General features: G+C 33.5%; 108 protein-coding genes (1 of these 108 only partly in view). 23 read left to right on the top strand and 85 right to left on the bottom strand.

Annotated features, from left to right (window positions below; translation table 11 throughout):
* The 9 genes from HCH28_RS18865 to HCH28_RS18825 form a co-directional block, all read left to right on the top strand.
* Positions 1-1,050, top strand: partial view of a type IA DNA topoisomerase gene (locus HCH28_RS18865; RefSeq protein ID WP_221682640.1) — the 3' portion only. The gene continues 1,047 nt to the left of window position 1, outside the view; 1,050 of the gene's 2,097 nt are visible here — the last part of the coding sequence; its start codon lies off the left edge, out of view; its stop codon occupies positions 1,048-1,050.
* A 126-nt stretch (positions 1,051-1,176) separates the two neighbouring features.
* Complete coding sequence (locus HCH28_RS18860; protein ID WP_099805656.1) at positions 1,177-1,473, top strand: hypothetical protein; 297 nt, start codon at positions 1,177-1,179, stop codon at positions 1,471-1,473.
* Between the two features lie 41 nt (positions 1,474-1,514).
* Positions 1,515-1,910 carry a hypothetical protein gene (locus HCH28_RS18855; protein ID WP_221682639.1) on the top strand — a complete coding sequence of 132 codons (396 nt, stop codon included), beginning with the start codon at positions 1,515-1,517 and terminating at the stop codon, positions 1,908-1,910.
* A 288-nt stretch (positions 1,911-2,198) separates the two neighbouring features.
* Positions 2,199-3,296: a DUF2325 domain-containing protein gene (locus HCH28_RS18850; RefSeq protein WP_221682638.1), complete on the top strand. Its 1,098-nt coding sequence runs from the start codon at positions 2,199-2,201 to the stop codon at positions 3,294-3,296.
* Positions 3,297-3,471: 175 nt separating this feature from the next.
* Entirely contained in the window at positions 3,472-3,984 is a 513-nt protein-coding gene (locus tag HCH28_RS18845; protein ID WP_221682637.1) for a hypothetical protein, read from the top strand.
* Positions 3,985-4,237: 253 nt separating this feature from the next.
* The gene (locus HCH28_RS18840) at positions 4,238-4,699 is read left to right on the top strand and encodes a hypothetical protein (protein WP_221682636.1); all 462 of its coding nucleotides are present in this window, start codon (positions 4,238-4,240) and stop codon (positions 4,697-4,699) included.
* Positions 4,700-4,845: 146 nt separating this feature from the next.
* Positions 4,846-6,939, top strand: a complete 2,094-nt coding sequence (locus HCH28_RS18835; protein ID WP_221682635.1) for a type IA DNA topoisomerase — start codon at positions 4,846-4,848, stop codon at positions 6,937-6,939.
* Positions 6,940-7,304: 365 nt separating this feature from the next.
* A complete protein-coding gene (locus HCH28_RS18830) occupies positions 7,305-8,060 on the top strand; it encodes a DUF2845 domain-containing protein (RefSeq protein WP_221682634.1) in 756 nt (251 codons plus the stop codon).
* Between the two features lie 482 nt (positions 8,061-8,542).
* Positions 8,543-8,821: a hypothetical protein gene (locus tag HCH28_RS18825; protein WP_221682633.1), complete on the top strand. Its 279-nt coding sequence runs from the start codon at positions 8,543-8,545 to the stop codon at positions 8,819-8,821.
* A 170-nt stretch (positions 8,822-8,991) separates the two neighbouring features.
* On the opposite strand, the gene HCH28_RS18820 is transcribed toward HCH28_RS18825, so the two are convergent.
* The 7 genes from HCH28_RS18820 to HCH28_RS18790 form a co-directional block, all read right to left on the bottom strand.
* A complete protein-coding gene (locus HCH28_RS18820) occupies positions 8,992-9,273 on the bottom strand; it encodes a hypothetical protein (RefSeq protein ID WP_221682632.1) in 282 nt (93 codons plus the stop codon).
* 16 nt (positions 9,274-9,289) lie between these two features.
* Positions 9,290-10,438: a tyrosine recombinase XerS gene (gene xerS, locus HCH28_RS18815; RefSeq protein WP_221682631.1), complete on the bottom strand. Its 1,149-nt coding sequence runs from the start codon at positions 10,436-10,438 to the stop codon at positions 9,290-9,292.
* Between the two features lie 79 nt (positions 10,439-10,517).
* Entirely contained in the window at positions 10,518-10,946 is a 429-nt protein-coding gene (locus HCH28_RS18810) for a helix-turn-helix domain-containing protein (protein WP_221682630.1), read from the bottom strand.
* Positions 10,947-11,919: 973 nt separating this feature from the next.
* Positions 11,920-12,723: a hypothetical protein gene (locus tag HCH28_RS18805; protein ID WP_221682629.1), complete on the bottom strand. Its 804-nt coding sequence runs from the start codon at positions 12,721-12,723 to the stop codon at positions 11,920-11,922.
* 390 nt (positions 12,724-13,113) lie between these two features.
* Positions 13,114-14,100 (bottom strand): helix-turn-helix domain-containing protein, encoded by a 987-nt coding sequence (locus HCH28_RS18800; protein WP_221682628.1) that lies wholly within the window; start codon positions 14,098-14,100, stop codon positions 13,114-13,116.
* A gap of 147 nt (positions 14,101-14,247) precedes the next feature.
* Positions 14,248-14,625, bottom strand: coding sequence for a hypothetical protein (locus HCH28_RS18795; protein WP_221682627.1), 378 nt, complete (start codon positions 14,623-14,625; stop codon positions 14,248-14,250).
* Between the two features lie 127 nt (positions 14,626-14,752).
* Positions 14,753-15,283: a DUF3841 domain-containing protein gene (locus HCH28_RS18790; protein ID WP_221682626.1), complete on the bottom strand. Its 531-nt coding sequence runs from the start codon at positions 15,281-15,283 to the stop codon at positions 14,753-14,755.
* 711 nt (positions 15,284-15,994) lie between these two features.
* On the opposite strand from HCH28_RS18790, the gene HCH28_RS18785 reads away from it, so the two are divergent.
* From HCH28_RS18785 to HCH28_RS18765, 5 genes are all read left to right on the top strand, one after another.
* Positions 15,995-16,198 carry a hypothetical protein gene (locus tag HCH28_RS18785; protein WP_221682625.1) on the top strand — a complete coding sequence of 68 codons (204 nt, stop codon included), beginning with the start codon at positions 15,995-15,997 and terminating at the stop codon, positions 16,196-16,198.
* Between the two features lie 82 nt (positions 16,199-16,280).
* On the top strand, positions 16,281-16,688 hold the full coding sequence (locus HCH28_RS18780) for a hypothetical protein (RefSeq protein WP_221682624.1): 408 nt from the start codon (positions 16,281-16,283) through the stop codon (positions 16,686-16,688).
* Positions 16,685-17,077, top strand: coding sequence for a hypothetical protein (locus HCH28_RS18775; protein WP_221682623.1), 393 nt, complete (start codon positions 16,685-16,687; stop codon positions 17,075-17,077). The genes HCH28_RS18780 and HCH28_RS18775 overlap by 4 nt, the downstream gene beginning before the upstream one ends.
* A 120-nt stretch (positions 17,078-17,197) precedes the next feature.
* Complete coding sequence (locus HCH28_RS18770; protein ID WP_221682622.1) at positions 17,198-17,677, top strand: hypothetical protein; 480 nt, start codon at positions 17,198-17,200, stop codon at positions 17,675-17,677.
* 366 nt (positions 17,678-18,043) lie between these two features.
* Complete coding sequence (locus tag HCH28_RS18765) at positions 18,044-19,174, top strand: tyrosine-type recombinase/integrase (protein WP_221682621.1); 1,131 nt, start codon at positions 18,044-18,046, stop codon at positions 19,172-19,174.
* Positions 19,175-19,963: 789 nt separating this feature from the next.
* Here the strand turns inward: HCH28_RS18765 and HCH28_RS18760 are convergent.
* The 14 genes from HCH28_RS18760 to HCH28_RS18695 all read right to left on the bottom strand — a co-directional run bounded on the left by HCH28_RS18760 (position 19,964) and on the right by HCH28_RS18695 (position 33,726).
* On the bottom strand, positions 19,964-20,296 hold the full coding sequence (locus HCH28_RS18760) for a hypothetical protein (RefSeq protein ID WP_221682620.1): 333 nt from the start codon (positions 20,294-20,296) through the stop codon (positions 19,964-19,966).
* A 43-nt stretch (positions 20,297-20,339) separates the two neighbouring features.
* Positions 20,340-21,455 carry a phosphoadenosine phosphosulfate reductase domain-containing protein gene (locus HCH28_RS18755; RefSeq protein ID WP_221682619.1) on the bottom strand — a complete coding sequence of 372 codons (1,116 nt, stop codon included), beginning with the start codon at positions 21,453-21,455 and terminating at the stop codon, positions 20,340-20,342.
* A 109-nt stretch (positions 21,456-21,564) separates the two neighbouring features.
* Positions 21,565-22,005 carry a hypothetical protein gene (locus HCH28_RS18750; protein ID WP_221682618.1) on the bottom strand — a complete coding sequence of 147 codons (441 nt, stop codon included), beginning with the start codon at positions 22,003-22,005 and terminating at the stop codon, positions 21,565-21,567.
* A gap of 432 nt (positions 22,006-22,437) precedes the next feature.
* Positions 22,438-23,034, bottom strand: coding sequence for a hypothetical protein (locus HCH28_RS18745; protein WP_221682617.1), 597 nt, complete (start codon positions 23,032-23,034; stop codon positions 22,438-22,440).
* 235 nt (positions 23,035-23,269) lie between these two features.
* Positions 23,270-24,277, bottom strand: a complete 1,008-nt coding sequence (locus HCH28_RS18740; RefSeq protein WP_221682616.1) for a hypothetical protein — start codon at positions 24,275-24,277, stop codon at positions 23,270-23,272.
* Between the two features lie 76 nt (positions 24,278-24,353).
* Entirely contained in the window at positions 24,354-27,350 is a 2,997-nt protein-coding gene (locus HCH28_RS18735; RefSeq protein ID WP_221682615.1) for a DEAD/DEAH box helicase, read from the bottom strand.
* A 56-nt stretch (positions 27,351-27,406) separates the two neighbouring features.
* Positions 27,407-28,294: a hypothetical protein gene (locus HCH28_RS18730; RefSeq protein WP_221682614.1), complete on the bottom strand. Its 888-nt coding sequence runs from the start codon at positions 28,292-28,294 to the stop codon at positions 27,407-27,409.
* 78 nt (positions 28,295-28,372) lie between these two features.
* Positions 28,373-28,735 carry a hypothetical protein gene (locus tag HCH28_RS18725; protein ID WP_221682613.1) on the bottom strand — a complete coding sequence of 121 codons (363 nt, stop codon included), beginning with the start codon at positions 28,733-28,735 and terminating at the stop codon, positions 28,373-28,375.
* A gap of 7 nt (positions 28,736-28,742) precedes the next feature.
* Entirely contained in the window at positions 28,743-29,168 is a 426-nt protein-coding gene (locus HCH28_RS18720) for a hypothetical protein (protein ID WP_221682612.1), read from the bottom strand.
* A 136-nt stretch (positions 29,169-29,304) separates the two neighbouring features.
* The gene (locus HCH28_RS18715) at positions 29,305-30,444 is read right to left on the bottom strand and encodes a DNA cytosine methyltransferase (protein ID WP_221682611.1); all 1,140 of its coding nucleotides are present in this window, start codon (positions 30,442-30,444) and stop codon (positions 29,305-29,307) included.
* A gap of 796 nt (positions 30,445-31,240) precedes the next feature.
* Entirely contained in the window at positions 31,241-31,906 is a 666-nt protein-coding gene (locus HCH28_RS18710; RefSeq protein WP_221682610.1) for a hypothetical protein, read from the bottom strand.
* Positions 31,907-31,920: 14 nt separating this feature from the next.
* Positions 31,921-32,715, bottom strand: coding sequence for an ImmA/IrrE family metallo-endopeptidase (locus tag HCH28_RS18705; protein ID WP_221682609.1), 795 nt, complete (start codon positions 32,713-32,715; stop codon positions 31,921-31,923).
* Between the two features lie 14 nt (positions 32,716-32,729).
* Positions 32,730-33,056 carry a helix-turn-helix domain-containing protein gene (locus tag HCH28_RS18700; RefSeq protein ID WP_221682608.1) on the bottom strand — a complete coding sequence of 109 codons (327 nt, stop codon included), beginning with the start codon at positions 33,054-33,056 and terminating at the stop codon, positions 32,730-32,732.
* 283 nt (positions 33,057-33,339) lie between these two features.
* Positions 33,340-33,726 (bottom strand): YkvA family protein, encoded by a 387-nt coding sequence (locus HCH28_RS18695; RefSeq protein ID WP_221682693.1) that lies wholly within the window; start codon positions 33,724-33,726, stop codon positions 33,340-33,342.
* A gap of 542 nt (positions 33,727-34,268) precedes the next feature.
* Here HCH28_RS18695 and HCH28_RS18690 point away from each other — a divergent pair.
* Entirely contained in the window at positions 34,269-35,435 is a 1,167-nt protein-coding gene (locus tag HCH28_RS18690; protein WP_221682607.1) for a hypothetical protein, read from the top strand.
* Between the two features lie 636 nt (positions 35,436-36,071).
* On the opposite strand, the gene HCH28_RS18685 is transcribed toward HCH28_RS18690, so the two are convergent.
* Positions 36,072-45,581, bottom strand: a complete 9,510-nt coding sequence (locus HCH28_RS18685; protein ID WP_221682606.1) for a leucine-rich repeat protein — start codon at positions 45,579-45,581, stop codon at positions 36,072-36,074.
* Positions 45,582-46,093: 512 nt separating this feature from the next.
* Between HCH28_RS18685 and HCH28_RS18680 the strand changes: the two genes are divergently transcribed.
* From HCH28_RS18680 to HCH28_RS18670, 3 genes are read left to right on the top strand one after another with little or no spacing between them, the layout of a single operon-like run.
* A complete protein-coding gene (locus HCH28_RS18680; RefSeq protein ID WP_221682605.1) occupies positions 46,094-47,353 on the top strand; it encodes a Y-family DNA polymerase in 1,260 nt (419 codons plus the stop codon).
* Between the two features lie 12 nt (positions 47,354-47,365).
* Entirely contained in the window at positions 47,366-47,548 is a 183-nt protein-coding gene (locus tag HCH28_RS18675) for a hypothetical protein (RefSeq protein ID WP_221682604.1), read from the top strand.
* Complete coding sequence (locus tag HCH28_RS18670) at positions 47,538-47,897, top strand: YhjD family protein (protein WP_221682603.1); 360 nt, start codon at positions 47,538-47,540, stop codon at positions 47,895-47,897. Before HCH28_RS18675 ends, HCH28_RS18670 begins: the two co-directional genes overlap by 11 nt.
* A gap of 65 nt (positions 47,898-47,962) precedes the next feature.
* On the opposite strand, the gene HCH28_RS18665 is transcribed toward HCH28_RS18670, so the two are convergent.
* From HCH28_RS18665 to HCH28_RS18490, 37 genes are all read right to left on the bottom strand, one after another.
* Positions 47,963-48,541, bottom strand: a complete 579-nt coding sequence (locus tag HCH28_RS18665) for a hypothetical protein (RefSeq protein ID WP_221682602.1) — start codon at positions 48,539-48,541, stop codon at positions 47,963-47,965.
* A gap of 16 nt (positions 48,542-48,557) precedes the next feature.
* On the bottom strand, positions 48,558-49,073 hold the full coding sequence (locus HCH28_RS18660) for a hypothetical protein (protein ID WP_221682601.1): 516 nt from the start codon (positions 49,071-49,073) through the stop codon (positions 48,558-48,560).
* Positions 49,074-49,081: 8 nt separating this feature from the next.
* The gene (locus HCH28_RS18655) at positions 49,082-49,414 is read right to left on the bottom strand and encodes a hypothetical protein (protein WP_221682600.1); all 333 of its coding nucleotides are present in this window, start codon (positions 49,412-49,414) and stop codon (positions 49,082-49,084) included.
* Between the two features lie 169 nt (positions 49,415-49,583).
* Positions 49,584-49,973 (bottom strand): hypothetical protein, encoded by a 390-nt coding sequence (locus tag HCH28_RS18650; RefSeq protein WP_221682599.1) that lies wholly within the window; start codon positions 49,971-49,973, stop codon positions 49,584-49,586.
* A 3-nt stretch (positions 49,974-49,976) separates the two neighbouring features.
* The gene (locus HCH28_RS18645) at positions 49,977-50,489 is read right to left on the bottom strand and encodes a hypothetical protein (RefSeq protein ID WP_221682598.1); all 513 of its coding nucleotides are present in this window, start codon (positions 50,487-50,489) and stop codon (positions 49,977-49,979) included.
* A 75-nt stretch (positions 50,490-50,564) separates the two neighbouring features.
* Entirely contained in the window at positions 50,565-51,182 is a 618-nt protein-coding gene (locus HCH28_RS18640) for a hypothetical protein (RefSeq protein ID WP_221682597.1), read from the bottom strand.
* 4 nt (positions 51,183-51,186) lie between these two features.
* Positions 51,187-51,561, bottom strand: a complete 375-nt coding sequence (locus HCH28_RS25485) for a transposase (RefSeq protein ID WP_370635383.1) — start codon at positions 51,559-51,561, stop codon at positions 51,187-51,189.
* A gap of 87 nt (positions 51,562-51,648) precedes the next feature.
* On the bottom strand, positions 51,649-52,143 hold the full coding sequence (locus HCH28_RS18635) for a hypothetical protein (protein WP_221682596.1): 495 nt from the start codon (positions 52,141-52,143) through the stop codon (positions 51,649-51,651).
* A gap of 7 nt (positions 52,144-52,150) precedes the next feature.
* Positions 52,151-52,819 carry a hypothetical protein gene (locus tag HCH28_RS18630; protein ID WP_221682595.1) on the bottom strand — a complete coding sequence of 223 codons (669 nt, stop codon included), beginning with the start codon at positions 52,817-52,819 and terminating at the stop codon, positions 52,151-52,153.
* Positions 52,820-52,831: 12 nt separating this feature from the next.
* The gene (locus tag HCH28_RS18625) at positions 52,832-55,012 is read right to left on the bottom strand and encodes a peptidoglycan DD-metalloendopeptidase family protein (RefSeq protein ID WP_221682594.1); all 2,181 of its coding nucleotides are present in this window, start codon (positions 55,010-55,012) and stop codon (positions 52,832-52,834) included.
* Positions 55,009-56,928, bottom strand: coding sequence for a TrbL/VirB6 family protein (locus tag HCH28_RS18620; RefSeq protein ID WP_221682593.1), 1,920 nt, complete (start codon positions 56,926-56,928; stop codon positions 55,009-55,011). Before HCH28_RS18620 ends, HCH28_RS18625 begins: the two co-directional genes overlap by 4 nt.
* Positions 56,929-56,944: 16 nt before the next feature.
* Positions 56,945-59,674: a type IV secretion system protein gene (locus HCH28_RS18615; RefSeq protein WP_221682592.1), complete on the bottom strand. Its 2,730-nt coding sequence runs from the start codon at positions 59,672-59,674 to the stop codon at positions 56,945-56,947.
* Between the two features lies 1 nt (position 59,675).
* On the bottom strand, positions 59,676-61,703 hold the full coding sequence (locus HCH28_RS18610) for a VirB4 family type IV secretion system protein (RefSeq protein WP_255601681.1): 2,028 nt from the start codon (positions 61,701-61,703) through the stop codon (positions 59,676-59,678).
* Complete coding sequence (locus HCH28_RS18605) at positions 61,687-62,583, bottom strand: hypothetical protein (RefSeq protein ID WP_221682591.1); 897 nt, start codon at positions 62,581-62,583, stop codon at positions 61,687-61,689. Before HCH28_RS18605 ends, HCH28_RS18610 begins: the two co-directional genes overlap by 17 nt.
* A 12-nt stretch (positions 62,584-62,595) precedes the next feature.
* Entirely contained in the window at positions 62,596-62,898 is a 303-nt protein-coding gene (locus HCH28_RS18600; protein WP_099805497.1) for a hypothetical protein, read from the bottom strand.
* Positions 62,899-62,962: 64 nt separating this feature from the next.
* A complete protein-coding gene (locus HCH28_RS18595) occupies positions 62,963-63,274 on the bottom strand; it encodes a TrbC/VirB2 family protein (protein ID WP_221682590.1) in 312 nt (103 codons plus the stop codon).
* Between the two features lie 177 nt (positions 63,275-63,451).
* Positions 63,452-63,895: a hypothetical protein gene (locus HCH28_RS18590; RefSeq protein ID WP_221682589.1), complete on the bottom strand. Its 444-nt coding sequence runs from the start codon at positions 63,893-63,895 to the stop codon at positions 63,452-63,454.
* A gap of 444 nt (positions 63,896-64,339) precedes the next feature.
* Positions 64,340-65,050, bottom strand: a complete 711-nt coding sequence (locus tag HCH28_RS18585) for a hypothetical protein (protein ID WP_221682588.1) — start codon at positions 65,048-65,050, stop codon at positions 64,340-64,342.
* A gap of 49 nt (positions 65,051-65,099) precedes the next feature.
* Positions 65,100-66,113: a hypothetical protein gene (locus tag HCH28_RS18580; RefSeq protein ID WP_221682587.1), complete on the bottom strand. Its 1,014-nt coding sequence runs from the start codon at positions 66,111-66,113 to the stop codon at positions 65,100-65,102.
* A gap of 14 nt (positions 66,114-66,127) precedes the next feature.
* A complete protein-coding gene (locus HCH28_RS18575; protein WP_221682586.1) occupies positions 66,128-68,263 on the bottom strand; it encodes an SNF2-related protein in 2,136 nt (711 codons plus the stop codon).
* Between the two features lie 71 nt (positions 68,264-68,334).
* A complete protein-coding gene (locus HCH28_RS18570) occupies positions 68,335-69,456 on the bottom strand; it encodes a beta clamp domain-containing protein (protein WP_221682585.1) in 1,122 nt (373 codons plus the stop codon).
* A 249-nt stretch (positions 69,457-69,705) separates the two neighbouring features.
* Complete coding sequence (locus HCH28_RS18565) at positions 69,706-70,587, bottom strand: hypothetical protein (protein ID WP_221682584.1); 882 nt, start codon at positions 70,585-70,587, stop codon at positions 69,706-69,708.
* 59 nt (positions 70,588-70,646) lie between these two features.
* On the bottom strand, positions 70,647-70,871 hold the full coding sequence (locus HCH28_RS18560) for a hypothetical protein (protein WP_221682583.1): 225 nt from the start codon (positions 70,869-70,871) through the stop codon (positions 70,647-70,649).
* Between the two features lie 15 nt (positions 70,872-70,886).
* Complete coding sequence (gene dnaX, locus HCH28_RS18555) at positions 70,887-72,914, bottom strand: DNA polymerase III subunit gamma/tau (protein ID WP_221682582.1); 2,028 nt, start codon at positions 72,912-72,914, stop codon at positions 70,887-70,889.
* A 33-nt stretch (positions 72,915-72,947) separates the two neighbouring features.
* Positions 72,948-73,790, bottom strand: coding sequence for a ThiF family adenylyltransferase (locus HCH28_RS18550; RefSeq protein ID WP_221682581.1), 843 nt, complete (start codon positions 73,788-73,790; stop codon positions 72,948-72,950).
* A complete protein-coding gene (locus tag HCH28_RS18545; protein ID WP_221682580.1) occupies positions 73,787-74,884 on the bottom strand; it encodes a hypothetical protein in 1,098 nt (365 codons plus the stop codon). The genes HCH28_RS18550 and HCH28_RS18545 overlap by 4 nt, the downstream gene beginning before the upstream one ends.
* Positions 74,885-75,430: 546 nt before the next feature.
* Entirely contained in the window at positions 75,431-76,264 is an 834-nt protein-coding gene (locus HCH28_RS18540; protein ID WP_221682579.1) for an SH3 domain-containing protein, read from the bottom strand.
* 130 nt (positions 76,265-76,394) lie between these two features.
* On the bottom strand, positions 76,395-77,351 hold the full coding sequence (locus tag HCH28_RS18535) for a PD-(D/E)XK nuclease family protein (protein ID WP_221682578.1): 957 nt from the start codon (positions 77,349-77,351) through the stop codon (positions 76,395-76,397).
* A 298-nt stretch (positions 77,352-77,649) separates the two neighbouring features.
* Complete coding sequence (locus HCH28_RS18530; protein WP_221682577.1) at positions 77,650-78,462, bottom strand: hypothetical protein; 813 nt, start codon at positions 78,460-78,462, stop codon at positions 77,650-77,652.
* A gap of 242 nt (positions 78,463-78,704) precedes the next feature.
* Complete coding sequence (locus tag HCH28_RS18525; protein ID WP_221682576.1) at positions 78,705-79,790, bottom strand: prokaryotic E2 ligase family D protein; 1,086 nt, start codon at positions 79,788-79,790, stop codon at positions 78,705-78,707.
* A gap of 18 nt (positions 79,791-79,808) precedes the next feature.
* Complete coding sequence (locus HCH28_RS18520) at positions 79,809-80,321, bottom strand: hypothetical protein (protein ID WP_221682575.1); 513 nt, start codon at positions 80,319-80,321, stop codon at positions 79,809-79,811.
* An 11-nt stretch (positions 80,322-80,332) separates the two neighbouring features.
* Entirely contained in the window at positions 80,333-80,671 is a 339-nt protein-coding gene (locus tag HCH28_RS18515) for a hypothetical protein (RefSeq protein ID WP_221682574.1), read from the bottom strand.
* A gap of 34 nt (positions 80,672-80,705) precedes the next feature.
* Positions 80,706-81,791 (bottom strand): hypothetical protein, encoded by a 1,086-nt coding sequence (locus HCH28_RS18510; RefSeq protein ID WP_221682573.1) that lies wholly within the window; start codon positions 81,789-81,791, stop codon positions 80,706-80,708.
* The gene (locus HCH28_RS18505) at positions 81,788-82,255 is read right to left on the bottom strand and encodes a hypothetical protein (RefSeq protein WP_221682572.1); all 468 of its coding nucleotides are present in this window, start codon (positions 82,253-82,255) and stop codon (positions 81,788-81,790) included. Before HCH28_RS18505 ends, HCH28_RS18510 begins: the two co-directional genes overlap by 4 nt.
* Before the next feature lie 11 nt (positions 82,256-82,266).
* Positions 82,267-82,599, bottom strand: coding sequence for a hypothetical protein (locus HCH28_RS18500; protein WP_221682571.1), 333 nt, complete (start codon positions 82,597-82,599; stop codon positions 82,267-82,269).
* 67 nt (positions 82,600-82,666) lie between these two features.
* The gene (locus tag HCH28_RS18495) at positions 82,667-83,563 is read right to left on the bottom strand and encodes a 5'-3' exonuclease (protein ID WP_221682570.1); all 897 of its coding nucleotides are present in this window, start codon (positions 83,561-83,563) and stop codon (positions 82,667-82,669) included.
* Positions 83,564-83,575: 12 nt separating this feature from the next.
* On the bottom strand, positions 83,576-83,827 hold the full coding sequence (locus tag HCH28_RS18490; RefSeq protein ID WP_221682569.1) for a hypothetical protein: 252 nt from the start codon (positions 83,825-83,827) through the stop codon (positions 83,576-83,578).
* 364 nt (positions 83,828-84,191) lie between these two features.
* On the opposite strand from HCH28_RS18490, the gene HCH28_RS18485 reads away from it, so the two are divergent.
* The 3 genes from HCH28_RS18485 to HCH28_RS18475 all read left to right on the top strand — a co-directional run bounded on the left by HCH28_RS18485 (position 84,192) and on the right by HCH28_RS18475 (position 86,460).
* Positions 84,192-85,142: a hypothetical protein gene (locus HCH28_RS18485; RefSeq protein ID WP_221682568.1), complete on the top strand. Its 951-nt coding sequence runs from the start codon at positions 84,192-84,194 to the stop codon at positions 85,140-85,142.
* Between the two features lie 122 nt (positions 85,143-85,264).
* Complete coding sequence (locus tag HCH28_RS18480) at positions 85,265-86,089, top strand: DUF4121 family protein (RefSeq protein WP_221682567.1); 825 nt, start codon at positions 85,265-85,267, stop codon at positions 86,087-86,089.
* 44 nt (positions 86,090-86,133) lie between these two features.
* Positions 86,134-86,460 (top strand): hypothetical protein, encoded by a 327-nt coding sequence (locus HCH28_RS18475; RefSeq protein WP_221682566.1) that lies wholly within the window; start codon positions 86,134-86,136, stop codon positions 86,458-86,460.
* 81 nt (positions 86,461-86,541) lie between these two features.
* On the opposite strand, the gene HCH28_RS18470 is transcribed toward HCH28_RS18475, so the two are convergent.
* The 20 genes from HCH28_RS18470 to HCH28_RS18375 all read right to left on the bottom strand — a co-directional run bounded on the left by HCH28_RS18470 (position 86,542) and on the right by HCH28_RS18375 (position 105,372).
* The gene (locus HCH28_RS18470) at positions 86,542-87,210 is read right to left on the bottom strand and encodes a hypothetical protein (protein ID WP_221682565.1); all 669 of its coding nucleotides are present in this window, start codon (positions 87,208-87,210) and stop codon (positions 86,542-86,544) included.
* Positions 87,211-87,473: 263 nt separating this feature from the next.
* The gene (locus HCH28_RS18465; protein WP_221682564.1) at positions 87,474-87,965 is read right to left on the bottom strand and encodes a hypothetical protein; all 492 of its coding nucleotides are present in this window, start codon (positions 87,963-87,965) and stop codon (positions 87,474-87,476) included.
* Between the two features lie 116 nt (positions 87,966-88,081).
* A complete protein-coding gene (locus HCH28_RS18460) occupies positions 88,082-89,095 on the bottom strand; it encodes a hypothetical protein (protein WP_221682563.1) in 1,014 nt (337 codons plus the stop codon).
* A gap of 903 nt (positions 89,096-89,998) precedes the next feature.
* Entirely contained in the window at positions 89,999-91,069 is a 1,071-nt protein-coding gene (locus tag HCH28_RS18455; protein ID WP_221682562.1) for a hypothetical protein, read from the bottom strand.
* A gap of 339 nt (positions 91,070-91,408) precedes the next feature.
* The gene (locus tag HCH28_RS18450; RefSeq protein WP_221682561.1) at positions 91,409-91,636 is read right to left on the bottom strand and encodes a hypothetical protein; all 228 of its coding nucleotides are present in this window, start codon (positions 91,634-91,636) and stop codon (positions 91,409-91,411) included.
* A gap of 1,003 nt (positions 91,637-92,639) precedes the next feature.
* Complete coding sequence (locus tag HCH28_RS18445) at positions 92,640-94,139, bottom strand: DNA cytosine methyltransferase (protein WP_221682560.1); 1,500 nt, start codon at positions 94,137-94,139, stop codon at positions 92,640-92,642.
* 353 nt (positions 94,140-94,492) lie between these two features.
* Complete coding sequence (locus tag HCH28_RS18440; protein ID WP_221682559.1) at positions 94,493-94,693, bottom strand: hypothetical protein; 201 nt, start codon at positions 94,691-94,693, stop codon at positions 94,493-94,495.
* 104 nt (positions 94,694-94,797) lie between these two features.
* Positions 94,798-95,391 (bottom strand): hypothetical protein, encoded by a 594-nt coding sequence (locus tag HCH28_RS18435; RefSeq protein WP_221682558.1) that lies wholly within the window; start codon positions 95,389-95,391, stop codon positions 94,798-94,800.
* Positions 95,392-95,430: 39 nt separating this feature from the next.
* Positions 95,431-95,679: a hypothetical protein gene (locus HCH28_RS18430; protein ID WP_221682557.1), complete on the bottom strand. Its 249-nt coding sequence runs from the start codon at positions 95,677-95,679 to the stop codon at positions 95,431-95,433.
* Between the two features lie 235 nt (positions 95,680-95,914).
* Positions 95,915-97,060: a DNA polymerase III subunit beta gene (gene dnaN, locus HCH28_RS18425; protein ID WP_221682556.1), complete on the bottom strand. Its 1,146-nt coding sequence runs from the start codon at positions 97,058-97,060 to the stop codon at positions 95,915-95,917.
* 97 nt (positions 97,061-97,157) lie between these two features.
* Positions 97,158-97,709 carry a single-stranded DNA-binding protein gene (gene ssb, locus HCH28_RS18420; protein ID WP_221682555.1) on the bottom strand — a complete coding sequence of 184 codons (552 nt, stop codon included), beginning with the start codon at positions 97,707-97,709 and terminating at the stop codon, positions 97,158-97,160.
* A 28-nt stretch (positions 97,710-97,737) separates the two neighbouring features.
* Positions 97,738-99,126, bottom strand: coding sequence for a DNA primase (locus tag HCH28_RS18415; protein ID WP_221682554.1), 1,389 nt, complete (start codon positions 99,124-99,126; stop codon positions 97,738-97,740).
* Between the two features lie 404 nt (positions 99,127-99,530).
* Positions 99,531-99,746, bottom strand: coding sequence for a hypothetical protein (locus HCH28_RS18410; RefSeq protein ID WP_221682553.1), 216 nt, complete (start codon positions 99,744-99,746; stop codon positions 99,531-99,533).
* A gap of 283 nt (positions 99,747-100,029) precedes the next feature.
* A complete protein-coding gene (locus tag HCH28_RS18405) occupies positions 100,030-101,223 on the bottom strand; it encodes a resuscitation-promoting factor (protein ID WP_221682552.1) in 1,194 nt (397 codons plus the stop codon).
* A gap of 29 nt (positions 101,224-101,252) precedes the next feature.
* Positions 101,253-101,462, bottom strand: coding sequence for a hypothetical protein (locus HCH28_RS18400; protein ID WP_221682551.1), 210 nt, complete (start codon positions 101,460-101,462; stop codon positions 101,253-101,255).
* Positions 101,463-101,508: 46 nt separating this feature from the next.
* Entirely contained in the window at positions 101,509-101,949 is a 441-nt protein-coding gene (locus HCH28_RS18395) for a hypothetical protein (protein WP_221682550.1), read from the bottom strand.
* A 44-nt stretch (positions 101,950-101,993) separates the two neighbouring features.
* Entirely contained in the window at positions 101,994-102,611 is a 618-nt protein-coding gene (locus tag HCH28_RS18390) for a hypothetical protein (RefSeq protein WP_221682549.1), read from the bottom strand.
* 436 nt (positions 102,612-103,047) lie between these two features.
* On the bottom strand, positions 103,048-103,506 hold the full coding sequence (locus HCH28_RS18385; protein ID WP_221682548.1) for a hypothetical protein: 459 nt from the start codon (positions 103,504-103,506) through the stop codon (positions 103,048-103,050).
* A 21-nt stretch (positions 103,507-103,527) separates the two neighbouring features.
* Entirely contained in the window at positions 103,528-104,481 is a 954-nt protein-coding gene (locus tag HCH28_RS18380; RefSeq protein ID WP_221682547.1) for a DNA-methyltransferase, read from the bottom strand.
* Positions 104,482-104,799: 318 nt separating this feature from the next.
* Positions 104,800-105,372: a hypothetical protein gene (locus HCH28_RS18375; protein WP_221682546.1), complete on the bottom strand. Its 573-nt coding sequence runs from the start codon at positions 105,370-105,372 to the stop codon at positions 104,800-104,802.
* Positions 105,373-105,538: 166 nt separating this feature from the next.
* Between HCH28_RS18375 and HCH28_RS25480 the strand changes: the two genes are divergently transcribed.
* Positions 105,539-105,634, top strand: a complete 96-nt coding sequence (locus tag HCH28_RS25480; RefSeq protein ID WP_221682545.1) for a putative holin-like toxin — start codon at positions 105,539-105,541, stop codon at positions 105,632-105,634.
* Between the two features lie 205 nt (positions 105,635-105,839).
* Here the strand turns inward: HCH28_RS25480 and HCH28_RS18365 are convergent, their stop codons facing one another.
* Positions 105,840-109,436: a leucine-rich repeat protein gene (locus HCH28_RS18365; protein ID WP_221682544.1), complete on the bottom strand. Its 3,597-nt coding sequence runs from the start codon at positions 109,434-109,436 to the stop codon at positions 105,840-105,842.
* A gap of 396 nt (positions 109,437-109,832) precedes the next feature.
* Between HCH28_RS18365 and HCH28_RS18360 the strand changes: the two genes are divergently transcribed.
* Positions 109,833-110,030 (top strand): hypothetical protein, encoded by a 198-nt coding sequence (locus HCH28_RS18360; protein WP_221682543.1) that lies wholly within the window; start codon positions 109,833-109,835, stop codon positions 110,028-110,030.
* A 179-nt stretch (positions 110,031-110,209) separates the two neighbouring features.
* Here HCH28_RS18360 and HCH28_RS18355 read toward each other — a convergent pair whose 3' ends face one another.
* The 5 genes from HCH28_RS18355 to HCH28_RS18335 form a co-directional block, all read right to left on the bottom strand.
* On the bottom strand, positions 110,210-110,545 hold the full coding sequence (locus HCH28_RS18355) for a hypothetical protein (protein WP_221682542.1): 336 nt from the start codon (positions 110,543-110,545) through the stop codon (positions 110,210-110,212).
* Positions 110,546-110,683: 138 nt separating this feature from the next.
* Positions 110,684-112,615, bottom strand: a complete 1,932-nt coding sequence (locus tag HCH28_RS18350) for a vWA domain-containing protein (RefSeq protein ID WP_221682541.1) — start codon at positions 112,613-112,615, stop codon at positions 110,684-110,686.
* Positions 112,615-114,063: an AAA family ATPase gene (locus HCH28_RS18345; RefSeq protein WP_221682540.1), complete on the bottom strand. Its 1,449-nt coding sequence runs from the start codon at positions 114,061-114,063 to the stop codon at positions 112,615-112,617. The genes HCH28_RS18350 and HCH28_RS18345 overlap by 1 nt, the downstream gene beginning before the upstream one ends.
* Positions 114,064-114,216: 153 nt before the next feature.
* On the bottom strand, positions 114,217-114,822 hold the full coding sequence (locus HCH28_RS18340) for an NYN domain-containing protein (protein ID WP_221682539.1): 606 nt from the start codon (positions 114,820-114,822) through the stop codon (positions 114,217-114,219).
* 59 nt (positions 114,823-114,881) lie between these two features.
* Positions 114,882-115,322, bottom strand: a complete 441-nt coding sequence (locus HCH28_RS18335; RefSeq protein ID WP_221682538.1) for a hypothetical protein — start codon at positions 115,320-115,322, stop codon at positions 114,882-114,884.
* Positions 115,323-115,343: the final 21 nt, after the last annotated feature.

Below are 115,343 nucleotides of genomic sequence, written 5' to 3'. Positions count from 1 at the left end.
GTAGCAAACACAAGAATAGTCAATCCTAAAAAAGTAGTTGATCACCATGCTCTTTTACCAGAACCAGTAATTGCAACAAATCTTAGTAAGGAAGAAGAAAATATCTATATGATAATTGTGGAGCGGTTCTTCACACAATTTCAAAAATCTATGGAATTTATACAAACAAAAATAAAAACTGAAATTCAAGGGTATAATTTTGAGTCCACATACAAACAACCTTTGAGTCTAGGGTGGACTGCTATTATAAATTCAGAAGATGATGAAAATGACACTAAAGAATCTAATGACTTTACAGGAATCCCAAAACTTATTAAAGGAGGAGTATCGTGTGAAGATGTGGAAATAGAAGAAAAAGAAACATCAGCACCAGCTGCCTACACTGACGGATCTTTAATTCAGATGATGTCTAATATCAGTAATAAAATTTCGGATCCAATTTTGAAAGCTAAATTAAAAGATTGTGGAATTGGAACCAGTGCTACTAGGGCTACTATTATAAAAAAATTAATTGATACTGAATACCTTGCTTATGAGAAAAAATCAATCACAATAACTAATAAAGGTATTAATGTAATCGAAATCTTAAGAACAACAAATATTAGCTTATTAACTTCGCCTGAATTAACAGCTGAATGGGAAAAAGAATTAGAGCAGGTCAGAAATGGGAAATCAAGCAAACCATTTATGGATGGTATTAAAAAATTTGCGAACCTCATTGTAGATGAGGCGAAAAAGCTGAATTTAGATTCAAACGATTTTACTCAAAATTACGGAAAGTGTCCGAAATGCGGTAAGAATATATTAAAGAATAAAAAGAGTTATTATTGCTCAGGCTACAATGAAGGTTGTAAATTTTTCATATGGAGTAATCAGTATAATAAAAATATAACCCCTAAAATGATGGAACAATTACTATTAAAAGGTAAAACAAACATACTTTCATTTTCATCGAAAAATGAGACGAAATCCTCATTTAAGGCGAAATTGATTTTGCCCGAAAACCTAGATGGCGGTAGGCTTGAACTTGAATTTGGCGCTAAAAAATAAACAATTCTGAATTATCTAGTCCTTTTGCATTTAGGTATATAATAATGTAGAATGAAAAAGACCTTCACATTAACAAAATATAACATTATTGAAAAACATAAATTGTAAAAGGATGGATGATTCTTAATGGGCCGTCAAATTAAATACGAATTTCTCCGTATAATAGATCGAATAGAGGAAGAAAATATACTAATAGTAATTACGAATATTAGAGAGGTTTCAAGAGATTCGAAAACTGGAAATGTAAGTGTGCAATCTCACCATTCACATTCAGAAGAATATCCTTTAAATAATATCCCTAGACATATCCAGATATTAAATGCCATCGAACCAACTCAAATAAGCCCTCAAGAATTTGACCAACTCACTAAACTGTATAAAAATGATATTGAAAGCTTTTTACTTTATAATCCAAAATATTAAATCTCTAGAGAATGTTCTCTTAGAAGGGCGGTTTGTGAGATATGAATAGTACTAACTTTGATACTAATTTAGAACATACAATGGATTTGTTTCAAAATTATCCTTATATGCAGGATGTTATTACAGAACATAAGTTAGAAAATGATCTACATCGTATTAAATGGCACTTTTTCGAAGAGGAATATGTGAAAGGACAATTCGAGAAAATCTTAGAAACTTTTGAACTCTTAACATCATCTAATATTCCAAACATTATTTCTGGACGTTCTAGTGCAGTCCAAGATTATGTAACTATTGGAAACCAATTACATGTATTTTCTAGAGAACAAGCAAGACACGAATTGAATTTATCAAATGAGGAAGTAGCTCGACTTTTTTCTAAGGTAGAATTAGGTGGAGCAAGGTACTGTACTAAAGATGATCCTCAACAACTTTAAATTTTTAGAAAGCGACAGGGACATGACCTGTTGTTTTTCTTTATTGAGTATTTATTTTCTACTTAATTAACTATTAACAAAGTCACATATATGTGGTAATATAAAGTAAATTTAATGTGAAAATTGCGAAGAACGCATTTATTCTTAATGGGATAATTGCGTTCTTTTTTGTGTTCAAAAAAATTAATTGAAGATTATTTCTATGGAAAATCGTTATTTTGCGTACTTTCATTAAGCGCATTATTATTAAGTCATTCAGAGTAAAAAAATTACAAGGGGGAATAAATTATGTTTGACACTATAAAAAAAGAAATGATTCAAACTCTTCAACACATGTCAATAGACGATAATTTTATTGAAAAGCAGGATAAAATTGATTCACTTTTTAATATATTAATTTCTGCTAAATTACATATACCTAAGTTATTTGAAGAAGTTCCAGTCCTTGATAAATATGAAGGTCGTAGGAACTTCTCGAACAATTTAAACGGCTATCCTTTAATTAGAAAACTCAAAGGCGGAATACTTCAAATAAGTAATGAGATTGACATTTATGTTCCTGAAACTATTATTCGCTCTCAAAACTTAAAACATGGGGACATTATTAAACCATTAAAAAATAACAATATGGATGGTTACTATTTTCAAAAATTAAAGGATGGTCCAAAAATAGATAATGATACACGTGGAGAGATCGATTACTGTATTATTTCAGAAAACAAAATTGATCAACAATTTACTGCTTCACAACATTTGGTAGATGGTCAACCTAAGCTGATAAAACTAGATAATGACTTACCAATAACATTCATAATCAGTTTAGAGGATACTCAAAAATTCAAATTAGAACCTGGAAGTATCGTGAGTATTGCTTATGACATTAGAAATCCAAAAATGAATAGAGTTATCTGGAATTATGAAGAAACAGCTGTTCCTAAAAGACCTAAGCCTTCAGGACATTACAAGTCATCAAATACATCTAGCTCTGAGATTGAAGAACCTAATAATGAAATAGCAGTAAATAAAGACGATCTGTGGGTAAGATTCGAAAATACTAAGAATTTTTTGATTGAGAAAAAAGTACTTTTGATTGGATCAGATTTTAAAAAGGCTCAATATAGTCAATTGGCACATGAGGTTAATTTCGACCTAACAGTTATGACAGGTCATGAAAGGGAATCACAAATACAAGCAGCTATTCGAAACAGCGATATGGTTCTAATTGCGAGTGGGCATTTATCTCACCACCGTTCAGAATTACCGCGAGATATTTGTAAGTTATATGGAATTCCTATGCGATTTATTTCATCAAATGTAGCTGGTATGAAAAGAGGACTTCTTGATTTAATTGAAAACCCAGAAGTTCTTGTCTCAAACTCTTATTAAGGAGATAAATTGCATGTTAAAGAAAACTATATATCCAGTATTACTTCTAGGAACTTACATTTTACTATTATGTTCAGGTTTAGCGTATATTTCATTTGTAGCGCTCGGAGCAGAAGATATTTTTATTAATATTCTCAAACATCTTATTATTTACTAAGTTAAAGGAGGTACTGTCATGTTTAAAAAACTCATACCAAACAAAACTAAAAGTAATCCAACTATTTCTTTGCACAATGGTAAACACGAATTTACTTTTTTTACATCAACTGAATCTTTTGAGAGTATCAAAAGATTTTTAGAAAATAGATCAGAAAAGCAATTGCTAACTCGTTTAGAACTATCCAACTTAATTGAAGGGAAGTTAGATAATTTTTCTACAAATTCAGAAGTACAAGCACATCTAATGTCTATAATGCCAAATTTAATTAATCTTGCATTTCAGCAAAGGAGTTATACATTTATTTTTCAGCAGGACATTCTAACAGATCTTAGTCGCTCTGAGGAGCTTCAGCAAGCTGTATTTTCAATAACCCATACAAAATACTATGATTCATTAACTCATATTCTTGATTATTTATTACGTTATAAAGAACCACATGAGCCCTTGAGTTTTATGGAAGTATACTTGGTCTATACACTTGTAAACAGCATTTTATATAACACTTCTCAGTATACTGATGAAGTCTAACATTACATAAGTTTTAGTTCTCTTTGAAATTCAACTTGAAAGGAAATCAACGATGTCACATGAGGATTTTTTGAAGAAGTTACCATCTAGCAAAGGCATCTGGATGGCCTTGGCCACAATAAATGAATTGGTTAATGAGGGATTTACTCATGAGGATGCAAATAAGATTCTGTGGTATGCAGTGCAAGAGCATGCTACTCATGTATATGTAGAGAATAATAGTAATTTAAACTAATAGTGGAGGAATATAAACATGGTCTTTAATGTTGCTACTACTGTATCAGCAAATGTCGTTAAATTACCTTCGTATACAGTAGTAATACAAATGAATATGGGTAGCTATAGCTTTGAGTTACTTACCAACTATGAATTTATAGCTGGGAGTAAAGAAGCAGCCCTTAAAGTAGCTGCTGATATGTTGAAAGAACTTATACCATATGTAGAAGTTTATTACGATTTTAATAAGGATGGACTATCAATAAACATTAAAGATAATAAGTACTTTGATAGCACAGAAATACGTAATTTTGAAATCTATGATGAGTCTCAAATTGATCTTGTTTCTAATAAATCGTCGCTTGGTTTCGAGATTGGTCTTAATTGCTACTCATTTGTCACAGAAGAGAAGTTTTATGAACATATTGAGATGAATACTAATTCTTCATCTATAATCAAATTTGAAGCTGTAGGGTATGGAATAGCACTCTTAAATTAATATTGAGCCCCATAGCTCTATATGTTATCGTTTTATTAATTCAATATTCTTTTTGATGCTACGGAAGCACCGATACATCGTCATTTTGACATGTATTGGTGCTTTTTTATTTATTATTAAACGGGGTGATCAATATAGAAATTACTGTGATAATAGCAGAAAAGTCAGATGCTGCCCACGCAATAGCAAGTGCTCTTACAAATGATTATAAAGAATGTCCAGGTTATCTAATGGGAAATAACGGTCTACTTATCACTTGGACTCAAGGGCATCTTTTAACACTTCAGGAGCCCGACGAAATTAATCCAGAATGGGAGGATTGGTCTTGGGATACCTTACCTATCCTTCCAACCTATTTGCCGCTTAAACCGCTTCCTAACGCCCAAAAACAGCTAGATGTCATTGCTAGATTAATTAAAAACTGTCATGTAGTAGTAAATGCTATGGATGCTGGTATAGAAGGAGAATTAATATTTGCATATTTGGCCATTTATCTAAGATTCTTAGATTTTCCCACTAAACGTCTGTGGACCGCTTCATTACAACCCTCTGCCATAAAAAAGGCTTATGAAGACATGAAGGATATTAAAGAGTATCAACATTTAAGAAATGCCGGATTAGCACGGAGTATGGGAGACTATATATTAGGAATTAATAGCACTAGAAGTATCACCCTGGCAGGGGGAGGAAAGACTTTATCGGCTGGTCGAATACTTTCACCAACATTGGCCTTAATCTATGATCGTCAGATAGCAAGGGACCAATTCGAAGAAGAAATTTACTATGGTATTAAGGCTACATTTCAACAAGGTTCCATTTATTATGATTCCTCTTTCAAAGGAGATCGATTAATTGATTATGATGAGGTTGAAAAAATAATTAATCTAGTGGAGAAACAAGAAGGGCAAGTTCAGTTTACAGATGATACAAAGCTTCAAATGCCCCCATATCTTCCTAACCTAACCGATGTGACTGTAATGGCCAATCAACGCTATGGAATAAAGGTATCTGATGGTGTGAAAATCCTCCAGAAACTTTATCTGAAAAAATTGATAACATATCCCAGGACATCGAGTAGATATGTTACACCTGATGAATTGGATCTTCTTCATAGGTCTTATAAGGCTCTCATTGAAGTATTTCCAAATTTAAAGAAGGGAAGCGAAATCAGCAGGGTTAACTTGAATAACAAACGAATCTTTAATCCGGAAAATGTTCAAGACCATCATGCAATATTACCTGAAGCTACAAAGCCAGTGGATCTAACGGAAGAAGAGACTTTAGTATATCAAATAATTGTAGAAAGATTCTTTTTGCAGTTCCAAGCGCCCGTAAAGACTTTGCAAAGGAAAGTTTTAACCGTAGTTAATGATTACAATTTTCAAACCACATTTAAAAAAGTAATTGATTATGGCTGGAAAGGGTTAAATTTAGATTTTACACATCTCCTTATTAAAGAGCAGGACGATGATGAAATGTTGGAAGAAGAAGTTGATGTATTACCAGATATTCAGATGGATATTGCAATTAAAAATATTGGATTGGAAGTGAAGGAAAAAAAGACAACAGCACCGCCACTCTACACTGAAGGTTCACTTATGAAATTGATGGAAAACATCAGCTCACTCATTACAAATAAAAAGTATAAAGATGCACTTAAAGGATGTGGAATAGGTACAAGCGCAACGCGTGCTGAAACCATAAAAAAACTACAGGACAACGGTTATGTAATTTCTCAAAAAAGGAAGTTAGAGGTTACTAAATTAGGAAAAGCCGTCATTCAGCTCCTGCGGAAGAGTAAATCACATTTACTTACTTCACCAGAGCTCACTGCGAAATGGGAACTTGAATTAGAGGAAATCAAAAAAGGAAAAGACTCAAAGCACTTTAATGATGCAGTAGCTAATTTCACATTAAACTTTGTGGAGGAAATGAAAGACTTATCACTATCTGATAATGCATTGTCTGCTTTCTCAGCAAAATGTCCATCATGCGGCAAGCCTCTAAATGAAAATAAAAAGGTCTATTACTGCACTCAAGATGATACAGATTGTACTTTTTATATTTGGAAGAATCAGTACAACAAAAGTATCACCAAAAAAATGTTAGATGATCTTATTCAAAAAGGGGAGACATCTCTGTTAACCTTCAAAACAAAGGACGGAACAAGAAAATATAAAGCTCGATTTAAATTAGTCATGCCAATTAAACAAGGGAAGCTTCAACTGGAATATATTTAATCTAAAACTATTAAATGTTTATATATTACTTAACAAAATAAATAAAATGCTGCTGCGAAATACTTGCAGACCAAAAAAATGCTGGGTGCTCAATTAAAAAAACACCTAGTATTTTTTATCTTGATTAAAAAGTTATATGAAAATGAAACTACATATGCTCTTTTTTCAGTTGTTGATGTCTTGAGTTATGGTAAGACTACAGAATGTACTGATATAAATTCAGTAACTGAAATTTGATATTGAGTATCTGTACTTACATTAAACTGATTTGCTTTGGTTATCCAAATTAGAGCCTGATTTTATATACCAATATATTCATATATAGTAAAATGATATTATATGCCATAGTTTTGGGGGAATGAAAGTTGCAGAAAAACAAGGTTAATGATCTGAAAATGAATAATTTGTACAAAAGGTTTATAATGTCAACATTATGCTTACTAACAATTGCTGGTTGTACTAATCAAGAGACTACAAATAAGGTAAACAAAAATGAAGAAATACATGATATAAAGGAAATGAAAGAATTATCAGCTGAAGATCAAAAGCGTCAAGAAAAAGCTGAAAACATTGAGAAAAGTATAATTGAACTTATTGAACAGGAAGACTATTTAGATACAATCACCCATTATAAAAATTCATTTATTACAAATGTCGATAAAAAATTAAAACCAACAGAAAAAACGATTGAACTTTATAATATTGCTGTTGAAAAATATATAGAAAAAGCTGAAACCTTTAATTACTATGATTACAATCTTTTATCTTTAGATATGGAAAACTTAAATGACAATGTTCTATCTCTTATAAATAAAAAATTCCCAACAAACATTGAAGAAATTGAAACATTTATAAAAAATAACGAAGAAGAAGCACGTGAAAGTTATGCAAATATGAAAGCTGAAAAAGAAGCAAAGGAAAAAGCTAGAATAATTGAGGAAGCCAAAAATCGAGTATACATAGGAATGACAAAAGAACAAGTTCTCGCTACTAATTGGGGCAAACCTAATGATATTAACCGAACGATTACTTCTGATCATATATCAGAACAATGGGTGTATTCCATATATGAAAAATATCTTTATTTTGAAGATGGAATATTGGTAGCAATACAAGATTAATGCCCAGAAGTATCTGGATAGTGAAATATTAACCTTCAAAACAAAGGACGGAACAAGAAAATATAAAGCTCGATTTAAATTAGTCATGCCAATTAAACAAGGGAAGCTTCAATTGGAGTATATATAATTTTATACCTATTTTATTGGAGATACAATTATATCGAATATTAACGGCACTAATATTTGATAATGTAGCAGCCAGTTGCCTTTACTTGTATTATAACACTTTGGAAATTATCCGTTAGTCTACTAATGAATTATAATATGGAGGTGTAAAAACAAGGGGAGGAATCAATGTATGAACCACAATGATCAAGAAGAAAAACCATTTTTTGAAGAAATGAAAGAATTAATTAACCGTAACGAGATAGCAATGCTAAAAAGAAATAATAAAGTTGTTTAAGAACACAGCTAGAAACAGGGAATCTATGCAGTTAAATAATATTAATACACAATAAAGTTATTTAAAAGGAGAGTTAGTTATGAAAATTCCGTTTGAAACACATACAATTTATATCACTTTGGATGATGCAAAAATCTATGAATTAAAAAGTGATTTTACAAAAGTAGAAGTAAAAGAAATGAAATACCCAAGTAGAGAAAACCCTATAATGGGGCTACATAAAAAGCAGTTTGATTTTGCAAAAGGTTGGTTATTAGATAAGAATAATCCTTTCAAAATGGATGTTGAAACTGCTGTAATTTACAATCGAATAGGTTTCATATCTAATGGAGAATTCAACGACTTTATTAAGCCATAAACAACATTAATATCTCAACACAAATGCTTGGATTTATGATGGTGATTTTAACAATATTTGTATTTTTCATCATAATTGTAATGGATCTAATTCTTAGATAAAAATAACGTGCTAAAAACTCTTGTTCAGTTTTAGCACGTTTTATTTTAAGCTTTTATTTATATAAGCCTTCAAAATCGATATAAACATAAAATCGATAATGTCAATATAACAACGTAAAAGAATGTATTAAACAAGATCCTTTTGCGACGGATTTTTTTAAAATCAGATTTTGTTCTAACATCGCATAATCCTTTAAAAAGCATTCTAACTTCATCTTCAGGTGTATCAATGTTAACATTCTCTAATAACTTACTTACTTTATCTTTATTTTCTTTTGGAATTGCAAATACTTCAACATATTTACGGCATTTCTGATCCATTTTAAATATTGAAACTAAAATACCACTCATATAGACATCCCACCTTCTATTTCTCCTTATTCAATGCTTCACTAACACGCTCGATAGCACGTTCCCTTGTTTCATCAGCCATATTAACATAGAGACTCGTTGTATTTAGGTTAGAGTGTCCTAATTGATCACTTAACAATTTAATATCTCCATCATTTTCCTCATAATAGAGCAATGAGAAAGAATGTCGTAATTTGTGTGGAGATAGCCCCTTAATATTAGTTGAATGAGTCACTTGAGCCAGATAAGCTGAAGTATACTTTTGAACAATATTCTGAATTGCCCTGTGTGATATATTTTTAATTCCACCATGACTAGTTACAAAGAGAAAAGGGGAGTATTCTGCACCAGAATATCGCTTGTTACGCACTTCTAGGTACCTTTCAATAGCCATTAATGAATCAATAGTGATAGATATTGTTTCATGGCCGCCACCTTTTCGATCAATAGAGATTTTCACATTATGAAAGTCTATATTATTTATTTCTAGTGACACCAATTCATTTAGTCGAATACCACTACCAAGAAATAAAGAACAAATTGCAAAGTCTCGTTCCTTATCTCTTTTAAAAGTAGCTAATTTCCTATGATTTTCTTCAACTGTTTGTTCATAACCATTCGATAAGAATTCTAAAAACCCCTTTATTTGATGCTGTTTTAGAATTTTATCATTCAATGCATCAGCTCTGGTTGCAGGGGATACTTTAATGCGTTTCAAAGGGAATTTTTCCATTACATTTCTCTCGATATATGTGTCACCGGCAGCATTTTCCGTTTCGTTTACCAGGTAATTAAACAGGGAACGTAAGGCACTTTTAGCTCTATTAACTGTTGTATCTTTCCTTGTTTCATATACTTTCTTTTCTTTCTTTTTTTCAGAAGCAATATTTTCATTTAGTAATTTATCAAAATATGTCTTAACAACATCTTTACGAAGGCAATCTAACGATTCTAAAGGTATATCTTTTGCCGATTTAACATCAACAATGCGATCACTTATCAACCAATTAAAAAAACTTCTATATTCGTAAATATACTTTGATAAGGTATTTGCTGAAAAGTCATCTTTTTTAGCTTCATAAAACTCTGTGATGTAGTAGGGAAGTTCCTTTAAATTTTCTATTGATAATCTTTTCATATTTTGTTCTTCTTGGGTAAGTGCCAAAAAAAATCACTCCTTTTAACCAAAATCAGAACAAAAGTTCGCATAATACAATTTTTACGAACATTTGTTCTATTTATTGTTATGTACTTACTAATTTATTCTTTCGACATAGCTTTCCAAAAGAGACATCTATATCTTCATCTGTTGGGTTTGGTCCACAATTGTCTACGTCACACATTAAATACACATGATCTGGAACATAAGGGTAACTATCAAGAAACTTCTGATGGCCTTTGTAGCTCAAATAATCCCTTATATAATCAACTATGTCCCCATAATAAAACCATTCAACTTTATCACCTTTAAAGAAATAGCTAATAATTTTTTCTGCTAATGGACGTGGGGGTAACGTTAATCCTCTAATATAGGAACTAAGAGTACCCTTTGGAATTTCTAACAACTTAGCCATATCAGATAATGATAGTCCAGAAGCTTCTTGAATTGCTTTTAATCTAGCTGCTACTTTTATGTTATTCGGTTTCATGGACCTATTTGGTATAGGATTCATTAAATAATCACTCCAAGTTGGAAAAGATATGTTTAACCATTTATTTTCATAGTATTAAGCCTTTTAGTTTTCAGCGGGATTGATAATGCTATTGGAATAGCACATAATACACTTGCTAAAACATTAAATAAATCGTTAGTTTTAAATATGATTAGAATTAAAATGATAAGTATGGTATAATGACAGAAAATTTCGAGTTTCAACTGATTTAATGTTTTCTTTCTAAGTAGTAAAGAACCAATAGACAAACACAGTAATGTTATAAACAACAAAGCTAATAGTATCTCCAAATTTTTCACCTCTATATCAATTTTACCATATTAGCCGATTTACCACTACTAGATATTCGTAAAATTTGTATTATGCGAATATCTAGATAGAACATATGTTCTATCCCTTTTACGTAAATGTCTGCACACAACTCAATCGTGATGCACACAACTTAGCCATGATGTAAACAACTCAATCACGACGTACACAACTTAGTCATGATGCAAAAAAATAAGAAGATCACCGATATATCAATACTTTGATTTTATGCTTACTTATTCCATCACGAATGAGTTGTGATCAAAAAATATAATCATTCAAATTACATCACGATTAAGTTGTGTTTTTTATAATATTTGTGGCGTATGAATCAGTGTTTGTAGAGAATTTACGGCACTACTAAGTTGTGTGTAGACAGTAAAAATTTTTACAAGATATTGTACATGGTCATGTTCATGGACAATATCTTGCTGACACATTGGTCAAGAACTTCTGGACAGTTTATTTTTTTGCCGTGATCGTCTGTACATCCTTGTCCTTTTCAAATTAAATCCGGATTTCTTGACTTTTATTATAGACATGAATGTCCAGACAATAATAATAATGTCTAAAAGTTCTTGTCTTCATTTTTGGACAAGAACCTTTAGACAAATTAATAACATATTAATTTGCTTTTACTTAAAAGACTTAATGATTGAAATGCTTAATCTAAAAGTGAAAAGTTCATATTTTGTATGATTTCTTCTAAAGAAATAGATGTTTTTTGGGAGAACTCTTTAATTTCTAACCATATATTCCAATGCCCATCCTCACTACTTATATCAGTGCAATATGTATGAGTCCATTCGTCTTTATATGGATAAGATACTAGTCCATAATTGTTTAAAATCACAATGTGTTCCCTTAATTTATATCGATCTATTCCAGTAGATTCTTCAATCAATGCAATATGAACCTGCGAATTAACTGTCCGTTCTAACATAATTTTAAATATGGAGCGAGTGTCTGGTGATAATTTCCTAAGAATATCTACCTTATCATTTATTTGTTGTATCATTGGAAACAATTCTTCTTCGTTATGTTTCCATCCAATAACACTGTTCATATTATTTAGTGATTGACAGTATTGAAAACCTTGAAGACTTGTCCTATCTACAATAGAGTTATAAAGTTTATCAGCTACATCGCTATATTTCTTTTCGTGTGCTTTCTTCATCTCCTGTAATCTATTTACTGGAAATTTTACCACATCATCTGTCTCTTTATGATGTTCGTGACAGAGTAATATTAAGTTAGCAGCAGCTCTTCTATCCTCATTAGTTTGATTTTTATTAAATCGTTCACCGCCAGGCATTGCCGCTTCAATATGACAGATCACGCCTACTAATACACCTTTATCGTTTAATATAGTTTGATAACATCCAGGGAAAGCACATTGATTTCCCGATTTTAAATATAATTCCCTCAAAACATCTTTTGTCGGTGGCAGTCTTTTAGGTTCTTCCATAACTTACATTCCTCCAGGTTATCATTCATTTACTTTTGAATTTAGATTGCGCCATTTTTTGATAATCACAGGAACCATGATTAGTGATGAACTAATAAAGAGTGCAGCCCATAGCATGGACGATTGATCATTAATTAACACAAAGCTATATAAGAAAGAATTATTAACAAATAGTGCAAACAACAATAGTGACCTAATAAAGTCGATTTTTTTATTATGTCTTCGAATGAAAAATGTTCCAATAGTTGCTAAACCTACTATGAAAGAAAAACTGCTTATAAGAATAGTGAACCACATATTAATTCCCCTCTTTTTTAGTTTACTGTTTTACCGCTTTCCGATAAAACATCGTCTAATCCCATTCACCTCTAATATTCATCAGCTTTACCTTCATCTATCTTTAAAGTAATCTTGAATAATCTGTTGAGCAGCCTTACTATCGGTTAGTTTTTGATCTTTAGCATACTTTGAAAGTTGTGAATGAGTATCTTTAGGAAGAATAACTACAACCCGTTTATCTGAACTCTCAACCGTTAATATGTTGTCAATAATTATAACTTCGCCATTACTTGCATACTGATTCAGTGTTAGAAGGCTTTCAATATGCATAGTTTCTTCTGACATATCCCAGGAACTTACCTTTACTCTAACTGCTATGTGAGTATCAGTTAACATTAATTGAGCATTTTCAATCCCATATGTAGCATAGATAGCATCTACAAAATTGTATTTATTCTTATCTGAGATGGGTATCTTGAAATACACATACATCGACTGAGCATTTACAGCTGGTTTATGGATAGAATAGAGCGGTTTTAAGCCTTCTAAGCTTTCATATTGGATAAAACCTGTCTCTTCATAAACTCCCCATTTAGCGCCGTTCTTGACGATTCTGTAGGGCTTTCCTTCAGCATCTACAAATGACTGTAACAATGCAATATCATATTTAGAATTATAATACTTGTTCTTTGACTTAAAATGAGAAAAAGAATTTTCGAGAACTAATTTATCTAATCTGGCTTTAATATCTGGTGTAATCAAAAATACTTCGCGCAAACCCTGTGTACCTTTGGGAATTTCAATATCATGCTCAGCTGCCAATTTTTTTAAAACAATTTGATTAATACCGTTTTGTTTAGCATAGGCGTTTAAGCTAATATAATCTGTTTCGATAGTCATTTTTGCTTTTAATGATTCGACACTTTCAACTGTAAAAAGTCTCTGGCCATTAATTGTGTATTTGAGGTTAGGTTGGTCTATTTCCTTTAGTAAACCCTTTTTAATGTACTGATAAACAGTCATTTCTACTACACCTAATAGTTCAGTTATTTCTTGAATTGTGTAGCCTTTAACCTGCTCTTTTTTCAACTGATTCATTCCTTTCAAAACCCAACAAGCTGTGAGTCCCTCCATGTCTCGTTGTATGATGAACTTGTACAACCACGTTAATATCCCAATTGACACTATATGAACATTATATTACGCATTCATTTCACCCTCACTGAACAATTTCCCTCATATTGTTCAGTTAGATATTTTCTTTAAAGAGTTTATCAGGTCATTGTAAAACCTCTCAGATACAGTAAAGCCACAAGGTTTATCTTGAACAGGAAAATTAATATTCGGCTGTTGTTCAAGAAAGCTTTTCATTTCTAAATACAATTCAACTTCAATATTAAATTGTTCATTATAACGGTCAAATTCTATTTGAATGGCTTTAACGGAATCTAGTTCAGATATTTCCATGAGTTGAGAAATTAACGATTCTACTCTTAACGAAGGGATATCTTTTATATATATTCTTTGACTATTTGAATCAAATGCCCCATATAATTTCTTTTCTTCATGTATTATTTCCCCATTTGTAATTATGAATTTTACCGTCTTATATATTAGGGCCAATTTNATTAGCGTCTTTCTCCAATTCTGCCCTCAATCGGATAAACTTCCATTTGAGTTTATGTTTTTCGAACATCTCCACTTCCCCCTGTTACTGTATATTTCTAATATGAATTTAGAACTTCAAACATTATCCTTTTCCTATAAAGCGTGTAACTTTCTTAACTTGCTCCATTGTAATTCGAGGAGTAACACCTTGTATCCAATGCTCTTTATATTTACCTGCCCACACAATCGGTCTACTTGCTAACCACTCATGGTCAAATAATCGTTCCCAAGTTTTTGCAACTTCTTCTTTAGGAAATCCTCTTTTATTTAAATAATCCCATTCTTTTTCACTATAAGTTATTGGATTATTATTTAGAATGGAATGCCATTCCTCGTATGATGACCATAAAATTTTATCTTCTGGCACATCTAATTTTAAAATTACCCATCTTTCACCTTTTGTTGCAAGTGCTTTTTCATTTCCGCTTGGCTTTCGTTGCCATAGCCATACAGGATTGTTTTCCACTTTGCAATTGGCTATGCGTTTCTCCATTTGAATTATCATCCAATCATAGGCTTCTGGAAACATAGCAAATTTCTTATCTCCTTCTAGGTATCCTTGCTCTCGCATTTTCTTATAAATAATTTCAGGTTGAACAGTATATACAATCAAAAATACCCCTCCCCATACTATAAGCCTTCCTATTATTTCATCTGTTACCTGTTTTATTCTCTATCGCAACATAAATGGCATCACAAGTTCTTCAGATATAGATCTATTTTGGTAATTCATTTCGTTCACCTCACTATAACAATACAATTTATCCTTAAATATCCAACTACCATCTCAGAGCAATCGACGTGCATGATAGTACATCCATTTAATTTTCGATTCGTCTGAGAACGCATTTTTCTTAGACCATTTTTTATTTAGTTTTCCATAATTTAATCATAACATAATATATATTTGTAACAAATAAAAATTAAATATATATATTTAGCTTTAATATCTAAACTATATATTTATGGTTATAATAAATAAATGGAGCATTTTTTTAGGTGTTCTATATTTTGGTATGTAGTACAATTAATTTATAGATATATGTGTATAAGAGTTGAACTGCTGTTCTTCTGGTTCCCCCTGGTTTGTTTTTATTAATCAAAGGAATGAACAGTTTAGACTTTAGTGTCTGAGAAAATAAAAAGTTTAGACTTCGCTGTCAATCTTAGACACCAAAGTCTAAACTAAAACATTGAAAATGTTGATATTATGGGATTTGTTTAGTATAGACTTTGGTGTCCATTTACAGTGTATGTCCAAGGACATTATGTGCAGCAATTTCTGAGTTTCAAATGGTATAGATTAAATAATAGGAGTGATAGTATGCCGTTGTACTTATTTGTAGTAAATTATGAGATACCAGGACCGGCTAAGGGGCTTGTAAATGCGGAAAATGAATGGGAAGCTGAGGGCTTAATAGAACAAGCAAAACGCTGTGAGGAAGATCAAATAACTTTAAGAGAAATTAGAGATTTTGAGGAGTTAAAAGAAATAATTGGAGAAAACGGTGTGATACAGTTTTCGTAAAAGGAAATGTATTTAATGAGAAATATATAAATTAAGGAGATGAACTTGTGGAAACAATTAAAACGAACAGGAGTTATTTAGTATGTTAGATAATCCAATTATTAATCTAATGGAACAGCCAATAGACTTCTTCAATGATCTTAGATTGAAACGGAAAATCCCTATATGGTGGAAATATAGAAAGCTTCACAAAATATTTGGTTCCTGGAATTTGGGAGATATAGAATACATGAGGATTTACTTATTCATGTATAAGAACGAACAATTTTTAAGATTAAAGTTAGAATCTAATCAAGAGTATTTTGATAACACACTGGAATATTTGAAAATTCTAAAGCCGAATAAATCTATAGAAGATAGAGAAAGGTTTAAAATACTATTCCAGGATTTTCTCGCTGTTCACAAAGAAATTGCTGATAGTTTAGATGAAGTCGTAAGAAAATTGAAAAGAAAGAAGAGTTGGAATTTCAAAAGGAGTTACATTTGTTGAAAAATGAAGGAGATTTCGAAAAAATGTATAGGGTCTTACTTTCCTTTAGAGAGAGATACGGCAATGGTGTGTGGGTAGCAATTGGACCTGTTATTAATCATTTATACGAACTACAGCAAATCAAGGATGGTGGAGACATTCAAAGCATTTGTTTAGGTGATTATCTGGAAAACGAAGGTTCCTGGTTGCCAACAGTTTTTGCTTTAGATTACTACTCTGCTGTGGATGCCCTAGAAGAAAAAATTAATACAGTTGCACATAGCGATGCATGGCGATCGGCTGTAGAAGAAGCATTTTTAACAATCTATGAAGTAGATGATGGAAGTTATGGTTTGAAACATGCTGTTGAAGCAAAGAATCCTGCCCTACTATCACCAAGAATTGGCTAAAGGAATAAGGAAAATAATTTGAAGCGGCTTGGGGGTATAAATATTGAAAATTATTAAAAATCTAAAGCTATTTTTTAACAAGGAATCAGAAGTAATTAGATACAATGAATCGGCATATATGTGGAGAACAAAGAAAATGAGATAAATGGACTTTCCTATACTACATCTCCTTTCTATTTGAATGATATCACTCGTGCAACCTTGAGAACATATGCAATGGCTCGTAAAGGACGAAAAGCATTTAAAGTAGAAGGAATAAACCATATTTCCTTAGATTCTTATGAAATGCATCCGTTTTATTGGAACAATTTAAAAAGTGATTCATTTTGTGGGCATTTTCTAAGTATAAAGGAAATTTACACCGAAAAAGATTATTTTCTTGTTATTGACCAATTAAAAAATTTAAAAGTGAAATTTAGAGATAATATGAAATTAATAAACTATCTAAATCTAGCAGAGGAAGAATATAAAAATTATATATCCATGTCTAAAACAACAAACAACTGGATTCTAGTATATGTTGATGAAGAACATGTTCAAAAATTTATTAATTATATTCAACAATACCCCTCCTTTAAATATGAGGAGTTAAATCTTTAAGAAAATGAAAGGATGTGACTCTTATTCATATGAAAGTTGAAAAAGAAGAAGTAATTGCAGATGTAACAGGCGCTGGTATCGGTGTTGCTAGTGTTGGAGTAAGTTTTATAGGAGCCTAGTGGTTTAGCTGCTACTGGGGCACTTGTTGGAGGAGGAATGGCTCTAGGAATCGTAGTTGTATCAGCTGCACCAGTTTTACCTAGGGCAGCTGGATTTGCTTCAGTTAAAGGATATAAGAAATATAAAGCTAAAAATAAAGGCCAATCGTAGAAAGTAGTGGAATCCACTATTTATTACGAATTCCCCAAATAAATAGGATTACAAATATTTTGCGAACCAAGGTTTGAAAAAGTAGGAGGTCAAAATATGGATATACTTAACATAGAAAGCGGCCTTCCTAGCACTGCTTCCTTTAACTTGAATTATGATCAACAACATATGCAATACCTTCATAACTTAGCTGATCGGTCTGAGGCTAACCATATGCCACGTTTCGAACAGTTTACTGATCGAGACATGGTAATGTGGTACCTTTATCATTCAAACCAGTTGTTCAGCAGCCGCGGCCGCAGCAATCGTTCGACTTTAAAATACAAAGCAGAAATTGAGCAGTTTCTTAACTACCTACTATTATATAGTGAGGAAATTGGCATAGACATAGGAGAAATAAAGGATAGCTCATTGTTTAAATCCTTGCAGCCGAGGCACATACGTAGATACCAGGAGTGGCTTGCTACTAATAGTCCCTATGTACAGAAGAAACCTGCAGGTTATTCTATTGCTACTTTGGAGAGAAAAACAACAATTTTAAAAGGTTTCTTTAAACAGTTATTTGAAAGTAAATATATCCATGAGCCGTTACATGAGGGCTTTAAATCTGTAAGTGTAAAGAGTAATGATCGGCCCAATCGTGATATGGGACCAACTGAAGTTGTAGAGCTTCTGAAATACTTTGAAGAAACTAATAATCCCATTATGTTTACGCTTATTCTGGTTTTAGTGACTACTGGTATGCGCAACGAAGAACTTTGTACATTAAATGTTGAACAGATGCGGAAAGATACAATTAAAGGTGGATATTACCTAGATGTCTTAGGGAAAGGTAGGAAATGGCGTAGAATCCCATTAAAAGATAAAGTTGCAGCAAGCATTAAAGAGTTCAGAAAGATAAGGGGTTTAGCATCAATAGAGACAGCTGATAAGCACTCACCCTTATTCACTACTAAAACAGGTAATGCCTATTCCCCTAGTTATCTAGACCAGGTATTCAAACGGGAATTTTCAAAGATAGCAAATGAAAGAGTCATCACGCCTCATATTTTTCGACATGCTTTCGCTATTATCTCCCATCTTAATGGTGCAGACATATATAGAATAATGCAGTCACTGGGGCATGAAAAAATAGAGACCACTATCATTTATATGGAGAAGGTTTTGGCCACTGATCAACATGCTATTCATGAGTGGGAAGTGACTAACTTTGAGGGTTATATCTAAATTTTATTCTTAACTATTTTTTTAAAAATTTCCTCTGAAAAGTTTACTATTTATATTAAGAATGGGAAACTTATATATAAAGGGAGATTTGAGGTGAATGATAATGGATTTAATAACATGTTCTCTAATTGCAGGATTCGGAATTTGTATCATCTCACTAGGTATCATCACAATAGGTATCACTGCTTTCAGTGCAATTTATAATTACCTTATGGATTGTTGGAGTGATATTGCTAAACAAGGGACAACTATTCTCACAACTATGGGAATAGCACTGCTCGTCTTTGGTTCATTTTTCATTTATATTACATGAAACTGTAGCTTAATAAAATGAAGAAGGTTATGACACGTTTATAGATGATCAAGCTTCACGAATAATTCCGACGCTATTATAAACGCAGCAGACGATCATTTCGTTTCGTTCGGCTTTGCTGAAAAAAGACTTAAGATAAGTAACTTTTTATTGAACACTTTGAAAATTAATTGAAAGAAAATTTATGTTCAATAAAAACGGTACGACTTTATTTCAATTCAACATTATCATTGTGATGTTAATGAATACAAATAATAAAGTTATATTTAAGTTTCAATTGCAATTCTGCATTATTCCTTGTTATTTAGCACCATGTTGAAAATAAAATTGTTTATGAGTGATAAAAATTACACGAGTACGTGCTGATTTATCTTCAGCAATCGAAGTCCCATGTACATCATAATTTTAAGAAAAGTAGAGCCTAAATAATCCAAATGGGATATTGCTCTACTTTTTTATAATTCTACATATTTCACCTAAAACAAGTATAACTGGATAGGTGCAGCACTCTCCTTACTTTCCAACTTCCTAATAAGAGTACCTGGTACAAATACCTCCCATCCTTTATCATTGCGAATAAGAAAATAATTATCATCTCTATGTTCTAGGATCTTTGCTTCGCTCCACTTACTCCTCCATGCAATAGTCTCAACTATTTCTCTTACGGAGAAACCGAAGTCGTACATTTTATACAACTCACGCAATTTTGGAACTAACTCATTTCTTTCTTTCAAATTATTTTGCTTGTATAATTCATTTATCCTATTACTTACATTCATCATTTCGACATATATCTCATCGTTTCTCATAGGTTAACCCTCACTTGTCTCATAAATAATTATATATATTGGATTAATCATTTAGTGTATTTTCATAATCTACAAAACATCCGCATCCACCAATGTCCCACATGTCACACTGGATAGGTTGTTTTTCTAGTAAATTTAACGTCATCCCCTTAATGTAGGAATAAGGTTTGTTAATAGGATTACCTTTACTATCATTCCCAAATAATCTTCTACTAGATGCTAGGTAATCAGCTGATTCTAATATTTTTTTTATTTTAAAAGATTTTATTCCTGTTGATAGATAGTTATAGACATCCTTGAATAAGTAATCCTTACATTTTCCACTTTTGATTTGTGGTTGTTTAGTATAACGGATATACTCGCTAAGCACTATTTCCTGCTCTTTCACCTCTTGAAAAGTCTTTTCATCCTTTAGTAAAAGATTTTTATAGTGACCTTGGCCAGCCTTAACGCAACGACCTTTACAATTGTTATGAGCAAATCCCATATCATATAGGCGTGGTTTTCGAATGCCATATAGATTCAATACATCTTCATTGTTTATTACTTCATCGATTAATGGCATTTGTACATCAAAAGGTGACCAGTTTTTTTTTATTGCATCCTCACGATGCATTTCATCCCAACCAATCCCAAAGTATAAGATAGTATCAGCTTCAAATCCTTCTTCTAATGGTGATATGTCCGCTTTTAAAAATTCGTAATTGTACTTCATTTCTACGAAAGGCTTTATCCCCTTTTTTAAGAATTTAGCAGCTGGCTCCATTTTTAATTTTTTTGAACAGTTACCTACTCTGCTGTTATATAAAAAACGTTCTATTGCCATAAGTTGTACTGGAGTTAACCCAACAGAATGATAAAGCATAGGCAGTTCTAACTTATCTGAAGCTTCGTAAATAAATCGATATAGATCAGAATCTTCCCAAAGTGTATCTGTAAAATATAATAGAATATTATCATTTGGATATTTGATTTTTACTAAATGGGCTACAGTAAAAGATGACATGCCCCCGCTAAAAAATATTATGTGATTTTTCATACTTCGTTCCTCTCTTTCATTTTCATTAGCATCTTCTTTGATGGACTTTAAAAAAGCACTTTCTAAAAACCGAACATACAAAAAGTATTGTCCTTTTTGATCAGAAAGTGCTGAATTCATTCAACTAAAATTACCTTTAGCATTGCATCTTTTAAAGCTTCTCTTAGGTATAAAAAACACCCATTAAGCCCTAAGGTAAGCAGCTTTTTCACTTCTTTGGAAATGACATTTAGGCGCACTCATTTATCCAAGTAATATAATGGCCAAATGGACTTGTACCGTCTTGATTTATTAAAGTCATTTCAAAGAAAAAAATATCTTTATTAAAATAAGCCATTAAATCGAACAATTCTCCCCAGGTCTTAACCACAAAGTCATGTTCACCCATATAGTGAAGAACCAATTCCTTTTTAAGGTCTCCCTTATACTCTTCACTAGTTGCAAGTTCAAAGAAAACTTTATACTCTCCTATAGGTGTTTTTCCGATTTCTTTTAAATCTGCGGCTGGTACATTTTCATTAACGAGAGAATAAGAAAAACGACTCTCAAAAGGATAAAATTGTGTGAAATTCTGTACTCTTTCATCTTTTTCTATTGTTATAAAAAGTCCACCGAAACGATCAATACCATAAATGTAACTGGCATTACTATTCTCATACCTAAATTGCATATAATCTCCTCTTTCTGTTTACATTTAGTTTTAATTTTTATAACTTAATTACCGTTTATCACAAAACACATAATTTCCTCCTCTACATTATTTTTTGAATGAAGCCAATAAAAATAGCCTGCTGTTAGACTATTAAGACGCTTAGGTGATTATTAGTTCATTCAACAAATGGCCATGTAACCACATGTATTCAATATTTGAGAACAACAAAAAGCACTTCCCCAAATAATGCTCAGACGAATCCCTAAAATTGAATTCGTTTGACACCTTTAAGAAAGTGCTAGGTTATCGCTCCACCGTGTGGTTAAGCGTCAATGTTGAAACTACAAATATGAAATTAATGTACCATATGATTTTTTAGTGGTCAACATATTATAGCTTCACAAATCATTTCAAGTAAATGAAAAGGGTCCCTAACTTTGGGCACCCCTTTTATTTATTTAACTTAAATTTCAAACAATAGTGTATTAACAAAACATATACTATACAGCAACTAAAAAAGAACTGCATTAAAGTTTCTTTAGCAGAACTTTCTGCACCTTTAGCAAATATCATAAATGTTAACACCGTTGATGCTATGGTTAATAAGTTAACCATATTATATTTTCCTTCAAATTCCTCTCTCAACTTTCTGTATTTTTTATTATAAGGAATATAACTACCCACTATTCCCAATAATTCATAAACCAAACATATAATAGCAAATCCTATTAAAAGTACAGCTGATAACGAAGTTACAATTTTTAACTCCACCAAATACGTTGCTACCATAAGGCCAATCATCGTACATATTGAAATTGTCACCATTTCAGCTAAAATCATTGTAAAAATTAGAACACTACTATTCTTTAACCTTCCGCAAAAGTACTTTAATGCTTGTACTAAAGCAACCGCCCCAGCAACTGTAAACCAAAACGAAGTATTCTCCCATTCCTTATTTGAGCTAATTTTTAACAAGTAAGCTATTAGTACTAATAATGCACCGTAAAGTAACATTACCCCTACAAAACCACTTTCATTTTCTTTCATATAAATTCCTCCTTTTCTTTATTTGAGAACAACAAAAAGCACTTTCTCAAATATGAACAGACGAATCCCTGAAATGGATATTCGTTTGAACACTTTTAAGAAAGTGCTATGTAATAGCTCTACCGTATGGTTAAGCTTCCATGTTGATTCAATAATAATGCAACTAATTTATCATATTTCCTAATTATGGTCAACTAGGTTCATATAACCTTAAGCAACAAACTTCTTTGTTAACTTAATTCTTTAAATCTAATTTCCTAGAATTTAAGTTATTTAATGTCTTTTGTTTACGAACATTGTAGGAAACTACAATTAGATCTCTAATTGGCGACAAATCATTAGATTCATTAAGAACAATGATCCCTTCCTTATGTTGCCGAGGAAAGTTGTAACGATAATCTTTTATATTTTTATCCCCAATTACATTAAGTGCATTAAAATGTTCAAAATTTAGAATTTCATTAACTACAGCTTGCATTTCACTTTCTCTTGACTTTAGAATTAGGCAATTATTTTTCGGAAAAATTGTAACAAAATTTATATCATTTAATAAATAGTCTATTGATTCATCATCACGTTTTCTAACTGTAACTTCTGGTAATTTCTTTATAAAAGCATCAAGTGCTAAATATTCATCTTTTAAATGTTCATTTTCATTATAGAAAAAGATGTCTCTATAATCATTCGAAGTAATTAAATCCATAAACTCCTGGATTAATAAATAGTTCCGATGATACTCATCATAATCAACTATAATCTCTGCAAGTGTATTCCTAACTTCTTCCCAAGTTATATTTACTACTCTAATACTAGCTTCATCCACATTTTTAAAACGTTTCCTATGTTTGTATAGTTGGTCGTCAGTTAGTTTGTTATTTCCTATCTTTACTTCGATTAAGATATGCATTGAATCATCTCTAGTATAGATATGGGCATCAGGGTCACCCTCTTTATTTTCATCTGAGGGTACATAGTTTGGATCAAACTCATGACTTAATTCTGAGATACCTAAGATAACTGCGCTTGAAACACTTCCTAATATATCTTGATTGACTTGCAGCCCATATTTGAATTCACTGTAACATTCACCTATACCTAACAACTCTAATACCTTTGGAGTAATACTTGGCTTAGTTTTCTCTAACATCTTAATAAAAGATTCAGTGATTCGATTTTCAGGCTTCTTATAATACAATTCATATAAATTTCTTTTTCGCGCCTTTAATGTTAAAAATGATTTCATTTTCATTCTCCTTTTTCGTGAGGTAGATAATTTCATTATAAAAAGCTATATGATTAAATCATATAGCTTTTTAATATCAACAAACTAATTGTTGCCCCCATTTTATATAAGATTTCCCTTCAGAATCCTTTTCTTTAGAAAGCAGCATTTTAATTAAATCAAAATCAATACCGAATTTATCTAAGATTTCTTGCTCATCGATCGTTTCATTTTTCATGAAATTATTTAGTTTTTCCTTAGCAATAATTAACTGAAGCATATTCGACTCAATACTATTCTCAACAGTCACAAAGTGAACTTCCTTTTGTTCCTTTGATGTATACCTAATAAACCTTGCAAAGAACTGGTGCATCGACGGGTAATTCCACAACATCTCAATTAGTACAATGTTGTTTACAAAATCAATGTTCATACTACTTGATAAAGATTGCTGTGTACAAATTAAAATTCCATTTTTGGACTTTTTCAGTTCTTTAATTATCGATTTCCGTCGATTCAAAGATACTTTATCTCCAGTTATCACAAAAATAGGTCTGTCAGGAAAAGCATTTTTTATGAATGAATGATAATGTTCTACCGTCTTAATATGTGTACAACCAATCACCACATATTCATCATCCCATTGATTAATCATTTCCAGCGTTCTCACGGCTTTTGAAGGTAACTGTGAAGATTTATACTCCTTGAACTCTTGAGGGTTCACACAGGCCTTTAATAAGCTATTTAATTGCTGAATAATTCTTAGCATAGAGTCTTTTCTGGAATTCCCAGTTGAGTTGAATAAGTATGTTAATTTGTAAAACTCTTCAACCACAATTCTGTATAATTCCTGTTCCATTGTATTAAACTTCACTGTATTTTGAATGAGTTTATATATGTCCTTGCCTGATACCTCTTCAAAAGTACGAGTGATCATAGACTTATTAATTAAGTCATTCAAAAAAGATGCATTGTAAATGTCTTGATTTAGCTTGCCAATCCCGAAAACGGTTGCCCGCTCTGGAGAAAACGTTCGTTTGAAATGCATATGCCCCTTCTTATAGGGTGGAAAAGCCATTCCTTTATAAGGATTCACCTTCTCATTTAAATCTCCAGTCTTACGATCTTCTATTGTAATCGTAGGACTTAGCGACAGCATATGCCGAGAATTATTATAAAGCAATTCAAAGGCTGTAAAGCTCTCCGGTATACTATTTCTTGTGCTTGTAGCACTCATGAGTTGTTTGATCTTCACCCTTCTAAACACATTCAATGTAGCTTTTGCGCGCTTAGATGATGGATTACTAATTGCATCCGCTTCATCCAAAAGAAGCATGATCTTTTGAGATTGCAACTTCATAAACCGCTTAAGTTGTCTTTCATATTTTGTTAGCATACCGAATGTAAGGATTACAATTTGGCCGCTCTCTATTTTTTGGATATCACTCATTTTATGAATACGGATATAATCGAACCCGTAATTCTCTAATATATCATCCCAGTTGTTATTAATTGCGATAGCTGGAGCAACGATAAATACGTTATGCACCTGTTTGTTTTCTAATCGATATTTCATTTGAGCTACGGCAGAAATACTCTTACCGGCACCTGTACCCCATTGAAGATAGCCATACCGCTTCATGAGCATTTTGGCCGTATCCTCCCTTTGAATATCATTTAAACGTATTTCCTCGCCATTAGAATGGTCATAAATTACAAGCTCTTCCAACCACTCGACAACACCCTTATGTGGTGTTACGTTGCTAAAAGGCATCTCTTGTAGTTCGTAGGCTTTTCTTTTCTTATCAAACAGCTTACGATACGTTTGTTCAGGAAATGGATACTTTAAGGTACCGAATAAAACTTGCGGAAGATTCCTAGCCTTTAGTTGTTTACGATCCTTGGCCGTGTATGCCTTATATTTTAATCCCACTTTAGTTTTAACTAGTGTTATTGGACGTGTATCATCACTTTTATGCTGTTTCTTTAATGTTTGACGTAGGTAACTTAAAACCTTATTTTCCGTCACCTTCTTTTGCTGCCATTCTGTTTCATCCATACCTTTTGGCTTTTCTTGTGTGATCAACCGTTCAGCATATGCTACACAATTCGCATAATGCTTTTGAAGCTTAGGATGTCTTTTAATATCAAAGAGAAGTTTGCTCTTCTTAAATTCATAAACAGAACTTACTTTCTTACGATTTTCCAATCCAATTTTCACTCGAACTTCCTTCAGCTGCTCTTTAACGGGTTTCATTACCTTTTCAAAGATGTCATTTGCTTCGGAATAAGGCAGAAACAAATCATGTTGATATGGACGCGCAGGCAGATGATCGCTTTTCTTTTGGAATAACATAATCTTCGTTAGATATTTAGCAACTCCTAAGGACGCAAAAGCATCTTCTGAAACACTAACTTGCCCAATAAAATCAAACATACTATTAATCTCATTTATCATGCCAGAATCTGTAAAGTCATCAGCAAGAAAACTCATGGGTACTATTAGCCCCATAATCCCTCCAGCTTTTAATACTTCATGAGACTTCATGCAGTAATACAATTGAGATAAATATTTGTTCTCTCCAACCTTCCATTTAAGATTAAATGGTGGATTTCCTAATACAACATCAAACAGTACTTCACTCTTATATAAACGAATATCCTGGTTAGTTAATGTTGCCTTTTCATAAAGGAATCGCGCAACTTTGAATGCTTTTAAATCAATTTCATTACCATATACATTTAGCTCATTTGGCAAAAAATTAAAGAAGCTACCCATGCCAGAAGTTAAGTCAACTATAAGGTCATATTCAGAAGGTCTTATGCACTCAACTAAAAACTCCGCAAGTTCAGCTGGTGTGAAAAATTGGCCATTTTCTATCTCTTTTTTAGCTTCAGAATAAGCATGATAAGAACTATAATTATTAAATTCTAAGTCATGAAGCCCACCGTCACCAGTATAAGCGTTATAAATATCTTCAGGAGTAATATTAAATTTGCTTGTTTCATTGTTATCTATTAAGTATAAGATCTTATCATTTATTGATTTTCTTTGCTCTTGCGGAATTGTTTGCATATTATTTTTATATTTCATACATAAACCTCCATAATTAAAAACGAAGAAGTATAAAGACTCCTTCGTTTTACCAATTAATATAAATATTCGTTTTTAAATGCCTCAGCATTTTCATGTTCACTAAAGACTATTTCTATTTTTCCATTCTTAAACATTTTTAATGACTCGACATTATAAATGCCAATTTCATATTTTGAGAAAATGTCATAGTAACTTGATCCTCTATTTAGCTGTTGATATACTTCTCCCAAACGGTAAATCATTTCAACAGAGCCATTCATAAAATGAGACAGGGCTAAAAATAAAGGTCTAACACGTCTGTCATCATATCTGATCGATTTATTATCATCTAAAAAACCAGAATCCCAATATACACAGTCAATGATAGAGAGTTTGTTCTTTGCTATGTGTAAATTACTTTTATTATAGATAATGCTTCTACTGGCAGCCTTGATCTCTTCAACGGCCTTTTCTTTAAAAGATAGACCACCCAACTGTTCAAAAATCTCATCTAATATGATTGTATAGGAAATTGAATTTTCATCGTATTTTCCAACTATTTCGTTAGAAGATAGTGAAACCTTATGCCTTATTGCAAAATAATGAGTAATACGACTAATAAATCCCTTGTATATCGAATCGATTCGGTTTTTTATATATTTCAAATCATCATAAGTTGATAGAAAGCTTTCTTCACGTCCACTAAAACTATCTTTCTCTCCGTATTTTTCATATAGATTGTTTAATTCTGAAAGATTCCTCTTCAAAATATCTCTTGTTTCATAAAAAATAACTTCTTGCCTTTTACAATACTCTGCTTCAATTTCACTAATTCTTTGGTCCACTTGAATATCAATGGCACTGAATTTATCGAGAAGATTAAACTGTGACATACCATTATCAATAACTTCAACAGTTTCTTCAAAATCGAAAAGGAGTAATTGTCCTGTGCTTTCTGACATTTTTATCTCTCCTATTATTGGACTTTTTTAAAATAAAAAGAGATTGTCTATTAAATAGGCAATCTCTTAAGACGAATATTAAACTCGTGATTTAAAGCGTTGATAAAAATCAGTTGGAATATATCTGTGTCCAAACGCTAAAATAATTGTGTTTTTATAAGCTGGGTATACCACTCTCATATCCTCATCACCCTTTATTTCAGGGTAAGGACTCGAAAAATGGTATGATTTAAAACCTTTTAGTCTATATTTTAAATCGTCACCGATGTTCCCATCTTTAAAAACATCTTTTATAGCCAAAACTACAGACACTATTACATCTTTGAATTCTTTTTCATCACTAAACACTTGTGCTAAGGCGTATACATCCAAAGCTAAATGTGTAGGATCCATTTCTAATCCTTCAATTGCTGCAATTTGATTAATTGCTGCCTTCATCACGTCGCGACTAACCATCTATATTTGAGCCCCTCATTTCTTCTATGAGCTCATCTAATACATCCGTAGCCTTTGCTGCAAGTTCAGTTCCACTCGTTGGTTCCATTTCTTTTACACGCTGGCCGTAAAGATGATCCATTTTTAATTTTTCATTTTCACGTAATAAATCTTCATACTGCTCTTGTAAGGAGTTGTATTTTTCAACTAATGAAGGTATTATCTCTGGTCGATTTAATTGTGCTACAGTATCTTCTCCGGAAATAACTTCAACTGTGTAATATTGTTCAATCAAAGGTAGCCATTTCTTTGTATTTCGTAAATTAGAAATCGCAATTCTATTTCCTTTTGGAAGTTCTTCTTTCAATTCCGTTATATCAATACTAGTTTTTTTCTCCAATAGCTCTAACAATTTTTTCACCTTCTTTTCTTCTGCCATTGTGTATTCCTCCTTATCATACTACAGTGGATATTTTTGTACAAATAAATGACTAAAAATATCCCTTTACGTATAATATGCACTCTGACAGAAAATTTAAACCATTTTCGTAATTTTCAGAAAAGAAAATTCTTCTCTAGTGTTTAGTTAAATAAAAATCAGCTATTGGCCGAATGATTGCTCTCGCTAAAAGAGGAGGTACAGCATTACCAATTTGTTTAAATCGGCGTTCCAATAGCATATTAACAGAACAATTCTTTTCTCCTTGAGAAAACTCATACCAGTCTGGGAATGATTGAATACGGGCTGCCTCTCTAACTGATAAACGTCGATTAGTCTTACCTTCAAAGATCCACTTTGCTCCATTCTCTCGTTTCATAGGTAATCCACTCGGATGCATTGGAGCCTGCCTAGCAGAAGCTTGAATTGTAAATGATTGCTCATTCCATTTCTTCTTCCTATTTCGTGACATGTACTGACTTGAGTAGGTCCCTTCATAAAACATTCCAGGATTAGATTCTAAGTCTCCTATAGCGTCTCTTAATGTTACATAAGGTAATCCATTTTCACCATGTGTATCGCACGGAAAAACATATTCAAAAGATATGTCCATTCTGACACCAATAATTATGACTCGCTCTCTAACTTGAGCAACTCCAAAATTTCGAGCATTAACTACTTTTGTATATACTCGATAACCACAATCTTTAAAATCCTTTTCAATTTGGGCAAAAACTTCTCCCTTTTGAAGAGTAAGCATACCAGGAACATTTTCAGCTATAAAAAAGCTTGGCTGAGCCTCCTTTAGTGCCCTACAACAATGTACATACAGATAATTTCTCTCATCTTTTAAATTCCTAGGACCAGCAGCACTAAACCCCGGACAAGGAAAACCAAAAGAGTATATATCCGCTTCAGGAAAAGATTGTAGATGCCGAATATTAGCATTTTGAATAGTCGTTTCTGGAAAGTAGTTTGTATATGTCTCTATGGCTTCTTTAAAAAAATCTAAAGCATATACCGTCTTAAATAAACTTTTACTTCTTAAAGAAGTAAATTGTTCTTTTTCTCGAATGTCTATATTTCTTCCTAGAGCCGCTTCAATACCTGCCCATTCAAAGCCTAGTTCAAAACCTCCGCATCCGCTGAACAGAGAAACAATACTAATTTTCTTGGAATCATATGTTGGTGCTAAAGTTACTACGTCTTTCTTAGTTTGTAATTCATTCTCTACAAGTAATGAGAATACTTCTTTTACTGTTAGTTCTTCAGTCATTGCCCTAACCCTTTTCGATTGTTTTCACAAACGAAAAAGGATAAGAATAAATCGTGTGTTGAAAGTGACGAAATTTCTCAACTGGCTCTAAGTGGTCAGTTTACTCCTCACTTATTCCTTTTACATCAACAAAACATTTCCGTGCCCCGTTGTCTCTTGCGTCAATAAGAGAAAGTAATCAACGACTACTTATAACCTGCTCTAGCAGGACTTTAAAGACAAGACTTCAGTAAGAAAATACATATAGTTCCTCCTTTACTTTTTTCTCTTGAACGAAACCTCTAAAAATTGCTTGATGATTAATATCAATAAATCAAGAAGCGGTTGCTATTAGTAGAACGTTCAAGGATTGGATAGTGCAACCATCCTTTTAGTTAACTATTTGAGAACGACAAAAAAACACTTTCTCAAATAAAAGTTCAGACGAGTCCCTATAAGGATCGTAAGAACACTCATTAAGAAAGTGTTTAAAAATTGCTCTACCGTTTGGCTGAGCATCTTAAAAGTCGTAAATCAAATATGAAATTAATGTATCATATATGAAATTAAGCGTCAATCGCTCATTCTAAACGTCATCTACCAATTTTCATTCTAATAAACAATACATAAAGTATGTTGCTCAACAATCGCGCCCTATAATTGAATAACGTTATTTTATAAAGGAAATTTTTTCAAGTCAATCTAAATCTTTATCATTAGGAACGATATCTACATAGTGTATAATACATAATAAAAAAATCGAATAGACCTAATATCCATTCGATTTTAAACTATACTATCAAGTTTAATAAAAGCATTAGAAATTCTTTAGAGTTACTTCAGCAGGTATTCTTTCATCAAACTCAGTTAAAAACAACTTAAAAACCTCGGGATTTTTCTGTTTAAGCTCTATATGTGCAATCTGATAAAACTTTCTTACTTCACTTCTTTTCAAAATATTCCCAAAAACAACCAGCTCGCAAAAATCAAGTAATCGATGATGCTTTATATAGACTGGATCACTTTCCTCGTTTCCGTTAATAAAAATATGTAATGGTACTTCCACAATTACATCTTCTAAAGAGTAATCATTACTACAAATAATCTCCGCATTCAACATATATGCAGCTGCAAGTGATGCAATTTCCCCTGTACCCACACTGCCTTCTTTTCCTCTACGCTTGTCCACCTCAATAAGCTTTTCTTGTATTTTAGTAAGCATTAGTTGATAGTCTGAATAAGTAGTTTTAAACTCCTGCAATGGATTTAGAAGTATCCATTTTTGATCCTGACATTTATTATCTACAAACTTTTGACTAGAACTGCTTAATTCCTTATAAACTGCTTCATGGATATAAACAGATTCATATACTTTCTCCAAAACATTGATAAAATCAGCTTTATCTTTAAGCTTATCTATATAGAAAATAATATTGGCATCAACAAAACAAGAAGAGGGGATTGGTAGTGCTACTTCCTTCATCAAATCCCCTCCATCTAATCCTCTAATTCATCCCAAAGTGCGTTAATATCCTGATTTTCTATTGATTTTTCGTAATATTCTTCAGCTAAATCTGGATTTATATTGGCTAATATCTTCGCTACTTCTTGGCTCGATAATGTACCTTCTGCCTCACGAGTAATTAATTTTTCTTGAAATTGCTCAAATTCCTTACGTTTAGGTGGCATATCCAATATAGAATCATCCATTACACTTACACGTAAATTCATTAATTGTTCCTCAGTCATTTCTTCATAAGCTGAAATATCCCAAAGTCCTAATTCTTTAATACGTCGAACAACACTCAAATAAGGTACTTTAAAAATATCTGCTAATTTAAAGATTTTCTTTTCAATTACTTGACTTTTAATAATTTCAAAATAAAGATTGAATGCATCCTTATTCATTAAAATGGTTGCAGCAAAATAATCACCGGCTCGTTCTAATACTTCATTTGATTCAATTCGAATCTCATATTTCTTTAAATCTTCGGATTCTAAAATATAATGGAACCATTCATGAGCCAAAGTGAAGTTTTGAGTTCTTGCATTATCTAGCTGATTAATAACAATTTTAGGTTGAACCTTTGGATTGATATGTTTTAGAAACATGCCATTTAACGAACGACTTTCTTCATCAAGTTTAGGTAATTTTAGGTAGATTACTTCTATCCCTTGCTGTATTACAATATCTTCCAATATATCAGCAATAATTAATGATGTTTCTTCAGAAATATACTTTAAATAATAGTCTATAGCTAATCGTTCAACTTCTTGTAATAATTGTTCCATTAAATAACCTCCACTTACTTGAAGGTTTCGTATGCATTTAAAAGCATTGCTACCTGTTGAATTTGATGTTTGTTAGTAACAGAAAGATCTGTCCCACCACGTGGAATGACGCTATATCCAGCGAATAATTCACTATCTGATAAACCTAAAAGTGTAGCACGTGGAATATTCATTACTTCTGCAAATTTTGTTAATCGTTCTGATGTAATACGGCGATCACCTTTTAAAATTGCACGTAATAATCCTTCACTAACACCAACTAATTCAGCCATTTTTGTCTTAGATACGTTGTTTTCTTTCATCCATTGATTAATGGTCATTGCTGTATGTTTGTAATCCATATCCTTCACCTCAGTACTATTATAACATAAAACGCACAAAATGTTCATCACAATTGAATTATTGTACGAAATTAAATTCTACACTTAGTTTGATTAAATTTATAAATCATATTCTTTTAATGAACCAATGCATTAATTTTATTTTTTATTCCTTATATTCGCTTATTAACCTAAAAGAATGTATTCAATAATAGGGCCCTAAAATGAGATCGAGCGCTGATTCTTATTACAGAATCGCGCCCGTTTGTGGAATCCTTTTGGATTGACGTTCCTACTATATTGTCTAAACTAATTTATCATCTATATCTGAGGTATCTATATCATCGCCAAACCAATCTTTGAGTTTTTCTTTGGCTTGATTTTTAACATCAGTATCAATATATATTGATACTTGCCATAAAGCTGCAAGAAGTACTCCTATATCATCAGTATACCCTACTCCCAGTGCTACATCTGGAATCAAGTCGATAGGTAAAATAAAGTAGCCTAATGCACCATATATAATCGCTTTATTTTTTATAGGTACCTCTTCCTTTTGTAAGACAAAATAAAGAAGTAGTATGGCATATACTGCAGATGAACCGACTTTTTTAGAGTATTTCTTTATCTTCTTCCAAAGTCCATCTTCTGAATAATGCTTACTAAAGTTTTGAATTTTTTCTTCATCCATAGCTTTAGCTTTGCTTTTTAAGTCTTCAATTTCTTCATCACTAAGCTTTATTTCATCTACTACTTCTATTACTTCTGGTAGCTCATCTTCTTCTTTTTTCTTTCTGAATTTCTCAAACAATTTATATCCTCCTAGCCCTAAACAGATGTAGTTTTTATGAAAAAAATAACTTGGGGTTTATGATTAATTTCATTTAGAAAAGGGGTTTTATTGGGTAAAAATATAAATTCTACATAGTTTAAATATATTACTTAACATTCTAACATAAATTTTCCAAATTATTTCAAGATGTTATTCAATTTTATGGCCCTTTAATGAAAACGAGGGCTCTATTTTCTTTTTAATTTCTAAAAGTATTTTTTATATGGGTGAATAATACTGAATAAAGAGTTAAAAATATAATGAACTACCTGAGAAGCAGGATGCAAGATGATGCATAAGAGAATCACTTGCCCACACTACTTACTTTTATTTGAAATAGTAATAGGACATGAAGCCTGAGAGTTGATAACATCAGGTAACTACATTTAAAGGAGTATACAATGTCAAAGCGAATTGAATTGATCACTCATCCACCATTCAACCCAATTCATGATGGGCTATATCAACCATTTGAGTTACTTAATAATTTTGATCCGGACAATCCCCTGTCCTTAACTGTGACACTTGATTTTCAGAACTTTATTTACTTTAATCAACAAGGACGTACTAGCATCTCAGACCCCTACGCTGGCATGATGGAAGCAGTGCATGACGCTTCAATTGGGAGGGGATTAAACGCATTTATAGAAAATGAGATGAATGCAGGCCGACGTCCTGTCGCCATTATGGGAGGGCATCAGGAGCCACGTGGCAGCGACATATATCGTTATGTTGCACGAATTGCTCAGCTACTTTCTGAATCTGGATTTATTATCGCTAGCGGCGGGGGCCCAGGTTGCATGGAAGCTGCCCATCTTGGTGCACTTTTCGCGGGACGCTCTGAAGACTCGCTTATCTCCGCTATAGATATATTGGAGAAGTCTTATGCAAAATTGCCAGGGAACCTGAAAGAAGTCCTTAAAGAAGGGACGACGTGGACAATTAATGAAGAATTAGTGAGTGAACTCCATGCATGGATGCTTCCCGCTTGGAAAATTGCTCAAGAACTCAAGGAACAACTCACTCCACTAAATCGCAGTTTGGCTGTACCAACTTGGCATTATGGTCATGAACCCCTTACCCCGTTTGCGACCCATATCGCGAAATACTTCCTCAACAGCATTCGGGAGGATGTCCTCCTGACGCTAGATACATGCGGTATCATTTATTCTGAAGGGAGAGGAGGCACCATTCAAGAAGTGTTCCAGAACGCGGCGCAAGTCTATTATCGAGGTGAAAAAGATCCGCCTACTTCAATGTTGTTCCTTGGAAGCAAGTTCTGGACACTTCCAGAAGTCCCAGATGGCAAGTTGCACATGCCAGTGATGGATTTGCTTCAGCAACTCTTCGTTGTTACGGAGAAAATGACGGAGAAGGAATTCAAACGCTATGTTCGCTTGGTTGATAATACTGATGAAGTAGTGAAGATCATCATTGAAAATGCACCGACCGTGGATCAAGTCATACAAAATTTTGAGAAAATTGGTATCAACAATATCGACCCTGAGCTTATGGCCAAAGGCGCTGCAACATTTATGAGTAATAGTAGAAATAATCTTGACGCTTGATTCTTACATTGTTGAAAATCCTTTCTGCTCGCCAAAATACTAAACCACACCGTTTCCTGAGTTTTGTACTCCGATAGCTCAATAAAAATCACAGCGATAGACGATCAATCATGCGGCTGTTTGTGTTGAACTAACGAGTTGTCAGGTGACAAGTCTTCACTTCGAACTTTAATAAATATAAAAGCACCAACCCATGTCTAAAAGACAGTGAATCGGTGCTTCTTTCGGTTTTCATCAGTATTTACACTTTACTTTAATAAAAAGAAAAAATCAAACTACTTTATTCGATTTTCCAAATGGCTTTCATTTAACCTTCTACACTGTCTATACTTTTTCCAGATGGATATAGACTTAAGTGGTTCAATGGTATTTTCTAAACGTACTAAATTACTTATACTTTTAGTTTCACCTTTCGTAGCAAAATAAAAAGACTTCCAACAACAGTAATTAACACCATAAGCTTTTTGACCATTTACATTCATCTCCTATTTAGTTTCTTGATACCTCATTTTTGGACATAACTTATTTGTATAAGTATATTTAATACATCCCCCTTAGTAAGGAAGTACACCGATTATTCGAGGTACTTCCTTTTTTTATCTAAAGGAAGAATTGTTCTACTGATTTAAGGATTGCTTAAAATAATCCTGCAAGTTCTAAGGTAATTTGAAGCACTTTGGCCATTTCCGCACGTGTTAAATTAGCATGTGGGTCAAATTTATTACCTTCTTTACCACTAAAAATCCCAAGTGTTTGCATCGTAGCAACAGCTGGTTTTACCTCTTCTGAAATTTTATTTACATCTTTAAAATCAAGCTTTGTGGAATCACTTTTCTCAATCTTTAAATAGTCCAGAGCTCGGTCTAGCATAAGTGCTGCTTGTTGACGTGTTAGCGGGCTGTTAGGATTAAACTTCGTAGCAGTTACACCTCTGATAATGCCCGTTTCGTATAAGGCTTGTACATCTTTAGCAAACCAATCTTTAGCCTTTACATCATTAAAGACTCCGTTTACAACATCAGATGTATCAATTCCTAAACTTCTTACTAACATTGCACTGAATTGTGCTCTAGTTAATGACTCGTAGGGGCTGTAGTAGTCAGGAGATGTACCCTTAACAATATGTCGGCTTGCTAACTCCTCAATTGCACGTTGACTAAAGACCCCATCAATGTCCTTAAATGTAATACGTTTTGTAGAGAATTGGAATTCCCCTGTTTTAGTCACTTTAAATTGAATTTGGTTCGGTACTGCAAAAGTAAATGGAATAGCTGTATATTGTCCATTTTCGAATCGGAATACATACGCTTTTTTCGATGTTTTTGTGATTTCAATTGGCTTCTTAAATACAGTTATTTCCTTACCATCAGCCCAAATGCGAAGTTGATAATGTTGATTAGATTTCAAGATCCATTCAACTTCCCAAAGTTTTGCATTGGTTTCTAGCGGAACTTTGATTTTAATATCTTTGTGTTTTAGTTCTATTACATCCGTTGCAGGATTTTTAATTGTCCACTTTCCATCTTTGAAATCAATAGTTTCTGCAACTGTAGTACCTCCTGGTATTTCTGGTAAAACAGTAGGAGGTTCCGGTTTAGGAATAACTACAGGCGGTTCAACGACTGGTGGTTCAATGACAGGCGGTTCAACTGGTGGGTTAGGATTAATTGGTGTTGGTTGTTCTGGGTTTACTGGCGGTTTAGTAGGATGAATAATCGTAATATCCTCACCATCAGTAGGAATCTCCTCACCTGGTAATGCTAATAATTTCAGCAATGTTGTTTTAAACTCACCTGCATATAAGTTCCCTAAGATGAAATTTTTAGCTTCTAGTCTTGTCTCATCTGTTGGATTTGCTAAGAATGCCTTAACTAATACCGTTGATTGAGATACATCATATAAATATTGACTGTGATCTACACCTGTATTTTGAGCAGTCGATGTAAAATACGCATTATCTAAAGAAGCAACCATGAAGGAACGTACAAGTGCCGTCTCTTCCCCTATTGTAGGTGCCGTAACTGTTTCAACAGAAGGTTCTTCCGTTGTTTCTTCAGGTGTAGGCTCCGAAGGTTGTTCTGTAGAAGGTAATTCCTCTTCAGTTGAAGGTGTCTCTTCTACTTCACTAGGTTCTACAATTGGTTCGTCAGTAGTTGTTTCTTCTGCTTCAGGTTTTTCTAAACTTTCTTCACCCTCAACAGAAGGTGGTGTTTCTATAGCTGCTTCTTTTTGAATTACTACAAAACGTAGTAATTCAAAAGGAATATCTTTTGAAAGTTCTATTGTTTGTGAAGGTTCTTCCGTTTCGAGTAATTCATAACCTTCAGGAGCTTGAGCTACAACATCGATTTTACCAAAGTCAACCTCTTTGATTGTTTCTGTATGGACAACTTCATTTTCAAGTGTTACATATTCGATTGTGTAACTTCCTTGCGTTATCTCTGTTACCTCTTTCGCAGGTTTTACTATGAAAGTAATAACTGTGCCTTTTGTATCTTCCGTTAATTCAAATGTTTGTGTACCTTCAGACACTAACTCGTACCCATCAATAGCTTGCGCTTTGACAGTTACTTTACCAGTTGGTGCTTCTTTCGGTTGCTCTAAGATAACCTCTCCATCTTCTATTAAATACTGAACAGTGTAAGATAACGTTATAACTTCATCTGAACCTAACAGTGATTCTAGTTCAGCTAATACATCATTTAAAGGTCTGTTTAAAAGTTCCGCGATTTCTTTTGCCAGACTTGGTAAATCTAAAATGTCGTTTAAGTATCCTGGGATGGCTCTTAATACAGAGGCATTAGGGAAATTAGATTTTACAGAGACTGTTGCACTTAAGTACTCCGCTTCGTATTTTGTGATGTCTACCTCGGCCATAGAGCGCTTTGCTCTCTCTAAGAACGTGATTAAACGTACAATTTGTACAACATCATCTTTTGTGATATTACCGTTTTCGGCTTCTTCAAGGATGTTTTCGATATAGTCTTTCAGCTTTTCATCTACTACATCATTGTCTGTATAGTCGGCTAATTCCTGCGAAGTAACATGGTCAGGGTCATTTAAAATTTTGTCTATTAAGTCACCCTCTTTTTGGTCAATCACATCTTGGAGCTTATCTAAACGTTCTTGTAAGTGATCTTTACCCTTCCAAGGTTTTAATTGGTTGACTAATTCTTGTGCTTTATCCTTGTAGGACTGTACTGCTACTTCTTCAGCTTTTGATACAGACTTTTCGGCTTCTCTGTAAGCTAGTAAATCATCTAAACGATCTTGCAAAGATCCCTTGATTACACTATCAGGTAAAGAGGTAATCTGTTCTTGAACGTTCTCCAGTTTATCCGTATTTAAAGTATCTTCAGCTTCTTTTAAGGTTTTGTCTATCTCGTCAATTAAGCCGATGAAATCTTTAATTTTGTCTAAACGATCCTGCAGCTCATTTTTCTTACTACCGTCCTCTAAGGCATTTACTAAATCCTGAGCAATAATAAATTCGCCCTTGTCTAGAGTGGACTCCGTTTTCTCCACAGCTTTTTCAGCCTGTTCTTCAGCAGATAGATTGTCGATTATCTTCTGTACTTCATCCAAACGGTTTTGAAGTTTGTCCTTCAATTCGCCTTCAGGAAGTTTATCTACTTTAGATTGAGCATCATTTTTATCCTGCTGCGTTAATGTTTTTTCAGAGTTATCTACGGCTTCAATAGCAACGATTTTCTCTAGGACATTTTCTAATCGCTCTTGGAGCTCACCTTTTTTTACCTCGTCTACAAGTCTATCAACTAAGTCTTTTGCCTGATCATAGTCTGCTCTTTTTAAAGAATCCTCTACTTTTTCAACAGCCTTTTCAGCATCAGTTTCGGAAGTTTGTTTGTCCAGTTCTTTTTGTAATTCCTCCAGACGTTCTATTAGCTCCTCTTTAAACTCACTATCAGGTAACTGTTTCACAATATCCTTTGCATTGTCTAAGTCAGGTTGTAACTTAGACTCTTCAGCTTTCCCAACTGACTCAAGTGCTTCAATCTTTTCTAAAACATCATCTAGACGGCCTTGGAATTCATCTTTCTTCGGTCCATCCTCTAGTTTGTCCACTAAATCCTTAGCAGCATTGTAGTCGTCTCTATCAAGCGTTTCTTCAACCGTTTCTACCGCTTTCTCAGCACCGTTATTTACCTTGATTTCATCTAGCTTGTTTTGAAGTTCGTCCTTCTTGTCACTGTCAGGAAGTTCCTTTATTTTATTCTGAATGTCGTCCAAATCAGTAGAATTTGTGTTTTCGGCATTTTTCAGGTCTTCTTCAATCTCGCCGATTTTATCTAGGATTTTACCTATTTCATCTAACCGCTCTTGTAGCTCTTCTTTCTTAGAACCATCCTCAAGGTTATTTACTAGTTCCTTAGCTTTGTCATAATCATTTCTGTCAAGAGTACTTCCAGCGTTATCTACTGCTTTTTCCGCTTCCTCTTCGGCAGTCAATTTGTCTATTTTATCCTTAATAGCTTCTAAACGGTCTAAAAGTTCAACTTTCTTTGGATGTTCTTTTAGAGCATCTACTTGAGTTTTTACTCCATCATAGTTGTCTTTTGATAGAGATAGTTCTAAGTTAGATACTGCTTTTTCAGCATCGATTAAACGCTGTACCTCATCAAGTCGTTCAATAAATACTTCCTTAACATCCGAATCATCTAAAGCATCTACAAGGCCTCTTGCAGTATTTACATCTTCCTGGTCTAGTGAAGTTTCAGATTTTGATACTGCGTCCTCGACAGCCTTTAAGTTTGTTACCGTATCTAAGATAGATTGCAACTCATCTTTCTTAGGGTTAGATTCATTGATTTTATTGATTGCTTCTTGTGCTGTTTGAATGTTTTCAACTGTAGGAAAATCTTTAGCATTGTCTACTGCCTCTGTTGCATCAATTACTGCTTGTACTTGCTCTAGTCGGTCAAGTAGATCCTTCTTATGTGGGTTATCAGATGATAAAACATCTACCAACTGTTCCGCTGCCTCTTTGTCAGATATAGAATAAGAGACTTCTGCAGTAGCCACCCCATCCTTAGCAGAAATTGTTTTTGATACTTCATCTAAACGGTTTTGCAGTTCATCTTTCTTATTCTCGTTTACGATAGCATCTACTAATGGTTGAGCATTTTCTACTCCCGCTTTTTCAAGAGAACTTTCCGCATCCTCTACCGCCTTAGTTGCGTTGATTATGTTTTGTACGTCGTTTAGTCGAGAGATTAGGTTATCCTTAACTGTCCCATTTGGTAAAGCTTCAACTAATTGTTTGGCTTTATCGTGATCTACCTGTGTTAAATTCGTTTCTGCAGTTACTACAGCTTTTGAAGCATCACCAAGATTTTTCACCGCATCTAAACGGTTTTGTAACTCCGATTTCTTTTCACTTGCAGGTAATAAATCAATAGCATCTTGTGCTGCAGCAATATCCTCATCAGATGATGTAAATTCCGCTTGCTTTACTGCGTTTGAAGCATTGATGATATCCTGTACTAAATCAAGTCGAGACTGTAATGAATCTTTCTTATCACCGTGAGGAAGTGTATCTACAAGAGTTTGTGCTTTGTCCTTATCTTCTTGTACTAATGTTTCTTCAGATTTGGATACCGCCTGTTCCACCCCAATTAGGTGGATAAGATTATCTAAACGGTTTTGTAATTGAGTCTTAACTGTATGATCAGGTAAAGCTGCTACTTTTGTTTGCGCTTTGAGGATATCTTCTTCATTGCGTGTTGACTCTGCATTTTCAACATAATTTGTTGCATCAATGAATTCTTGTACTATTTCTAATCTGTCAGATAATTTTTTCTCTATCTGATCGTCACCAATTACATCAACAAGCTGCTGTGCTGAATCTTTATCCGCTTGTTTTAATGAGGCTTCTACATCGATAACAGCGTCTAGTGCTGGCGCATAACGTTCAAGTAATGATACTCCTTCGTTAAAGGATGTTTTTCCTGTTACCCAGTCAGGTAATGCGTTGATAGTATCCTTAATATCTTGAATTGCTGTTGCTAATTCAGATGGGATAGCGATACTCTTAGCATTTTCTATACGTGTTTGTATATTTGCTAAAGAGTCAATATAAGTCAACCAAGTTTCATAGTTGGCTACTGTTGGAACTGTTACTTCACCACCGTTAAATGTAGAAATATAGTCAGTTACGATTTCCTTTAATGACTCAATGTTTTCGGATGATACACCTGATACTCCTGCCCAAGCAAAATCGTCTGTAGTAGCGGTTGTGTAGTTATCTAATAACCACTTTAACTTGATTGCTTGTACATCCACCTCTAATGTTTTCGAGATAGTTTCGTTACCAGCTGCGTCAATTGCACGTGCTTTGATAATGCCGTTTTCGGTTAAAACGATAGGAGCGGTGTACTGCGTCCATGATACATTACCAATCTGATATTCCTTTGTAACCGCATCAGTTGGATAGTCTACTATTACAGTAATAGCTTTATTGCCAGAATCGTCAACCGCCACAGAAAGAGTAGGTTCTACAGGTGGAATATTATCTAATTTTAGTGCGTTACTTGTTGTGAAGAGTGTGTCATTACCCCACACTACTTTTGTGTGTAAGTAGTAAGTTCCGTCTTCGAAAGAGTCATCTAGTAACGCTGTTACACCTTCATTAGGCACTGAAACCCAATCAGCACTTTGTACATCCTCTGCATTTGCTTCTTTACTGAATGCGTAGTTAATAGCATCACTAGGGTTGCCTGCTGTAGGTGTAATTGTTAAAGAGTGAGACTTCTTCACTTGATCTGAATAGCCAACAAGTGCGTAGAAGTTGTTGTAGCTGTATCCTTTATCTGTAATGTACGATTCAAATATAGTGCCTTGTAACCCATAATACTTGGCCGAAGGAGTGTTAAATGCTTCTTCGCCAATAGTTTTTGATTGGTCCTTCCCTTTATACCCTACATACGAAAGCGGATTTTGATTAAATGCCCTATTATCAATCGTTTCTACTGTTGTAGGAATTACTAAATTTGTGATACTGTTTGCAGAAAATGCATCAGTACCAATAGTAATTAAGCCATTATTCAACTTCACCGTTGATAATAGATTCGACTGGAGTGCTCTTGCTCCTATTTTTGTAACAGTGTTAGGTACAACAAAAGACGTCAGTTTATTACCATTTAAGGCATCCACACCTATTTCATTGATGTCTCCTTGGATATCGATTGAAGTTAATCTGTTTCCAAGAAATACCCCATCTTGAAGTGAAGTAATGCCTGCAGGTACTACTACAGTAGTTAATTTGTTTCCAGTAAATGCATACCCCTCTAGAGTTTTAAGGTTTTGCGGTAGAGTGATAGATTGAAGGTTGTTCTTATAGAATGCACTATTACCAATTGACGTCACTGTCTCAGGAATTACAACGCTGTTTAGCTTTACAGTTGATTGACCTTGAGCAACTTGTGTACTCTCACTAACAGGCTGGAATGCATTTGGTGCAATTCGTGTTACCTGTAACCCTTCTATAGTCTCAGGAATTATAATGTCTACTTCAGAACCCCAGTACCCCTGAATACTGATTGAGTTATCTATTGTTGAATAAATAAATGATGGGTCAAATGTCTTCACTGTTTTGTTCCCTGTTTGGTCTTCAACATAAATAGTGTAAGGTGTCCCCTCAGTTACAGTGAACTCGTGATTTGTGTTCGATGATATGTCAGTAATTTGACCATTGTTTAAACCACTTGTGAAGAAGCTAACTGGTAGGTTCTTACCCTTAGCATACTTTACAGTTTTTAGGTTAGATTTATTGAAAATCGGTTTTACTACAGCTGATGTTTTATCCTCATTTACTGTGTAAGGGGTTTTCACCTCTAAATCTACTGTATCAAATACAATAGGAGTTATTGAATCGTTTATTACTTTAACAGGTGAGTTTGAGCCGACTTTTACATCTGAAGTAGTTCTCACATGTAGAAAATAGTTTCCGTCAGGCTTACCCATTAGTGACACCATACCATCATACATAGGAGCATCTATTACCCCTGCATATTGGAAACTTTCATTACCCTTTAGTGTTTCTGAGTCCGTTACGGTATAGCGTATATTTGTAAAATTAGCAGATATATCAGCACCTAAGGAATCTCTAGATAAAGACAACATATAGATCTCTTTAGCATGCTCAGATTTCTTGACAGTTAATTTTGGTGGTGCATTGTATACTGTGTAAGACGGTTCATAAGAACTTTCAATATAAGTTTTAAAATTACCAGTGTTACCAAAGAACTGTGGCGTAACATTTGCAGGTTTACCAAAAATGTTTGATCCGAGTATTTCTGTACCACTATTGTCGTATAGTACAGTCGCAAGGTTTTTACTCCCTAAGAATGCTCTTGCCCCAATAGTTTCTACACTTCTAGGGATATACAGACTACTTAAGTTGTTTTCAAAGAAAGCCTGCTCACCAATTATAGTTAAACTCCTCGGTAATGCTATTGTTGTAATTGGACTTCCTGCAAAAGCCATAGTTTCAATTGTGTGCAACGTAGAGTCAGGACTGAAATTGATTGTAGTTAACCTGTTACGGAAAAATGCTTCCCTTTCAATTGTTTTTACAGTAGAAGGGATAGTTATAGATGTTAAGTAGTTACTCTCAAAAGCATTTGCCATTATTTGCTCGATACCCTCGGGAATAACAACTGTCTTTAAATCGTTCTTGGCAAATGATTCAGGCGCTATACTCTTCAAGTTTTTTGGTATAGTTACTGTCTCTAGATTATTAAATGCAAATGCTCCTTCATTTATTGTAGTGACTGAGTTAGGAATTGCTATAGACTTTAAAGCGTTACTATTGAAAGCTTCATAATCTATGATCGTAACGCTGTTTGGTATATTTATAGACTCCAAAATATTCATGTTGAATATACCCTGTTTTAGGTGTGTGATACCACTAGGTAGTTTTGCAGTTGCTATACTATTCGTAGAAAACGCATACGTACCGATATCAGTAACTGAATCAGGGATATTAATACCAGTTAAGTGGTTGCTTCTAAATGCATTATCTCCGATTGTAGTTAACGTTGAAGGTAAACTTACTGTTTCTAAAGTACCCCCAGAAAATGCGTCAAACTCTATCGTTTGTAACCCCTCGGGTAACACTAAATTTGTTAGCTTATGCCCCTCGAAAGCTGAGTAACCAATATTTTTTACAGTATTCGGTATAACAACGTTTGTTAACTCTAAATATTTAAATGCTCCTGCACCAATTTCTGTAACAGGTTTACCCTCGATTGTACTCGGAATCTCAATGGACTTTTCAGTACCCGTATAGCCAGTAATTTTTACTGTAGAACCCTGGACTACGTAACTGAAAGGAATTGCAGCAGTTAAAGATTCAAATATGAACCCTTGACTTTTTACTGCCGTCTCGAAAGATGTACCCGAATATCCCTTAAACACTGTGGGCGATGTAAAACCATAAATGCCTCGCCAATCCCCAAAGGTCGCATTTTTATTGCTACCTCTATAAATAATTTCTTTTAATCCTGAGTTTGCTGAAAATGCACCACTACCTACATTAGTTATATTTTCAGGTATCTCTACATTTACTAAACTGTTATACGCAAATGCGCTTTCGTCAATATTTGTGACACTACTAGGAATATCTACAGCTGTTAATTTGTTATCAAAAAAAGCAAAACGTCCTATGTCTGTCAAACCTTCATTAAGGCTAACACTTGTTATCTGATTACGCGCATATGCTTCCACACCAAGACTTTTAACATTGTTTGGAATATCAATCGTTGTTAATTTATTATAAAGAAAAGCTTGATCTTTAATAGTTGTAACAGTGGTTGGTATTTGCACAGATGTTAAAGCTAAATCCTTGAATGCTCCTGCACCTATACTTATAACAGGTTTTCCACCTATAGTAGTAGGGATTACTACATCCTTACGTACCCCAATATATTTTTTGATTTCAACACCACCTGAAACACTATTAACTGTAAAATCAGATTCAGGATTAGGTGTAGCTGCCTTTACATCTTGAATACCGGCTCCCATTGATACTCCAGCTACTAAAGCTCCTGCTGCTACAGCTGAAATGAATAGTTTTTCCTTTTTACTTGTTTGCACTTTCTTCTTACTTTCTTTTTCTTGTGACAAAAATATTCAGCTCCCTCTCTTTTCTTTATTGGACATTTTCAAAGGTTGAAAATAAAAAAAAGAAGCACCAAAATAAATGCACAATACGTGCACTTATTCGGTACTTCCGAATTTTGTTAATTCCGTTATGTTTTTTTGTATATTTGCTTCAAAAACCAATACTATAGAATCAAATATACAATTAGTATATAAAATATAATTATCCTAATCAAGAAAATTGTTGAAAATTAATTTAGATATAATCGTCTAAATCAACTGAATCTAATTCTATATAATGTTCCGATATCGTTTGGAATGATTTATGGCCAGTTTGTCTTGATATGATAGCTAGATCAGCTTTATTTCGGTGCATACTGGTAATTTGCGTTTTTCTAAGAGTATAAATTACATGAAATTCCCTCTTGCGAGACAGAACATTTGTGCGTAAAATAAAAAACAAACAAACGTTCTTATTTAAGTAACCCTAAAAAGTAAAACTGCTTGTTGAGTATTATGAAAAGGATGATATTTAAATGGATTACTCTTCTCTTCCCAATGGTGAAATAATGTGTATAGATATGAAGTGCTTTTACGCCAGCTGTGTTGCGATGTTACATGGGCTAGATATTTTAAAAACTCCAGTTGCAGTAGTCGCAAACTTTGACCAACCAGGCAGCATTGTGCTTGCTGCATCACCTTTGATGAGGGAGAAGTTCAAAGTCAAAACTAGCAGTCGGCGATTTGAAATCCCGAAGCATCCAGATATTAAACTTTTTGAACCAAAAATGTCTTTCTTCATAGATATGTCAATGGCAATCACCCGACTTATAGCAAAATATGTCCCATCAGATGCTATACATGTTTATAGCATTGATGAGAGTTTCGTTGACCTTTCTGGCATCAATACATTATGGGGATCTCCTGAAGAAGTGGCGAAAGAAATACAGAAAGCTATTTATGATCAATTCCGTATTCCATCAGCAGTTGGTATGGGACCAAATATGTTGTTGGCTAAACTAGCATTAGATCTTGAAGCTAAAAAAACTGGGTTTGCAAAGTGGACTTATAATGATGTTCCAACTAAATTATGGCCAGTTCGCCCCTTATCTGAAATGTGGGGAATAGGGCGACAAATGGAAGCAAAATTGAATGCTATGGGGATTCAAACAGTTGGCGGCTTGGCCAACTCTGATTTAAATGAATTGGAAAATAAATTTGGCATTATTGGGAATCAATTGTATTTCCACGCATGGGGTGTAGATCTTTCAACTTTAGGAGAACCGTTAGTTAAAAATAACGCCCTTAGTTTTGGAAAGGGCCAAATGCTAATGAAAGATTATCATACTAAAAATGACATAGCAGTTGTGGCCTTAGAAATGTGCGAGGATGTTATGAAACGTACTCGCGAAGCGGGTTATGTTGGCAGGACAATAAGTTTTGGTTTGTCTTATAGCAAAAATGCAATGACTAAAGGATTTCACAGATCTAAAACTATCGACATCCCAACTAATGAAACTTTAGTTATGTATAAAACTTGTATTGAATTACTCGATGAGTTTTTTGCTGGAGAGCCTGCTCGACAGTTGGCAGTAAGAATTTCTAACTTAGAACCTGCTCGCAGCATACAATTAGATCTATTTGATGAACATAAAGAGAAAAGACAAATTATTGGTCATACAATGGATGCAATAAGAAATAGATTTGGATCAGTTTCTTTATTAAGAGCCGTTTCATATACAAAGGCTGGAACAGCTATTAGTAGGAATTCATTAGTCGGAGGGCATTTGGCTTAAGGAGGAATTAAAGTGATTGATAGAAGTGCTGTTAAATGGAACTCAATGATGCTACCTGAACATTTACAATGTATTAAAGAATGGAGGCAAGAAGAGAAAATTAATAACAAAGCGTTAAACAGAACAGATGTATTTTATGATCAAGTAGAAAGTATCCCTTCTGCTTTTTCAGAGGACGAAATGTATGGTGAATAGTAGTCAGAGAGAAATGCTTCATAAATACCTTATTCTAGATTTTGCAATTAGATCGTTACAACGTGATTATAATTCATTTGAAAATCTAAAGATGAAAGCTGTGTTCCTCCCTTTAATTGATTCTCTATTGAAGACCTTAAGACAAGATTATTTTCATTATAAGAATAAATTAAAAGTACAAAAAATCAGAGTTGTATGTTGGTACAAAATAGACGAGTATTTTAGTGATATTCAAGTTGCTACAGCTGGAAATGATGAAATCTTCCGATATGCAAATCAAGCTATAAAAACAGAAGTAGAAAATTTAATTCAATTACAATTAAAAGAGTTGTGTCAGTTTGTTAATTGAACTGACACAACTCTAATTTTCAAATTCCCCCTCATATTTACTTCTTTTATTGATCAAATCCTGTATTAGTCACATCCCCCACCTCCAGAGTCGCCTGAATAACTGGAATCGTTAGATGACGAGTAATTACTTCCAAAGCTAGAATTCCCAGTATCAAATACAGAGCTTTCATCACATCGATTGTTATTATCCATACTCACTGATGAAGTAAATAGATGACTAGTTGTTGGACTCCATATATCATTACTTCCACCCTTTACTCTATCATTCTCTCTCTTATTAAATGCAATAGCAGCACTTCTTAGAGAGCTTTGAGAACCTGGGCTTTGAGTGCTTTTGACATTTTTACTTTCAGTATCCATTTTACTAAATTCATCTACAGCAGTTTTCATAACATTAGTTGATTGTAGATTCGTTATTTCCTCACTACTTTTACTAATATTCATTGAACTAACAATTTTACTAAAAGAGCTATTTTCAACATGTAAATCCTCATTATCTAACGCATTCAAAACAGAAGTCTCTTCTGAATAATCTTCAAATTGGCGTAATTTATATCCCCGATATGCTTTATAACCATGAAAAGCACTTAGAATTGTAATTAATCCTAAAACACTTACTCCAATTATTGTAACAATATTCATCTAATCACCCGCTTTTCTAGACTATCTCATTTTCATTAAATTTAATTTCTAAAGGATTGCTAGGACCACCTTTTATGAAGGGGAGATACTCTTGATTTATAGTATAAATACGATTACATAAAACAACTAAGTCATCATATCCATAACCGCTTCCATCAATAAACAATAATGAATTCATAGATTCATCTAAGAATTCAATACTTTTATAATATGAGTGGCTTTTTTGTTCATCTACAACATCCTGATCGATAAATGCAATATCACTAAAGTTCAGCTCAATTTCCTTAAATTTTGATTTATAAATTAAGCGGTCAAAGTAAACATCAATAGTATCTTTATAAGGCATTGGAACAAATTTCAGTAAAAAGAATGTTAAAAATATAATTACTGTAGAAACTAAATATCCTAGTTTTAAAAGAGATAACATGTAAATCTCTATTACAAATATAGATGCCTTCCACAGTAATAAAGTTCTAAACAACCAAACTTTCTTGCGACAAGGAATAGTAAAATATACTTTCGCTTTTTTCATAGTGGTACCTAGTGAACAGTCCTAACGAGTGATTGTAATTCACTCATAACGTTTAGACTCGTATGCAAATTAGGATTAAAAACTATTTTTCCAGCTGTTTCCCCTTTAGGTTGGAAATCCATTAACCCAATAATCATAAACTTTCTAGTGGATTTGCTTTTACTTTCTTCATATCTTAATCGTTCCTCGAAATCTTTATTTACTGGCCGTACAAGTTTTTCAATTAATTGATTGGATTGTTGTAGATTTTTTTCAGCAATTTGCTGCATCATTGGCAATATACCCACACTCTTTTTTGGAATAAGTTGAACACCAACCACTTTAAAAGCTCTTTTCTCCAATTAGTAATCCTCCTTAGAATAAAAAAAGAACCTCAAACGTTTAGTTTCCTAGACGTTAAAGGTTCTTCCTTCATATCGTTCGTAAATTTTTAATTATTTAAATTATATTACATATATTATATATTGTCTATAGTCTATTCTTTTAAGGCTATTTAGAACCTTTAGGGACTTATAGAACACTATTTAATTCAATTACTTCTACTGGAACTTGTTTTGGTTTAATATTTAACCAATCCATTATTATTTTAGGGTATTTCTGTTTATCTTCCTCTAACATAACATCAAATCCGCAAAATTCTAATATTTGACTGACACTCTTTTGATACTTTAAAGCGCTATGATCATGAACATGAGGGCATAGCCAAAGCTCTCTGCCAAGTTGATCACATAGTATTACTTGGTAAACTCTATCATTACCAAAAAAGTCATGCCAAAGTTCAAGTGAACCATTGCTTGTAGTTAATGACCAATCCTCACATTGCTTTGCCGCCGTGGGGACACATTCAGAAAATTCATATGCTTTTACAATTATCATAGTTCGATATTCATTATTGTCCATGGCTTATCTTCCATAAACAAGGTATCGTTTTCTTAATTCCTCTTTACCTTGTATACCTTTCTCATTCTCTAGCACAACTAACTTGATTCCAAGACCTTCACATACTTTTTCCGCTAAGTCAACACCGATATCATAGATAAGCTCCCTTTGACCTTGAAAAGTAAACTCCTTTTTCACTCCAAATAAATGGTGGCTGACAAGTTCAAGACCAGGGTATGCTGGTACTGCTCGTTCAACCCCTCTCTTTGTAAAAACAAAAAGCGGGGTACCATTCTTATCTTTTGGTAACCTTGTTAAATCTTCCAGCGGCTCTGAAGAAAATGCCCGCTGCCCTCCGTAGTTATAATAACTGTATTGAACGTTAATATTTCTAACAAATATATCCCCTGATTTACATGCCATTGCATCTGTTGAATTTTGAGGATATGTTTCTTTATTAGAGATCATGCATTTAGATTGATTAGAATCAAAATAATTACATAATGAACATGTATATATAATTTGGCGAATATTCAACACCTTCTTCTTAGTTTAATAAATAAGACCTTTCAGTTTACATATTTGTAGTTAGTTCAGTTTAATACAATCTATTTAAATCTCCGTTCGATTCTTTACTAGCTGTTGAGGTACATGTTCCTTGCAATAAGCAAACTTAATCCCGTTTATGCTCAATAGTAGTTCCTCATTTTGAGATAAAGGTTTCTTGCATTTTATACAACTTCTACCCTCTGATGGCATTACACTGTGTATATTAGGATCAAAACCTTCAATTACTAAGCTTTCAGTAAACGGAGGTACATTATTCAACTGCATTATTCCTGGATTTGACGACCAATCTCTGTATTGTGCTAAATCATACCACCCCATTTTAAACTTATCACAAGCATCTCTAAAAGCTTCTGATTCAGCAGTCATAAGAGCATTTTTAATCGATGTAGTTTCGTTTTTCGTAATTTTAGCTATCCCTAATCCCTGTCTTACTGCATCAACAAGTGTTATTTCTCCTTTAACCAGTACAAAATAATTTTCAAGATTAAAAACCGGATCACCAATTACTCTCCAATGCCATTGTGATTCAGCAACTTCTTCTAAACGGGACATATATACCTGAACAGGAATATGACCTCTTTTTCCATCGTTACTTACTTTAACTGTCCCAGGAGGAAAGGGCCTTCTTAATTGTTCTGCAATCTCTGCATAGGTTTTCATATTTCTAACCCCTCCTTTTTAAAGTTTGTAGAAATTCATTAATAATTTTATTACAAATTGGAGATGTACTAATAATCACGTCTCTAGCCCAGAGTGAATTTAGATGAGGCATCTTTTCAAGCATCGCTTGATAACACTTTCTTTTTAGATAAGAGACTATTTGATTAGGACTTTTAGAAGGATCACCTATGCACTTTAAACTTATATAACAACTTCCAATTTCCTCAATTTCAGCCTTCATAATTCCATTCTCTTGTGTATTCCGCAATGATTGTTTTACTAGCTCAGCAGCTTCACGATCCTCAAATATATTCCTTTTATATCTCGTTACAAATACCATGTAATAAATTAGTTGGTTGGGTTCATGTCTTAAGTTCATAAAACAATTGTAGCAGAAATATACATTTACTGCTACATTCTTTTTAAAAAATAAGGTTATTCCCCATATTTAGGGAATAACCTTATTTTAAGAAGTCAGTACTTTAATTATTGATGGGCCAACCTTCATTAAACACCAGAGAAGCGGAACGCCTAAGAATATCCCATAACCTATACGCTTTCTACCTGGTATACGGCTGGCATGATGTAAAACTGCTACTCCAATTATGAAAACTGCTACTAATAAAGGTTGTGTAACTCGAACAATACCTTCATATAGTTTTGTTCCAGCTATCTCAAGAGACGGAACAAAAAGCATCAAACCAAGTTCTGCATCTGGTGTAGCAGGTTGTTTAAATACATAATACAGAAGTAGAACCGGTCCATGGATTACAGCTAACAATCCGATTGGCATAAATACAGTTAATACATAGGCTAGTCTACGTTTATGAGGATTCTTAAAAGCATATATAAACATAAAGATTCCAAATAAAAATCCGACGCCACATATAAATGTAAAAATTAATTGGATGTAGTAAACTCCTATTAATAAAGGCTCTGTTGCATCAATGCTACCAAGCATAATTCACCTACTTATCTTCAATTAATTCTATAATATCCCATACTGAAGAGTGGATATAAGGTAAATCATTATCTTTTTCATTGTCTGAATGATTATGTGACTGTTCTATCTTTTTAACAATTAAATTTATGCGTACTGGTTTTTTTAAGTCTTTATAGTAAATATCAAGAACTACTCGAACTGCTTTTGATTCCATTACCCACAAACTTCTAATTACTTCAATTTTTTCGATTTGTCCATTTCTTGAGATTCTATTCATCGACTCATCTATTTTTTCAAATTTCTCTTGTAAATCCAATTCAGGAAAATCTTTGTTTAACAATTCAGGATTTAGCGTTGAAATGAATAAGTCTGCATTGTTGGTGTTTGCAGTAAAGAAGAAATAATTAATAACACTTTCTATTTTGCTTCCATCTATAGTGGGAACGGTATTTTCAATTTCCTTGACTCCATCAAATGTTTTTGATTTTTTTTCAAACTCTTCAGTTTGTAATTCAAAGTCTTCCCAAATGGTTTTATTTCCAATTTCACCTTTCGTAATTTCAGGTGTAAAGTAGGCCTTGTAAATAACAAAGCCTACTAAAAAAACAATTAAAACTGAAAGTACTTTAAACCATGTCTTCTTAATAATATTCTCTCTTATAGCTAACCAAATAGCCTCTTTTATTTCCCGCATGTTATACACCTTCTATTTTATTGGTGGTGTTGGAATCCATTTTATCGGATTTCGAGGATTTGTTGCTTGTTTAACAAAATATGGTTCATGAATTTCGAAGTGTAAATGTACACCATACGCCCTTCCTGTTTCACCCATAATACCAATCTGTTGTCCTTTTTTAACAGTTTGACCGACTTTAACATTGTATGATGCTAGATGAGCATATAAAGATTCTACATCTTTTCCACCAATTACATGTTTTACCCTGACAATAGTTCCATAAGTACTTAGAGGTCCGACATATGACACAACACCATCTGCAATAGTAACAATTGGAACGTTTTTTCTTCCACCAGCACCAATGTCAATCCCATAGTGGAAGCCATCATTACGTCCACCATATGGAGATGTAATTTTACCCGTAGTAGGATATGTAGTATCACCAGGAGCAACAGAGATTGGAGCTGAAGCGCTACCTAATTCATATTGTTTTCCGTTACTATATACATCTTCTGCATATTTTTGAGCTTCACTACTTTGCCAAGCTCTATTCCCACCATTATATTTTGCTAAAGCATTTTTAATGGCTGTTTCACTTCCTTTTTGATAACCAATAGTTTTTAAATAACATGCTGCAGTAGTTGCCGCATCTATTAAATCCCAAGGGCTTGCAACTCCATCGTTATTACCATCCATTCCCCTTCCGCCATACTTTTTAATATTTGCTGGGACCGTAATAAATGTAAGATCATCAACTAGAATATTACCTACTGATGTTGTAGGGTAGTCTCTTGCGGCAGCCCATCCAAGCCAAGTTAATGGCATAAATTGGAAATGTCCAACTGCACCAACTAGTTTTCCTTCTTTATTACGAGAACCTAATGATGGATCAGAAGCCACAGGGTTGCTACTAAATGTTGATTCTTTCCCATGAACTGCTGCTAAAATAAACCAATCAATTCCACAAGCATCAGCAGCCTTTTTATAAATATCTTCAAACTCAGTTGGATACCAACCACCTATTAAACTTCCATAATCTCCTAGTGTTCCACCCAACACGAACTCATCAATACAAGGATTTATTGACTTGTTCTTAAAGTAACATTTTTTAAGCCCTTCATAATCTATATCTGGTTTAGGGAACATCTCATCTATTTCTTGTCCTAAATCTATAGAGTATTCTAAGTCCTGCACTTGAACTAATCTTGTATAATCCCCTTCTTTTGCCGTTGAAGTTAAAATACGTACTAATTCTTCAGGAATGAGTTCTAAATTTGGTGGGGTTCCATCATCAATAACCCATAATTTCAATTCAGTTGTTATATCACTAACACAATCACCGCTAGACGATGTACTATCTGTAATAGTGTGTAGTTCTTTATATGGAATTTTTGCCTTTAAGTAACCCATTTGAACTTCGTCAATCACTTCATGAGATACATTTTCTTTAGTAGTAGTTGGTCCTGACACTGTCGTAGTTGTATTGCCATCTTCATCTGTATGAGTACAAGTAGTAGTAGTAGTAATTTTTACAAACTCATCAATAGGAGAAGAACCTTCCACAAAAATTGGTTTATAGTTAGGGGAACCATCAAAATAATAAGCCATTTCTTTATCTATTATTTCGATGAACTTTTTTAGTAATAAATCTTTGCTATCAGCAGAATAATCTTTATATTTTTCATGCCAAGCTTTATAGTTCTCATTTTCAATGTTTTTGAAATAATGATGAATTGTTGGAATAGCAATACTTTGTTTAAGCATCTCACCTACTAGTATTAACCAAGACTCAGAGACAGGTGGATAAGGATATTCTGATTGAGATTTCCTTAGCTTATCTCTAATTTCAGTTGGCCCAGCTTCTAACCTTTGTTCGAATACCTCTTTAACAGCATTATCAAAAACAACTTCTGTTTCTGATCGAGTAGATGCTTTTTGGAATAAATCAAAACTCGCAACACTTTGTAAAACTAAAAGTAATAAGACGATTAAAATTATTACTATCAGCACATAGGGCCCCAAAACTGCAAGGAGCCATTTTATACAGCTCATCAATACTTTTGAAATTATTGATTTCAGGAGTTTTGCAAACATTCCTAGCTTTCGAGCACCTCGTAAAAGACCAATGCCTTTTTTTCCTGCTTTTAAAGGGTTCGTAATCGCGCCTTTACCTATATTTGTACTACTATTGTTATTATCTGATTTACTCAATTTACCTCACCATCCTTTTCAGGTGAAATACTAGAATCAAATGGTGAATTTGTTTCTAATGGTTTAATTGGTGAAGGCATCTGCCCTACATTACAGTGTTGCTCTGGACGAAACGGGCTAGAATCAAAGCCACTATCAACAAATGAGTTTCCACTTTTGTCTGCTAACATTGCGTCACTTACTTGAGAATACATTTGAGTATTTGGCAAGGAATTACCTACTCCGTTTTTGTTAATAGAATTCGTAGGCATATAATCCACAGTACGTGTCATACCATCTTTTAATCTAGTATCAGCTTCACCAATTGGAGAGATTAACTTCATATCTCCATTATCATCTAAGTAAAAACCACTGCCTTCATTTGTTTGCTGAAATTGAATTTTTGCTTCAGGATACTTTGTTGTTATATCACTCAAGGTTACTGACCCTAATCCCCCAAGCTCTGTAGAACCTAAAATTCTATCTTTACTTACACCGCTTAATCGATATCCTATTTGCCTACCTAGTTGGCCTTGTCCAACCATACTTCCGATAGATTCACCCATTGATCCAAAATACTGACGCTTATCAGTAATATTGTTTAGATTTAGAGAGTTGTTTTTTACTTTACCTCTTGTATCCATGACTCCTTTAACACCTGCTGCAATATTTCTCGGAGTTTGGAGGGTACTACCTACTAAACTAGAACCAAATGAAGCACCTAATGACGCTCCACCGGAACCAATCACCATTCCAGCTGTACTGCCGATAACTGCTCCCGCAATTTGTGAACCTGCTTTAAACTTATTCCAACCTCCATAATTTGAACCTTCTGCCAATGCTGAAATTGCAGTCTTACCTCCTGGTTGTTGCGCAAACTTCGACTTACCTTTATTCTTCGCTCTTAAAGCTAAAGCAGCATAATTAACAGTTTTTTGAGCTGCACTTACCGCCATAGTGGCAGTGGACATACCCATAATACTTAACAACATTGAACTTAAAGGTAAAAACAAGAATAATAAAATCATTTTAAAAACAATACTTATTGAATTTAAGTTGATAAACATCATAATTACAGCAAAATATATTGCATGTACACTTTGCATAAAAACAGCACCAAGGAAATCTATCAACCACATTCCAAAGTATTTTCTTGTTTTTTCAAAAAGCAACCCAACTATTACCAATCCACCTATTAATAAGAGAACCGTTATAAGAAATAGCCGATACATGTATACTAAATTTAAAAACAGTAACATAACCCACTCTGTAAATAAAACTAGAATGTCAGTGAAGTGAAACTCATCTTGTGAAGCAAGTAGACTTAAACTTCCTAGCTTCATACCCTGTCCTTCAAGAACTTCTACAACTGAAGAGACAATTGCGTGATTAAAAATAAAAATATAATCAACACTTGTCCAGTATGTTATAAGTAGTACTGCGGCTAAAAAATACATAAAAAGTTCTTCACCAATATTAAATCGTTTCGCAAAAGTAAACGAATACATCATTTTTAAACCACTTATTAAAATGCTTAAACACAATATTAAAGCAAAAAGAAATGTAACGATGTTGAAAACTGGATCAATCACTTTCTCTTTTATAGATGTAGGAAACAAACCAAAAGTTAATGCAGGCTCTTCTTCACTCTCGTACCATATACAATATGGATTGCCAAAAATTAACTGATTAAGGGTGTTTAAGTTAACCGCATTAAATGCTAATTGAGCTAAATCTAAGCTATATTCTTCATTTAACGTTGCTCGTTCATCTCTAAAATCATCCACTTTATCCGTTGTTTCTTTATCCTTTAATGCGCCTTCGCAAGCTTTTTTAGAAGTGTCTTCATCTTCATTTGCATAGGCTATTGAAACATTTTGGAATAAAGAAGGGATCAAGATGAGAAAGACCAGTAGCAATCGCACACAAGTTTTCACATTTTGTCCCCCTTTACTAGACGATTTTCTTAACACGTTGAGATTTAGCTTGATTTTGAGCTTTCGATTTCCACACATTCGAAATTTTACTAACTTCATGGACTTTATCAGCTGCCCTATCAGAGCTTGTTCGTGTATCAGCTCCTGACACATTATGGTAAACATAAGCATCTGGATTTACTTTCTTTGCATTGAAGCCAGGATCTTGATGCTTAGCCACATTAGAGGAAGCAACTTGTTGAACAGTTTTTGGATTCATCGCCAAATTAGACTCACCCGTATTTACAATGTACGCCTCTGATTTTCTCATCACAGATGGAGTGGACCCTTGAAGGCCAACCGTTTCCATTCTTTGTTCCTGAGCGTTTGTTCCTTGAATAGATTGAGGTGGTAACGTATTTAATGATGAATTGGTTAAGCTTGGTTGAGAAACATCACTCAAAGGTGTATAACTATCAACCCTTGCAGCACTATCAGTTGTAGCATTAACATTTGATCCACTTACTGAAGTAACAGAATCAGTGAGACCAGTTGTAGATTGCTGATTGAATACAGCTGATGTATCTGTAACTCCACTTTGAGTCGAGGAACTATTTGAAACGACACTATCAATTGATGAAACTGAACCATTGAAAGAACTACCTAATGGAGCAGCAACATGTCCGCCTGCCATTGCTTCTTCAAATGTTGGAACTGAAGATATATTTGACGCCATTGAACTATCAAATGTAGTATTTACAGGGCTTGTAACTGCCGCTTCTGACAACGATGAGGATTGCGAAGGTGCTTTATAAGTTCCGTTCGATTGATACTCATAATTTAATGATGGATCAGCTAATTTATAGTCCATTACACGTGCTTGACCATCTTTTAATGAGGAATCCGCGGAACCTGTTAACCCAACTTGTTTCCAACCATCATTGGTACTTACATAGAATCCACTACCTTGATTTGTTTGCATCCATTTCATATCAGCATTTGGATACTTTTGAGCTATTGCATTAAATGTGGTTGCCTGTAAGTTTCCTGAAGCATCTCTCATATTGAAAGAGGATGACATTTCATTAGCTAGTCGTTGACGAGAAACGCCACTTAACGCAAAGCCTGCATTTCGTCCTATTGCTGCACCTCTTTGACCAGCAAGCATTACCCCAATGGACTCTCCAAAATTACCCATTGTTTGACGACGAGCATTTAGTGTATCAAAGTTCGCATTACTTCCAAACAGAGCTTTGAAACCTGTTCCATTCTCATTCGAAAATTTTCTTGCTTGATTGAAATTAGAATGAATGTTGCTTATGCCTACACCCATATTTCTTCCCATTTGAACAAGGCCACCACCAACGGCTCCTCCTACTTTCGCCCCTATACCGGCACCTATTGGTCCAGCTACTACCCCAGCACCTCCTCCAACAAAACCTCCTAGTTTTGAACCAGTTTCTTTAGCCATATTAAATAGGGATGAGTTTGTTCCAGCAGCGGAAGAAGATATTGATGTACTTGCACTATCGTTAGCTAAACTATTTGCTAAACTTGTTAGAGAGTCGCCTCCTGAACTACTTGTAGAGTTATTATTGTTAAATAACCCACCGTTACTTAACGAACCTCCATACATTACACTTTTAGCTTGCGAAGCTAACATCATAGTAGAAACCATTCCTCCAAGTCCAACCATCGTTAAAGCTGAGCCAACTTTAGTAGAACTATCGCCTATATTCAATAGTTTCGAAATCATCCCAGAGATTGGTATAAACATAATCATTAAACCGATTTTAAAAAATGGGCTTGCTCCTAATTCTGCAAACATGATCATGCCATAAAAAACAATAGCGTGGATGGATTGTAAAAATACATTACCTAATAGTTCTCGGAACCAGTTCCCAAAGAATGCCCTTGTTTTAGCAAACATAAGGCTATAAATTGCCACCATACCAAGAACGAGTAATAAGAGTATGATTACCTTTCTGGCAAGATAAACAACATTCAAAATACCTGCTAATACCCACTCACCTAATGCAACGATTAAAAATGATCCCATTAAAGCTGGGAAAAAATCTGTTACTGAGCTCATGGTAGATATATTATCCAGATTATCCGTTTGGGCCTCCAGTAAGCCTTTAATATCAAGAACTATCGCAGCATTGATTTGGAATAGCCAATTGGTCAAATGATTATAGAAAAACGCTAAAAACAAAGCCACAATCCACATTTTTGCATCGGACCAAAATTCATCCATAGCTTGCCCTCGAACGCTATTGCCCATTGTTTTTAAACCTGTAAGTAGCATTGATAGAATTAATACTAAAAAGAAGACAGAGCCAAAAAGTTTTAACAATGGGTCTATAATTTTTTTTCGTTCATCAATAGTAAATATTCCGTCTGCAGACATTTCAGCTTTTTTACCAGCCCATATACAATACGGATTACCAAAAACTAATGTTGACATTCCGTTAATGTCACCAATATTAAAAACATTTTCAACCTGACTAGTTAAAAATTTTTCAGCCATATTAGCTTCATCTTCTTTATATTTTTCAATCTGTTCTTTGACATCATCAGAAATTAGTGGCTCACCACAAGGGAATGAACCGAGTGAATAACTTGTGTCAATACCATTTTTATTACCACCGGAATCAATTTTATCTAATGCTGTCCCAGACCCTGGATCTAATCTTGCAAAGGCTGTTACTGGACTTAATGATAGCGAGACGATTAAAAGAAAAAGAAGCACTTTTACTTTTTTCAATTTAACCACCTCTTACTAAAGAATCCACAGACACGTTTTGGTTTGTATTAATGTATTTCCATTCACTTGGAGTAGGAGAACTTTGGAATGAAACAATTTCTTTCCCTGCCTTCAATATAACTTCACCCGTGTCAGCGGTTCGTATCATACGTCCCACTTCTTCAGAGAAGCGGAAAGTTCTAAGAATAGGCTCTACATCCTGATCAGGTTGTTTCATAAATGCACATGAATGTAGCTGCGCTACAACGTCTTGAGCTTCTTTTGTTCTATCAAACATCTCATATCGCTGTGAAACTAACGTTAATGAAACATTCCATTTCCGTCCACGTGCAGAAAGTGTTTTGAAGAACTTTACCATTGATGGATACTCTAACATCATCCAGGCTTCGTCCTGAATTACTCTTTTCTTTGGCTTAGGATTATTTACTATGAATCTGTTCCAGATCCAAGTCATCAGAACGTGTTGTGCAAGAGGTCGCTCACTACTGGATTTACTTAAATTCGAAATATTGAAATTTACAATTTGAGCTTTATCTAGCATTTCTTCAGGCAGTAAATTGCCTTCCTTATCAACAATCTTTGTTTGACAATCAAACATCCCAAAAGCTCGACCTTTTACAAATAAGGCAATAACACTTTGTAATTCCTCTAGTCCTTTTTCTTTGCCTCCTTCTATCAACTTCGTTACCTCTCGGTCAACGTCTGATATTTGAGGCATTCTTTTATATTTTTTGATGTATTCAATTTCACCATTGTCGTTTACAGAATCCACTATCTCATACAAGGACTCTGGGTCCTCTGTAATTTTGCATTCTTCTTTATAAAGCCTCAGTAAAATACGGTCTAGGGCATTTAATTCGTAAGGTGTTAAATGAGGTTTGTCATGAGAAGTTGATTCTTTCATTACTTTAAAGAATTCAATAGCTTCTTTAACTTTTTCATTAACATTCACTCGTTCAACCACATACTCATCAGGTTGATAGCGATTAATAACCTCTTTTTCCACGTAAATATCAAGTGGATTAATCTGACTGGCTGATTCTACACCATCAGAACGAAGTTCAACGACAATGCCGCCAAGTGCATATGTTAAGCCCACATATTCTGGCTCAACATCCATAATAACTACTTTCTCAATACCATCCATAAAACCTCGGCCAATTAGTTGTTTTACGAAAACCCCTTTACCAGCTCCAGATTCTCCAAAAATACCGAGATTATAATTGGTTAGTTTTTTATCAAAATTATTAAAATAGATGTACTCACGACCGTAAATTCCAATCGGCATACCACCATCATGATTAAGTTTAGATGACATATGAGGGAATATTGCAGTTAAAGAGTTACGATCAAGATTTCGGTACGACTTCTTCAAATAACTTGAACCAAGAGGTAGAGTTGATAACCAACCTTCACGTTGACGGTCAAATGCGTTAACTAATTCAATAGATTCGGCAGCAAGCTGTCGTTCTATGGCAACACTTTTATCATTAAGTTCACTAAGACTGTCAGCATAAACTGTTGCTGATATACTGACATAGAATAATCCATTTGAGTTATTACGTATTTCATCACGTAACCCCTTAGCATCCCAATAATTTTGCTGTACCGCTTCAACCTTATTTCGGTCATCTTGCTGTACCGCCGAATACATTACAGCTTCATATTCATCTGCTTTATCTTTTAACTTCCTTACTGCATCGGTTCTATCATATGGATCAATATGTACGGAAACGTCCATATCATCCCCTGTGAACAGACCTTCTAACCAATTTATCCGAACATTTGCTGGATAACCGCTAGGTTTTACATAAAACGACCTGCCATATTTTTTAGTACCTAAAGCTGTCTGTTGCTCAAAAAAATCAGATTGGAATTTTATACCTTCATTTGAAATGTTATCAACTAGTGTGGGCTCTACAACATTGTTTTCCCCTTTAACTGGTTTAGGAGGTATTGTTTTTCTAAATACACGCTTATTTGAATCAACATCATTGTTTGCTTTCCTTTTATTAAGCAGTCCCAACAATATCCATCGCCTCCTCCAAGTTATTTACAAGATTCTCAAAGTCAGGGATAGTTGAGAAATCCATCGTTACAAAAGCACTTAGCTTTTCTTTTTCTTGAACATCTTCAATTGGATGTAATACAATTCGATCACGATTTAAAGCACGTTTTAAAACTTCTGCTGCTTCAACCGAGCTAAGAATAGTTGCATCTACTTTCGCTCTACGTAAAGCACGTCTAACTATTTCAGCTCGTAATCCAATATTATCAATGATGTTTTTTTCTCTTTGAGCTTTGTTTAACTTTGCCATTTTTGATGGCTCATAAATGTATTTAACGATGTAATAAATACGAAGTGTAATTCTGAAATTTTTCTCAGTCACAGTTTGGATATGGTCTAGAACATCTCGATTATAGTTAGCTGCATGTACATTTACTCTACTTAAATTTTGTTCAAATCTATGACGATCTTTAGTGAAGTCTTGACGTACTGCTTGAGCCTGTAACTGTACTGGGAAATTAATAACATTGAAAAGTTGTTGATAACCTTCCAAAATTGCAATTCGTTCTCGATCCTGCAATAAGTGAAAGTTTACAAAATCTGAACTTAAAACAACTAAATGTTCATTTCGTTCGCGTTCTACAACACCTTGTTCAATTTTCTTAAGTTCTAATAAATCAAGAATAGATTCATGCTCTTTATCCTCTTGTGTAGTATCTACTTTCATTTCGGTATTGGATGTTGGGGAGCCACCGTTTTTCTGTTCTTCAAGAAATTGCTTTCTTTTCCATCCGAATACTGGTTCATTTCGTTCCATGCGCTTTTTTGCCACCATTAGCAACAAGAATACGGCTATAATAGCTAACACACAAAAGAGCACAAGTAAATCTAAAACATTCAATTGGTTCACATCCTAGTTTGTATAAGTTTTTTGTGACCTCCAGAATTTATAACGACGTATGACAAATTCTGATAAATAACAGTCATATTTCTCTAGATAAATAAAAGCCAGAGAAACTGATATACCGTTTGAAATCAGAACGATTAGAATCTTCCATAAAAATTCAACCCAGCCACCTATAAATGGCCAGTTAAATAAAACAAGTTGCATTACTGTAACAACTGCTACAGGACCAACTAACATTAATTGTCTAATCGAAAAATATGCCAATACTGTTTTTTGTTCTTGTGTAAGATCCACTGGAATTTTAATCATTCTTATACTCCTTTCAAAAATGAGTGACACATTTGTCACTCATTTTTTTGAAATGATTAAATTGTTAGCCAAATAAATTGGATAGAACACTCGATAGCATGAATGCACTAAAGAATAGTGCTGCTCCAGCTACACATGAGAAAAGTGCCGTCCACCATCTACCAATATTTTTAGGAGAAATAGAACCAAAAATAATTACCAAAGCAATAATTAACACAGCTAATGTGAAGCAAGCTCCCCCAATACCACCAACTAATTTAATGACCTTTTCAATAATCTCTGATAGTTTTGTATCACCTTTGGTATAGATTTCTTTGCCAAAGTCTGTAGTAGCTACTTCAATAGCTAGTAGGTTTAAGGATGTCAAGAGACTCATTTAGACTACCACCTCCTTTTAAGACAAAAAGAACGAAAAAAAAAGCACCGTGAAAGCAAGGCGCATAAACCCATTTAGGTTTTCGCCTTAGAACTTTCACGGTACTTCCGTGTCAATTTTAGTCTTATAAATTTAATTAAATTATTACAAATTTAGATATAAAAGTCAACGCGTTTTTTATTCATATTCCTTAATCACTTCACCGTCGCGGAATGGCTTCTCTGCGATAAAGTCCATTTCAAATTTATCCTGCCAATTCCCATCTTCATTCTCCTTGAACTCAAACGCAAAGCGTAAATGACCATGTTCTAATTTAGGAACGTATAGTATTGCTGTTGTTAGTAAATAAACAAAACGACGATATACAGTCATTGGCACTCTAAATTCATTTTGCGATTCCAATTTAAAATCGTCATCAAATATGTCAAAATTAACACTCATGGAATTAAAATGAAATTTAGGATACAATAATTTGGAAACATTACCTTTCCTAATGAAAACATCCAAATAACCCTGTTCATGGGCACAAACTGCTTCTACTATGTCGTTATTTTTTAACATCGCTTTTTTAAGTTGTTCTGCGATTTGTTCATTGTATGTTGGTACTAGTGTATTCTCCATTTTTCCTGCCTCCGTGTACGTACTTTTAAAAATTAAAAATGTGTCAAAAAAGGAGCGTTAAAGTATCCCCTGTTATAGATCTCCCTTGATAACGTCACTAATATTTGGTAGTTATTGCAAACGGTACTGAAGACCCACTTATTCTATAGCATATTGTCCAAAAAATTAAATCTTTGCATACTTTTGATGTCGATGTTGAATAAATAGGTATAAAAAAATCCTGTTTTTTTAAAATTTAACATCTATTAATTATATATTATCAAAAAGAGTACGACAATAGACACTGCTTGGCAATAAGTAAGATTGACTATTAAAAGCCAAAAATTTATCACAATTTACCAATATTAATGAACCTATACCCCTTCCTTAAATGAATCAAATTAGAAAATATAAAATTTGATTCATTTAAGGAAGGGGTGTGAAACCACACTCCTCCATGTATATTTATGCTGTTTTATCTAATACAAACGACTCAACTCCATAACCATGCTCAACTGTTTCAGCATCATCATAGTGAATCACACGAAATTCTCCATTTGGTAGTAATGTACCTTTTAATAATAAATAATCATTTTCTCCAGAGACTATTGGTTCAGATAAAGAAAGCTTTAATGTAGAGCCTTCAAAATGAATTGTATTATCTTCAGAATCAAATAAACCTATAATAACTGACTGTTTGTTCTCTTCTAAATCTGTTAAATTATTAGTAACTAAATTAGCTGTTTTTTCACCAACAAATTCCTCTATTTTGTTTTTAAATTCATTATTTAATTGCGATTCATTACGCTCGAATGTATAATTATTCATTTCCGAATTAATATTATCAACAAGCTGATTAAGGTTTTTACTTACTTCTCCAGTAATTTCTGAATGTGAATAATTTACTACTTCATTATTGTTAACTATTTGCTTATATAGAATTGCATTATCTTCAAGTTGAACTTCTGGCATAATATTGTTTTCTAACACAGTAGTTCTAAAGCTTGATGCTTCGTCAATAGGCTGTATAGTTCTATTAGCGTTTTGTACAGTACCTGCAGCTGGGAACGCCCATTTTGATTCCCTCTTACGTGAAAAACTTTCACTGAAAGCACTTAATGCACCTATTACTATTAGTAATAAAAATGTCCCCACTAGTACGATTATTTCTAACATTGAATGTTAGCCTCCTTAAAATATGGGGGCAAAAAAGTAGCCCCAAAATTTAAAATAGTAAAGTTTGTCCTTCGACAATTCCTTCTTTTTTACTCGTAAAGGTTGCAACCTTTAGATTAATTTCTTTAGTTTCTTCAATGAATTCGATTACAGGTTCAACATAATCCTGCTCTGTCTCAACAACTATATCTACTTCTACAGGATATTCATCTATTATTTCAATATCTAAGTTATCCAAATTAAGTAGCGTTTCATCATTAGAAACTTCAATATTCATGTCATTGGATGAATAAACTGATTCATTGTTCAACTCCAAATGATTTTCAATAACATTTTCAGCTTCTTCAATTTCAATTTTTATTTCTTCTGAAGTCACAAGATATCCATCATGACCCCGTTTATCATTGTGTTCATCTTCGAAATTGTTTCCATCTTTAAATTCATTATTTACTCTGCACTCTTTCCCACTTTCATTTTCTATTGATGGTATTTCTCCTGGTAATGTTAACTGCTGAATTAGCGTTAGCCATTCTTCCTGCTTATCTAAGGCCATGTCTTCAAATTCAACATGAGAAGGAGGAACCCAATTTTCATAGCATAGCGCACCAGTCTTTTTTTCAAATTCTTCTAAACAAAAATATAATCCTAATTCTTCAAAAAACGACGTTCTATTATATAAATTAAATTTAACAACTTCAGAGTTACTTAGTAATGTATCTTTAAGGTGTTTCATCGATTCATTCAGATTATTAAACCATTCATGGATCATCCCTTTAATTAAAGGACTAACAGTTACTTTCTCTGACGTTCTTTCTAAAGTAAGTGAAAACCCTACTTGTTCCCCACTCTGAAATTCATCTAATGTATATGAATGCTTCTGAGCAAAGTGTTTCATCCATTTTGGAGCTTGTTCGGCAAAATGGATTTTAACTATTTTGCTACTGCTATTCTTTGGATGAAGTTGCAATAGACTTGGCTCTGCAACAAAATTTTCTTTCTTTTTTGAGTGACCACTCATAGTATGAAAAGTCACATAAGCATATTTACCGTCGTAAGTAATCAAAAAATAGCCCTCCCCTATCCAACATTTTCATATTGATTCCGACTTGTACCACGACTTAACATTTCTTTAGCAAACTCCTCATAATCTAAGCTTCCTACGCCTGAAATGCCTTGTCCTTCAAACTCTTTTGCCACTTGTGCAAAATCAAGTTCTTGGCGGTCTATCGCTAAATCAACACTGCTTTGCTTGGAGAGTATTAAGCTATGCATATTTGCGTCAATTGTATCTACACTTATTAGCCACGTAATTTCAACAACTTCTTTTTGTCCTAAGCGAACAGCACGTGAGTAACATTGCTCAATTTTTTTAGCATTGTAGTCTAAGTCATGTAAGATAACGCTTTTTGCTTGAGTTAATGTATATGATTCCGCACCAGTTTTCATAGTCATGATTAAAACACTTAAAGGATCTTCTTCATCCTGGAAGCGGGCTAACAGTTCAAACCTACGAGACATCGGTACTCCTCCATGAATATATCCAACTTCATAACCTGGGATATATGCATCTAAAAGGGAACCTAATTCTTCACATGTTTTCTTATGAGCCGTGAATACAAGCATCTTTCTCTTTAAACGAGCTTCCTGTTGCATTTTTTCTCGTATAAATGTCAATTTGCTTGGGGGTACGAATGCATTTTTAGCATAATCCTCATGTATCCACGGACAACTTGCTGCTAATCGTAGTTTGTCTAACCAACCACATATTTCAATGGTTGTTGATTTATACGATTCTTCTCGAATAGATGCGAGTTTTCTTTGTCGCAACGTTTCATTGTACCATTGAGAAAAATCCGCCAAAACCTTCTTATACAGCTCTTTCTCGGCATCAGTTTGCTCAAGATGCAAACGTATATGGGTAGGTTTAGGTACACGGATAGTACGTTCAATTTCAGGGTCTTTCTTTAATTTCCTATACATAATAATGTCCTGCATGGCCCACAATGCTTTTTCATTACTTGTTCGTTTGGAAATACTTGAACTATCCACCAAAGCAATTTTTGATACTCCCCCATAAACGTGATTGAAACAACGTTTACCGAAGTTACCATAAGCTTCAAATTTAGTGAGATCTACTTTATTCCAAAAGTGATGACTATCCCCCATTAACCAAGCTAAAGGCCAAAATAAATCAGAAGCACCATTCTCTGCTGGGGTACCACTAAGTAACACTCTTGTTTTAGTTTTGATAGCCATTATTGACTTACAACGCGCTGTTTCTCCATTCTTAATGAAATGTCCCTCATCAATAGCAGCAGCATCATATGACTTATCTAGGTATTTGTAGAGTGCTTTCTTTCTTTTTTCTATCACTGTTTCTCCGCACTCACAAAAATACTTATCTTCGTTCCATATTCTTGAACAAGCTGGACATCGATAAGGCAAATCCTTTTTTCCATACCTCTTGGTTGATTCGTTATCTTTTTTCCTAAACTTTATGGTTTCATCAGCCCAGGATTCGTATGAAACAAGGTGTATTCTTTTTGTAGATTTCATGTCCATTGGTTTCTTTAAGATGATATACTCATCTGCCAACCCTAATGACTTGAATTCATTTTCCCAATCACAAAAATTTCGGCTCATCGTAACAATCAGAATTTTTTTGTTTCTAGGATCCGATGTCAAACCAACAATTGTTGTCCGTGTTTTACCAAGTCCCATGTCTAGAGCATTTAGTAATCTGCGTCTTCCTACAATTAAAGAGGCGCATTCAACTTGATAGCTAAATAATTTTGAACCATCAGGTAAAATTCCCCCGTATTTAGCTAAAACCTTTTCTTTAGCTTTATTGAAATGCTCAGAGTCGATGTAAGTAGCAAGAGGAATACCCATAAAATCATGGCGTTTCTTTTGAATTTGATAAATGCATTCAGCCTCATCAAGACCTTCAATTTCAACACCATATTTTTGAAGAGTTTTTATAGCACCTTGCTCTTTAATGGATTCGACATTTTCGTGGTGTAATAAGTCATATGTTAAGTAAGACTTTTTCCTACGACGATCCCTTGTCGAACCTCTTAGAAGTTCCATATGGTAGTGTTTATGTAAACCCACTGAGCTTAATAGCGATAACTGAATTAAGTTGCTGTTTAAATCTTCTTTATTTTGGAAAGCAAAGCCCTCATTTTTATTCATTTTTAATCTCATTTTCATTCAAAAAACCTCCAAAGATGAAAAGAAAGAAAAGGTGCAGGTGCTCCCATTCTTTCTCTTAAATGATTTATTCATTGTTTTACTTGAGCAATCATGACTTTCAAGTTAGATCGGTTGTTTTCACTTTCATCATCATCACCACTTAATAGAGTAATAGGTGCAGATTTTTGAGTGAAAGCAAGTAAAACCTCCTCTGTTCGTAGCACTGTTAAAGCTGCTTCAAGGTTGTTTGGATTCACAACAAAACCCTCTTCTTTGTCAGAATCGATAACTGCTCCAATTTTCTCCGTTAGGATATCTTTTAGGACAGCATAATGTTTAGTATCCTTTTTAAACACTGACATAATTGGCGTTTGACCACCTAATTTCTTAACACGACGAGTTGTTTCCAACAATTCCATTCGATCAGCTCTCCAGACAATTGAGGAATTTTTATCACAAAATAACTTATCAGTATTTGGAAAATCACCGTCAAGAAGTCTTGAGATCGCAAAAAATGAAGAACCCTCAATGATAATCTTTGTCTTGGTTTGATCCAAAGAAACTGTAATTATTTCGTTTGAAGGAACAATTTCAGTTATCGCGAAAAATGTATCACGTGGAATTGTTAATGAAACATCAAACCAATCCATTTCTTCGATCGACTTAATGGCCTTCACAGAATTTGTTGCCTGCACCACTGTTCCAATTTCAGATTTACTAAAATTGACACCAGCACAGGTTGGTGATTTTTCTGCAGCTTTACTATTTGGTAAAGCGCAAAAAGTAGCAAAATTCAATGTGAAGTAATTCCATTTTCCTTGTGGAAAAGAAATGGATTTAATACACTCAGGTGGAATCAGTTCAATTCTCTCTTCATCAACAGTAAGTAAAATAATGCCGCTTCCGTTACCCCATTTTAAAAACAAATGACCTTTGGGATTTAGAGCTACAGTAATTTCTACTTCATCCGGTAACGATGAAACTTTTAATTGAAATTCCAATACAGAGGTCGCAAAGGATAAATCTTCAGTAACTTCTGTCTCAATGGTTTTAGCTACCGATAATATCTCTCCACTAAAAGAAAAACTCACAGTTCCTTTTTCTTTAGATGCCGAAACAAAAATATAACTTTGTTGTAATCGAGATCTTTTAGCAGCTGTAACTATGTTACTTACCTCGTTTTGTAGTCTTTCTACATTAATTTTGAACATCGCTGTTCCTCCTAAAAATTTATTTATCTATGAGCACGAAAAAAAGCACTCTTGATAAATGAACAGACCTCCCCTATATAGGAAAAGTTTGAACACTAACAAGAGTGCTTAAAATGCTATTCACCGTGTGGTTATAGCTGATAATCGTTCTAAATAGATAAGTCCATTATATCTATTTCTTATGGTAATTTCAAGTAAGCAAGGGAATCGTGTGTAACTTTTTACATACTCCCCTCACTAAAACCTGTCTTATATTCCCACGTTTTTACATACTTTCTTTAAAAAACTTTCCATTTGCAAGGTAAAATGACCATTTGAATAAATACTTCGTGATAACTCATCGATGGCATTGCCCCAAATTAAAAGTTCTGGCCATGTATATTTCGGAACATTACCCCAAAGGTGATAAGTTCCTTTTGTTTCAGCATAGAGAGCTTTTACATAGGATTGTATTAATCGCAAACAAATATTACGTTGTTCTTTATTTTCAAATTGTTTTTCCCATAACTGTACTTTTTGTATAGCATGTAGTTTTGAAGATTCAAGAACATCTCTTATTGTTTTAATCCAATCATCCGCAACATCTTTAAATTCTTCAGCTTGATCAACATTCACATGAATTTCTTCAAAAATTCCTAAACCTTTAAACATTAAACCTCTACTAACGGCTTCATTCATAAAGCCATCACTTTCATCAAGTTTAATTACTTGAACACGACTTCTAATTGTTTCAATCAAACCTTCTTTTGACTGGCCCAGTAGCAGAATTATAACATTTTGCTTTGGTTCCTCTAAAAACTTAAGAAATGCATTACTCGCTTGAATATTCATCCTATCGGCACCTTGGACGATAAATACTTGTCCATTTCCATCAGCACTCTTATATGCTGCTTTTTCATGGATTTCTCGTATTTGATCAACCTTTATATCAAGACCTTCAGGACGGATATATATTACATCTGGATGATTATGGTTGTATATCCTTTGACAAGTTATACACTCCGCATCATGACCTCCACATAGAATTTTACTAGCTAACCAAAGAGAAAATTTTTCATTGCCACCTTCTAAAAAGTAAGCATGATTTAGTCGATTTGTTCTAATTAAATTTTCAAATAATTCTTTTGACATTTTATAAATCCTCCTTTGAAAAAAGATAGGCGTAGCCTATCTTTTAAATAGAGATGATATTATTCATCCTTTTCTTTATCAAACTCATCATATTGAGTATTTGCTTTAATTTCATTGTAAAACGGTTCAATCAGATCTAATAAGTCTGAGCTTTCAGTATCTGTATATTCAACAATTTGGTGCCATAATACTTCGTGTTTCTCGTCAAACGGAACACCATCATTTTTAAGTACACAAAGCATAGCTTTATAAATCATCTCTGATTTCGGGATATTTAGTTCCATTTTATAGACCCCTCTCTATTTTTCCTGTTGTGGGTTAGCTTCTTTATATGCTGCAACTACAGTTAGCCATTCTTCTTGAGTAATAGCTATATAATTCATGTCCTTATAAACATTTTCAAATGCTTCAGTAATTTTATTTCTATGAACCGCTTTTTCAATTAACTTAACTTGAATTTTATGTTCATGGACTAAAATAACTGTATTTTCATTTACTGCTTTTGTTGTAAATTCACTGAAAACTCGTTTAGAGGACAGATTTAAAGAATCTAACTCATTAATGATAGATTCCTTAACTTTATTAAAAGCGTCGCGGTACTCAATATTTGCTGTTTGTAGCACCCCTAGCACTTTTTGTTCCTTTTCAGATAAAATAATATTACTTGTATTCTTAACTACTTCCTCTTCAAAACTTAGAATCATCGATGCATTATCAGTTTCAGGAGGAACTAAATCGTCATCAAGTTGAGGCATTGGCCATTCTGTATTTGGTTCATCTTCTGGCGAAAATGACTCCCTAGTATAATTTTCATTTTCAGGGGGAAGCTCTTTAGCCCAATCTGTACCATTCTCTGCTGCTTTCTGTGCCATTTCAATAAACCCTAAAGGATCTTTCATTTCAACGTACCCTTCTTCATCTATTTGAGGCTCAAGGTTTGTTTCTTTATTACTTGGCAGAATATCCTCTGAAGGTTGAAGTAGTGTTAAATCAACATTTGATGTTTCATATGTTGATTGATTATTATTTTCATTTTCAGCTTTAGTAAAATCATCAGGCTGTTCTTGTAAGTTTTTGACTTCAATATTTTCAATTCCTACCTCATCACTACCACCAGCTTTTATTGGCGCCGCTAGTTCAGATGTGGACTTTGGTGAATTAGAAATTTTTCCTTTTATCATTGAGCGGAGTTCATCAATTTGTGCCTGTAGAGATGCCTTTTCTCCATGAACCATTCGAATAATAGTCATCTCCATAAGTAGCTGTATATCATGATGAAATTTTGAATTACTTAATGTTTCTTGAAGCTCATTCAAGTAAATATAAATACTTTCCTCTTGAACGCTCTCAGCTATATTAGGGAAGTTCTCATCGGTATTCGCCTTTTTTAAGGTAGCTTCAGGACCAAGTTTTTTAAATATCAAAATATCTCTAAGGTAAATCATCATTTCTTCAATGAAAAATTTTGGCTCTTTTCCTGACTCAAAGCATTTATTAAAATGACTCAATGAAGCTTCAATTTTATTATTTGCTATCAATGAGATTAATTGGCCAATTACTCGAACATCTACTGCCCCTGTAAGTTCTAATACATCATTTAACGTAACCGTTTCAGACGGTTCTGTTTTTCTTGATAAGGCTTGATCTAGTAGACTTAAAGCATCTCGCATACCGCCAGCTGATACTTGAGCAATTAGGTTTAATGCTGTATCTTCAGCAGCTCGTCCTTCTTCTTTAAGGACATACTTTAATCGGTCAACGATTTCATTAGTAGAGATCCTACGGAAATCAAAGCGTTGACAACGTGAAAGAATTGTCGCTGGTATTTTATGAACTTCTGTCGTAGCCAAAACAAATTTAGCGTGTGCAGGTGGCTCTTCTAAAATTTTTAAAAGAGCATTAAATGCTTGCGTCGTATACATGTGTACTTCATCCACAATATAAATCTTGTATTTCCCATGCATAGGAGTCAGTATAATGTTCTCTTTTAATTGACGTACATCATCGACACTATTATTACTTGCTGCGTCTATTTCAATGATGTCAGTTGAATCATTTGAACATGAATAACAAACACCGCAAGGATTACATCCATTTGGATTTTCACAATTTAATGCTTTTGCAAAGAGTTTAGCGGTACTTGTTTTCCCAGTACCTCTCGGACCAGTAAACAGGTAAGCATGTGACACTGCCCCTTTAGCAATAGCATTTTCAAGAGTCGTTCTAACATGCGCTTGTCCTACTAAACTAGAAAAGTCAATAGGACGATATTTTCTATAAAGTGCCTTATGTTCTACTTGAACTTCAGTTTCTAATAAAGTGTTCATTATTTTGCTACCCCCAATAGAGTTGTTTTATTTTTAACAAGCTGCTGTACTCTTGCTTTGCGCTTGTAATTCCTTAAAATATTTTTCAGTCCTAGCTTCAATGAAGCGGGCATTGGATGAACCATATCGAGCATTGAACAATATTTCTTGCTGATAAATTTCGCCTGTATGGAACAAGTTGTTCATAATGATATTGGCCATCTGTGCAGCCATTTTATTAGTTTCTAATCGTTGAGGATTATTTAAAATTTCAGTGCAATTTTGGGTTGGAAATACTGATTCAGTATCACTAAGTACGTTGGGATAAACGTCACAAATTGGTGGCAATATAATTTCACCATTTGTTTTAAAACCAACAACTACTTGTCCAGAAAAGCCACTTCCAATAATCATTCGATTCATCTCATCATACGAATAATCTTTTAGCTCTTCTTTTAAAATGACACCCTCTACTCCTACATCAACGTAAAGTAAATCACTCACATAATTGAAATAGTCGTGCATTAATTGTCGAGTCCGGTTATTGTCCACACAACCAATCAGGATTTTAAAACGGCCATCATTTGCAAATAGACGTTCTAACATATCGCAATCTGTAATGTAGTCAGGAACAGCTAATACATCTATTCCATAGTGTTCACCATAACGTTCTGCTAGTGCATTAACTTTAAATTCTCCAACATCTTCAGGAGTAAAAAGTTGATTCTTAATATTCTTTTCTTCTGTCTTATCACCATCAGCAATAAGCAATCGATTTTTTCTCATATCCCTACCGTATAATGACATGTCTTGTAATAGATTTCGGAGGAAATGAGATCCATTTGCTCCTACACCAATTAGAACAATATCTAAATTTTGACCATAAAGAATTTTCATAAGTAAAACCCTCCCATTGTTGTAACATTAGATTTCCAATGTTTAGGATAGGTGTAGTCCCTTCGATCTTCCTCTAAATCAAATAATTGTTCTGGATGAATATCAATTACATCGTCTCTCATTTTTGCTCTAAAGATCATTTCGTACTGTTTCCGATTCAGTCTACCAAAAACACCAAACACTCCAAATGTTGTGTTAAAAGCTTGTTCGTCCGAATCATCTATTTCCGAAAAGAAAGCTCTCATCACATTATGAGAATGGACTTCCATAACAGGAATATAGCGAGCGGCATTTTTTCCAGTAAATTCCTCACTATGCTGCAATTCAATATTTATTGCCGTTACAACCTGTTTAGGACAATCTACTACATATTTTTCCTTTTTTAAATCCCAATAAATTTTTAAAGCTACTTCATACTCCGCTTCTTCATGTATAAAGGAGCGGAAAAAGCCAATGATCTGTCTCAAAATCTTGTTTTCAATCTTTGGCAATGACCATTCAAAAGTAGATGGCGTTATTGGGCACTCTGTAATTTCATTTAATCCTAAATCCTTAAGTGCTTTTGCTTTGGTCGCTTCACTAACCCCTTTAGTAGGTGTAATCATAGTCCCACATATAGATTGGTGAACAGAAAGAACCTTATTATCTCCACTAAGGATATAACGATAGAAGTTGTTTGCCTCAAAAGCATCTTCTGCGGAAATAAAAAAAGAAGGCGTAAAACGACCTTCTTTGGAATCTGCACCTTTACTCCCAGCAAATGCATCAGGGAATAGCTGCTTTTTATCCTTATCATAATCCCATTTTGTTCGTGCAGCACTAAACTGCGGAAAATGTCTTTCGATGCCTTCTCTTAGTACCTCTAATGTAATACCTTCTTCAGGCATTTCATCTACGAAATCACTCACAAAGAAATGATCTGTTGCAAAATGAATTGTCCATTCGGCATTTACTAAAAGTGGTTCTTCTTTCTTCTTAGGGGCAGGGGTACTCTTCACCACACTACTCTTTTTACTACTTTCTTTTTTCTTTTGCTCTTCTGACTGTGTTGTATCCTCAACACCTAGATCAAATAAAGTTAGTTCCTGACTCATAAATAAGTCCTCCTAAAAATTTATTTATCTTGAGAAATGAAAAAACACTTCTCCGATAAATGTGCAGACCAATCCTGATAAGAGATTAGTATGGACACTATCTAAGAAGTGTAGTTAATGCTTTCACCGTATGGTTAAGCTTAGAATTTCATTAAACAAGTTATATAAAAAATTATATATAAAAAATACGGTGGGGGCAACCAAATATAAAAATTTTAACCATCCTTTGATAATTTGAACAAAAAGAACAAACGTTCTATTATATATACAAAGGATTGAAACCTAATGAAAAATTCAATTATTAAAGTCATGAAACAAAATCAAATAATTACTATGATATATATTTCAAAAAGTGGAACAATTACTCAAAGAAGAGTCAAAATTCTAAAGCTAACTAACAATACATTTACGGCCTATTGTTATATAAGAAGAGCAAAAAGGACATTTTATATAGATAACGTTTTAGCAATTAATCCTGTTACTTATGAAAAAAGGAAAGCCTACTAGTCTTTTTGCTCACAAAATTATAAATGGCTTTAAAGAATTTTATTTTAGGATATTTGATTTTTCAACCCAACCAGTGTATGTTGATTCACCAACCAATACCATTATTTTCACCCAACTCCCTTTTCTACTGTTCACAATTACAAGCTGGCCAGTCTTTAATTTTTGTGGAAGAACTATCGGAGCGGTTTTTGAATTACCTTGACGTAAGTATGTTTCGTTACGAATTGTGGCATTATATTCACCAGTTAAATCAATTTGAAACTCATCTTCCCATACCTCAGTTATGGACTCCTGTAAATCCTCTGAAACTACGTTTGAAAAAGGAGAAAAGATACAAAGTAAAATTGAGAATAATATCTGACCAGGGATACTATTTGAGAGCTTAACAAAAAATTCTTGGTAGGTCGTAGCTGTCGGCTCTTCTTCCTCGTTAATAGCATTTAGTTGCGTCTGAATTTCTTGTTGAATATAAGCTTTATATTCTTCTGTAAGTTCCAGTTCCACATCATTTTCAATACTATCCATTTCATCAATATAACCAAAATCGATTGCTGCAAGCTCTTCAAAAGGAATACTATTACGAATTTCATTGGCTAAATATCCAAATGAAGATGCTAATTCCATAGATCTTTTAAGAGTATTAGATGCCTCCAAAGATAATTTTTGTTGAGTCTGAAGTGCTTTTATCATACTCGAATTCATCGAGTTATTAAATTCATGCCATTTCATTAATGGCTCCGTAAGCACTGTACTAGCCTTTCTTGCTAAGTCATTGTACATTAATCCTGTTTTTACTATATCTGATTGAAAGGAATTCATCATTGTCTGTATTTTTCTAATAGCTTCAAAAATTTCTGTAGATGAATTGTCCATTTATTTCTCCTTTTAAATAAAATTATAATTGAGTTTGAAATAATTTAAGTAGCAATATCCATCCACTTTGTTCCTTGAATAGAATAAGATGGGGATCTTCTTTTTAAATAGCTCAATTTGGCTTTTTCTTTCAGTATTTCTTCGGGAAGTAACGCTTCCCAAGCAACCAGACATACTGGTCAATTTTTTTTAGGTTAAATTTATCCAAGCCATAGAATATACAGAACTCAATCAGTATTCTTTTGAATTTTACATAGTCCTTTAAATCTCTATTTTTGAAATCTGAGAAACTATCACGATCTCTAAAATAACGAAGCACTATATCGACATAGCTATCATAAATTGGATAATCCAGCGGATTATGATGGCTACAATACTTTGAGGCAAAGGAATAAAGATTCTTCTTTTTCTCTCCGAAAGTTACAGATTGGATATCCCCAACCAGGGTAACATCACCGGCTTTAAGTCTCTCATCAATATCTAGGTCACATATGTGCTTAGCCACTGGATAGATTGAGAAAATGTTTGTACTATAAAAATCATTAAGTGTTGAGGCCTTCAAAAGAATGTCGATAATATCTTTATTGCTCGGACATAGTTCAAGGAACAATTTATTAAGTGCGTCCTCCTGCAGATGGTAGTTCTCAAGTTCAGCCCATTTTGCAAGATAAAATTCAACCTGCTCGATTGAAGGATAAGGAACATCTATGTCTAATTTCTTTCTACGAGTATATGAACTCATAGCTGTTTTTCCCTGCTTAGGGGCAACGGGCCCGGTAGTTTCACTTAAAGATAAAAATAAATGGAATCTTCTTAGATGAGACAAGTAACCATTTACAAGTGAATTAACGTTACCGGTCGAGTTCTCAGATAGAGAATTTATTAATGCTCTCTTTGCTTCAATCTCAAAATCAGTAGCGTTCACTGCATTCCAAAACACCTCATGGCTTCCTTTCCTCCAGAGATAGAAAGTATCCGTAAGAGCTGTATTGATGGTATTTTTAGAAATGTCTTGGCTTTGTAGGAAGATCTTATATAAAGCTCGTAGCTCATCATACGACATAGCTTTCATTTTGTTTAAATCCAAAATCGAATCTCCACCTAATACTATTTGAATTTCTTAGCAATTCTATGTACCTAATTTTATGGTAATCTAATAATGGACTGTTTTACAAGGATTCTATACCAAAAAAAACAAATTGAAAGAGTATTATAACAATGATATAATTTCTTATTATACGGGGGTGTAGCACTAAGGTAGTGCACCCTCTTCAAAGTGTATCTATTGCTATAATGGGTATAGTTTGAATAGGGAGGCAGTAGGTTCGATTCCTATCACTTCCATTGTATATAAAGAAGAAGCCTTTAGGCTTCTTTTTTATTACTCACTGTCCAAGCTTGTTTGTAAGTAAAGTATCCGGATCTAAAAACCAAAAATCCGAATCCTCATAGTTTTGTAAAACTCTCCCTTGCAAAGTAGCATTACCAGCTTTCTTTGTTGGCCAGTATACACCTATAGGTCTACAGTTCATATGTTGGTATACCTTAACTATTTGAGGAGCACCTCCGATTGAGTCATTTCTTCCTGAAGACCTAAGTAAATCCCGTACTATTTCAAAAGGTTCCATATCAAACCCTTCCACCTTAACGTTATGTAGATCATTATCATATTTATTCTGCAAGTGGCTAATTAACTTATTACGTGCTTTTGCTGCCCAATCTCCAGCAAAAATAATATCATTAAAATTCCCTATCCTAGTAGCTGGTTTATATTGAAAAGACTTCGCTCCCTTATTATAAAATATTCTCCAGATAGAGAAGCTCTTTCTTATCCAAGAATATCCTGCGAAAATAAATTCCGTTTTTTCTAAATCTTTTTCTACCTCTTCAAGATCAAATGTAATAGACTTTTGTAATGAATTGAAGACCTTAAGAACATGCCCTCTAAGATCATGTAAATCAAGTGCTCTATCATTTGATCTTTGATATGAAGAAATCGATAGATATAATTGTTGCATTAATGGGTAGGCGAAATCAGTTGGACCTGCAAAGCCAATAGCACAGTCCGACCTAGGTAATGTTAATAATTTAACGCATTGGTCCCAAGAACTAGCGTTGCCAGATAACCTACTATCAGAAACTAAAATTAACTCCTCACTCCCTTTTATTTTCCTAACCCAAGCAATTGAGATTGTCATTATCTATATCCTCCTAAATTTTGAACCGAATAGTTACTCTCAGTATTGTAAAGATAAATACAACAAATTATATTTAAAATCTTCAATTTATTTTCTCCCTTTTAATTGCTATTAAAAGGGAGCTATTCTAACCAAAATATTAACATAAATATCCTCCTGTTAATAAACAACTTAAAATTTATTAAAAACATAATAATAAATAAAAGAGCAAAAGCTAATAGCTTTTGCTCTTTAAATACATGTTAGCACCAATTTTCTATGGTTAGCTGCATCGGTTTTAAATTTCTATCGTTAAAATTCTTATTCTGATACTTCTGAAAAAGTGATAGAGTGTCTTCATTTAAATGGCTATTATTCGATGTACTCAAAAACATCAGAGGTATTTGATCGATAGGCAGTTCATCCCAACCTGACCAGCATACTCTTCCGTCTGTAAAAACATTTGAATAAGGATAATGGTACAATTCCGTTTCCAAATTTAATTCTACTTTCCCTTTCAAGGCACATAATTTAACTCCTCGTACTTGATCATTAACACATGCGATAGCAAATAAAAGTCTAGGATGTCCTACGTTTTCAAAAGCCACATCCTGAAATTTTACACGTATTTTTGATTTAGGTATTTCATAAAAATATGTAGTTCCAGCTGAAGTTGTTGCTACAAATGATGCGTTTTTAGGTACTTTGCTGAATCCATATACCATTTTATTTCCCTCACTTTTTGCTTTTAATCCATCTAGCAACATAGAGGTAGGTAAATGTTCAATATGCATAGATACCCATTTATCTATGGCTTTCTTTTCCTTTAACCCTTTTAAATACTTATATATTGTTTTTAAAAGTTCTTTTTGAATGATTTGTTCATTGTCATTTGGTGAACCTAAAAAATATTGAAGCAGGTCCTTATATAACTCCGCGTATCTTGCATTACACGGTACCCGTTTTATTTTATTAATCCAAGATGACAACACTGTAGTTAATTCATCTTCTGAAAGAACATCATCTTCAGCTTTTTCGATAACTAGCTTTGCTAATTCTGAGAAATTAGAGTTATCGAGCAACCCATCTTGTATCTGATTAAAAAGAATGACAAGAAACAGGTAGCCATTATCATTTGCTGCATTAACATTTTCAAAATAATCTATTATATCATCTGTTCTATTATTGATTAATTCATCAAATATCAAGTCAACTGATGCATCTTTGATAAAGGATCGTAACAACATTTCCAATGTAATTTTACGATTCCCTACTTTAATATCATTTTCATACCTTTCCATTAATGGAAAATTACCGTCTTCCATTGTGAATACTAATTTTGTTGTCATATATATTCATTCCCTTTATTACAAATATTTTTGGCATTCGATATGAGTATCTAACAGAATTTTACATATACTATGCCAGCAAATAGCACCTTCTCTATCAAACGATAGGAAACCCTCAAATATTTGTTTATTCTCGTTGAAATAACAATGTACTGAAAAACAAATACCATCCTCAACATTCGTAATTTTCTCACCAACTTCATTAATGAGAGTGTTTAATTCGACTTGCAAATCGGGTTCCAAATTAGTCTTATTTAAAAAGGCCGCACATACTGAATAAAGTGTCAGTTTAAATTCTTCCCCGTCATACACTATCTCACCAATTTCCGTATGATATAGAAAAGAATCCAAAGGCCAATAAAAATCATCATATGATACATATTCTAAATTATTGACGTAATTATAAAACTTCTTTTGGTCTGGTAATTTACTATTTGTATACTCTTCTATTAACTTAAAAATTATCAGTGAATCAATCATGTAAAGTGATGTAAACATCTGTTCAAATGTAATTTTCATTTCGAAATTCATATATATATCTCCTATATAAATAACTTTTTATTATTTCTCAACTTATTCCAATAGTAAGAACAACTTAATCCGTTCCAGTAACTATTTTTAAATACACTAGATGTTACTTTTTCACCTAGAGTCTTACTTTCATAATCGTCATCATCAAATGAAAGTGATTTTTCCTCATTTAAGGCCTTGAACAATTTCAAGAGTTCTTCTTTTGATGTCGCATCAAATAAGTCTCTTATTTGCCCCAAACTATCATATTGATTAAAATATATTGCTTGTAGTAGTTTTGATAGTTTTTCCATCTCATCTGGGAGCTCCATTTGTTCTAAAGTATCTGCTACGTTAGAAATATTAATCACTATGTTTCCTCCTAAAAGAAAAGAATTGCTATAGTTATAGCAATTCCTTTAATTTACCGAGTGGTTTCAATTTTGAGTCATCAAAATCTTTGCCCTCGTTTTCTTTATACAATTTTAAGCAATCTGCGCCATGATTTGAGTTACTTGTAGATAAGAATAAATTTGCTATTTGGGGCAAATCATTCTTTTTAAAGTTCCCATACTCGTACCAGCATACTTTTCCATCTGCAAACACATGCGAGTAAGGATAGCGATATACATCCATTAAATCATGAATTTCTTCATTCTCTTTAACAGCTACAAGCTTCATTGATGAAACTTGTTCCTCGTTTTTTAATTTATATATAGCTAATAATCTAGGATGACCTACATCTTCAATCGGTGCTCCATGGTATTTTACACGGAACCTTGATTTTGGTACCTCATAAACATAGCTTGTACCTTGCGTACTCACCCCCATATATGATAGACCTGGAGGAAGTGAACCGCTAAAGTAAGTTATTTTCTGTTTGATAGCTATAGACTGTTCTATCATTTGTTTAAACCATTCATCATCCATATGTGGAGTGAGTTTGGAAATTACATTTTGTAATTCTTCTTTTTGTTCACTTGATAAAGTTGAAATAATAGCCCTAAATATTTGAACTTTTTTCTGTTCAAGTTCCTTTTTATTGTTTTCCTTTAAAAATCGCTTTAAAATTTCGATCACCAACGAGCCCAAGTTATCTCCCATGGGGATTTCATTCACTTTTTGGGTAACAGCCATAAGAAAATTAACGACATTGGGGTTATCTACACTAATAGTATTTAATTTGGATACAGCTATTGCCAAAACTTCTAAAAAAATAGGATTATCTTGATACCAAGAAGCAGATAAGTTTTTTAACAACATAGTCAAAAATTCATTAAAATTTTTAGGTTCATTTAGTTCTTTTAAGTACTCTTCTAACTCTGGTGTCTCTGTGATTAGGTGTTCAAATATGGCTCCCATCGGTAAGGGCTTCATCATTCCTCTACAATAATCAACAAGCCTAATATTTCGTTCACCCACACACACATTATTTTCATATCGTTTTACATTAACTGAATTATTTTCAGATATAGTAGTTACTACTTTCATATTAGATTATTCTCCTTTAATAACTCATAATATTTCCTAAAAAACATCAATGGAACACCATCATATTCCTGTAAATGGAACCTTAAGCCATGTTCAAGGTATTCAACTACTTCTTCTAATTCCACTTCACCGTATTCTTCAATGGCTTTCCAGCCATAAGTTATTGATTCAGCAAATAAATCCAGATGCTTTATTTTTGGGTCAAAATTAAGTGTCAATATATAATCATCTTCATCCCATGTATAATTAGCATTTACCGCATCAAAAAACTCTAATATATCATCCATGACAGCTTGAATTGGGTAATAAGAATAATCATTAACTTCTTGTTTAAAAAAAATATAATTTTGAATGTTATGGCCCATCAACTTCAACACTTTTGCCATTGTTAAACGAGTCATTAATCTCCTGATAGTTTCTCGATCGCCAACTCCTGTTTGACTTGCGCTCATCTCAATGTTCATGTCAGTTCCTCCTAAAAGAACTTTTGTCTTATATTTGGTTTACTTACTTTAAACCAAAAATACTCTGGTAAAATTGACAAATTGGAACCTTCAAAAAAGTCTATTTTTGAAACAAAATCTGTAATCCCAAACCGCGTCTCATGCCACATTTCACCTTCTAATGGTGGAAGTTGCAGTACTTGATCATAAACCAATTCAAAATCTTCTAGATCCCAAGAATCAAAATGTACTTGTATATCTTTGATCTGCTCTCCTGGTGGATTAAAGTAGGTCCATGCAAGAATTTCAGCCGATGTCGACTTTTCTTCAGCATTTTCAAGCTCTTTCCACATCTTTTCTAACATACAGTTAGCCTCCTTAAAATAAATCTCACAATAAGTAAGAGAAAAAGAACTGTCATCAACAGTCCTTTTAGTAATACATAATCAGATTAATAATCGACTTCATTGCGTATTTCTCACAAATGTTAATAAGCCCAGATTCGTTAATCTCATATTCTTTTATTTGAAGCGGTGTATCTACCTTCAAGGTAGTTAATTTTTTTGCAAACAAAGCATCGCTCATACCGCTGCCTTCAAATTTCTTCTCATATCTTTTAATTTCCTTTGGAAAAGGCATAACAATTTTTTCTACACACCCAAAATGTTTAATAATTTTAAGTGCTCCTTTGTCTCCAATACCTGTGACACCGATAATATTATCGGAAACATCTCCAGCAAGTGCTTTAATATCTACTATTTGAGGTGGATTTAAACCTTCCCAATCTAATGAAAATTGATTGGGTGTCACCATTACATCGACCTTATTCTTTCTTACAACAACAGTAACATCTTCTCGAACTAATTGAAGTAAATCCTTATCGTTTGAAAGAATATATTTATGGCCACTTAACGAATTACAAGCTGCGCCTATAAGATCATCTGCCTCTAAATCCTCGCTCCAAAAATACGGAATACCAGCTGCAGTTAATACTTCTCTTATAACCGGAAACTGCTGCGTCAATAACTCTGGCGTTTCATTGCGTCCTTCCTTATAAGGAGGATATAATTTTTTGCGAAATCCCTTACCTTTATCAAAAAAAACTACAATATTAGCATTAATTTGTTTTTGGTAATTCAATGACATCTTTAAAAACTGTGTAACACCATTTGTCGGAGTCCCATCAGGTGCCGACATAGTATTATTTGCAGTTGCGAAGTATGCTCGATTCATTAAATTGTTACCGTCTATTAATAGCCAATTTGTTCTACTGGGAGTACTTATTTTTTCCTCTGCGAAATAGTCATCAAATATAGAGATTTGTCTCATTGATATTCCTCCTTAAAATAAAGAAAGTTGTCCATCCTCATCCGTTTCGAAAGTGTTTCTTTCGATTAATTGATGAGATTGATCAACTTCTACTGTTTTGTGTACATTCGTACATGATGCTGCTCGTTTAGCACGTTTAAAAGTGCCACAGGCTTGTTGTTTAGCTGGATTACTAACTTCATAGACACATGTTTCAGTACCTAATTTACATGTCTGCCAAAAAGCACAACAACCAAATGCTGTTACTACTTTTACCTCTTGCATAAGTTCCCTCCTTATTAAAAAACAAAAAAACTCATTATAAGGGTAGCAAAAGGACAGACTTATCCTGCTATTACCTCATAATGAGTTTTAAAAATTTTAGCCTTTCACCGTGTGGTTAAGGTTCTAGTTAAAAAAAGAAAAAGTGTATACCGAAATTATAGCATATTTAAATTTAAAATATACCTAAAATAAATTTTTATGGTAAAATGAGTTATCGAATTATTTTTTCTTTTACTACCCTAACCAAACGGTGAAGGGATTATTTAATTAAAGCATTCCTAGAGAATGAAGCTATTATGCTTTTTTCGCTATGGGGTGCTTTTTTTATTTACCTAAAAATTCCATAGAGAAGGAAGGTTATTAAATGTTTAAACCTGTTTTAATCATCTTAGTGTTGTTTCCTGTTTGCTTGCTAGTTGACTATTTTAATGATACTAGATGGCTTGCTGGGTACACTCAATTCATTCGTGAATGGTGGAATTTATTACTTGTACTCTTGTTGTGCAAAAACATATTCCCCAAAGCAAAGAATTATAAGTACGACATAATGGAAGATATGAGGGTTAATCAATATCTTGCTGAAATTCAGAGGTATTTTAACACGCCCTATGTTCCCCCTATTATGTTACTCTACTTAAAAAATCCTCCAGGGTCGATACGGCCAGCTGATTATGCTTATATCAACGATACATTTTATCGCTTAGTCGTTAATTCGTTTCGAGATAGAGTATATGTTCTTCAAGATTTCGATTCCATTGAACCTTGGAGTCGCCCCACTTATTTTGACGTAATCGGAATAAAGAATATTACCAAATGCCTTTTGTATCTCTTGGTACCTTTTATTTGGATATTCTTCGTTCACTTCATATTAGAGCTATCAATGTTAACCGATTGGCCACTTCTGACGCTTCCTTTTACACTAGCAGCATTCCAACGCGGTTTATTTATGATTGAGGCTTTCATTAAGTTCAATCCCTTACGTTTGGAACAAGAGCTAAAAGAAAACGACTGCGTGATACAAGTTACATGGAGAGATGCATTTCCAGATCGGGAAGTTGGTATTACTTTTGTAAGGGCCTATTATTTAGAAATGGAGCGTAGACAACGCTGTGAATTAACTATTCAAGGCCTTACTATTCCAGATCATTTCCCTGAATGGAAGAATCCACATTTTGCTCCATTCCCTTACCCAAGTAAGACTATTCCATCCTGGGGAAGTGAATATGAACCGTATTACGAAAAAAAATCTATGGAATTGAACACTCAATTATCTACTAAAAATAGTAATGTAGTTTCATTTCCAAAAATTAATTAAAGCCAATTATTTAGGCATATCAGTTTGATAAAACTGCGAAAGAGTTTTGTTGGGAAATCCTGCGAAACTCTTTTATTTTTTAAAAACAAATAACAATATTTTAAACAAAAGGAGAAATTATAATGAACACAATTAATGAATTAAAAACTTTTAACGAAAGCTACGATGAACTATACGGTGTTAATGAAATGGATCTTGAAAAAATACAATCTCTTGTGCTACATATCGAGAGTTGTAGAGATATTACAACACCTCAAGTAGGAGATATAGTGCAGTTTACAAACAGTTACGGTGAATATCATGCTTATGCACATATTGAAAATGTATGTAAGGATCAACTATATATCTGTGAGAAGCCTTATGTTCCATTTATTGAAGCTAATCAACATACTAACAAAATAAAAACGTCCACTAGTGGCGGAGCATGGTTCTTTATCCCAAGTAACATTCGATATGTTGGTACTGCTAGAAAATCATTTAAAACATGGGGCCATAATGGTCCATGTGCGAACGGAGCTGTTCAATTTACCGCTGAGGTTTCTGTCTGGGAGTATACAAAAGGAGAACACAAATTTACAACAAAGACACACGATAAATTCTTGGTACACAACCGCGAACATGACAAAGAAACAGATTATAATTACCTAATTTCAAAAGGTGGTCAACGTCATGCTGCCTTTAAAACAAAAGAAGAATATCAACATTGGTTAAAAACTTTTAATGGTGTTGAAGCTGCAGAAAATAATTTCAATAGTATCGTCGTCTGGACTTACAAACAGGTCAATACTTCTATTCCATTGGAAGAGTACCTAGCCTTGAGTAATGCTAATATTGATACAATTCTTTGGAATGGTAAACATTATGAGTGTAAACGAGTGGTCGAAGGTACAACGGTTACAACATATATGCCTTACATGAACGATAGAATCGAAATTAATAAAATTTAGACTTTAAGGTAGTTAGATTATCTTAAATAAAAGGAGACTATTTTATGAAAACAATTGCTAACGATAATAATAAAGAATATATGAAATTAATCAGTAAATGTGAAATGTTAGATCCATTAACTAAAGACATTTTAAGTAAAAATCCTACTGCTTGGGCAAGGATTGCAACAAATGCTTTTGATGCTACAGTAAAAGGAAACAGTATTTCAGTTAACGCTTTTAATCGCTATATTTCTGATTGTTCATTTATAAACTTCTTAGAAATTCTAGAGGAGAACAAGATTATCCTTGCAGTTAATGAAGGTAATCTTGTCTTTTTAGGAACTGGAGATCTTGAAGATATTCTATTGGATGCTTTATTTCCTTATTAAATATACTTGGTACTTAAATAGCCTTGTAAGTTTGTTATATCAAACTAACAAGGCTATTCTTCAATAAAAGCTTATATACTTTTACTTTTTATTTTTCAGAAAATTATTTTCGATTAGTTTTATTAACCATTCATACTTTTTATACAATTTTAGCTGTTCTTTTAAATCACTAACTTCCCTATTCAAATTATGAATAGTAGTATCTTTTTCTATACATTCATCTTCCTTAAATTTAAGTGCATCTTTGTGTTCATTGTTTGTTCTTATAGCCTCGCCATATGAAAGAATCATAGAGGGTATGATAATTCCAATCAAATAGAAGTAGTCTTTAAAACCTACCCCCTTCACATTTGGCCAACTGATATCACCGCGAATAATTACACAAAAATAGTATAGAAAAATAAAAACTACTGAAATTCCTATTAGTTTCGGAACTTTTTTTCCTGTTTCTGTCATAGTATTGGGTTTACCATTGAAAATGATATTGATGCCCTTTGCTATTAAAATACCAGGAATGATAAATACTCCAAAAACAGAAAGTATACTTAGAGTGAAAGTAAACCAGTTCACTCCGTTTTCCCTTAAATACGCCAGTCCATTATAACCATTTTCAGAGTCGGTAACACCCATTTCAATGCCAAATACAACATAGAAGTAACTAGAAATAAAGGATACAACAATAGTCCATCTATGATATTTTTTCCAGTCTCTATCTTCTTCAAATAAAAATCTTTCAATTTTTCTCAGCATAAATTTTACACTTCCTCATTAATACATTAGTAGTGGAATGTTTATTCCATAAATAAAGCGACGGATCATTTTGATTAGTTCTCCTTCCTCGCCTGCTCAATTATTTCAAATATCCATGATTTCCACAATATGCTATTTAATAATCAGACCTTTAAACTAAAAAAGACACATTTCTGATTAAGAAATGTGCCTGGGTGTTGAACATCTTTATACTAGTAACAGTTCTAATTGCTAAAATAGTTTTGTAGGAATGCATGGTTTGTTTATAGTAAAAAATTGTTTGAATCATTAAAGAAATCTTCAGCTCTTTTTTTTGTCATTATAAGTTTACTATTCCCAAACAAAATCTCTTTCAGAATGGGAATTAGCAAATCGTATCCCAGCTTGTCATATTGTTTGGCAAATCGAATTAAAGCCATATCTATCCTGTCCAATCGTCGGGTTTGACTCGTTCCAACATGCTCTGGTCGGTCAGAAGGAACCAATTTCATGTCCGCAAAAACACCTCGGATACCATCAAATACAAACTCTGCGTGATAATCTTTTTGTAGTATTTTTATATTGCGGGATTTCTCATAAATTTCCTGTACTTCACTGTGAGGAATTTTCCCATCCAGTATTTCGTTTTCATAAGCCCAGTAAAACCAATCTGGATCTTTAAATAAAATTTGAGGCAGTGTTTTACCTTCGTGTCTTCCAAAATCTAGTTTTGTCCAACTCATCTGTACCACTTCTTTCCCAATAACTTTATTCAACAATTTTCCATCACAATTATAGCATGTTCTTTGTAGATTTAGGTTCGAAAAAAGCGCTGCATAAGCAACTCTAATCTTTAATTAACGCTCCATGTACGGTGAAAAGCAATAACCTCTTATAAAAAACGTGGCCAGTCCTTTGTTAATGACTTCCCCATTCTACTGTTAGGTGTATTACCATAGCCGACACTTGAATCCAAGGGGCTTTTTTTGTGATGTATTGGCACATCGTTATAAATGAAAAAGTTATTAAGCATTTGAAGCATATTTGAGCTTATAACATAAGAATTTTCGTCTGTACCCGTCCTATGATAGGTACTTACTCGTCTATCCTTTTCGATGTTTAAAACATTGATAACTTTTTTTACACTTACCCCATACATTTTTGATAATTCTTTCACTGATTTCCACATTACTGCCTCATTTAAAAGCCATTTTAGCCTTTCAGGACTTAGAGTTTTCTCTTGGGTTAAATATATTAAGTATCGATTGGAAGGGTAAAATAAAGAATGGTCAGATTGAAGAGCAATCGTAACGTCAACGACTGGAAAACCGTACTTTGTTGCAAATTCCTCTATTGAAAGATACTGACTACAAAAATCTTCAATTAAAGGAATTTTATCTTCGTCTATAATTTCAATCTTATTTAATATAGGTTCAGGTCGTTTTCGAGGTATCTCTTTCCATTTTGGAAATAAAAAAACAAATAAGTCATGCCTCAAAATCTCAAACGGAATATTGAATTTATCGGAAATATCATTTATAGATATATCTACTTTTTTTGAAATATTTAATTGTGATATTTTACAAAATTCGTTTTCTAATAAGTATTTACTAACACTTGGACCAATATGATAAGGACCTATATTCCTTTTGTGGCCATTCTCGCTAATACTAATTTGTTCAAAAAAATTCAACCCACGTGATGTTATAAATTTATCAATTATATTGATGACTTCAGATTCAGGATAACTATACTCTTTAGCAAAACTACGAGTTGTGTGAAAAACCCTTTTTAATTCATTTTCATCATTTTTACTTATTAGCTCTTTTTTAAAATCCTCATCTTGTTCTATCAATCCATTAATAATTAATACAGCTAACTCGTCGGAACTTAAGCGTAATACCAAATGACCGCCTCCTTTAAATAGAAAAAGTACATTCCCATTTACATTTTACAATCATATAACTGCTTGTTTAATATCAAAAATAAAGAATTAGAGTATAAGTATAGCCCTTACCTTTTCATTCGTTGCTTACATCTTAACAGGATTAAATATCTAATTTAGTGCATATTCTTTTACTATCCCTATTGATAGTCATTGAAAATAATATAGCACTAAGGATTTCCCTTCTTTAAATTTTATGTAAACAATGCCTCATCTCCCATCTTAAGTTATAAGGAGCTCATTGCCAATCGTCTATTAAAGCTTAATACATACCCCTCACTACTACTTTTCTTTCCATACGCTTTAAATGTCATTCATATTAATGTTTAAGATTTAACTAAATAATTTATTGGGAATAATAATAGGAGATTATTAATTATGTTGGTATTCATCCTTTCATTGAATAGCAAAACATAATTAAAAATATAAATACTTATTAGTAAATATCATCTACAACATTAAAAGAAAAAAAACTAATTTCACTCACATAAACCTCAGCTAATAAAAATACAGTAGTAAATAATCAATATATATATTTATAGGGGATAACTTACTCCCTCCTAACCCCTTCTGGCATCTATATTCTTTCACTTTCCCTAAATCCCTGAAATATCTTATTCCTATCAATTAACAAGCAATAAAACTCTTATTAACTGTTTCAACATTTATGTAAAAGACTTTCCACAGCCTTATTTCAACTACTAACAATATCCACAAACGTGAAATCGATTAAAAAAGACAGAGAATTGTAAGTAAATTACATATTTTAAGCCAAAAAAAAACGAGTTCTTTTGAATTTTAAAAGAGACTCGTTTATAACAATGACAAATAGCCTTTTTCATTTTATATTTTTGAAAAAGGCTGTTATGTAAATAATGGAGGTATTTCAGTATTTGTTTTCTGATAAGCAAACCGTATCAATGTTCTCGTATGCTCATCTGACTTAACAAAATCATTTAAGAACCCTTTTAAGCGAACTCGGAAGAGACCTGGAAGGTTTCTTGTTTTCGAATGTTCTATCGCGTATATCGTTCTTGGTAATATATCTACTAGTAAATTTTTTGTTATATGTAATGCCATATCGTTTGCTACTACATTCGGCAGTTTGTGTAAATGTGTTAATACATCTGACTTAAAGATATTAATGCAATTTGTTAACTCACTATTTTTGTATTGTATAGAGCTGTTTTTAAAGTGTTTGCGAATTTCTTTTCTTGCAATCGCTGTAATTGCTTCTTCAATCGGATTAACTTCTCGTTCATTAAACGCATCTGAATTGAACCTTAATTCAACTACAGAATTTCCGAATGTATCCCGTTGTTCAAAATTAACCTCTTTGATCAAACCATTTCCATTGTTGATAAGACGCTTCAACCAGTCTTTACCGCTTCGTAAGCTCTTCTTCATTTTTAACAGCAATGGTTGGATCTTACGTTTGATAACAGACTGAGATTTATTTGAATAATCGCGATATAATGCATTAATGATGTCCAGTAGCCCAACTATACCTGAAACATCTCTAGCTTTAATGAATGCATTTAAGTATCCATTTTCAAAAATATAATGAGGAATACGGAAATAGTTGAGTTCTGCTGATTTTTTGGGGTCATCTTTTACTGCAAAACGTGATACTAAAGGTATTTGTATGTAATGCTTCTGGTTTACTGATACTCTACATACAAAACCAAGATCTTCTAATCGTAATAAACCTTTATTAATCGAGCTATATGGAAGATCATATTTATCAGTTAAGTGTTTTAGGACAAAATCGTCTTCACGTATTAATCCTTCTTCATCACAATTACTGCGGAGGAGTAAATATGTAACTAGGGATGCAGCTGTTAAACTAGTAGAATATTCGCGGAAATGTAGTTTTAAAAACTCTAATTCAGCTTGATAGAAAATAATTCCATCTAATTTACGCACTTTTGCCATATATTAACTCCTCCTTTCTATGTAAAACACGTTGAATTTTTTTGTAAGACTTGTTATTATGTAAGTAACTAAACAAGGCCGTTTTTTGGCAATATTAAAGTGGCCCTTTTCAATCTAATTTTTTGAAAAAGGTTGCGTTAGTATTTATGAAATTGTATTTAGTAATTAGTTATTCTCAATTTTAAGACCACTTCGTAAAAACTGTGACCAGCAGCTTTTACACCAAGTCAATCGAATCGACCAAATTCGAATGACGACTTCTAAAGCATCCGCTTTGCAGACGACCAAATCTGTGAAGCGGTTTTTTCATTTTTGTCTTATATTTCTTGTTGTTTATAATCATTTAGTACTTCTAGTAGTTGCTTTAGAACGTTCAATGAGTTTAAACTCTCCACGCTCAAATGCGTCAATTGCATACTCTAACAATGCAATTCCTACTCTTTGATCTGTTTGGAGATCGTGTTTTTGACGGATTGCATCAACTTTTTTACTCATATCCTCTTCCAAACGAACTAACATAGATTTTTTTTGTCGCGCAGGTGTTGCTGTACGAGTATAAGTAACCATCCTAATTCCTCCTTCAGAAAAAAATGTGTTACACATTCAAAATTAACACACTAGAAAAGAGATTACAATAAATTCATTGATATATTTGGCAAGAGTTGATATGATTATTCTTAGAAGTCTTAAAAAAGGCAAAACTAAAGACGCCTCAAAAAATCCGATTTTTTGAAGTGGTCATATATTCATTTATACATCTTAAAACCTAGTTTGTGAAAACTGTTCCCGCAGTTGTTCACGCCCGTCTAGAGAATTTCCCGATTCACTAGACTAAACCTAAAGCACGCCGTTTTACTTTGATTGGTCATTGTAAAGCGGCTTTTTTGTCGTTAATATTCCTTAAAATGGATTAAAGAATAAAAAAAGAGCATACGAAACTAGTCGTATGCTCGGTGCTTCCGCAACATATTACAAAACGGGAATATTTAAGATATTTTCAAAAGCAATTATCTTAAACTTCCGCTAATATGTCAAGGGCACGTTAGTTCGACAAAGTTTCTATTAAGCCAGTTCCCCACTAGCTATACTTGCTGCAGCAGATGAAGAGGACCACGAAAAAAAGACCATCTATTAAACTAGAGGCCCTACCTATACGTCGCCAAAGAAACTTTGTTTACTGTTTATTAAAATCAGATAATTAGATAAACGATTAATAGTTTTATAATAAAATTGATTGCAATATTTTTTATTATTGCTTATAATTCTATTTGTATTAATCAATTTAAGAAATTACGATAAACAAACTTTGCTGGTGCGTATATCGTAGACCAAAAACCTCTTGCTGCCAACAAGGGGTTTTTTACTTGTATGAATTAAATTCCTAAGTTAGAAAAATTAATTCATATACATATAATAAAACTAAAAACCAAGCTAGATGTCAAGAGAATTCCAAGGAATGCTCTATTAAGGATTGGTTACAAAAAAAGCGACGCTGATAGATTCGTCGCTTTTTTATTATATATATTTGTTATGTTATAGAATTTCAACTAAAGATTATATTTGCAGCTAATCAAACAAGAGAAAATGACTGCCGTTTAATTATTGCATTAAAGGATAAAATAGCTTCCTTTACTTTTTGAACTACTGCACTTACCATCCGCACAGGTGTCGCGTTGGCAATTTGCTGTTGTTTAGATTCTAGGCTGCCTTTAAATACAAAGTCATCGGGTATAGAAAATAGACGAGCACATTCTCTAACTGAAAGTATTCTATCTTCTTCAGGATGAGTAAGTAAGCATTTTCTTGGATTTACAACTGTACATGAAGGCTTGTCCCATTTTAAACGCTTATATACATTGCTTTGAGTACTTCCTTTAAACATACTTTTAGTTTTTAAATGATCGGGCAAATCTTGCCAATTTCCTCCTTGAGGGATACATTTCATTCTCTCAATGGTGCCCTTTTTCGAGAATGTAAAATCTTCTTGATTTGGTACCTTTGTATCCAATCCTTCAAAAGCTTCATAAACCGTTCTCGGTACTTCTGTATTCGGTTTTGGTAATGAAATAGGACCAATCTTAGAACCTATTAGAAAAGCCCGTGAGCGGTCTTGTGCATCTCCAAAATCCATGCTGTTAAGAACACCATGGGTAATATGAAAATCTTTAAGCTCATCTTTAATTTCTTGTAAGAACTGCCCTTTCCCAGCGGTTAAAATTTGGGGAACATTCTCTATGACAAAGATTTGAGCATACTTATTTGCTTTCACAGAACTAATAAACTCACGAACAAGTAAGTTATTTGGATTTTCTAAAAAGCTCAAACGTCTATTTGCATTTGAGAATCCCTGACACGGGGTACCGCCAAAGATGATAGGAGCATGGCAATTCATAAATATAGATTTATCGAATTGTGTTATATCGGTTACATGAATATGATCACCGAGATTGTATCGATAAGTTTCAGCTGCTTCACTATTTTTCTCTACTGCACATACAACTTCAATACCATTTTGAATGAATGGAATATCCATGCCACCACAACCGCTGAACAGGCTGATAGCACGCATAAGAAGCGGTAAATTTTCGGCCAGCTTATAACCTTTTGTTTCAGTTGTTTGATTAAATGAAACCGTAAAGTCATGGCCACCTACTACTGAAGCTAGTTCTTCTTTATCAATAGAAACATTAAATGTATTAGTAGATTTTTTAAAATCAAATAATCTAAATATAGATGATTTTTTAATCTTACGCTCTTTAATTCCTTTTACAAGGATCTCGTTTTCTAAAATGAGCACTTCTAAATAATCAGCGCCTTGAAATGCATTAAGGGCCTTTTTATCTCGTATATCAAGTACTGGTTTATAGCCATCTTTTAACTCACGTTTCGAAACGGTATTATTGGTTTGTTCTTCGCACGGAACAATTCGTATCTGTTTTTTGTTTAGATCAACTAAATATTTAAAATTATGTCCAATTTTAAAATTGGAATGTTTTAATTCCTTATCCTGAATGTAAATCCCGCGACTAGATAGTTTGGCTTTACGTTTCTTTAACCATTTTGAAATCATTTGTTTTAATCCCCTTCTTAAAGTTTTCATATAAAAAGAAGAACGATAATTGGCATTCGTTCCTCTTTTATAACAAGCTATTTATTTTCTAGTTCATCCCTCAAAATGTTCATAATTTTCACGGAATGCTTATTGATTTCATCAGTCAATTTCTTCATCTTCTTCATCCAGTTGGCTACAATCGAAATCGTGTTCGAAATCAGTGTTTAACTTATCAAAATCAGTATCTTCAGGGTAAAGCTCAATAGCTATGCGGCCACATTTAATACACTCCTTCAAAAAATGTTTATTCTACTGAACATTTTCTTTCTAACGTTCAATAATTCAATTAAATATTAGTAATTAGATTAACATTATAAGTACCTCATATTACGTTCTTGTAGATCGTATGCTGTAATGATGTAATCTTTATGTAGTACCTTGATACTGCCAGTTACTATTACATAATTGTCGAATACCTCCTCGACTGCTAAGTCTAGAACTTGTCCATCTATTTCGAACTGAATAGAAGCTCCAACTTCAGCAATCTCTTTTACACCTACGTATTCGTTCATTTCCTGTTCCTCCTGGTATAATATCTCTTTGAATTAGAAAAGAGGAACGAATTACCTCGTTCCCCTTTTAAAATTCATGATATGAATTTTTTAAATTTCTGCACTTAAACGCCCCATGTTCTTCGAACAGACTCTAAGGCTTCGATTACAATATTATCTTCAATTTTTGTAATACCTTTTCCTGTAAATTTACAACCGTAAATAGCTTTGGGATAAATTGTGTTTTTATGGTTAGATGAGACAAACTCAACTAACCCAGACTTAATGAATATTTCTCCACGACTATACTTAGCTATTGAGTCAAACGTGATCATTTCTTCAGGTGAAAAATCGTCTGAATAACGGTGCGGATAATCAAAGTAAGTAGCTGAAAAAATATGTTTCATATTGTCACCTAATTCTTCGTTTGAACTAGGAAATACGTTATTCTTATCTGTCCCAAACATAATAGCGTTGTTATCCTCTTTTTCAGACGGGATATATACAGCTACGATATGGAAATCTTCTCGTACCATGACTGGTTCATTTATTTTGAAATAGCCGCTTTTGATATTGGATTCACATTTAACGCATAAATCTATATCATAATCAATCATTTTTACTTCACACTCATCAAATGTTCCTCCACACTTTGCACAAGTAGCCTTTGTTTCATCCATTTCATCGAAAAATGAAATATTATCTTTAATTATATTCATAGCTAGCTCCTTTTCCTGGCACTTAATATAGTTCAATTTTTAATCTACTTTTAAAACTTGTAATGAACCGTTTTTCATTTTAACTACAATCGTATAGACTCTAGCTATTAATGGTGAACTTAGAATTTCCTCTAAATAATCTGAAGCAGCTCGCAATGCATAAGTATGTTCTTTGGATGATTCATTGAAATTAATGAAATCCCCTTCTCCTTGTAATGTAGACCAAAAAGAAGACTTGTAAGCTGAATTGATACGTTTCTCCAGACGTTTAATTAATTCTTGTGGCATAATATTGCCTCCTAAAAAATTATTTACTAAAGAAAACGCAAAAAAGCACCTCATTTAGTAAATGAACAGACTTATCCTATGGGATAAGAATGAACACTAATTAAATGAAGTGCTTTAAAACCTCTACCGTTTGGTTGAGGGTATGCGTAAATTCAATAGTATGTTGATATTATATACCATAAATTAATAAAAATCCATAAGAAAAGGCCCAATAAATGGACCTTTTAGTAAGTTGTTAGTATTTTATTGGAAGTACTAGTTGAGTGTTGCTTGTATCTTTACTAATAATATAAACAGGTTTTTGTTTGGACTCAATAACAATAGTCACTTCCTTACTGCTATGTGATTTGATTGCATCAATCATATACTTAGCATTCAAGACAATCTTCTCAGATAAGATTTTTTCACTTGCTTCTATAAGTGAAATTGTAGAAGTCATGGAACCGTCTTCAGCATTAGAGAAGATCTTAATGCTGTTTTCAATCATTTCAAGGTGGACCATTGGTTTACCTTTATCATTTTTAGCAAATGGTATAGCTCGGTCAATAGCATTTATAAGTTCTTTTGCATTGATCTTAAGATGTGAAGATGTATTTGTATCTCCTATGCTAACTAATTTTGTAGTGTCAGGAAAAACACCGTCAAGTAAAAGTATGAATACAATTCTATCTTCTTGTACTAATTTAACGTAGTTTTCTAAAGGTGTTAATTTAACTTTTTCATCTCCATTTAAAGTCTCTAAGACACTCGCAAATGGCTTTGATGGGATTGTAATATTGTCAATAACGATTGACTGTTCTGCTTCATATTTACTTAATCTATGACTATCTGTTGCTACAGCTGTAAAAGTTTTTCCGTCTCCCTTAATGTTAATGCCTTTTAAGATTGGACGAGAATCACTTTCACCAGCTGCAAACCCAGTAGTAGAGATGATGTTTTCAAAAAATGATTTAGGTGAATTAATCGATTCTCCTTCTTTCCCAGACGGGGGTGCAGGGAAATCATACTCTAGAGTCGCTACTTCTGCATTTACTCCATCAGAAGTAAGAATTAATTTTTCCCCTGTAACTTTAATATTGACTGTTTCTGAAGGAAATTTACGTAGCACCTCTTCAAATTTATGAGTAAGTGTTGCTTGGCCAGGTACTTTTACAACATGTACTTGTTCAAGATCTTCTTCTCCAACTATTTCTAAAGGCAGTATATTTTGATAGTAAACTTGCTTGTCAGTTGAACGAATTGTTAACCCATTTTCTGAAGCGCTAAGGGCAATATACGGACTACCTTCAGTAATTCCCCCACCCTTTATTTCTTTTCCACGGAATTTGCTAGCAACTGCTAACTCTTTTAGTAAAATTGATTTCGTTACGTTAATCTCCATAGTATTTATTCTCCCATTCTCATAAGTAATTTAGAAAACGAACAGTATTTAAACCACTGTTCGTTTTAATTGAGTAGTATTTATTTGGCATTTTTTGTCAGAAGGGTAAATCATCTTCAGACACTTCAATCGGTCCTTTACTATTGGCAAATGGATCTTCATCTACTCGCGTATAGTTTGGTTGATTCATTGATGGTTGATTTGGCTGATTACTATAACCACTATAAGTGCCCTGTCCACTAGTTCCACCAAATTGTTGTTGCGGTTGCCCACCATAAGATGGCTGACTGTTTCCTTGGGTTTGTCCATTACTTTGCCCGCTGTTGTTATTACGAGGCTCTAAAAACTGTACACTATCCGCTACAATATCAGTAGTGTATACGCGCTTTCCATCTTGGCCTTCAAAACTACCAGTTTGAATACGACCCTCAACACCAATTAAATTGCCTTTTCTCATAAAGTTGGCAAGATTCTCAGCTTGCTTACGCCATGCTATACAGCTGATGAAATCCGCTTCACGCTCACCTTGTTGATTTGAAAATGTACGATTCACAGCAACTGTAAATCTAGTACATGCAATTCCATTGGGTGTATAACGTAGTTCAGGATCTTTAGTTAGTCTTCCGACTAATACGACACGATTTATCATTTGAATTTCTCCTAATCATTTAAGTTTCTTATAATGTATGAACTGTATCGAGTGTTACAGCTCGCTGACTTTTCGTTGTTAAATTAAACTCTATTGGTAATTTGCGATTATGAACAAGGTCATCTAATCCTTTACCGTCTTCTAGGTTCCATGTCCATATAACAGAATGAACACCTAGCTTTGCTACTTCAATTGCAAATCGGTTAACAATCTCCATAAGTGTAGCTTGCTTTTTCACGCTTTCCTCTGAATCATCGCTACGTTGCAAAGTATCCATATCATAAGCAATTATTAGCTTTTGGATGTTCCATTTGCGGATTAGCTTAAGAAGTTCATTAAAATTACCTGCACCTGGTAAGCCAGCTGCAAATACATTAAAAGTCTTTGCACTAATTTTGGCCTTATGCTCTCCTTCTGTAACTAATAAAGTTCTTGTCTGGAATAGGTTAGTAACATTAATTCCTCTCTCCCAAACTTTTAAGTAATCCGGTGGTACCTCTATCGTTATAGGAGCTCCACTAGAAACACCATTTCTTCTTGCTTTTGTAATCGTGTTCTCGATTTCAATATTATGAGTAGAGGAAAACCATATATATTTAGGACTTCCACTATCTTTGCGTACACGTAGGCGAACGATATAACCGTCTTCATTGAAAACAGGAATAAAGTATCCATTTGCTGCACTCAATACATAGAACCAGTGGCCATTGTGTTTCTTCCCTTTAGAATCTGTAAATACCCCTGCTTCACCAATCTCTCTAGGTATTCTAGAATCAAAATAATCTGGTTGGAAGATTTGTGATAATCCTGGAATACGTTCAAAAGGATACTTTAAAGATTTCAAATGGGCATAAATATTAATCCACTCTTCTAAAGAAGGGACAGATCTAAACATGTGAAGATTAATTTCTTCAATAGAGTATCTTCGTTTCCCCATTAATTCATCTACATGTTCTTTTCTAAGGGGACACAATTTTAATAATGCACGATAAAAAGCATCAACAACTTGGATAGGTTGAGACTCAAGTTCTTGTGAAATAATTTTTACTGAGGGCTTATAAGTATTGCTACCAGGCTTCATAATGGCCCCACGTTCATCTTTCACTTCAATATCCATGAGTTGAGCAATGCCTAGTACAGACTCTTTAAATTTACCCTCTCTTTGACCGAATTGGTGCCAAGAGTATAATGCAATTGCATTATTTCCTTTTACATCAGCACAATGGAAACAATTAAAGATGTTCTTGTTTATCTCGATACAACATGTATCAAGCTTTGACTCATTATGAGAAGGGTTAGGACATGGAATAAAAAGTTGTTTTCCTACCCTTTTTGTTGGTAGACCTAATGCTTGTGCTAAGTCTATGAGAGTTACTGCTTTGACTCTTTCCACACTTTCTTGACTGATTTTTGCCATTATAAACAGCCTCCTTAAAAAGTTTAACTCTTAGACGAAAAAACAAAAAACGCCCTTTAAGAAACGAAGGCACGACAAAATCAAGTCGTATTCGTCACTCAAATGAGCGTTTTAAAAAAAATACTGCTCTTCCGTTTGGATTGAGCGTAAAAGTTTCGAAGAAAAGTTATACTTTTAGTATATCGAACCAATCAAAATTTGTCATTATAAATATTCTCAATGGGTTATAAAGTAACCCATTGATAAAATTTTTAATAACCTTTATAATTTCATGTATCCATTTGCAATAGCGATAAGATTTATTCTATAGGTTCTATTATATTTCTTCTCACTTTTGTAATTGTCCTAAAAAGGCTCACTCGGTGGCTTCGAGTGGGTTTTTTGTTTGTGGACCAGCTATTAATTCATCTTACCCCTTCCCTTGAGTGCTTTTGAATAAATTCGACATCTATGCCATCTTTTTTTAGAAAATCAAATAAATCCTTAAAACACTTTTTAAGTTTTATATTCATCCAATCTGAATTGCTGTCACAATAACAGTGTTCAACCTCAAAGTAAATTATTGCATGATCAAAATTTACAACTGCAATCCGTTCATTATTGATTCGTAGTATTTTCACAAGAAAACCCCTTCAAAATTTCAATCCTTTCTAACTATTATAAATCCCTCAATAATCTTGAATATCTACCAGTTCCAGTTGTTATTAATAGCCAAAGTTTTAAGCGAACTAATACCCCTATTTTCTCTACTAAAAGGAATATTTCATCTGGGCATTTCCAATGGTTTAAATAGGTAACTATACTGTTCAAACAATTCCTCCTAACTTAATTTTAATGATTTAGTCCTTCATGAAATCAGTTTCGCTTTATCTATCACTTTTCCTGTATAGATTTTAAAATTATTTATTCAAATACTTTTATGCGAACTTTCTTAACTCCCCAATTTTTAGCTTCGGTTTCAGATTGAACAAAAATGTCTATCTTATTACCTTTAATTGCTCCACCAGTATCCTCAGCAACAGCTAATCCATAGCCTTCAACCCAAACTTTTGAACCCAGCTTAATAACAGATGGATCCACCGCAATTACTTTCAATCCTGGAGCAGAGCCAGAGCGTAAATTAATTCCAGTGGCGGTTGTACCTGAACACCCCTTACAATAAGCGGTATAAGCTGTTGCGAGTACATAAAATTCATTTTTGTTATCTGGTTCAATTGATTCGCTTGGTACACTTGATATTGTTGTTGCTCTTACCTCTTCCTCTTCCTCTTCCGTTTTAGTACCTACTGCAATCAATTTATTTTTAGGTTCTTTTAAAACTTTCTCGGATTGAAGATATGTAGCTACAACCTGGCCATTTTCCTTCATGATTTCATAAGTCCGAGAAATAATGCCTTTCTCGCCCTCATTTACTACCTTTTCTCTTCCTTTTTGTAATGTAGCATCTTGCCTTTTTTCAACTGCAAAATCTAATGTGTCTTTCACTACATCAATATCCTTTTCTACGCGAACAACTGTAATAGTACTTCTTGGAGTAAGAATGTCCTCTAAGTCACTTTCAACACGGTCGAATTCGTTTAATTGCACTCCTTGTTGTTCTAAAAAGTTAGCGACTGTAGTTGCAGTTGACCAGACAGTACTTTTCTTAAAACCATCGATCAGTGATACTTGGAATGCTTTTTGGATATCAATTCTGTTATCAGCTCCAATTTCTGTCTCTAGGTCCTGAACTAAAGTATCACGCTCCGAAACATCAATATTTAAGTCTTTTAATATGTCTTTGACATATTTTTTTGTTGTCCAAATTTTTGACTGATTTCCATTTACAGAAATAGTTACCTCCTTGGCCGGTTTCCATGAAATTGTTAAATCATTAACAATTTTGGTATTTAGAGAAGGGGCTACTTGGTCATGCTTTGCTACTTCTATATTTTTTTCTAGTAATAATTGTTTTACAGTATTAGCATGTGTTACTACTTCAATAGTTTCACCGTTAGCATTGAGCTTAATGGTTTTTTTAGTATCTTGATAAAGGACAAATGAAATTAAGGATATAAACAGGACAAGTGAAATTATTATTACTATCACTGTTTGCATATTCTTATTTGACTTAAAAAGTAAGTTCTTCATTGAATCATTAGGGTTTTATCAAGTTTTAGTTTTAAGTTTGAATAGTAAGACATGCCTTTACCTTGTATTCCTTTAATTAGTAAATTGTTTTTAGGAAATTCATTTAAGATTATGCATTCACTATGATCTATAGGGTTTTCTACACCTGAAATATCCAAAAACTTAACCCCTTTCATCCAATTACTGTGTTTTGTTTGAAAAGTCATTATAATTCCCCTTTATTTTTAAAGTTTTTTTACGTTACCCCTTGTACTATTGGAATTCTCGTATAGTTGCAGTGTAGCTATCTATTGCATCTAAAAATTCATCCATATCCTTTTTTACGTCAATTTCTTTATTCTTCAAAACTTTCTCTTTGACACCTTCCAAGCTATACACAATTTGATCAAGTGCTGCACCGTAGTTGGCATATTTTGAATCTGATTTCCCGCGTGACAGCACTTCATATGAATTGCTTTTGATATCTTCAATGCGTCGTTCTAATAGCTCTAATACATACTCACTCTTAACTTTTTCTTCGTTGTAATCTTGAATAATATGTATGATTTCGCCTGTGTTGTTTACCAAAGAAACCTGGTCGGAAAAAAGGATATATTTTTCTAGCGCCCAACTAAAGAAAATACTCGTGATAATACATCCTAGCGCCCCCCCTCCAATAAATAAAAGTGATAGTTTAAGATATTTCTTTTTCATAGATTCAACCTCCATTAAACTGTGTTTACTATCAACACTATGAATTACTTTGGAATTTCAAAAAATGCCATGTATTTGGGCTTGAAAATGGCATGTCCGATAATATCCAAATTGCTGTTAGAATGAACTACTTCGTTCCAAATCGCCTGATGCTTTCTGGCTATTAGATAAAAATCAACAATGAAATTAGTCAAGTTTTCTCTTTGATTACCAGTCTTTAAATCTGATAATGAAAAAGGAGCGTTTTCTAATCCATCTGCTAACATGCAAGCAAGACTCCTGTATAAAGGATGGTCGATATTATTTAGGTACAATTGGCGAATGAAAATGATACCAAAGTGTGTTGTTTCAGTACTTATTCTTAGAATTTCTGAATCAGTTTTTGTCTCAAGATATTCATAGAACTTCTTAGTGCTAAAACTTGTTGATAAAAATGATAATAACTTTCTTGAAATATCCTCTTTATCTTTACTTCTTATTCCTACATAAGGGAGTTCAGATCTTGTGTAAGCTTCACATACAAATTGATCAATGGAAATTTTATACTTCTTCATAAATTTGCTTTGAGCGTTTGATTTGCTAGATGCCCAAATAACAAAGCGAGCTGGACAATCAAATGTACCTCTCCTTTTAGGAGACAGTAAAATGTAATATCTAAACATTAATCACTACTCCTTATTTCTTTTAATTACTTAGGAAACTGATATGTGATTGTATCATCACCATTAACAATAAAACCGTTTCATGGATTCATTCCTATTTTTGGACATAAAAAAACCACACACGTACCCTTTTGTACGCATGTGGTTCTTCCAACATGGCTAATGTTGTATATGTGATTAAAGAACATAATACTATAAAACCATTATTTTGTCATTAAAAACTAAATAAATAAATCTAACATACTATAAAAGGGCTTATTATCATTAAATTTCAGATAGAAGTCTAAAGGTTATTCTCCGATTGTATACAAACAAAAAAACCACATACGTGTCCCATAAAGGACGTATGTGGTTCTTCCAACATATAGAATGTTTATGAATTTGGTATATTTAATACTACTATAAAATATTTCCAATGTCATCATAAACATTTAAACTAGCATACCTTACTTCTTTTTCGTATTTCATTTAGTTCTGCAGCAGGCTTACATGCAACATGCTGGACGAATAAATTTATCATTATTTCTTCAATTGTTGGTTCAATTTGTTTGTATGGTAATTCCACACGTTTAACTTCAATACCTGCTTCATAAATGCATAGGTCTAAGCCAATTGGTTGGAAGCAATAATAAGTTGGATACATTGTAAAATGAGCTTTAACTTTTTCCCACTGTTCTTTTGAAAACAGGAGGTCATTATAAGATTGATTTGTTCTTTTATGGATCAATTTACCGAATCCCATATATGTAATTTCAAGAACAATATTATCTCGTTCGATCTTCCCTACAAGCTCTTGTTTGCTGCCTATTTCAATAAACGGCTTACCTGTATATTGTGAGACGAAGCGGTCATTAATTTCCAAATGAAAACCATCGACTTCGTATTTTCGATACATAATGGTCATCACTCCATACATTTAGTTATTAGCAAAGCTGAGGTTATTACTCAACAATGATGACGTTGCTTCCCCAATATTTCGTTGAATCTTAGCAATGTTCTCTTTTACTATTTCAATTAAGCAGGCAAAACGATTAGTTTGTAACGCTGCAATACCTAAGTTTCCGCTTCCTGCGCCTTGATCAAGAATAATTTCGCCTGGTTTTGTAACCATTTCTATCAACTGTTTATATAGCTCTACTGGCTTCTCTGCTTGATGTATGCGGTCTTTTAGTGGAACAGACTGAACATTAAACATAGTAGGTAGCATTTGTGAAGTCCCTGACATATAGCAAATTTCACTTGATTGCTTCATTTTCTTTTTATCTAAACGTAAGCTTCTTGCTTTCGGTCCTTTTACTAGGAAGAGGATGTCCTCACTATTTTTACTTTTTCTTCCAGTATTCGAAACGAATGTTCCCTTAATCCAAGTTACTTTGGAGTAATATGTTAATCCACATTGTTCGGCCATTTCTTTTATTGAATATATATATTTCCAGTTATTGGCGTTTTCCGAGGGTAAAAATTCAATGCAAAAAGATCCATTTTTTAATACCCTTGCCTTTTCTCTAAAGTCCTTTAACTCATAGCGAAAGGTTGGATAGGTATTATCAAATTTTCTAGATCCTCCTGAATTCGATAATGGGTCATACCATGCGTGATCATTGATAAGAGCATCGATGGACTCATCGTCAAACATTGATAAATCTCTGCCATCGCCTTCAATAAGCAAAACGCCAGCTTGTTCATCTGTAAGCCAATAAACTCCTCTAGCTACACGTTTAAACATATCCATATTGTCATAAATCCTGCCTCGAACGGTGCTACTAGGTTTATCTATAATCTCATTGCTTATTTCTTGAAGGCTTGCAGGTCTTCCTAATCTTCTTAAAACATCTGCAATCCGGTTTTTTAGAGTTTGAGAGTTAGACATATCGCTTACCTCCAAACGATATAATACTTAATACTTCTAAGAAATCTTCTAGCTCTAACATAATGTGGCCTCCAGGTTTTTTATTTACTACTTGAGACAAAAAAACACCCAAAGTATGCAAATGTACAGACCAGTCCAGTAAGGATTGGTTTTTAACACTTACACATTTTGAGTGTTTAGATTATGCATTACCGTATGGATATGCATATTAAAGTCAATAAGTAGTATTTTTTTATTTTAGTAAAGTATAAATTAAATGTCAATTATCATGTCAAAAGTAAAAATGTCTGTAAAGTGAAACTAATCTGATATGGTTTCCTAGTCATTACTATACAATGGTTGACCAAATATTTGGTCAAATGAGTCTTCATACATATTACGTACATTTTGGTTACTGGTTGGAGCAGCAATATAAACAACATACCATTCAAATTCTTTAAACGGTTCTAAGGAAATATTAACTTTTGCGCCATCAATTGATAGCGTTATTTTATAGAAATTAGAATCTTTATTTAATTCCAACCCCGATTTCATAAAGTCTTCAGCATAAAGATCATTAAATAAATGGCTTTTTAAACGCAACCGAACATTATATCCTTCGCCTCTATAGATGGCCTTTATTTGTTTTTCTGGCAGATCGCTGAATATTGCCGTACAATCATTATTTTCATGATTAATATCAGAAAAGATTATATAAAAGCCTGGTTGTGAAGGAACTTTATCTAGACTTTTCGCATCAGTTATTTTAAATGTGTGAATATTCCTACTACGGTCGATGAGAGTCGAGTTAAAAGTTAAGTTTTGAAAAAAGGGTAAGACTTCATCTTCTCTAATTTTTTCAAGAAACTTATAAATTTCTTCTCGAATGTACATTACTTTGATCTTTGTCATATTAAATCACCTTATTAGGAGTTATTAGGTATTAATAAAATTGCATATGTTTTTTTGTTTAAAATAAGCAAAAATGTTATAATTAAGTATACAAAATAAAGGTTTCAAGGGTGGTCGGCACATCTTCTTACTTTGCTTTTGCAAAGGAGAAAGGAGGTGATGTCGATTGACAACATTCGAAACATTAACCCTAATGATCAGTTTTTCTTCATTAGTTGTGTTGATTCTTTCATTGTCATTTACTTTTACTAAAAAAAAGTAAATCACCCCACTTATACCTTGGCCGGTTAGGGATGATTTACTCTCTCAGTGCCAATCGCCTTTGAAGCGATTTATTTTGTTAGAGGACTGTACAAGCGTTGCACCGCTGTACGGTCCTTTTAATTATCTGTTTGATTTACGTCAAGTATACCATATTATTTACAAATTTCAAATGATGTACATTACAATATGTTCACCCATTGAATTTAATACCAATCACTTATTCGTAGAGCTCGCATTAATACTTTAGCCATTTCTGCTCGTGTTAGATTTCGTTTAGGGTTAAACTTAGTTCCGTACCCACTCACAAGCACATTCTGAGTAGCAAGATATTGTACAGCTTCTTGAGCATATTCACTAATTTGACTCATATCGGCTAATTCCACTTTTGTTTTAACGTTTGTGTCAACACCCATATAGTTCAGCATACGCACTATCATTGCAGCTGCTTCTTGGCGAGTTAAAGTATTACTTTCACCAAATGACCCATCTGTGTAACCAGTTATGATACCCGCTTCATACAGGGCTTGTACCTCTTTTTTATACACATTCACATCTTTAAATTTGTATTTCTTGCTATTCGTTCTTAGTTCAAGCGCACGTGCCAGCATCACGCTAAATTCGCCACGTTTGAGGTCTTTTTTGGGACTGTAAGTAGAAGGTGTAGTCCCTTTTACGATCAAATAATTATACAAATCTTCCACTTCTTGATAGCTAAACAAACCATCAATATCTTTAAAAGGGACAGATACTCGATCGGTAATGAGTAAACCATAATTGTATTTTGTCGTAATTTTCAACTTTGAGTGGTTGTCTAAATAATGCGGAACGGTTGTAAATAATCCGTTACCCTCATCACGGATAACTCGTTGCCCTTTTTGATTTTCCACATCTTCTCTAGGATTCTCTTGTAAGGGCTCCGTTGTACCAGGTGTCGTAACAAGTGGAGGTGTTACTGGCTCTGGCTGATTTGGACCAGGCGATTCAGGTTGTGGTGTATCTACTTTTTTATAAGTGAATGTGATTGTAAATATAGTGTTGTTTTGAGTAATCTCTACAGATTGTTGTTTTGATCCCATTACTTCGTAACCTGTGAATTCTTTTGCTTGCTCAATATGCGAACCCAGTGGCAAATTATTGACTACTTTAGAATCTAAAACAGTCTCATTTTCATCCATATACTTCACTATAACTGTTCCTTGAACCATTTCAGGTGGTTTTGGTGAGTTGTTTTTAGAATAAACAAAAGTTATCGTATGTTCTCGATTTTTGTTTGTATTTTCAATTGTGATGGTTTGGTCATCTTTTACAGTATAGCCTGCGATTTGTTTGGCCTGTTCAGTGTGCGTACCAAGAGGTACATTACTGACCACTTTAGTATCTAGTACTTTCCCCTCTTCATTTACATATTTCACCGTTACTGTTCCAAAAACGATCTCTGGTGGGGGTTTAGGAGAAGAATTTTTAGAATAAACAAAAGTTATCGTATGATTAGGATTTGCGTTTGTTACTTCTACAGTAACTGTTTTATTGCTTTTCACTGTGTATCCCGAAATAGCTTTGGCAGCTTCAGTATGATTTCCCTTAGTAGGTTTGCTAATAGTTTTTGAATCAAGTAACGTTCCTTGTTCGTCAACATATTCCACTTTGATAGCCCATTCTGCTGGGTTACAATCATTAGAGAATATATCATTCTCTTTAAATGTGTGTCCATTGGCTTGTGCATATGCTTCTGCTGCAGAGTCTTTGTCTCCCCAAATTGTAAAATCAGCTGGATTTACATTTGAAGACTTGAAGGCATCGATCCCTATCGTCTTAACTTTAGGATATAAAGTAACACAGGACATATTGTGGTTAAGAAAAGCTTCATCACCAATTGATTCTAAATTCTTATTAGATTTAACTTTCTCTAGAGCAACATCTCTAAAAGCTCCACTTTCGATACTAACGACAGGATCAGGAACTTCTAAATATGTTAAGACTCTAGAAGCCATAAACATGTTTGGAGGTATGATAGGTGCTTGAGCTTTGTATATAAATTCAGAAACATCAATACCCCTGAAAGCATTAGGTCCTACATTAATAACAGTATTAGGTACTTCTAGGGTACTGTAGAATTTAGCTTCTTGGAAAGTCGTATTTCCTATTGATCGTGTATTGCTAAATATATCTAATTCTTTTATATCTGAAAGTATAAAGGCAGCGTTCCCAATGTCACCTATACCTTTTCTTACTATGAACTTGTCCATTTCTACATCTATAAAAGAATCATTACCAAGACTACCTACTCTACCTTCGACAATAATTTCTTTTACCCCATTAAATGAAGAGCCTTTAGTGTATAAAAAAGAACCATTACCTATGCTTCCTATGTCTCCTTTAACATGCAATAAAGGAATGTTAGTAGAAAGAAAGGCATTGTTTCCTATTTTACCAATACTTCCTTCGACATTAATTCCAATTTTCACATTTATATTTAGAAAACTAGAATCCATTAGTTCTCCAATGTTTCCTTTTACTAATAGTGTTCCTATATACTGTTGAGTTATATCATCACTTATAAAAGAGCTACTGCCTATAGAACCTATATCTCCTTCAAAAGTTAAGTTTTCTACTTTGGAATGTAAAAATGTTGAATCTCCTAAAGAGCCTACATTTCCTCTGAAGGTAACATCATTAAATTTTCCTTGTAGGAACGTACCCTCTCCTATATCACCTACATCATCACCAAATTCTATAGAATTAATAAGACTTTGCTGTATTGAATATTTTTCTGTAGAAGTTACTTTACCTAAGATTCTTAAAGAATTTATGTTGGCTCTTAAAAACGAACTGTTACTTATATGACCTATATTGCCCTCTGCTAAAAACTCAGCAATAGTAGCATCTAAGAACATAGCAGCCCCAAGTTCATTTATGTCTTGTTTAAGTGTAAAATTCTTTATTTTTGATTCTCTGAAAGTCGTAGTTCCCATTTCATTGACAGTACCTTTTATTATGATATTCCCTAATTCAGAATCTGAAAAAGATTCATCTCCTATCTTACCCCAATTACCTTCAACTTCTATATCTCCAATCTCAGTTTTAAAGAATGAAGCCTCCTCTGTAGAGCCAATGTTACCATTAATATTTATTGGACCTATTTTACTTTCCATAAATGATTCTTGACCAAATGTTTCTACATTTCCTTCTACAGTGAAATATCCTATTTCAGAACTTCCAAATCCATTCTTATCGATAAAATCCACATTTCCATTAAATTTTATACCGTTAAGGATAGTATTATAAAAAGCCTCTTTACCAACTCTCTTAATATTTCCTTCAACTATTACCGATGTAAATTCTTTGCCCTTAAAAGCCTTATCTGCAATTTCAACGACTTCTAACCCCTTGATACTAGGTGGTATTACAATGTCAGTATTTGTACCATTATATCCAGTTATTGAAGCTGTACCATCTCCATTATCGTTAATTTGAAAGTCAGTGTTGTTAATTAATTCAAGATGAAGTTCTTCTTCAGATTTGAGATCCTTTTCTTTTCCATCATTTTGTTCAATAGGTTCCTCATCTTCAGAGGGTTGCTCTCCATTTATTATTTCTTCCCCTGTAGTCGGTTCGATTGTCTCTTCTTTGTCTGAAGATAACTCATCATCTATACTTGAGTCATCTTGTTGTTGTTTAGTAGGCAAGTCTTGCTCAATACTTTGTACTGGTACTACGTCTTCAGCAAAAGCAGATAACGGCGTAGCAACTAGATTAAATGCTAATAATGTACTTAGACCAAACGATATTTTTTTTGCCAAATTGAATCTCCTCTCTAGATAAAAACTTCCATAAAAATAAATAGAATCGGTTTATTGTTGAGGTCACCTCTTTTTCCACAAAAAAAGGAAGCACCGAAAAACACACGTATACGTGCATTTTTCGGTACTTCCGAAATTTGATTGTTTTATAATACTAATTTACTAAAATTATAGTTTATCAATTATATATATTCAACTGCTTTTTAAATAGAAAAGGAAAACATAGGTTAAATATCAAAATATGAGAATTAAATTTACATCTGCTGGCAAATATTTTATAATATAAATAATTAAATGACAGCGTATAAGGGAAAACCCCTCAATACTTGACTCTTTTTGAGACAGTATTGGGGGGTTTCTTACTTTACCTATCATAAGATTGGAGGTGAATGTATAGTGATTACTGCTGAAATTATATTTTATGCATTACTGATAATTATGGTTATGCAAGCTATTGCTTTAACAGAATGTGGACGCATCGTGTATATGAACTTGAAGCGTAATACAAAGGATTACAAAGGTTTAATTATCCCAGTAACATTCTTTATTGGTTTAGCTCTTTTTTCTGATCGGTTAATGAATTTCCCAATATGATAACAAAAAACAAAGTCCAAGACACCTAAAAAAAGGTAGTCTTGGCCTTTATTATTACATAAGATTACCCATATCAGGGTGGGCCATAACCGACACCTCAATGATACAGCCAAGAAAGATTATTAGGTTTTAACTGAAAAAGTATTGAAATCCTACTTAAATAGAACAACTAATTTTTTTCAATCAAGTGCCAAGTATTTCTCAAATAAGTTTTTGGCATCTTTATAAATATGATTTTGGACTGCAGCTTTGAATTTTTCTAAAGAATCTGTTTTAACTATGCCATTTTGATACATTGCTTCTAATGAAGGTAAAACATCATTATCATCAATAGTATATTCAGTTAGGACAAATGGTGTTGTGCTAAAATTATCTAACAATAAAAACATTCCTAAGTGTATCTTCTTTATATAATACTCATAGCCCTCGAAATTACTAGTGTATTTAATACAATCTTCTAATGCTGTCTTTGTAAATGGACCAACTACAATACTCTCATTTTTATTTTTTCTCATCATGTTTCTCCGATCTTAATATTTTTTATAGTTCATAGATAGTCTTTTGCTATTATTTTTTGACTTTTGATTGGCCAAAATATTAGTTAATAAATCGTCTCAACTTGAGGATTAAAGATTCCCCCTCATGATTCACTGTTATAGTCCTCGGCGGAGTGATAACACTTTAATTAAATGTCTTTTTAAATCAGATGCTAATCCTGATTTTGAACGTATTACTCTATTTCCGTACATTCTTTTAGCACATTGATAACCCCAATCATCGTTCCCAACAAATATACAAAAAACATCGATGCCATTTTCGTTTGCAGATTTGACCATTTCTTTTATGGTTTCTTCAGATTCATTTTCATAGAAATTTGGTGCCCCATCACTAATCATAAATGCCAAGCGAATAGACTCTTTACGATCTTTAACTTGATTTAATAAGTATTGGAGCGCAATGACATCACGGTTGCCCATCTCAGGACGTAAACCACCTATAGCCCCCTTATGCTGTGGTTTAAGTAAGTGGTCATGTGGCTTCAAATGATAAATAAAAGTGTCATTAGTAGTGAAATCACTTGTAAATGCAAAGGCTTTTGACGGTAACTTAATATTATGTGCAGCTGATAAAACAACCGATAAGGCCTCTTTCATTTCAGTGATAACTTGCTTTTGGCCACCACACATTGAGGTTGTAGAATAACTAATATCAACCATTAGGGAAATACTTGCGTCTTCCTTAGGTGAGCCCCTATTAATTTTTGTACGTATATTATCATCCTCACAATAAATAGCACGCCATACAAACTGTGGGCGTAGCCGACCTCGTTTTTGATTCTTAGTTCGAATTTCAGGGATTGGTGCTAAGATGATTTGTAAGGCTTTTTCAAGAGCAAATATCTGACGTCGATTCGAAATTACCATTTCATCAAACACCGCTTCATTTTTATGATCATAACTACATTCCTTAACTGTGTCGTTAATGGAAATATCATTTATCATGACTGCAATTGTTGATTCTAAAATTTCATCTTCTTTTAACTCTTCATGTGCCTGCTGGTGAGTATTTTCTACTTCTTTCTCAGAGTTAGCAATTAACCTTTTAAAATCAGGCTTGGTTCTAGGTTGAATGTTCTCTGGAAAGATGATTTGAATAGTGTTCTCATTAGGCTTTAAATCATCTTCTAAGGCGTCTTCTTTGCCATCTTCAATATTGTTATCATCATTATCTATAGACTCGTTATGAGGGCTTTCAGCGCTGTTAAACATATCCTTTAATTTATCCATGATTTGTTGGACGTTATTTTTAACTTCATCAGAAGTAGCCCACTCTGAATTTTCAAGATCCGCTTCTTTGCTAGTATTCGAGCTAATAGAAGCTGGTTCTTGTTCTTCCTCTTGTATCCATTGATAAAATGTCGGCCATACAGCTGTTAAATGTTCTTTACTCTTATTTAGACAGTTAATAGTAGAAGCTTGGGTAAAGGATTCGTCCAATAGCGGTTGATACTGGTCCATTAATGAAACTACATCGCTGTGCCAGCCTTCTAAATCCTCCATTTCTAAGCACCTACGACCGTACATTTCAAGAAAATCCTTAACTTTGCTTTCTCCCCGTCTTTCTTCTGGTGAAGGAGGATAAGCCCATTCATAATTTAAATAATCAATTTCATCTATCGTAAAAGGATAATCGATACGTAGAAATCTCTCTAGCCTACCGTCCAAAGCAAGGTTTCCCCAAGTTTGAACGATATTCTTTGGCCATTTCGTATTTTTTTCCCACTCCACTTTATCTTCTGAAGAATTACTAAGTATCCAATCTTTAAAGTCACTCACAATATCATAAAGTTTATGACCCATCTCATGGTAAGCAAAGCCGAGATGTAATATATGGATCTCGGCTTCAGAAAACAACTTATTAGGTTTATGGACATCATACTTTACGAAAATTGTTTTTCCGTCAAAATATGCCGTACTAAAATCTGTCCAATCAAATTCAAAATCCCGTCTTTTGAATTTCTTACGAAGATACCGGTGTAATCGTCTACCCTTTACTTCTTTTAATTTTACATTTAAACTGCTCATTAATTATCGTCCTCCTGTGCATTGGAAAAGGCTTTCTCATCCTCTGTGAAAGGAAATGGCGATAATTTTAGTTCAGAAAATGCCTCACGTACCGCGTTTCGAGCTTCGAAGTATTCTTCTGTGTCTTCCACCTTGTTGATTATGTAGTCTTCAACAACTTCAATACGTGTTTCATTGTTAAATCCAAAATTTAAGAAGTATTTTGCTGCATCGATATATCCTCGAACTGTATCTGCGCTGTGACACAAACCATCAAAGAATAACTCTTCTAGATTTTTCTTTATTGTAGATAGAAACTCAAGAGCATTAGAATCCACCAAACCACTTTTTTCTTTAATAAGGTTCTGGAATTCCATTGTTTGTGGTAGTCGAACTACTGCAAAACGATCTTTAAATGCATCATTCAGTTTATTAACATCAAAGTATCCATTACCGACATTCATGGAGCAGCACATTAAAAAATCTTTGTGTGCTTGAATTGGACCTAAAGGCGTTGCTAGGGCTTCATTTTCATCAAATAGTGAATGAAATACAGAGGTAATATCCCCTTTTAGAAAGTTAACTTCAGCATAGTTTACTAATCCACCATGCTGAACAGTTTTAGTAAATTGAGATAAATCATAAGTACTTTCATTATCACGGAATGCTGGCTCAGCAACGATGGTTTCTCTTGATGTATCTTTGTCCCCGATTTGAAGAAGTAGCGGGAAGTTAAAGATCCAGGCAAGTGTATTAATCAAAGTATCTTTACCGGTACCTTTACCTCCAATAAGAATTAAATGCTTATTATTAAAGATATGTCGCAACACTCGTCTGAAAGTCTCTCCTTGATATGGTGTAGCAGGCTTTGAGGGAGCTGTTTGTTCTTGTTGAAGCGGAACATGCATACTAATCCGTTTTCTCCGCTCCAGAATTTTATTTTGTAAGGCTATGTCAACACCTTGAGAATCTAAATAATCTTGTACTCCATTCCAACCAGTCTCCCAATCGCGGTCAATTAGTTGATCAACCGATACAGTTTGTTTATCCACTTGGTTAGTAACAGGTAATGTATCTTTTATAATTGGGAATAGGTTGAATTCATCATTTTTGTTTTCCCATCTAACTTTTTCAAATTGCTTTTCAAAATCTTTGTAGTCAGCTAACTTTGTCTTAGCATTGGTTAATTCAATTGAATGGCCAAAATGATTAGCTATAGCAGCTAATAAATTTCGATGCTTACATGGTAAATTCTTTTCAACTTCTTCACAGTAATGAACCATTAAGTGGTTCTTTGAATCGATAACCAAATAAGCATAAAGGTCAAGTTTTTTAAACTTAACTCGAATGTATAAGTTATTCTTTGTACCTTCGAAAGCATCGATATTTTCCACAAAGCCTGGAATGGAATCCTTTACTGTATTGATTGCAACATCTGAAATCGTTATTTTTTGAAAGTTAATAGTCATATTTAAATTTCTCCTTTTTGCTATGGACAGCATTATTATTTTTCATTGAAAAAGGAAACAACGTAGTTAATCGTTGTTTCCCTTTTAATTAGTTCTTCTAGTATCTAGTTGAACAGTATTTTGACTGGATGCTTTGAATTGAATTATTGAATTTCAAGCATACTGAAGTCCCTTTCTTTGCTGCTTATAACACACAGCGTTTGTAAATAAGTATGGTTTTTCTTGATTCTTAAAGTTGATTTTCCCACGTTCAACCATTGATTGGACAATTGTTTCTAAGCTAATAACACGGTCAGCAATAGTAGATAGTTCACAACCAGGAGTGTAGTCACTCATGACAACATGTACACGAACACCCATGTTCTGAGCTTCTTTAACAGCTGGCACAAGATCACTATCAGCTGAGCAAACTATAATATCACGTGCTCCTTTTAAAGCCTCTTTGTAGATTTGTAAAGCGACTAAAACATCTACACCCTTTTCAATTCGATTATCTTTTGATTCTCTAACAGCTAGTCCTTCCAGAACATTTACACCGCGCTTCCGTAAAGCATTAAAGAAAGTAGATCGATTAGCATGAAAAACTTTATCTTTACGTTCTACGTTTGCACAAGCAAAATAAGGAGTTACTTTTGCATTAGCAATAAAACCTAGAGTTTTGTAGAAATTGGTCCAAGAAAGTCCATGGACATTAATTTTGTGTAATTGATGAATAACATTCATTTCGTCTACAATAATTGGGATATTAACATTTTTCATAAATATCTCTCCTAAAAATATTCTTATCTATTAAAAGATCGTCAAGCATACAAGATATACTAAATCGAGGACAATTCTTCTAATGATAGCTGTCTAAATGTCTCCTGAAAATATGGGAAAGCTTGCAACATTTCTAGATCGATGCCGCTTCCACTGCGTTTATCTAACTGCAAACACCATTCCTGATTGCCATATGGTATAGCAAGTAGTGAAATGTCGTGTAATGGTAAGATATAAAACATGCCGTTATGGGTAAATCCATACTTCTCCATTCTAGGGATACTACCAGTTTCAAATAATTTGATAGACCTACAGAACAGCTTGTTTCTTTGAAAGTAAGTAAATATCTTTCTTACATCGTTAAGATTCACACACTCACCCTCAAAATAAAACAATGTACAGTGAGTACCTTCAGATACTCGAATAGTCCCCCAAGGAATATTATAAATTTCCTTCGAATGCTGTTGTCTAATTCCAGACCAAACCATATTTACACGCATGATGTCATTCCTCCTTTGTTT

The sequence above is a fragment of the Lysinibacillus sp. K60 genome, from assembly GCF_019731275.1.
Lineage (GTDB): Bacteria > Bacillota > Bacilli > Bacillales_A > Planococcaceae > Lysinibacillus > Lysinibacillus capsici.
The sequence above is the reverse complement of the archived record's forward strand: the minus strand, read 5'-3'. Positions and strand labels throughout refer to the sequence as shown.

Coding starts and splice junctions, on each gene's coding strand:
- HCH28_RS18860 (WP_099805656.1), top strand. CDS start 1,177: ATGGGCCGTCAAATTAAATACGAATTTCTCCGTATAATAGATCGAATA.
- HCH28_RS18855 (WP_221682639.1), top strand. CDS start 1,515: ATGAATAGTACTAACTTTGATACTAATTTAGAACATACAATGGATTTG.
- HCH28_RS18850 (WP_221682638.1), top strand. CDS start 2,199: ATGTTTGACACTATAAAAAAAGAAATGATTCAAACTCTTCAACACATG.
- HCH28_RS18845 (WP_221682637.1), top strand. CDS start 3,472: ATGTTTAAAAAACTCATACCAAACAAAACTAAAAGTAATCCAACTATT.
- HCH28_RS18840 (WP_221682636.1), top strand. CDS start 4,238: ATGGTCTTTAATGTTGCTACTACTGTATCAGCAAATGTCGTTAAATTA.
- HCH28_RS18825 (WP_221682633.1), top strand. CDS start 8,543: ATGAAAATTCCGTTTGAAACACATACAATTTATATCACTTTGGATGAT.
- HCH28_RS18820 (WP_221682632.1), bottom strand. CDS start 9,273: ATGAGTGGTATTTTAGTTTCAATATTTAAAATGGATCAGAAATGCCGT.
- HCH28_RS18810 (WP_221682630.1), bottom strand. CDS start 10,946: ATGAATCCTATACCAAATAGGTCCATGAAACCGAATAACATAAAAGTA.
- HCH28_RS18805 (WP_221682629.1), bottom strand. CDS start 12,723: ATGGAAGAACCTAAAAGACTGCCACCGACAAAAGATGTTTTGAGGGAA.
- HCH28_RS18800 (WP_221682628.1), bottom strand. CDS start 14,100: ATGAATCAGTTGAAAAAAGAGCAGGTTAAAGGCTACACAATTCAAGAA.
- HCH28_RS18785 (WP_221682625.1), top strand. CDS start 15,995: ATGCCGTTGTACTTATTTGTAGTAAATTATGAGATACCAGGACCGGCT.
- HCH28_RS18780 (WP_221682624.1), top strand. CDS start 16,281: ATGTTAGATAATCCAATTATTAATCTAATGGAACAGCCAATAGACTTC.
- HCH28_RS18765 (WP_221682621.1), top strand. CDS start 18,044: ATGGATATACTTAACATAGAAAGCGGCCTTCCTAGCACTGCTTCCTTT.
- HCH28_RS18760 (WP_221682620.1), bottom strand. CDS start 20,296: ATGAGAAACGATGAGATATATGTCGAAATGATGAATGTAAGTAATAGG.
- HCH28_RS18755 (WP_221682619.1), bottom strand. CDS start 21,455: ATGAATTCAGCACTTTCTGATCAAAAAGGACAATACTTTTTGTATGTT.
- HCH28_RS18750 (WP_221682618.1), bottom strand. CDS start 22,005: ATGCAATTTAGGTATGAGAATAGTAATGCCAGTTACATTTATGGTATT.
- HCH28_RS18745 (WP_221682617.1), bottom strand. CDS start 23,034: ATGAAAGAAAATGAAAGTGGTTTTGTAGGGGTAATGTTACTTTACGGT.
- HCH28_RS18740 (WP_221682616.1), bottom strand. CDS start 24,277: ATGAAATCATTTTTAACATTAAAGGCGCGAAAAAGAAATTTATATGAA.
- HCH28_RS18735 (WP_221682615.1), bottom strand. CDS start 27,350: ATGAAATATAAAAATAATATGCAAACAATTCCGCAAGAGCAAAGAAAA.
- HCH28_RS18730 (WP_221682614.1), bottom strand. CDS start 28,294: ATGTCAGAAAGCACAGGACAATTACTCCTTTTCGATTTTGAAGAAACT.
- HCH28_RS18720 (WP_221682612.1), bottom strand. CDS start 29,168: ATGGCAGAAGAAAAGAAGGTGAAAAAATTGTTAGAGCTATTGGAGAAA.
- HCH28_RS18715 (WP_221682611.1), bottom strand. CDS start 30,444: ATGACTGAAGAACTAACAGTAAAAGAAGTATTCTCATTACTTGTAGAG.
- HCH28_RS18710 (WP_221682610.1), bottom strand. CDS start 31,906: ATGAAGGAAGTAGCACTACCAATCCCCTCTTCTTGTTTTGTTGATGCC.
- HCH28_RS18705 (WP_221682609.1), bottom strand. CDS start 32,715: ATGGAACAATTATTACAAGAAGTTGAACGATTAGCTATAGACTATTAT.
- HCH28_RS18700 (WP_221682608.1), bottom strand. CDS start 33,056: ATGGATTACAAACATACAGCAATGACCATTAATCAATGGATGAAAGAA.
- HCH28_RS18695 (WP_221682693.1), bottom strand. CDS start 33,726: ATGGATGAAGAAAAAATTCAAAACTTTAGTAAGCATTATTCAGAAGAT.
- HCH28_RS18690 (WP_221682607.1), top strand. CDS start 34,269: ATGTCAAAGCGAATTGAATTGATCACTCATCCACCATTCAACCCAATT.
- HCH28_RS18680 (WP_221682605.1), top strand. CDS start 46,094: ATGGATTACTCTTCTCTTCCCAATGGTGAAATAATGTGTATAGATATG.
- HCH28_RS18670 (WP_221682603.1), top strand. CDS start 47,538: ATGGTGAATAGTAGTCAGAGAGAAATGCTTCATAAATACCTTATTCTA.
- HCH28_RS18665 (WP_221682602.1), bottom strand. CDS start 48,541: ATGAATATTGTTACAATAATTGGAGTAAGTGTTTTAGGATTAATTACA.
- HCH28_RS18660 (WP_221682601.1), bottom strand. CDS start 49,073: ATGAAAAAAGCGAAAGTATATTTTACTATTCCTTGTCGCAAGAAAGTT.
- HCH28_RS18650 (WP_221682599.1), bottom strand. CDS start 49,973: ATGGACAATAATGAATATCGAACTATGATAATTGTAAAAGCATATGAA.
- HCH28_RS18640 (WP_221682597.1), bottom strand. CDS start 51,182: ATGAAAACCTATGCAGAGATTGCAGAACAATTAAGAAGGCCCTTTCCT.
- HCH28_RS25485 (WP_370635383.1), bottom strand. CDS start 51,561: ATGAACTTAAGACATGAACCCAACCAACTAATTTATTACATGGTATTT.
- HCH28_RS18635 (WP_221682596.1), bottom strand. CDS start 52,143: ATGCTTGGTAGCATTGATGCAACAGAGCCTTTATTAATAGGAGTTTAC.
- HCH28_RS18630 (WP_221682595.1), bottom strand. CDS start 52,819: ATGCGGGAAATAAAAGAGGCTATTTGGTTAGCTATAAGAGAGAATATT.
- HCH28_RS18600 (WP_099805497.1), bottom strand. CDS start 62,898: ATGATTAAAATTCCAGTGGATCTTACACAAGAACAAAAAACAGTATTG.
- HCH28_RS18595 (WP_221682590.1), bottom strand. CDS start 63,274: ATGAGTCTCTTGACATCCTTAAACCTACTAGCTATTGAAGTAGCTACT.
- HCH28_RS18590 (WP_221682589.1), bottom strand. CDS start 63,895: ATGGAGAATACACTAGTACCAACATACAATGAACAAATCGCAGAACAA.
- HCH28_RS18585 (WP_221682588.1), bottom strand. CDS start 65,050: ATGTTAGAAATAATCGTACTAGTGGGGACATTTTTATTACTAATAGTA.
- HCH28_RS18575 (WP_221682586.1), bottom strand. CDS start 68,263: ATGAAAATGAGATTAAAAATGAATAAAAATGAGGGCTTTGCTTTCCAA.
- HCH28_RS18570 (WP_221682585.1), bottom strand. CDS start 69,456: ATGTTCAAAATTAATGTAGAAAGACTACAAAACGAGGTAAGTAACATA.
- HCH28_RS18565 (WP_221682584.1), bottom strand. CDS start 70,587: ATGTCAAAAGAATTATTTGAAAATTTAATTAGAACAAATCGACTAAAT.
- HCH28_RS18560 (WP_221682583.1), bottom strand. CDS start 70,871: ATGGAACTAAATATCCCGAAATCAGAGATGATTTATAAAGCTATGCTT.
- dnaX (WP_221682582.1), bottom strand. CDS start 72,914: ATGAACACTTTATTAGAAACTGAAGTTCAAGTAGAACATAAGGCACTT.
- HCH28_RS18550 (WP_221682581.1), bottom strand. CDS start 73,790: ATGAAAATTCTTTATGGTCAAAATTTAGATATTGTTCTAATTGGTGTA.
- HCH28_RS18545 (WP_221682580.1), bottom strand. CDS start 74,884: ATGAGTCAGGAACTAACTTTATTTGATCTAGGTGTTGAGGATACAACA.
- HCH28_RS18540 (WP_221682579.1), bottom strand. CDS start 76,264: ATGGACAATTCATCTACAGAAATTTTTGAAGCTATTAGAAAAATACAG.
- HCH28_RS18530 (WP_221682577.1), bottom strand. CDS start 78,462: ATGACAATCTCAATTGCTTGGGTTAGGAAAATAAAAGGGAGTGAGGAG.
- HCH28_RS18525 (WP_221682576.1), bottom strand. CDS start 79,790: ATGACAACAAAATTAGTATTCACAATGGAAGACGGTAATTTTCCATTA.
- HCH28_RS18520 (WP_221682575.1), bottom strand. CDS start 80,321: ATGAATTTCGAAATGAAAATTACATTTGAACAGATGTTTACATCACTT.
- HCH28_RS18510 (WP_221682573.1), bottom strand. CDS start 81,791: ATGAAAGTAGTAACTACTATATCTGAAAATAATTCAGTTAATGTAAAA.
- HCH28_RS18505 (WP_221682572.1), bottom strand. CDS start 82,255: ATGAACATTGAGATGAGCGCAAGTCAAACAGGAGTTGGCGATCGAGAA.
- HCH28_RS18500 (WP_221682571.1), bottom strand. CDS start 82,599: ATGTTAGAAAAGATGTGGAAAGAGCTTGAAAATGCTGAAGAAAAGTCG.
- HCH28_RS18495 (WP_221682570.1), bottom strand. CDS start 83,563: ATGAGACAAATCTCTATATTTGATGACTATTTCGCAGAGGAAAAAATA.
- HCH28_RS18490 (WP_221682569.1), bottom strand. CDS start 83,827: ATGCAAGAGGTAAAAGTAGTAACAGCATTTGGTTGTTGTGCTTTTTGG.
- HCH28_RS18485 (WP_221682568.1), top strand. CDS start 84,192: ATGTTTAAACCTGTTTTAATCATCTTAGTGTTGTTTCCTGTTTGCTTG.
- HCH28_RS18480 (WP_221682567.1), top strand. CDS start 85,265: ATGAACACAATTAATGAATTAAAAACTTTTAACGAAAGCTACGATGAA.
- HCH28_RS18475 (WP_221682566.1), top strand. CDS start 86,134: ATGAAAACAATTGCTAACGATAATAATAAAGAATATATGAAATTAATC.
- HCH28_RS18470 (WP_221682565.1), bottom strand. CDS start 87,210: ATGCTGAGAAAAATTGAAAGATTTTTATTTGAAGAAGATAGAGACTGG.
- HCH28_RS18455 (WP_221682562.1), bottom strand. CDS start 91,069: ATGGCAAAAGTGCGTAAATTAGATGGAATTATTTTCTATCAAGCTGAA.
- HCH28_RS18450 (WP_221682561.1), bottom strand. CDS start 91,636: ATGGTTACTTATACTCGTACAGCAACACCTGCGCGACAAAAAAAATCT.
- HCH28_RS18445 (WP_221682560.1), bottom strand. CDS start 94,139: ATGATTTCAAAATGGTTAAAGAAACGTAAAGCCAAACTATCTAGTCGC.
- HCH28_RS18440 (WP_221682559.1), bottom strand. CDS start 94,693: ATGAACGAATACGTAGGTGTAAAAGAGATTGCTGAAGTTGGAGCTTCT.
- HCH28_RS18435 (WP_221682558.1), bottom strand. CDS start 95,391: ATGAATATAATTAAAGATAATATTTCATTTTTCGATGAAATGGATGAA.
- HCH28_RS18430 (WP_221682557.1), bottom strand. CDS start 95,679: ATGCCACAAGAATTAATTAAACGTCTGGAGAAACGTATCAATTCAGCT.
- dnaN (WP_221682556.1), bottom strand. CDS start 97,060: ATGGAGATTAACGTAACGAAATCAATTTTACTAAAAGAGTTAGCAGTT.
- ssb (WP_221682555.1), bottom strand. CDS start 97,709: ATGATAAATCGTGTCGTATTAGTCGGAAGACTAACTAAAGATCCTGAA.
- HCH28_RS18415 (WP_221682554.1), bottom strand. CDS start 99,126: ATGGCAAAAATCAGTCAAGAAAGTGTGGAAAGAGTCAAAGCAGTAACT.
- HCH28_RS18405 (WP_221682552.1), bottom strand. CDS start 101,223: ATGCAAACAGTGATAGTAATAATAATTTCACTTGTCCTGTTTATATCC.
- HCH28_RS18400 (WP_221682551.1), bottom strand. CDS start 101,462: ATGACTTTTCAAACAAAACACAGTAATTGGATGAAAGGGGTTAAGTTT.
- HCH28_RS18395 (WP_221682550.1), bottom strand. CDS start 101,949: ATGAAAAAGAAATATCTTAAACTATCACTTTTATTTATTGGAGGGGGG.
- HCH28_RS18390 (WP_221682549.1), bottom strand. CDS start 102,611: ATGTTTAGATATTACATTTTACTGTCTCCTAAAAGGAGAGGTACATTT.
- HCH28_RS18385 (WP_221682548.1), bottom strand. CDS start 103,506: ATGTATCGAAAATACGAAGTCGATGGTTTTCATTTGGAAATTAATGAC.
- HCH28_RS18380 (WP_221682547.1), bottom strand. CDS start 104,481: ATGTCTAACTCTCAAACTCTAAAAAACCGGATTGCAGATGTTTTAAGA.
- HCH28_RS18375 (WP_221682546.1), bottom strand. CDS start 105,372: ATGACAAAGATCAAAGTAATGTACATTCGAGAAGAAATTTATAAGTTT.
- HCH28_RS18355 (WP_221682542.1), bottom strand. CDS start 110,545: ATGAGAAAAAATAAAAATGAGAGTATTGTAGTTGGTCCATTTACAAAG.
- HCH28_RS18350 (WP_221682541.1), bottom strand. CDS start 112,615: ATGAGCAGTTTAAATGTAAAATTAAAAGAAGTAAAGGGTAGACGATTA.
- HCH28_RS18345 (WP_221682540.1), bottom strand. CDS start 114,063: ATGACTATTAACTTTCAAAAAATAACGATTTCAGATGTTGCAATCAAT.
- HCH28_RS18340 (WP_221682539.1), bottom strand. CDS start 114,822: ATGAAAAATGTTAATATCCCAATTATTGTAGACGAAATGAATGTTATT.
- HCH28_RS18335 (WP_221682538.1), bottom strand. CDS start 115,322: ATGCGTGTAAATATGGTTTGGTCTGGAATTAGACAACAGCATTCGAAG.